This is a genomic window from Tardiphaga robiniae (assembly GCF_001618955.1).
Taxonomy (GTDB): Bacteria; Pseudomonadota; Alphaproteobacteria; order Rhizobiales; family Xanthobacteraceae; genus Tardiphaga; species Tardiphaga robiniae_A.
On the sequence record NZ_LVYV01000001.1, the window covers coordinates 889,541 to 1,004,883 of the forward strand.

The 115,343-nt window shown below is 59.8% G+C and carries 103 protein-coding genes, 1 tRNA gene and 1 pseudogene (2 of these 105 running past the window's edge); 57 read left to right on the forward strand and 48 right to left on the reverse strand.

All coding sequences use genetic code 11. The features are described 5' to 3' along the window. The 10 genes from rimI to trmB form a co-directional block, all read left to right on the forward strand. Positions 1–401, forward strand: partial view of a ribosomal protein S18-alanine N-acetyltransferase gene (gene rimI / locus A4A58_RS04200; protein WP_068730449.1) — the 3' portion only. The gene continues 85 nt to the left of window position 1, outside the view; 401 of the gene's 486 nt are visible here — the last part of the coding sequence; its start codon lies off the left edge, out of view; the stop codon is at positions 399–401. A 42-nt stretch (positions 402–443) separates the two neighbouring features. Beyond that, positions 444–896, forward strand: coding sequence for a Fur family transcriptional regulator (locus tag A4A58_RS04205; RefSeq protein ID WP_068730031.1), 453 nt, complete (start codon positions 444–446; stop codon positions 894–896). 13 nt (positions 897–909) lie between these two features. Beyond that, entirely contained in the window at positions 910–1,614 is a 705-nt protein-coding gene (locus tag A4A58_RS04210) for an HAD family hydrolase (protein WP_068730033.1), read from the forward strand. A gap of 104 nt (positions 1,615–1,718) precedes the next feature. Continuing rightward, positions 1,719–3,137, forward strand: a complete 1,419-nt coding sequence (gene miaB / locus A4A58_RS04215; protein ID WP_068730034.1) for a tRNA (N6-isopentenyl adenosine(37)-C2)-methylthiotransferase MiaB — start codon at positions 1,719–1,721, stop codon at positions 3,135–3,137. A 4-nt stretch (positions 3,138–3,141) separates the two neighbouring features. Next, positions 3,142–4,197, forward strand: a complete 1,056-nt coding sequence (locus A4A58_RS04220) for a PhoH family protein (RefSeq protein WP_068730036.1) — start codon at positions 3,142–3,144, stop codon at positions 4,195–4,197. Positions 4,198–4,262: 65 nt separating this feature from the next. Beyond that, positions 4,263–4,775, forward strand: coding sequence for an rRNA maturation RNase YbeY (gene ybeY, locus A4A58_RS04225; protein ID WP_068730038.1), 513 nt, complete (start codon positions 4,263–4,265; stop codon positions 4,773–4,775). Position 4,776: 1 nt separating this feature from the next. Continuing rightward, the gene (locus A4A58_RS04230; RefSeq protein WP_068730040.1) at positions 4,777–5,892 is read left to right on the forward strand and encodes a hemolysin family protein; all 1,116 of its coding nucleotides are present in this window, start codon (positions 4,777–4,779) and stop codon (positions 5,890–5,892) included. Then, a complete protein-coding gene (gene lnt, locus A4A58_RS04235) occupies positions 5,889–7,496 on the forward strand; it encodes an apolipoprotein N-acyltransferase (protein WP_068730042.1) in 1,608 nt (535 codons plus the stop codon). The genes A4A58_RS04230 and lnt overlap by 4 nt, the downstream gene beginning before the upstream one ends. Positions 7,497–7,769: 273 nt before the next feature. Continuing rightward, positions 7,770–8,186 carry a helix-turn-helix domain-containing protein gene (locus A4A58_RS04240; protein ID WP_068730045.1) on the forward strand — a complete coding sequence of 139 codons (417 nt, stop codon included), beginning with the start codon at positions 7,770–7,772 and terminating at the stop codon, positions 8,184–8,186. 78 nt (positions 8,187–8,264) lie between these two features. Continuing rightward, positions 8,265–9,020: a tRNA (guanosine(46)-N7)-methyltransferase TrmB gene (gene trmB / locus A4A58_RS04245; protein WP_068730450.1), complete on the forward strand. Its 756-nt coding sequence runs from the start codon at positions 8,265–8,267 to the stop codon at positions 9,018–9,020. 90 nt (positions 9,021–9,110) lie between these two features. Here trmB and A4A58_RS04250 read toward each other — a convergent pair whose 3' ends face one another. Continuing rightward, the gene (locus tag A4A58_RS04250) at positions 9,111–10,112 is read right to left on the reverse strand and encodes a 2-hydroxyacid dehydrogenase (RefSeq protein WP_068730047.1); all 1,002 of its coding nucleotides are present in this window, start codon (positions 10,110–10,112) and stop codon (positions 9,111–9,113) included. A 224-nt stretch (positions 10,113–10,336) separates the two neighbouring features. On the opposite strand from A4A58_RS04250, the gene A4A58_RS04255 reads away from it, so the two are divergent. Both A4A58_RS04255 and A4A58_RS04260 read left to right on the forward strand, forming a co-directional pair. After that, entirely contained in the window at positions 10,337–10,864 is a 528-nt protein-coding gene (locus tag A4A58_RS04255) for an SH3 domain-containing protein (RefSeq protein ID WP_068730049.1), read from the forward strand. A 110-nt stretch (positions 10,865–10,974) separates the two neighbouring features. Further along, the gene (locus A4A58_RS04260; RefSeq protein ID WP_244499656.1) at positions 10,975–11,658 is read left to right on the forward strand and encodes an SGNH/GDSL hydrolase family protein; all 684 of its coding nucleotides are present in this window, start codon (positions 10,975–10,977) and stop codon (positions 11,656–11,658) included. 22 nt (positions 11,659–11,680) lie between these two features. Here A4A58_RS04260 and irrA read toward each other — a convergent pair whose 3' ends face one another. After that, positions 11,681–12,169 (reverse strand): iron response transcriptional regulator IrrA, encoded by a 489-nt coding sequence (gene irrA, locus A4A58_RS04265; RefSeq protein ID WP_068730053.1) that lies wholly within the window; start codon positions 12,167–12,169, stop codon positions 11,681–11,683. A 307-nt stretch (positions 12,170–12,476) separates the two neighbouring features. Between irrA and fabA the strand changes: the two genes are divergently transcribed. The 3 genes from fabA (at position 12,477) to fabI (ending at position 15,136) form a co-directional block, all read left to right on the forward strand. Then, the gene (fabA, locus tag A4A58_RS04270; RefSeq protein WP_210269351.1) at positions 12,477–13,016 is read left to right on the forward strand and encodes a bifunctional 3-hydroxydecanoyl-ACP dehydratase/trans-2-decenoyl-ACP isomerase; all 540 of its coding nucleotides are present in this window, start codon (positions 12,477–12,479) and stop codon (positions 13,014–13,016) included. An 82-nt stretch (positions 13,017–13,098) separates the two neighbouring features. Then, the gene (gene fabB, locus A4A58_RS04275) at positions 13,099–14,325 is read left to right on the forward strand and encodes a beta-ketoacyl-ACP synthase I (protein ID WP_068730055.1); all 1,227 of its coding nucleotides are present in this window, start codon (positions 13,099–13,101) and stop codon (positions 14,323–14,325) included. 4 nt (positions 14,326–14,329) lie between these two features. Continuing rightward, the gene (gene fabI / locus A4A58_RS04280; RefSeq protein WP_068730452.1) at positions 14,330–15,136 is read left to right on the forward strand and encodes an enoyl-ACP reductase FabI; all 807 of its coding nucleotides are present in this window, start codon (positions 14,330–14,332) and stop codon (positions 15,134–15,136) included. Between the two features lie 6 nt (positions 15,137–15,142). Here fabI and A4A58_RS04285 read toward each other — a convergent pair whose 3' ends face one another. The 3 genes from A4A58_RS04285 to katG form a co-directional block, all read right to left on the reverse strand. Further along, positions 15,143–15,748 carry a glutathione S-transferase family protein gene (locus tag A4A58_RS04285; RefSeq protein ID WP_068730057.1) on the reverse strand — a complete coding sequence of 202 codons (606 nt, stop codon included), beginning with the start codon at positions 15,746–15,748 and terminating at the stop codon, positions 15,143–15,145. A 108-nt stretch (positions 15,749–15,856) separates the two neighbouring features. Further along, complete coding sequence (locus A4A58_RS04290; RefSeq protein WP_068730058.1) at positions 15,857–16,732, reverse strand: hypothetical protein; 876 nt, start codon at positions 16,730–16,732, stop codon at positions 15,857–15,859. Positions 16,733–16,904: 172 nt separating this feature from the next. Next, a complete protein-coding gene (katG, locus tag A4A58_RS04295) occupies positions 16,905–19,082 on the reverse strand; it encodes a catalase/peroxidase HPI (protein ID WP_068730060.1) in 2,178 nt (725 codons plus the stop codon). A gap of 237 nt (positions 19,083–19,319) precedes the next feature. Here katG and A4A58_RS04300 point away from each other — a divergent pair, with 237 nt between their 5' ends. After that, a complete protein-coding gene (locus tag A4A58_RS04300; RefSeq protein ID WP_068730062.1) occupies positions 19,320–20,225 on the forward strand; it encodes a LysR substrate-binding domain-containing protein in 906 nt (301 codons plus the stop codon). Between the two features lie 75 nt (positions 20,226–20,300). Here A4A58_RS04300 and A4A58_RS04305 read toward each other — a convergent pair whose 3' ends face one another. Both A4A58_RS04305 and A4A58_RS04310 read right to left on the reverse strand, forming a co-directional pair. Continuing rightward, positions 20,301–20,672 (reverse strand): ComEA family DNA-binding protein, encoded by a 372-nt coding sequence (locus A4A58_RS04305; RefSeq protein ID WP_068730064.1) that lies wholly within the window; start codon positions 20,670–20,672, stop codon positions 20,301–20,303. Positions 20,673–20,773: 101 nt separating this feature from the next. Continuing rightward, entirely contained in the window at positions 20,774–21,376 is a 603-nt protein-coding gene (locus A4A58_RS04310) for an Lrp/AsnC family transcriptional regulator (RefSeq protein WP_349509567.1), read from the reverse strand. A 35-nt stretch (positions 21,377–21,411) separates the two neighbouring features. On the opposite strand from A4A58_RS04310, the gene A4A58_RS04315 reads away from it, so the two are divergent. Then, a complete protein-coding gene (locus tag A4A58_RS04315; RefSeq protein WP_068730067.1) occupies positions 21,412–21,807 on the forward strand; it encodes a nuclear transport factor 2 family protein in 396 nt (131 codons plus the stop codon). Positions 21,808–21,810: 3 nt separating this feature from the next. On the opposite strand, the gene A4A58_RS04320 is transcribed toward A4A58_RS04315, so the two are convergent. The 5 genes from A4A58_RS04320 to ccmA form a co-directional block, all read right to left on the reverse strand. Continuing rightward, positions 21,811–22,389: a DsbE family thiol:disulfide interchange protein gene (locus A4A58_RS04320; RefSeq protein ID WP_068730069.1), complete on the reverse strand. Its 579-nt coding sequence runs from the start codon at positions 22,387–22,389 to the stop codon at positions 21,811–21,813. Further along, positions 22,386–22,565 (reverse strand): heme exporter protein CcmD, encoded by a 180-nt coding sequence (gene ccmD / locus A4A58_RS04325; protein ID WP_068730071.1) that lies wholly within the window; start codon positions 22,563–22,565, stop codon positions 22,386–22,388. Before ccmD ends, A4A58_RS04320 begins: the two co-directional genes overlap by 4 nt. Next, positions 22,565–23,302 (reverse strand): heme ABC transporter permease, encoded by a 738-nt coding sequence (locus tag A4A58_RS04330; protein WP_068730073.1) that lies wholly within the window; start codon positions 23,300–23,302, stop codon positions 22,565–22,567. The genes ccmD and A4A58_RS04330 overlap by 1 nt, the downstream gene beginning before the upstream one ends. A 137-nt stretch (positions 23,303–23,439) precedes the next feature. Continuing rightward, positions 23,440–24,114, reverse strand: a complete 675-nt coding sequence (gene ccmB, locus A4A58_RS04335; RefSeq protein WP_068730075.1) for a heme exporter protein CcmB — start codon at positions 24,112–24,114, stop codon at positions 23,440–23,442. Further along, positions 24,111–24,713 (reverse strand): heme ABC exporter ATP-binding protein CcmA, encoded by a 603-nt coding sequence (ccmA, locus tag A4A58_RS04340; RefSeq protein ID WP_068730077.1) that lies wholly within the window; start codon positions 24,711–24,713, stop codon positions 24,111–24,113. Before ccmA ends, ccmB begins: the two co-directional genes overlap by 4 nt. A 228-nt stretch (positions 24,714–24,941) precedes the next feature. Here ccmA and acnA point away from each other — a divergent pair, with 228 nt between their 5' ends. The 4 genes from acnA to A4A58_RS04360 all read left to right on the forward strand — a co-directional run bounded on the left by acnA (position 24,942) and on the right by A4A58_RS04360 (position 30,401). Then, complete coding sequence (acnA, locus tag A4A58_RS04345; RefSeq protein WP_068730079.1) at positions 24,942–27,662, forward strand: aconitate hydratase AcnA; 2,721 nt, start codon at positions 24,942–24,944, stop codon at positions 27,660–27,662. 168 nt (positions 27,663–27,830) lie between these two features. After that, positions 27,831–28,583, forward strand: a complete 753-nt coding sequence (locus A4A58_RS04350) for a DUF1223 domain-containing protein (protein WP_068730081.1) — start codon at positions 27,831–27,833, stop codon at positions 28,581–28,583. A gap of 436 nt (positions 28,584–29,019) precedes the next feature. Continuing rightward, the gene (locus tag A4A58_RS04355) at positions 29,020–29,382 is read left to right on the forward strand and encodes a DUF2794 domain-containing protein (RefSeq protein WP_068730083.1); all 363 of its coding nucleotides are present in this window, start codon (positions 29,020–29,022) and stop codon (positions 29,380–29,382) included. Between the two features lie 119 nt (positions 29,383–29,501). Further along, entirely contained in the window at positions 29,502–30,401 is a 900-nt protein-coding gene (locus A4A58_RS04360) for an intradiol ring-cleavage dioxygenase (protein WP_204378158.1), read from the forward strand. Here the strand turns inward: A4A58_RS04360 and A4A58_RS04365 are convergent. The 4 genes from A4A58_RS04365 to A4A58_RS04380 form a co-directional block, all read right to left on the reverse strand. Continuing rightward, positions 30,398–30,922: a GNAT family N-acetyltransferase gene (locus A4A58_RS04365; RefSeq protein WP_068730085.1), complete on the reverse strand. Its 525-nt coding sequence runs from the start codon at positions 30,920–30,922 to the stop codon at positions 30,398–30,400. The genes A4A58_RS04360 and A4A58_RS04365 overlap by 4 nt on opposite strands. An 83-nt stretch (positions 30,923–31,005) precedes the next feature. After that, complete coding sequence (locus A4A58_RS04370) at positions 31,006–31,794, reverse strand: Bax inhibitor-1/YccA family protein (RefSeq protein WP_068730087.1); 789 nt, start codon at positions 31,792–31,794, stop codon at positions 31,006–31,008. A gap of 312 nt (positions 31,795–32,106) precedes the next feature. Further along, positions 32,107–34,677 (reverse strand): ABC transporter permease, encoded by a 2,571-nt coding sequence (locus tag A4A58_RS04375; protein ID WP_068730089.1) that lies wholly within the window; start codon positions 34,675–34,677, stop codon positions 32,107–32,109. 4 nt (positions 34,678–34,681) lie between these two features. Beyond that, positions 34,682–35,422 carry an ABC transporter ATP-binding protein gene (locus A4A58_RS04380; protein ID WP_068730091.1) on the reverse strand — a complete coding sequence of 247 codons (741 nt, stop codon included), beginning with the start codon at positions 35,420–35,422 and terminating at the stop codon, positions 34,682–34,684. On the opposite strand from A4A58_RS04380, the gene A4A58_RS04385 reads away from it, so the two are divergent. The 6 genes from A4A58_RS04385 (at position 35,421) to sucD (ending at position 41,607) form a co-directional block, all read left to right on the forward strand. Continuing rightward, positions 35,421–36,128 carry an arylesterase gene (locus A4A58_RS04385; protein WP_081421692.1) on the forward strand — a complete coding sequence of 236 codons (708 nt, stop codon included), beginning with the start codon at positions 35,421–35,423 and terminating at the stop codon, positions 36,126–36,128. The genes A4A58_RS04380 and A4A58_RS04385 overlap by 2 nt on opposite strands. Before the next feature lie 227 nt (positions 36,129–36,355). Further along, positions 36,356–36,892, forward strand: coding sequence for an RNA 2',3'-cyclic phosphodiesterase (thpR, locus tag A4A58_RS04390; RefSeq protein WP_068730092.1), 537 nt, complete (start codon positions 36,356–36,358; stop codon positions 36,890–36,892). A gap of 65 nt (positions 36,893–36,957) precedes the next feature. Continuing rightward, on the forward strand, positions 36,958–38,142 hold the full coding sequence (zapE, locus tag A4A58_RS04395) for a cell division protein ZapE (protein WP_068730093.1): 1,185 nt from the start codon (positions 36,958–36,960) through the stop codon (positions 38,140–38,142). A gap of 207 nt (positions 38,143–38,349) precedes the next feature. Beyond that, complete coding sequence (gene mdh, locus A4A58_RS04400; protein ID WP_068730094.1) at positions 38,350–39,315, forward strand: malate dehydrogenase; 966 nt, start codon at positions 38,350–38,352, stop codon at positions 39,313–39,315. A 206-nt stretch (positions 39,316–39,521) separates the two neighbouring features. Next, positions 39,522–40,718 carry an ADP-forming succinate--CoA ligase subunit beta gene (gene sucC, locus A4A58_RS04405; RefSeq protein ID WP_068730096.1) on the forward strand — a complete coding sequence of 399 codons (1,197 nt, stop codon included), beginning with the start codon at positions 39,522–39,524 and terminating at the stop codon, positions 40,716–40,718. Between the two features lie 4 nt (positions 40,719–40,722). Continuing rightward, positions 40,723–41,607, forward strand: a complete 885-nt coding sequence (gene sucD / locus A4A58_RS04410; protein ID WP_068730098.1) for a succinate--CoA ligase subunit alpha — start codon at positions 40,723–40,725, stop codon at positions 41,605–41,607. A gap of 75 nt (positions 41,608–41,682) precedes the next feature. Here sucD and A4A58_RS04415 read toward each other — a convergent pair whose 3' ends face one another. Beyond that, entirely contained in the window at positions 41,683–42,381 is a 699-nt protein-coding gene (locus tag A4A58_RS04415; protein ID WP_068730100.1) for a hypothetical protein, read from the reverse strand. Positions 42,382–42,750: 369 nt separating this feature from the next. Between A4A58_RS04415 and A4A58_RS04420 the strand changes: the two genes are divergently transcribed. Next, entirely contained in the window at positions 42,751–46,152 is a 3,402-nt protein-coding gene (locus A4A58_RS04420) for a hypothetical protein (RefSeq protein ID WP_068730102.1), read from the forward strand. A gap of 470 nt (positions 46,153–46,622) precedes the next feature. Here A4A58_RS04420 and A4A58_RS04425 read toward each other — a convergent pair whose 3' ends face one another. The 3 genes from A4A58_RS04425 to A4A58_RS04435 form a co-directional block, all read right to left on the reverse strand. Next, positions 46,623–48,044 (reverse strand): hypothetical protein, encoded by a 1,422-nt coding sequence (locus A4A58_RS04425; RefSeq protein ID WP_068730104.1) that lies wholly within the window; start codon positions 48,042–48,044, stop codon positions 46,623–46,625. A gap of 199 nt (positions 48,045–48,243) precedes the next feature. Next, positions 48,244–51,648 carry an autotransporter outer membrane beta-barrel domain-containing protein gene (locus A4A58_RS04430; RefSeq protein WP_068730106.1) on the reverse strand — a complete coding sequence of 1,135 codons (3,405 nt, stop codon included), beginning with the start codon at positions 51,646–51,648 and terminating at the stop codon, positions 48,244–48,246. Positions 51,649–52,424: 776 nt separating this feature from the next. After that, complete coding sequence (locus A4A58_RS04435) at positions 52,425–53,222, reverse strand: helix-turn-helix transcriptional regulator (RefSeq protein WP_068730108.1); 798 nt, start codon at positions 53,220–53,222, stop codon at positions 52,425–52,427. Between the two features lie 496 nt (positions 53,223–53,718). Here A4A58_RS04435 and A4A58_RS04445 point away from each other — a divergent pair, with 496 nt between their 5' ends. Next, positions 53,719–57,684 (forward strand): BTAD domain-containing putative transcriptional regulator, encoded by a 3,966-nt coding sequence (locus A4A58_RS04445; RefSeq protein ID WP_068730112.1) that lies wholly within the window; start codon positions 53,719–53,721, stop codon positions 57,682–57,684. Here the strand turns inward: A4A58_RS04445 and A4A58_RS30730 are convergent. Continuing rightward, positions 57,681–57,833: a hypothetical protein gene (locus A4A58_RS30730; protein WP_158005647.1), complete on the reverse strand. Its 153-nt coding sequence runs from the start codon at positions 57,831–57,833 to the stop codon at positions 57,681–57,683. The genes A4A58_RS04445 and A4A58_RS30730 overlap by 4 nt on opposite strands. Before the next feature lie 72 nt (positions 57,834–57,905). Here A4A58_RS30730 and A4A58_RS31635 point away from each other — a divergent pair, with 72 nt between their 5' ends. Further along, entirely contained in the window at positions 57,906–58,040 is a 135-nt protein-coding gene (locus tag A4A58_RS31635) for a hypothetical protein (RefSeq protein ID WP_283804890.1), read from the forward strand. Between the two features lie 16 nt (positions 58,041–58,056). Next, positions 58,057–58,245, forward strand: a pseudogene (locus A4A58_RS29545) (DMT family transporter); the annotation flags it as partial. Positions 58,246–58,518: 273 nt separating this feature from the next. On the opposite strand, the gene A4A58_RS04450 reads toward A4A58_RS29545, so the two are convergent. From A4A58_RS04450 to A4A58_RS04460, 3 genes are all read right to left on the reverse strand, one after another. Then, a complete protein-coding gene (locus tag A4A58_RS04450) occupies positions 58,519–59,397 on the reverse strand; it encodes a sulfurtransferase (protein ID WP_068730115.1) in 879 nt (292 codons plus the stop codon). A gap of 128 nt (positions 59,398–59,525) precedes the next feature. Next, complete coding sequence (locus tag A4A58_RS04455) at positions 59,526–60,665, reverse strand: acyl-CoA dehydrogenase family protein (protein ID WP_068730455.1); 1,140 nt, start codon at positions 60,663–60,665, stop codon at positions 59,526–59,528. Between the two features lie 67 nt (positions 60,666–60,732). After that, on the reverse strand, positions 60,733–61,275 hold the full coding sequence (locus A4A58_RS04460) for an OsmC family protein (protein ID WP_068730117.1): 543 nt from the start codon (positions 61,273–61,275) through the stop codon (positions 60,733–60,735). Positions 61,276–61,511: 236 nt separating this feature from the next. Here A4A58_RS04460 and A4A58_RS04465 point away from each other — a divergent pair, with 236 nt between their 5' ends. The 8 genes from A4A58_RS04465 to A4A58_RS04500 all read left to right on the forward strand — a co-directional run bounded on the left by A4A58_RS04465 (position 61,512) and on the right by A4A58_RS04500 (position 70,814). Next, on the forward strand, positions 61,512–62,195 hold the full coding sequence (locus A4A58_RS04465) for a TetR/AcrR family transcriptional regulator (RefSeq protein ID WP_068730119.1): 684 nt from the start codon (positions 61,512–61,514) through the stop codon (positions 62,193–62,195). A gap of 174 nt (positions 62,196–62,369) precedes the next feature. After that, positions 62,370–65,327: a 2-oxoglutarate dehydrogenase E1 component gene (locus A4A58_RS04470; RefSeq protein WP_068730121.1), complete on the forward strand. Its 2,958-nt coding sequence runs from the start codon at positions 62,370–62,372 to the stop codon at positions 65,325–65,327. A 116-nt stretch (positions 65,328–65,443) separates the two neighbouring features. After that, positions 65,444–66,688, forward strand: a complete 1,245-nt coding sequence (odhB, locus tag A4A58_RS04475) for a 2-oxoglutarate dehydrogenase complex dihydrolipoyllysine-residue succinyltransferase (protein ID WP_068730123.1) — start codon at positions 65,444–65,446, stop codon at positions 66,686–66,688. Between the two features lie 12 nt (positions 66,689–66,700). Beyond that, positions 66,701–67,132: a VOC family protein gene (locus tag A4A58_RS04480; protein ID WP_068730125.1), complete on the forward strand. Its 432-nt coding sequence runs from the start codon at positions 66,701–66,703 to the stop codon at positions 67,130–67,132. Next, positions 67,129–67,875, forward strand: coding sequence for an SDR family oxidoreductase (locus A4A58_RS04485; RefSeq protein WP_068730127.1), 747 nt, complete (start codon positions 67,129–67,131; stop codon positions 67,873–67,875). Before A4A58_RS04480 ends, A4A58_RS04485 begins: the two co-directional genes overlap by 4 nt. 45 nt (positions 67,876–67,920) lie before the next feature. Further along, a complete protein-coding gene (gene lpdA, locus A4A58_RS04490) occupies positions 67,921–69,324 on the forward strand; it encodes a dihydrolipoyl dehydrogenase (RefSeq protein WP_068730129.1) in 1,404 nt (467 codons plus the stop codon). A gap of 38 nt (positions 69,325–69,362) precedes the next feature. Next, positions 69,363–69,893 (forward strand): hypothetical protein, encoded by a 531-nt coding sequence (locus A4A58_RS04495; protein WP_068730456.1) that lies wholly within the window; start codon positions 69,363–69,365, stop codon positions 69,891–69,893. Between the two features lie 27 nt (positions 69,894–69,920). After that, on the forward strand, positions 69,921–70,814 hold the full coding sequence (locus tag A4A58_RS04500) for an alpha/beta fold hydrolase (RefSeq protein ID WP_068730457.1): 894 nt from the start codon (positions 69,921–69,923) through the stop codon (positions 70,812–70,814). A gap of 4 nt (positions 70,815–70,818) precedes the next feature. On the opposite strand, the gene A4A58_RS04505 is transcribed toward A4A58_RS04500, so the two are convergent. The 3 genes from A4A58_RS04505 to A4A58_RS04515 all read right to left on the reverse strand — a co-directional run bounded on the left by A4A58_RS04505 (position 70,819) and on the right by A4A58_RS04515 (position 73,226). Further along, positions 70,819–71,409 carry a DUF4337 domain-containing protein gene (locus A4A58_RS04505; RefSeq protein WP_068730131.1) on the reverse strand — a complete coding sequence of 197 codons (591 nt, stop codon included), beginning with the start codon at positions 71,407–71,409 and terminating at the stop codon, positions 70,819–70,821. A 102-nt stretch (positions 71,410–71,511) separates the two neighbouring features. Further along, entirely contained in the window at positions 71,512–72,510 is a 999-nt protein-coding gene (locus tag A4A58_RS04510) for a tyrosine recombinase XerC (protein WP_068730133.1), read from the reverse strand. A gap of 83 nt (positions 72,511–72,593) precedes the next feature. Beyond that, positions 72,594–73,226: a carboxymuconolactone decarboxylase family protein gene (locus A4A58_RS04515; RefSeq protein WP_068730135.1), complete on the reverse strand. Its 633-nt coding sequence runs from the start codon at positions 73,224–73,226 to the stop codon at positions 72,594–72,596. 144 nt (positions 73,227–73,370) lie between these two features. Between A4A58_RS04515 and A4A58_RS04520 the strand changes: the two genes are divergently transcribed. Further along, positions 73,371–75,569 carry a primosomal protein N' gene (locus A4A58_RS04520; protein ID WP_068730137.1) on the forward strand — a complete coding sequence of 733 codons (2,199 nt, stop codon included), beginning with the start codon at positions 73,371–73,373 and terminating at the stop codon, positions 75,567–75,569. Positions 75,570–75,695: 126 nt separating this feature from the next. Here A4A58_RS04520 and A4A58_RS04525 read toward each other — a convergent pair whose 3' ends face one another. Next, positions 75,696–76,187 (reverse strand): septal ring lytic transglycosylase RlpA family protein, encoded by a 492-nt coding sequence (locus A4A58_RS04525; RefSeq protein WP_068730140.1) that lies wholly within the window; start codon positions 76,185–76,187, stop codon positions 75,696–75,698. A 696-nt stretch (positions 76,188–76,883) separates the two neighbouring features. Between A4A58_RS04525 and A4A58_RS04530 the strand changes: the two genes are divergently transcribed. The 5 genes from A4A58_RS04530 (at position 76,884) to A4A58_RS04550 (ending at position 82,033) form a co-directional block, all read left to right on the forward strand. Beyond that, complete coding sequence (locus A4A58_RS04530; protein WP_068730142.1) at positions 76,884–77,444, forward strand: F0F1 ATP synthase subunit delta; 561 nt, start codon at positions 76,884–76,886, stop codon at positions 77,442–77,444. Beyond that, on the forward strand, positions 77,444–78,979 hold the full coding sequence (atpA, locus tag A4A58_RS04535; RefSeq protein WP_068730144.1) for a F0F1 ATP synthase subunit alpha: 1,536 nt from the start codon (positions 77,444–77,446) through the stop codon (positions 78,977–78,979). Before A4A58_RS04530 ends, atpA begins: the two co-directional genes overlap by 1 nt. Positions 78,980–79,100: 121 nt before the next feature. After that, the gene (locus tag A4A58_RS04540) at positions 79,101–79,976 is read left to right on the forward strand and encodes a F0F1 ATP synthase subunit gamma (protein WP_068730146.1); all 876 of its coding nucleotides are present in this window, start codon (positions 79,101–79,103) and stop codon (positions 79,974–79,976) included. 73 nt (positions 79,977–80,049) lie between these two features. Next, entirely contained in the window at positions 80,050–81,489 is a 1,440-nt protein-coding gene (gene atpD / locus A4A58_RS04545; protein WP_068730150.1) for a F0F1 ATP synthase subunit beta, read from the forward strand. 136 nt (positions 81,490–81,625) lie between these two features. After that, positions 81,626–82,033 carry a F0F1 ATP synthase subunit epsilon gene (locus tag A4A58_RS04550; protein ID WP_068730152.1) on the forward strand — a complete coding sequence of 136 codons (408 nt, stop codon included), beginning with the start codon at positions 81,626–81,628 and terminating at the stop codon, positions 82,031–82,033. A 43-nt stretch (positions 82,034–82,076) separates the two neighbouring features. On the opposite strand, the gene A4A58_RS04555 is transcribed toward A4A58_RS04550, so the two are convergent. From A4A58_RS04555 to A4A58_RS04600, 10 genes are all read right to left on the reverse strand, one after another. Further along, positions 82,077–82,571, reverse strand: a complete 495-nt coding sequence (locus tag A4A58_RS04555) for an RNA pyrophosphohydrolase (RefSeq protein ID WP_068730154.1) — start codon at positions 82,569–82,571, stop codon at positions 82,077–82,079. 7 nt (positions 82,572–82,578) lie between these two features. After that, positions 82,579–83,082: an RNA pyrophosphohydrolase gene (locus tag A4A58_RS04560; protein WP_068730156.1), complete on the reverse strand. Its 504-nt coding sequence runs from the start codon at positions 83,080–83,082 to the stop codon at positions 82,579–82,581. A 105-nt stretch (positions 83,083–83,187) separates the two neighbouring features. Then, positions 83,188–84,396 carry a divergent polysaccharide deacetylase family protein gene (locus A4A58_RS04565; RefSeq protein WP_068730158.1) on the reverse strand — a complete coding sequence of 403 codons (1,209 nt, stop codon included), beginning with the start codon at positions 84,394–84,396 and terminating at the stop codon, positions 83,188–83,190. 144 nt (positions 84,397–84,540) lie between these two features. Next, the gene (locus tag A4A58_RS04570) at positions 84,541–85,917 is read right to left on the reverse strand and encodes a S41 family peptidase (protein ID WP_068730160.1); all 1,377 of its coding nucleotides are present in this window, start codon (positions 85,915–85,917) and stop codon (positions 84,541–84,543) included. Next, on the reverse strand, positions 85,914–87,218 hold the full coding sequence (locus A4A58_RS04575; protein WP_433993602.1) for a murein hydrolase activator EnvC family protein: 1,305 nt from the start codon (positions 87,216–87,218) through the stop codon (positions 85,914–85,916). The genes A4A58_RS04570 and A4A58_RS04575 overlap by 4 nt, the downstream gene beginning before the upstream one ends. Positions 87,219–87,344: 126 nt before the next feature. Further along, on the reverse strand, positions 87,345–87,827 hold the full coding sequence (gene rlmH, locus A4A58_RS04580; protein ID WP_068730162.1) for a 23S rRNA (pseudouridine(1915)-N(3))-methyltransferase RlmH: 483 nt from the start codon (positions 87,825–87,827) through the stop codon (positions 87,345–87,347). A 46-nt stretch (positions 87,828–87,873) separates the two neighbouring features. Then, positions 87,874–88,239, reverse strand: coding sequence for a ribosome silencing factor (gene rsfS / locus A4A58_RS31405; protein WP_244558251.1), 366 nt, complete (start codon positions 88,237–88,239; stop codon positions 87,874–87,876). A 360-nt stretch (positions 88,240–88,599) separates the two neighbouring features. Continuing rightward, positions 88,600–89,229 (reverse strand): nicotinate-nucleotide adenylyltransferase, encoded by a 630-nt coding sequence (locus A4A58_RS04590; protein ID WP_081421740.1) that lies wholly within the window; start codon positions 89,227–89,229, stop codon positions 88,600–88,602. A gap of 30 nt (positions 89,230–89,259) precedes the next feature. Then, entirely contained in the window at positions 89,260–90,552 is a 1,293-nt protein-coding gene (locus A4A58_RS04595; RefSeq protein ID WP_068730166.1) for a glutamate-5-semialdehyde dehydrogenase, read from the reverse strand. Between the two features lie 76 nt (positions 90,553–90,628). Then, entirely contained in the window at positions 90,629–91,543 is a 915-nt protein-coding gene (locus A4A58_RS04600) for a LysR family transcriptional regulator (protein ID WP_068730167.1), read from the reverse strand. Positions 91,544–91,685: 142 nt separating this feature from the next. Between A4A58_RS04600 and A4A58_RS04605 the strand changes: the two genes are divergently transcribed. The 9 genes from A4A58_RS04605 (at position 91,686) to A4A58_RS04640 (ending at position 98,473) form a co-directional block, all read left to right on the forward strand. Further along, a complete protein-coding gene (locus A4A58_RS04605) occupies positions 91,686–92,699 on the forward strand; it encodes an ABC transporter substrate-binding protein (protein WP_068730168.1) in 1,014 nt (337 codons plus the stop codon). Further along, entirely contained in the window at positions 92,699–93,427 is a 729-nt protein-coding gene (gene rutB / locus A4A58_RS04610; RefSeq protein ID WP_068730169.1) for a pyrimidine utilization protein B, read from the forward strand. The genes A4A58_RS04605 and rutB overlap by 1 nt, the downstream gene beginning before the upstream one ends. A gap of 7 nt (positions 93,428–93,434) precedes the next feature. Beyond that, positions 93,435–93,821 (forward strand): pyrimidine utilization protein C, encoded by a 387-nt coding sequence (gene rutC, locus A4A58_RS04615; protein WP_068730170.1) that lies wholly within the window; start codon positions 93,435–93,437, stop codon positions 93,819–93,821. A 1-nt stretch (position 93,822) separates the two neighbouring features. After that, positions 93,823–94,614, forward strand: coding sequence for an ABC transporter permease (locus A4A58_RS04620; RefSeq protein WP_086936958.1), 792 nt, complete (start codon positions 93,823–93,825; stop codon positions 94,612–94,614). Positions 94,615–94,645: 31 nt separating this feature from the next. Further along, entirely contained in the window at positions 94,646–95,446 is an 801-nt protein-coding gene (gene rutD, locus A4A58_RS04625) for a pyrimidine utilization protein D (RefSeq protein ID WP_068730171.1), read from the forward strand. Then, the gene (locus A4A58_RS04630; RefSeq protein ID WP_081421697.1) at positions 95,443–96,255 is read left to right on the forward strand and encodes an ABC transporter ATP-binding protein; all 813 of its coding nucleotides are present in this window, start codon (positions 95,443–95,445) and stop codon (positions 96,253–96,255) included. Before rutD ends, A4A58_RS04630 begins: the two co-directional genes overlap by 4 nt. Before the next feature lie 249 nt (positions 96,256–96,504). Next, on the forward strand, positions 96,505–97,767 hold the full coding sequence (locus A4A58_RS29550) for a site-specific integrase (RefSeq protein ID WP_081421698.1): 1,263 nt from the start codon (positions 96,505–96,507) through the stop codon (positions 97,765–97,767). Further along, the gene (locus A4A58_RS04635; RefSeq protein ID WP_068730172.1) at positions 97,764–98,165 is read left to right on the forward strand and encodes a hypothetical protein; all 402 of its coding nucleotides are present in this window, start codon (positions 97,764–97,766) and stop codon (positions 98,163–98,165) included. The genes A4A58_RS29550 and A4A58_RS04635 overlap by 4 nt, the downstream gene beginning before the upstream one ends. A gap of 95 nt (positions 98,166–98,260) precedes the next feature. Then, the gene (locus A4A58_RS04640; protein ID WP_068730173.1) at positions 98,261–98,473 is read left to right on the forward strand and encodes a helix-turn-helix transcriptional regulator; all 213 of its coding nucleotides are present in this window, start codon (positions 98,261–98,263) and stop codon (positions 98,471–98,473) included. Here the strand turns inward: A4A58_RS04640 and A4A58_RS31245 are convergent. Next, positions 98,455–98,808, reverse strand: coding sequence for a hypothetical protein (locus A4A58_RS31245; protein ID WP_204378159.1), 354 nt, complete (start codon positions 98,806–98,808; stop codon positions 98,455–98,457). The two genes, A4A58_RS04640 and A4A58_RS31245, sit on opposite strands and share 19 nt — an antisense overlap. Before the next feature lie 51 nt (positions 98,809–98,859). Here A4A58_RS31245 and A4A58_RS04645 point away from each other — a divergent pair, with 51 nt between their 5' ends. After that, positions 98,860–99,519, forward strand: coding sequence for a hypothetical protein (locus A4A58_RS04645; protein WP_204378160.1), 660 nt, complete (start codon positions 98,860–98,862; stop codon positions 99,517–99,519). A 304-nt stretch (positions 99,520–99,823) separates the two neighbouring features. Here A4A58_RS04645 and A4A58_RS04650 read toward each other — a convergent pair whose 3' ends face one another. Continuing rightward, the gene (locus A4A58_RS04650; protein ID WP_081421699.1) at positions 99,824–100,699 is read right to left on the reverse strand and encodes a DUF2971 domain-containing protein; all 876 of its coding nucleotides are present in this window, start codon (positions 100,697–100,699) and stop codon (positions 99,824–99,826) included. A 1,188-nt stretch (positions 100,700–101,887) separates the two neighbouring features. On the opposite strand from A4A58_RS04650, the gene A4A58_RS29555 reads away from it, so the two are divergent. Continuing rightward, positions 101,888–102,886, forward strand: coding sequence for a site-specific integrase (locus A4A58_RS29555; RefSeq protein WP_244499658.1), 999 nt, complete (start codon positions 101,888–101,890; stop codon positions 102,884–102,886). 355 nt (positions 102,887–103,241) lie between these two features. Here A4A58_RS29555 and A4A58_RS04665 read toward each other — a convergent pair whose 3' ends face one another. The 5 genes from A4A58_RS04665 to A4A58_RS29565 form a co-directional block, all read right to left on the reverse strand. Continuing rightward, entirely contained in the window at positions 103,242–105,530 is a 2,289-nt protein-coding gene (locus A4A58_RS04665; protein ID WP_068730178.1) for an AIPR family protein, read from the reverse strand. After that, positions 105,527–106,540, reverse strand: a complete 1,014-nt coding sequence (locus tag A4A58_RS04670) for a PD-(D/E)XK motif protein (RefSeq protein ID WP_068730179.1) — start codon at positions 106,538–106,540, stop codon at positions 105,527–105,529. Before A4A58_RS04670 ends, A4A58_RS04665 begins: the two co-directional genes overlap by 4 nt. Beyond that, entirely contained in the window at positions 106,537–109,302 is a 2,766-nt protein-coding gene (locus A4A58_RS04675) for a Z1 domain-containing protein (protein ID WP_081421701.1), read from the reverse strand. The genes A4A58_RS04670 and A4A58_RS04675 overlap by 4 nt, the downstream gene beginning before the upstream one ends. Next, on the reverse strand, positions 109,299–110,744 hold the full coding sequence (locus A4A58_RS29560) for an ATP-binding protein (RefSeq protein WP_158005648.1): 1,446 nt from the start codon (positions 110,742–110,744) through the stop codon (positions 109,299–109,301). The genes A4A58_RS04675 and A4A58_RS29560 overlap by 4 nt, the downstream gene beginning before the upstream one ends. Before the next feature lie 108 nt (positions 110,745–110,852). After that, the gene (locus A4A58_RS29565; RefSeq protein ID WP_081421703.1) at positions 110,853–112,388 is read right to left on the reverse strand and encodes a DNA cytosine methyltransferase; all 1,536 of its coding nucleotides are present in this window, start codon (positions 112,386–112,388) and stop codon (positions 110,853–110,855) included. A gap of 63 nt (positions 112,389–112,451) precedes the next feature. On the opposite strand from A4A58_RS29565, the gene A4A58_RS29570 reads away from it, so the two are divergent. Next, complete coding sequence (locus tag A4A58_RS29570) at positions 112,452–112,901, forward strand: very short patch repair endonuclease (protein ID WP_081421704.1); 450 nt, start codon at positions 112,452–112,454, stop codon at positions 112,899–112,901. 359 nt (positions 112,902–113,260) lie between these two features. Here the strand turns inward: A4A58_RS29570 and A4A58_RS04680 are convergent, their stop codons facing one another. The 3 genes from A4A58_RS04680 to A4A58_RS04695 all read right to left on the reverse strand — a co-directional run. Beyond that, positions 113,261–113,671 carry a helix-turn-helix domain-containing protein gene (locus A4A58_RS04680; RefSeq protein ID WP_068730181.1) on the reverse strand — a complete coding sequence of 137 codons (411 nt, stop codon included), beginning with the start codon at positions 113,669–113,671 and terminating at the stop codon, positions 113,261–113,263. A gap of 966 nt (positions 113,672–114,637) precedes the next feature. Further along, positions 114,638–114,713 (reverse strand) — tRNA-Thr (locus A4A58_RS04690). 154 nt (positions 114,714–114,867) lie between these two features. Next, positions 114,868–115,343: the end of a heme biosynthesis protein HemY gene (locus A4A58_RS04695; protein WP_068730183.1), read on the reverse strand. The gene runs 1,240 nt beyond the window's last position; the window shows 476 of its 1,716 coding nt (coding positions 1,241–1,716); its start codon lies off the right edge, out of view; the stop codon is at positions 114,868–114,870.

The window sequence follows — 115,343 nt, forward strand, 5'->3', positions numbered from 1 at the left end:
AATTGCATGCCGCGTCCTTCCATCGCGGTTGGGGTGCCGGGGAATTCGAACAGATGCTGCGCGAACAAAACACCCTCGTGCATCGGCTGAAACTGCGTGGCCGCCTCATCGGCTTCGCCGTTTCACGAATCGCCGCCGATGAAGCCGAGATTCTCTCCATTGCGGTGTCGCCCGGTCATCGCGGCCGCGGCCTGTCACGCGATCTGTTTCTCACCCATCTCGGCCATCTGGCCGGTCGCGGCGTGCGTACCGTGTTCCTCGAAGTCGAGGAAAACAATCTACCGGCGCGGCGGCTTTATGACAGAACCGGCTTCGCAGTCGCGGGACGCCGGGAACGCTACTACAAGGAAGCGGATGGAGCGGAATTGAATGCGCTGGTGATGCGGCGCGACTTGTCCTGACGGCTGCGGAGTGGCAAAAGAAGCTACGATAGGACTCGGATCATGACTGCACTGAAATCATCTGCGATGAAGTCTGCTGGTATCGAGGCGCGCTGCGCCGCGACCGGCATGCGCATGACGGAACAGCGCCGCGTGATCGCGCGCGTTCTGGCGGAAGCCGACGATCATCCCGATGTCGAGGAACTGTATCGCCGCTGCGTTGCGGTGGATGACAAGATCTCGATCTCGACGGTGTATCGCACGGTGAAGCTGTTCGAAGACGCCGGCATCATCGAGCGTCACGATTTTCGCGAAGGCCGCGCGCGCTATGAGACGATGCGCGACAGCCATCACGATCATCTGATCAACTTGCGTGACGGGACTGTCATCGAATTCACGTCTGAAGAGATCGAAAAATTGCAGGCTGAAGTCGCCGCAAAGCTCGGTTACAAGCTGGTCGATCACCGGCTGGAGCTGTACTGCGTGCCGCTCGACGAGGACAAAACCACCAAGTGAGCGAATCAACCAAGTGAGTTCTGTTTCTTCGCGCTTCGATCTCGTCATCTTCGATTGTGACGGCGTGCTCGTCGACAGTGAGTCCCTCGCTTGCGTCGTCCACGCGGATGTCCTGACACAGTTCGGTTATCCCATCACCGCCGATCAGGTGCATGAGCGTTTCCTCGGCCGGTCCGCGCGCGAGGCGCGCCTGGAAGTCGAGACTGAGCTCGGCCGCGTACTGCCCGATGACTACACCGCGACGCTGAAAGCCACGATCGATGAGGTGTTCGGCGCAAAGTTGCAGCCGATCCCGCATATCGCAGAGACGCTCGCGATATTGTCACGCCCGGTTTGCGTGGCGTCCTCGGGCACACCGACGCGCATTCGCAGCAGCCTCACCACGACCGGGCTGCTCGACCGTTTCGATCCGCATCTGTTTTCCGCTCTGCAGGTCGAGCGCGGCAAGCCGCAGCCCGATCTGTTTCTGTTTGCCGCCGCGCAGATGAATGCCGCACCCGAGCGCTGCGTGGTGATCGAGGACAGCATTCCCGGCGTTACGGCGGGCATTGCCGCCGGCATGACCGTGTTCGGCTATCATGGCGGCGGCCACTGCAGCCCGGCCACCGCAGCAGCCCTGACCGCCGCTGGCGCCCATCTCGTCTTCGACGATATGCGGCAGCTTCCTGCCCTGGTGGCCAGGGGTGCACTGGCTGGCGAACCCGTCGACCTCGCCTAAGCCATTGCAGGCACTTATATTTTGCAGAAATGCTGGATTTTCCGGGCGTTAGCCTATAATTGAGCCCTGCGCAGCAAGCGCGTTTCCAGCCCATTACAGGTTCCATGACCGCGCCGCGTAAGCTGCATATCAAATCCTACGGCTGCCAGATGAACGTCTACGATGCCCAGCGCATGGTGGACACGCTGGCGCCTGAAGGCTTCGTCGAGACGGCCAATGTCGACGACGCGGATCTGGTGATCCTCAACACCTGCCACATCCGCGAGAAGGCCTCCGAGAAGGTCTATTCGGAGCTCGGCAAGCTGCGCGTCGCCAAGGCGGAAGCCGCGCAGGCCGGACGCAAGATGAACGTGGTCGTCGCCGGCTGCGTCGCGCAGGCTGAGGGCAACGAGATCATCCGCCGCGCGCCCGTGGTCGATGTCGTGGTCGGGCCGCAGAGCTATCACAACCTGCCTGCGCTGCTGAAGCAGGCGAAAGCCGGTGGCCGCGCGCTGGACACCGAATTTCCGATCGAGGACAAGTTCGGCTTCCTACCGCCGCCGAAGCCGGCAGCGATTCGTGCCCGCGGTATTTCCTCTTTCGTTACCGTACAGGAAGGCTGCGACAAGTTCTGTACCTTCTGCGTGGTACCCTATACCCGCGGCTCCGAAGTCTCGCGCCCTGTGGCGAAAATCATCGACGACGTGCAGCGGCTCGCCGACAACGGCGTGCACGAGATCACGCTGATCGGCCAGAACGTCAACGGCTATCACGGCGAGGGCCCCGACGGCCGCCCGTGGGCACTCGGCACGCTACTGTATCGTCTTGCGGAGATTCCCGGCATCGCCCGGTTGCGCTATTCGACCAGCCATCCCCGCGACGTCGAGGACACGCTGATATCGGCACATCGCGATTTGCCGGAGCTGATGCCCTTCGTGCATCTGCCCGTGCAGTCGGGTTCCGACCGCATTCTGGCGGCCATGAACCGGAAACATACAGCCGAAGATTATCGCCGCGTCATCGACCGTTTTCGCGACGCGCGGCAAGACATTGCTTTTACTTCTGATTTCATCGTGGGCTTCCCCGGCGAGACCGAGGAAGATTTTGCAGCCACGCTCGCGCTCGTCACACAAATCGGATACGCTGGCGCTTATTCGTTCAAGTATTCGCCGCGTCCGGGAACGCCGGCCGCGGATTTGCAGGAGACGGTGTCACAGGCTGACATGGACGAGCGATTGGTGCGGCTTCAGAACCTGATCGACAGCCAGCAATCGGCCTTCAACGCGGCCACGATTGGACGCACTGTGGATGTGCTGTTCGAACGCAAGGCGCGCAATCCCGGCCAGATCGTCGGTCGCACCGCTTACCTGCAGCCGGCCCATGTGATGGCCTCCGACGACATCATCGGCCAGGTGCTTCCGGTCACCATTGAGAGCGTCGAGCGCTACAGCCTGCTCGGCAGCCTCGCATCACCTCCAGTTGCTAGTTCTCCAGTACCACCAGTGTTGCAGCCAGTCCGTTCTCACACCGTCACGGGAGCCTGAATTCTTGGCCAAAAGCGCATCGGATTCGTCTACGCTCGCTGTTCGCAAACTCGATACTCCACCGCAGGCCGAGACGCAGGTCGTCATCGACTTTGATGATAACCGGGCGGCCTCTTCGCTGGTCGGGCCTTATGGCCAGAACCTCGCGATCATCGAACGCCGGCTGAATGTCGTCGTCGATTCCCGCGGCAATCACATCACCCTCACCGGTACCCGCGACGCCTGCGATGCCGCCCGGCGCGTGCTCGAAACGCTCTATGCGCAAGCAGTACAGGGCCATGACCTTGCCCCCGGCGATGTCGAAGGCACGATCCGCGCTACACTGGCGCAAGGCACGCTGTTTCCGTTCGATCCCAAGGGGTCGAAAGCAGCCGCCTCGAATTTCGACACCATCAATCTGCGCAAGCGCCCGGTGCGTGCCCGCACCGCGACGCAGGACGCCTATATCCGCGCACTGAGAAGCAACGAGCTGGTTTTCGGCATCGGCCCCGCCGGTACCGGCAAGACCTGGCTTGCGGTTGCGCAGGCGGCGATGCTGTTCGAGCGGAAGGAAGTCGATCGTATCATCCTGTCGCGTCCGGCGGTGGAAGCAGGCGAACGGCTCGGCTTCCTGCCCGGCGACATGCGCGAGAAGGTCGACCCCTATCTGCGCCCGATCTATGACGCATTGTATGATCTGATGGACGGGCGCATTGTCGAACGCGCACTGCAGACCGGCGAAATCGAAATCGCACCGCTTGCCTTCATGCGCGGCCGCACCCTGACCAATGCCGCAATCATTCTCGACGAAGCCCAGAACACCACATCGATGCAGATGAAGATGTTTCTGACGCGTCTTGGCGAGAACAGCCGCATGATTATCACCGGCGATCCCTCGCAGGTCGACTTGCCCAACGGCCAGACCTCGGGTCTCGCCGAAGCCGCACGTCTGCTCGATGGCGTGCAGGGCATCTCGCAGGTGAAATTCACCGGCGAAGACGTGGTCCGTCACGAACTCGTGGCCCGCATTGTCGCCGCCTACGAAGGAACGCCGCAGAAGGCGGTCGCTACAAAGACCTGATGACACACTCATACGCTGGCGGCGGACCCGGGATCGGGTCCGTTCGCGAAAGAAGTTCGATACCGATGCCGACCTATTCATCTCCCGCGACAGAGGTTCTTGTTGTCGCCGATTGCTGGTCCGCGGAGGCCGATGCCGACGCTGTGATTCACCGCGCCATCGAAGCCGCCGCCGCCATGGTCGATACCGATACGGCCGACGCCGAACTCGCCATCATGCTCACCGACGACGCCGGTATCCGCACGCTGAACCAGAACTGGCGCGGCATCGACAAGCCGACCAACGTGCTGTCATTCCCGGCGCTGCAGCCACCCGAAGGCGCGGACGAGCCCGATGACATGCCGCGCATGCTGGGCGACATCGCCATTGCTTACGAGACCACGCGCCGCGAGGCTGACGAGGAAGATAAGACCTTCACCAACCATCTCAGCCATCTTGCCATTCACGGCTTTCTGCATCTGGTCGGTTACGACCATGAGAAGGACGACGAGGCCGAAGAGATGGAAGCGCTGGAACGCGAGATTCTGGCGACACTTGGAATTCCAGACCCCTATGCAGATCAGGATCGGGTGACCTGAGATGCCGGACGGCGACACTAGAAGCGATCATTCGAAGACCTCAAGCAATCTGCCTGCGGTGGTTCACGACGGCGAGGTCATGCGCCCGACGTCGGAGACCTGGCTGACCCGCGCGATCCGCTCCCTGTTCGGCTGGAAGCCGGGCTCGGTGCGTGCCGACCTGCAAGTCGTGCTCGACGCCTCCGCGCCAGACGAGACCGGCTTCTCCACCATCGAGCGCACGATGCTGCGCAACATTCTCGGCCTCAACGAGCGCCGCATCGCCGATGTCATGATACATCGCGCCGATATCATTGCGGTGAAGCAGGATATCTCGCTTGGCGAACTCATGGGCCTGTTCGAGAGCGCAGCCCATTCGCGCCTCGTCGTCTTCAACGAAACCCTCGACGATCCCGTCGGCATCGTCCATATCCGCGACCTGCTGGCTTACATGACGGCGCGCGCACGCATCGAGGTGCCATCCAAGGCCAAGCGCAAGAAGGTGCTGCCCGCGGGCCTCGATCTGCGCTCCGTCGACCTTGCCCAGACCGTCGTCGAGACCGGCATCATCCGCAAGCTGCTTTACGTACCTCCGTCGATGCGCGCCATCGATCTGCTCGCGCAGATGCAGGCGGCGCGTATCCATCTCGCACTCGTTGTCGACGAATATGGCGGCACCGACGGCCTCGTCTCCATCGAGGACATCGTCGAACAGATCGTCGGCGAGATCGATGACGAGCATGACAGCGACGAACCGCCATCCATCGTCAGGCAGGGCGATAGCTTCATCGCCGATGCACGCGCCAGCCTTGATGACGTGCGCGCCATGATCGGCGAGGAATTCGAGACCGGCGAAGATGGCGAGGAAGTCGAAACGCTCGGCGGCTATCTCGTCACCCATGTCGGACGGCTACCCGTGCGCGGCGAGGTGATTTCCGGCCCTGGCAATTTCGAGATCGAAGTGCTCGATGCCGATCCGCGCCGCGTCAAGCGACTGCGCGTCGGCCCTCGCAAGGAGCGGCCTGTGCCACGTCCTCGCGAACCGCGCCGCCGCGATGCGGCGTCGGACACCGGCGCAGCACCGTCTAATGACAATGTGAATACGCCTCCATCAGGCGACAGCGCGGGAACGCCGTGACATCACGTAGCCTGCGCTCGGTCGCACTCAGCATCATTCTCGCATGGGGTTGGAAGCGCGCAGGCATCGCCTTGCTGGCCGGTGCGGCGTCGTCGCTGGCGATGGCGCCGTTCAATGCGTGGCCGGTGCTGTTCATCACCTTTCCCGTCGTCGTCTGGCTGATCGATGGCGCCGCCGCCGGCAAGATGCGCGGCATTCCCGCCGCCGCCATGGCCGGCTGGTGGTTCGGTTTCGGCTATTTCGTACCGGGCCTGTACTGGATCGGCTACGCTTTCCTCGTCGACGCGCAGACCTTCGCATGGCTGTTGCCCGCCGCGATCTGCGGCCTGCCCGCCTATCTCGCGCTATTCACCGCGATCGGTTTCGCGCTGGCACGCCTGCTCTGGACCAAGGATGCCAGCCGCATCTTCGCGCTCGCGGCGAGTCTCACGATCGGCGAATGGCTGCGCGGCCACGTGCTGACGGGCTTTCCCTGGAATGCGTTCGGCTATGCACTCACCGAGCCACTCGCGCTCGCGCAGAGCGCATCGCTGGTCGGCCTATGGGGACTGACATTTATCACTGTGGCGATCTTTGCATCGCCAGCGGTGCTGATCGACGGACGCTCGCGCACGCAGCGGCCGTGGCTGGCGCCGGCGCTTGCACTGGTGCTGCTCGTCGTGATGGGCGCCTATGGTATGGCCCGGCTCTCGCGCACGCCGACGCAGCTCGTCGCCAATGTGAAGCTGCGCATCATGCAGCCGAACCTGTCGCAGGACACGCGCTTCAACTATTCCGCCAAGGCGGATGTCATGAGCAGATATCTTGCGCTATCGGACCGCGCGACCGGCCCGCAGAATTCAGGCGTCGGCGCAGCCAATATCCTGATCTGGCCGGAATCCGCATTCCCGTTCTTCCTGTCGCGCGAGCCCGATGCGATGGCACAGATCGCCAATCTGCTGCCGAAAGGCACCGTGCTGGTCACCGGCGCTGTGCGCCCGCCGGATGCTCCGCTCGGCGTGCGCATCACGCAGGCCTATAATTCCATTTATGTGATCGACCATGACGGCAGCATCCTGTCGACTTATGACAAACTGCATCTGGTGCCGTTCGGCGAGTATCTGCCATTCCAGAGCTTCATGGAGAAGATCGGCTTCCAGCAATTGACCAAAGTCCATGGCGGCTTCATTCCCGGCACGCGTCGGAAGCCAATGGATATTCCCGGCGCGCCGCGCATGCTGCCGCTGATCTGCTACGAGGCGGTTTTCCCGGACGATATCACCACGCGTAACGATCGGCCGGGCTGGATCGTCAATCTCACCAATGATGGCTGGTTCGGGATTTCCACGGGCCCCTATCAGCACCTGCAACAAAGCCGCGTCCGCGCCATCGAGGAGGGCCTGCCGCTGGTTCGCGCTGCGAACACCGGCATTTCCGTCGTGGTCGACCCTGTCGGTCGCGTGATCGCGCGGCTCGATCTCGGTGTCGAAGGCGTGCTGGATTCGGGATTGCCAGCGGCCATTTCGCCGACGGTCTACTCGAAAATCGGCGATATTCCCGCCGCGATGTTTGTCGCGCTCGCGATCATTTTCGCCGTTCGGCGGCGTACGCCGGTACGCCACTAGCGCGAGACTTGAAGCATTTGATATAGCTTGCGAACCAGCTTTCGCCGCCTACCGAACAACCCTCTCGATGTGATTGCTTTTTAAGCTAGCTTTGTAAGCTTTATTTCTCACCTATTGAGAAATAAAGGTGCAGTGGCTTAAATTTTCCGCTTAGGAAAATTTGCGCGGTTGTTATAATCCACTAGGATACCTTTGGTTACAACCGCAGCTGCCCTAAATGACGGATTGCCACGCATGATCCGTCTCCCTTGATGTGATCCAGGAGTAATTGAGATGTCGACGAAAGCGCCCAATCCTGTTGACAAATATGTCGGCAGCCGTGTGCGCATGCGGCGCATTATGCTCGGCATGAGTCAGGAAAAGCTGGGCGAAGCCCTCGGTCTGACGTTTCAACAAGTTCAGAAATACGAGAAGGGCACCAACCGCGTCGGCGCCAGCCGGCTGCAGCAGATTTCGGAAATTCTGCAGGTCCCCGTCTCGTTCCTGTTCGAAGGCGGCCCCGGCGCGATCCATAACGGCGAAGGCTTCGCTGAAGCGTCCTCGCCTGCCTATGTCTCCGACTTCCTCGCCACCTCCGAAGGCCTCGCTCTGACCCGCGCCTTCACGCGCATCACCGATGCCAAGCTCCGCCGCAGCATCGTCGACCTGGTCGAACAGATCGCTTCGCGCGAAGCTCCGGATCAGCGCTAAAATCACGGTACTTTCAACGGAAATTCGTCATCGCGCCTGATGGCGCCGATGGCGTTTCGGCTGTATCACTCGCGCGCGATGACCACAGCCAATTCCAATCATAACGATCACGATGCCCCCGCTGATGCGGGTGCGTCCACGCCTGCCGAGAGCGGCCATTACACCGGCTCGTTCTTCGGACGCCGCAAGGGCCACAAGCTGCGCGACCATCAGGCCGACCTGATGGCGACGCTGCTGCCGGCGCTCACCGTCGACATCGCACATCCAGCACCTGACAATATTCGCACGCTGTTCGGCACTGATGTCGAGACCGTGCGTCTCGAAATCGGCTTCGGCGGCGGCGAACATCTCGTCGCGGAAGCGCTGGCGCATCCACATATCGGCTTCATCGGCTGCGAGCCCTATATCAACGGCATGGCGAAGATTCTGACGCAGATCGAGGCGCAGGACATCGGCAATATCCGCCTCGTCGCCGGCGACGCCGCCGAACTTCTCACATGGGCACCGGCGCAATCGCTGTCACGCATCGACCTGATCCATCCGGATCCATGGCCGAAGAAGCGTCACTGGAAGCGCCGCTTCGTGCAGGACGCAACACTGGCTGCGATGGCGCGCGTGCTGAAGCCGTCAGGGGAATTTCGTTTCGTGCATGACATTCCGGATTACGTCGCGTGGACACTCTGGCATGTCTCGCGATCGCCGGATTTCATCTGGACCGCAAAGCGCGCCGATGATTGGCGCCTGCCATGGCCGAACTACACCATGACGCGCTACGGCCGCAAAGCCACGCGTGAGGGCCGCATCGCGGCCTATCTCATTTTCGAGAGAAGCTGATATCGCAGGCGGTAGCCCGGATGAGCGATGCGACATCCGGGGTCTGCGCCTGCCTCACCCGCGTGTCGCTGCGCTCATGCGGGCTACAGGTCACAGCATGTTCGGAAGCACACGATCCGGCGGCTTGTGATTGTCGAGGAAGGCACGGATGTTGATGATGACCTTCTCGCCCATCTCGACACGGCCCTCGATCGTCGCCGAGCCCATATGCGGCAACAATACCACCTTGCCGGCGCGCGCGAGCCGGACCAGTTTCGGACTCACCGCGGGCTCATGCTCAAACACGTCGAGCGCGGCACCGGCGATGTCGCCCGACTCGATCAGCTTGATCATCGTCTCTTCGTCGATTACCTCGCCCCGCGCGGTATTGACGATATAGGCATCCTTACGGATCAGCTTGAGACGACGTGCTGACAACAGGTGGAACGTTGCCGGCGTATGCGGACAGTTCACCGAGATGATGTCCATGCGCGCCAGCATCTGGTCGAGCGAGTCCCAATAGGTCGCACCGAGTTCTTCGGCAATCTTCGGTGCCACGGGTTTGCGGTTGTGATAGTGGATCTGTAGCCCGAAGGCGCGGGCGCGGCGCGCCACGGCCTGGCCGATACGGCCCATGCCGATGATGCCGAGCCGCTTGCCGCCGAGCCGCTTGCCCAGCATCCAGGTCGGCGACCAGCCTTGCCAGTCCTTGCCTTCGGTCAGAATCGAGGCACCCTCGATCAGCCGGCGCGGCACTGCGAGGATCATCGACATGGTCATGTCGGCGGTGTCTTCAGTGAGCACCTTCGGCGTATTGGTGACGGTGATGCCGCGGGCATGGGCCGCGACGACATCGATATTGTCGACGCCGTTGCCAAAATTGGCGATCAGCCTCAGCTTGCAGTCGGGATGCTCGAGCAGTTCCTTGGTGATTTCGTCGGTGACGGTTGGCACCAGCACATCGGCGGTGCGGGTCGCTTCAGCGAGTTGCTCGGGCGTCAGAGGCGTGTCGTCGAGATTGATGTGCGCATCGAACAGTTCGCGCATGCGGGTCTCGATCGAGTCCGGCAGCTTGCGCGTGACGATGACGAGAGGCTTTTTCTTGACCGACATGTCCTGCTCACTCGCGCTTTGGCTAATCCGTTCAGTCCGCATTAACCCGGTTGTTCGAAACTGCCGCAGCCGCGAATTCACCGTTTCCTCGGGTTCCCCGACACCCTTTTTGGTGCCTTGGCCTTCGGTCCTCTCTAGCAGAAGACCAAGCCAAAACAAGAACCCAACAGGCGCGTGCGGCGCGGCGGCACTTGCGTTCTTTGGATTGGGTTGAGGTGGGGTTGATGGCGTTCCGGCGATTTGCGTGTGCAATGTTGGCGATGGGTACTCTGATCGCAGCAGCAATCGATCCGGCACTCGCTGCCAAGGACACGCCGCTGGGCGCCAGCGGCCTGCCGGTGCCGCGCTACGTCAGCCTCAAGTCGGATCACGTTAATGTCCGCGCCGGCCCCACCAAGGACAATGATGTCGCCTGGGTCTATACTCGCTCCGGCCTGCCGGTGGAGATCACCGCCGAATACGAGAACTGGCGCCGCGTCCGTGATTCCGAGGGCGCCGAGGGCTGGGTCTATCACTCGCTGCTGTCCGGCCGCCGCACCGCGGTCGTGACCATGAAATCCAAGGACGAACTCGCCTCGATCTACGACAATCCGGATGCGACCAGCGCCGTCGCAGCGCGGTTACAGGCGGGTGTCGTGGCGCAGGTAAAGCGCTGCAACAATGGCTGGTGCCGGGTGATCGGCAACGGCTTTGATGGCTGGATCGAACAGCAACGGCTATGGGGCGTCTACGCCGACGAGAAGGTGAACTGAGGACATCCCGCATCGGGAGCTTGGCCTGCGCCGGCGCAGTGATCGCCGTTGCAGCGCTGTTATGGTCCGGCCCGGCTCGAGCGCAATCCGCCACTGAGACGTGTCTGGCTGTGGATCAGCGGCTGTCTGGTGATGCGACCCTTCCGCGCACCGTGGCTGCGCTCAAAACCGGTGGCCCGCTCAAGATCGTCGCCATGGGCTCGTCCTCGACGCTCGGCTTGTGGCAATCCAACCCCGCCAAGACCTATCCCGGCATGCTGCAGAGCGAGCTGCAACGCCTGAACCCCGGACTGCGGCTGGAGGTCATCAATAGTGGGCGGAACGCCGACACGATCCCCGGCAACATCGCGCGCTTCGACCGCGATGTGCTGGCACATCGCCCGGATCTGGTGATCTGGCAGATCGGCACCAATGACGTGACCTGGCTGCAAAGCGCAGACAGCCTGACCGGCAGGATCGTCGAGGGCATCCGCCTGCTGAAGGCTGACGGCGCCGACGTGATCCTGATGGATCAGCAATACGCGCCGGTCATTCTCGCATCGCAATATTCCAAGATGCAGGCGAGCATAGCTGACGCCGCCCGGCAGGGACGCGTCCCGCTGTTCTCGCGCTTCGAGCTGATGCGCCGTGCAGTGGACGCAGGGCTCTCCATGGGAGCACTGACGGCCTGGGACGGACTACACAATTCCGCAGCCGGCTACGAATGCACAGGACGTGCACTGGCGCGCGCGATCGTGGCGACGGCTGCAGCTGGCGAGCAAACGCCGCCGAAAACGGTTCGGCGGCGCAAATAACTTCAGAATTTGGATAAAGCCGTTAGCGCTTCTTGCGCAGACGAACGACCATGTCGATGCGGCTGATCTCGAAGCCCTCGGGGACTTCCGGCATCTTGGTCAGCACGAGGTTCTGGTCCGGAATATCGACCAGCTCGTGGTTGTTCTCGAGATAGTAGTGGTGATGCGAGGTCACGTTGGTATCGAAATAGGTCTTCGTACCATCCACGCTGACCTGACGAAGCAGGCCGGAATCCGTGAGCTGATTGAGCGTGTTGTAAACGGTCGCCAGCGACACCGGCACCTTGGCGAGAGTCGCTTCCTCGTACAGCATTTCCGCGGTGAGATGACGCGCGCCCTTGCCGAACAGCAGCCAGCCCAGCGCCATACGCTGACGGGTGGGACGCAGGCCGACCGACTGCAGCATCTCGTTGACGTCATGCCACGGGCAACCAGTCAGAGCCGGCTGACGGCCATGATTGATTTCCGCAACCGCAGCTGCGTCATCCAAAACTGAAATGCTGTCGCTCATATCCACGTCAGTAATCCTGCCGTTCACACTCAAAAAGAACACTGAATTCGGTTCTAATATAGAAAGATAGGGCCTCAGATGCAAGGTTTTCGCAACTAGGAGCCATGCATCAGAAGGGATGCTTCCGCAGTGCATCGCAACATGGTCAATAACCCGCCAAAAGCAGGCGATCCGCCGCTTTGCCGCCTCATAAGCCTATGATAGAGAGCGCCCAACCGGGGCAAGTTCCCGCGTCATTTGGAACAATTCTATATGTGGCTACTCGACCCCGGGTAGCCACCACCATCGATGGACCCAGAAAGCCGGCATGATCCAGGAACAACGCAACAGCTACGCATATGAAGACCTGCTGGCCTGTGGCCGCGGCGAGCTGTTCGGGCCAGGCAATGCCCAATTGCCCCTGCCGCCCATGCTGATGTTCGATCGTATCACCGAGATTACGGCTGACGGCGGCGAATTCGGCAAGGGTCTCGTGCGCGCTGAACTCGACGTCAATTCGGACCTCTGGTTCTTCGCATGCCATTTCAAGGGCGATCCGGTGATGCCGGGCTGCCTCGGCCTCGATGCCATGTGGCAGATGGTCGGGTTCTTTCTCGGCTGGTCGGGCGGCATCGGCCCCGGTCGCGCGCTCGGACTCAGCGAGCTGAAGTTTTCCGGCCAGGTTCTCCCGAACGTCAAAAAGGTCGTGTACACCATCGATATCAAGCGCGTGATGCGTTCAAAATTGTGGTTGGGGATCGCCGACGGCTCGCTTTCGGCCGATGGCGAGATTATCTATCGCGCCAAGGACCTGAAGGTCGGCCTGTTCAAGCAGGAAGCACCTGCCGCATTGCAGCCGGGAACGTGATCTACCGGGTGCCATTCAACGGCGGTCTCCGAGGGGGCGACCGCCAGTTCCACAACAACGTAATTCAAAGGGCGAGGCGATCATGAGGCGGGTTGTCGTCACGGGGATGGGCATTGTCTCATCTATCGGAAACAACACTCAGGAAGTGCTTGCGAGCCTCCATGAGGCAAAGTCGGGCATCACGCGCGCCGACAAATACGCAGAGCTCGGTTTCCGTTCGCAGGTGCAGGGCGCACCGACCATCAATCCGGCCGATGTGATCGACCGCCGTGCGATGCGCTTCCTCGGCGAAGGCGCCGCATGGAATCACATCGCCATGGAGCAGGCGATCCAGGACTCCGGCCTCGAAGAGTCTGATATCTCCAACGAACGCACCGGCATCATCATGGGCTCGGGCGGGCCTTCCGCACGCACCATCGTCGAAGCCGCGGACATCACGCGAACGAAGGGTCCTAAGCGCGTTGGCCCATTCGCAGTGCCGAAGGCGATGTCCTCGACGGCCTCCGCGACGCTCGCGACCTGGTTCAAGATCAAGGGCGTGAACTATTCAATCTCGTCGGCTTGCGCGACCTCGAACCATTGCATCGGCAATGCCTATGAGATGATCCAGTGGGGCAAGCAGGATGTCGTCTTCGCCGGCGGCTGCGAGGAACTCGACTGGTCACTCTCGGTGTTGTTCGACGCCATGGGTGCGATGTCATCGAAGTATAACGACACACCCTCCACCGCTTCGCGTCCCTATGACGTCAGCCGCGACGGCTTCGTCATCGCCGGCGGCGCCGGCGTTGTCGTCGTCGAAGAACTCGAGCACGCGAAAGCACGCGGCGCCAAGATCTACGGCGAAATCATCGGCTACGGCGCCACTTCGGACGGCTACGACATGGTCGCTCCGTCGGGTGAAGGCGCAGAGCGCTGCATGAAGATGGCGCTGGCCACCACCGGCGGCATCAAGATCGACTACATCAACCCGCATGCGACCTCGACGCCCGCCGGCGATCCACCCGAAATGCAGGCGATCCGCAATGTGTTCGGCACCGGCGAGAAGTGCCCGCCGATTTCGGCGACCAAGGCCCTCACCGGCCACTCGCTCGGCGCCACCGGCGTACAGGAAGCAATCTACTCGCTGCTGATGATGCAGAACGGGTTTATCTGCGAGAGCGGCAACATCACCGAACTGGATCCGGTGTTCGCGGACATGCCGATCGTGCGCAAGCGCATCGACAATGTGAAGGTCGGCACCGTGCTGTCGAATTCCTTCGGCTTCGGCGGCACCAACGCCACGCTGGTCTTCAAGCGGATGGATGCATAACGCGATGCCATCACTGATGCAGGGCAAGCGCGGACTGATCATGGGCGTCGCCAATGATCATTCAATCGCGTGGGGAATCGCCAAGGCACTGCATGCGCAGGGCGCCGAACTGGCTTTCACCTATCAGGGCGACGCGCTCGGCAAGCGCGTCAAACCGCTGGCAGAATCGCTCAATGCGGATCTGATCCTGCCCTGCGACGTCGAGGACATCGCCAGCGTCGATGCGACCTTTGCGGCGATCAAGGAAAAATGGGGCGGGCTGGATTTCCTGGTCCACGCCATCGGCTTCTCCGACAAGAACGAACTCAAGGGCCGCTACGCCGACACCACGCGCGCCAATTTCTCGCGCACCATGGTAATCTCCTGCTTCTCCTTCACCGAAGTCGCCAAACGCGCCTCGGAAATTATGAAGCCTGGCAGCGCAATGATCACGCTGACTTTCGGCGGATCGACCCGCGTGATGCCGAACTACAATGTGATGGGTGTCGCCAAGGCTGCGCTCGAAGCCTCGGTGCGCTATCTCGCATCTGACTTCGGCCGCCAGGGCATCCGCGTCAATGCGGTGTCTGCCGGGCCTGTACGTACACTGGCCGGCTCGGGCATCGGCGATTCCCGTGCGATGTTCGCATTCCAGCAGAAACATTCGCCTCTCGGCCGCGGCGTGACACTGGAAGAACTCGGCGGCACTGCACTGTATCTGTTGTCGGATCTTTCCGGCGGCGTGACCGGTGAAACGCATTTTGTCGACTCCGGCTACAACATCATCTCGATGCCGCATCCGGATGCGCTGAAAGCAGACGCAGGCGAGTAATTCGCCTTACGTCTTTTCCCCCGACGCAAATTCCATCGCACGCTGGAAGGCCGGACGCGCGGAACAACGATCAAGGTAGCGCTCGAAAGCCGGGCGCGACGGCACCATTTTGAAATTACGCACGGCAAAGTTCAGTCCTGAACCGATGGCGATATCGGCAGCGGAGAATTGCGCGCCGAGAATCCATGGACCTTCATCAAGCGCGGCTTCGAGCACATCGAACACACGCTGCGCATCGCCCCAACCCGCGGCCACCGGATTCAACTCCATCTTGGTCGCGATCTGTGCGATCGCCGGTTCGATACAGCCCGGCGCAAAGAACAGCCAATAGAGATACTTCGCGCGATGCGAGTCGCCGAGCTCAGGCGCCAGCTTCGCATCGGGATAACGCTCGGCCACGTAAGCGCAGATCGCCGCGGCCTCGGCCATCGTAGCATCGCCATCCTGCAGGGCCGGAACCTTGCCCATCGGATTGACGGCGAGGAATTCCAGCGTGCGCTGCGCGCCGATGGTGATGTCGGTGAGCACGCGCTCATAGGCAACGCCGGTCTCTTCCATCAGCCACAATGCAGTAAAGGAGCGCGAACGTGGCGACCAGTAGAGTTTCATCATCGCAAATTCTCCCTCGGTAGAATTATTTGCCTTTTGTGCGCAGATTCGAGGAAGGGTGCAAGATGGAGAGTGCGAAATCGTGAGCGGCTGCCTGCCGCAAAGTCCGCCTCATTCCTTGAACAATGCTAGCAAGGAATAGTCGAGAGTTTCCGCCAGCAAGTTGCGCGCTTCGTCGCGCAACTTCGCATTGGTGGCCACGTCCGACAGCGCCATTGGAAACGATGCATTGTCGATTTCGCGGAGCCCGCGCTGTCCTGAAAAAGAACTGGTCACTATCGATTCCAACGAAAACGACGGCTTGCGTATGGCGAAGCTTTGTCCGTCAAATATTCTTACTTGGGCGTTGGTGACGAGATATGTACGCCTAACGAGGTCCCCGATTCCCTGACTGACAATGCTCACGCCCCTGACCGCCTGATTGGTCCCGCGAAAAGTGCCATCATACTTGGTGACGACAACGTAGTGCTCGCAGTTGGAGCTCCCCACAATCCGTCGCACAATCGCGGTCAAATCGTCCTCGGGCCGGCGAAAAAGTCCGGCCGGTGGATTCTCGAACGGTGCGAAGCTATCTTTAGCGTAGGCAATGCGCCTCACGCCAACTCCTAAGCCGGCCGCCGCGCGAACTTTGGCGACGACGAGATCATCGAGGCCCCAACTGTCGATCGGTGTTTCGGCGTATTCATTGCCGAAGATGGTGAGTCCGATTTTCTTCACGCCGAGTTTGTCGCCAACCACGGGAATGACGCCGAAGTGGCAAGGCCCGCTGTTCCCCTGCTCCGATGGCTTCGCTGCGGCCTTGGCTTTCGATGCCGGCTTTTTAGCGACGGACTTAGTCGCGGATATTGTTGCAGGCGTCGCTGCGGTCACCGGAGTTGACTGGACTTGCGCTGGCTGTGCCCACGCCGGCGCTGCGAGGCAGGACAAAACAAGCGATACGGCAAAGACCCGAACCATGAAAACTCCGAGGACGATGAGCTGTTGCATCGAGACGGTCCGCGAACGCGAGCCCGACGCGATGGGACCGCCGTCAGCGTAGAAGGGGCACGGGATTGAGGCAATGCCTCGATACCACAGTCAGCAAAGCGGTGAAACTTGCCCATAGAAAAAGCCCCCGCGACGATGTCGCGAGGGCTTCGGCTTTACGGTCAGGTAGTTATCACACCAGATCGAAGCGATCAGCATTCATGACCTTGGTCCAGGCCGCCACGAAATCCCTGGCGAACTTCTGCTTGGCGTCGGCGCTTGCATAGACTTCCGCGAAGGCACGCAGCTGCGAGTGCGAACCGAAGACCAGATCGGCGCGTGTACCGGTCCACTTGACCTCGCCGTTCTTGCGATCACGTCCCTCGTACACGTTGTTCGAGCCATCGACCGCCTTCCACTCCGTGCTCATGTCGAGCAGGTTGACGAAGAAGTCGTTGGTCAGAGTCTCGGGCGTCTTGGTGAAGACACCACGCACGGACTGCCCGGAATTCGCACCGAGTACCCGCAGGCCGCCAACGAGAACCGTCATTTCCGGAGCAGTCAGCGTCAGCAATTGCGCGCGATCCACCAAGGATACTTCAGCCGGTACGGCAGACGTGCCCTTGAGGTAGTTACGGAAGCCGTCCGCGACCGGTTCCATCACCTCGAAGGATTCCGCATCGGTTTGTGTCTGTGAGGCGTCGGCGCGTCCCGGAGAGAACGGAACGGTCACATCCAGGCCAGCATCCTTCGCGGCTTTCTCGACCGCCGCGCTGCCGCCGAGGACAATCAGGTCGGCAAGCGAAACCTGCTTGTCACCGGATTGCGCCGCGTTGAACTCCTTCCGGACTCCATCGAGCGTCTGCAGCACCTTGGCTAACTGAGCCGGCTGGTTGACCTCCCAGTCCTTCTGGGGGGCCAGACGGATGCGCGCGCCGTTGGCACCGCCACGCTTGTCGCCGCCACGGAAGGTGCAGGCCGAAGCCCAGGCCGTGCTGACCAATTCGGACACGGTCAGCCCCGAGGCCAGCAGCTTGGCCTTGAGCACAGAGACGTCGGTGTCGTCGATCAACGGATAGTCAACCGCAGGGATCGGATCCTGCCAGATCAACTCTTCCTTGGGCACTTCCGGACCGAGATAACGCACGCGCGGCCCCATATCGCGGTGGGTCAGCTTGAACCAGGCGCGGGCGAAAGCTTCGGCGAAGGCCTGCGGATTCTGCAGGAAGCGGCGTGAGATTTTCTCATAGGCCGGGTCCAGACGCAGGGATAGATCCGTCGTCAGCATGGTCGGCTTGTGCTTCTTCGATGGATCGTGCGCATCGGGGATGACGGGCTCGGCGTCCTTGGCTTCCCACTGGATGGCCCCACCGGGGCTGCGGGTCTGTCCCCATTCATACTTGAACAGGTTCTCGAAGAAGAAGTTGCTCCACTGCGCCGGCGTCTGCGTCCAGGTGACCTCAATGCCGCTACCAACGGCGTCCGCACCGGATCCAGTACCGTAGTTGCTCGCCCAACCCAGACCCTGCGCTTCCAGGCCGGCAGCTTCAGGCTCGGGACCCTTGTGGGACTCAGGCGCAGCGCCATGGGTCTTGCCGAAGGTGTGACCGCCGGCGATCAGCGCCACGGTTTCCTCGTCGTTCATAGCCATGCGCTTGAAGGTCTCGCGGATGAAGCTGGCGGCCGCAACCGGATCACCACTGGCACCCGGACCTTCCGGATTCACATAGATCAGGCCCATTTCCGTGGCACTGAGCGGAGCTTCGAATTTGTCGAGCGACCGGTGGGACAGCCACGTGGATTCGGGACCCCAATTCACGTCCTGATCAGGCTCCCAGACGTCCGCACGACCGGCAGCGAAACCGAAAGTGCGAAAACCCATGGTTTCCAGCGCCACGTTGCCGGTCAGGATCAGCAGGTCGGCCCACGAGATCTTGTTGCCGTATTTCTGCTTGATCGACCACAGGAGGCGGCGTGACTTGTCGATGTTGACGTTGTCCGGCCAGGAATTGAGCGGAGCGAAACGCTGCTGACCGCGACCGCCACCGCCGCGGCCATCGCTTAGCCGGTAGGTGCCGGCGGCGTGCCACGACATGCGGATGAACTGCGGACCGTAATGTCCGAAATCAGCCGGCCACCAGTCTTGCGAATCCGTCATCAGCTTGCGCAGGTCGTTTTTCAACGCCTCGTAATCGAGCTTCTTGAATTCCTCGGCGTAGTTGAACGCATCGCCCATCGGATCGGACAGCGACGAGTGCTGATGGAGAATCGACAGGTCTAGCTTGTTCGGCCACCAGTCACGATTGGCCCGGGCAGCGGGGGCATGCGCAACGGGGCACTTGCCGGCGCCATTCTCATTCGTCGTGTCCATCAGTCTCTCCTTCTGGCTGTTTGGAATATGAGCCGTCCCAGGCAACACTGACACGCCGGATCGCCACCAAAAACCCGCTCAAATCTTCCAAAAGCTGTCTAATTTCAATTATCTGCCGAATTCCTCGGCAAGCCTGGCGCTCACCCTAGTCGGATTTCGTGACGAGAGATTGGAAGAATTCTTAGATCAGGTCCAGTCGAATTGTCTTCGCCCCTCGATCAGTTTATCTGATGATCCATGATCACGCTCCGCCAGCTCCGCTATCTCGCCGCGCTCGCCAAACACGGCCATTTCGGCCGCGCGGCCGAAGCCTGCAACGTCACCCAGCCTGCGCTGTCGATGCAGATACGCGATCTCGAACGGACGCTGGGCGTCAAGGTGGTGGAGCGCCGGCCTGGCGAGGTGATGCTGACCGATGTCGGGCGCGAAGTGGCGCGGCGCGGCGAGGACGTGCTGGCGGCCTCGCGCGACCTGGTGGACTTTGCGCGGCATCGCGGCGGACTCCTGACCGGGCGGCTGACGCTCGGCGTGATCCCGTCGCTGGCGCCGTATCTGCTGCCGCGGATCCTGCCGGTGCTGCAAAAGCAATTTCCGGAATTGCGGCTGGAGCTGCGCGAGACGCAGACCAAGCAACTGGTCGACGATATCAAGTCAGGCGCACTCGATGCCGCGATGCTGGCGCTGCCGCTTGGCGAGCCCGAGATCGACACGGCCAAGCTGTTCGACGACCTGTTCCTGCTCGCGGTGCCGGCAGACGATCCCCGCCCCGCCGACAAACGCATCAAGGCGCTGGAGATTGACCAGAGTCGATTGATCTTGCTGGAAGACGGCCACTGCCTGCGCGATCAGGCGCTGGCGTTCTGCGCCACTGCAGCGCGCGGCCATCAGTCCGGCGGCAACGGCATGGCCTTCGCCGCATCCAGCCTCTCTACGGTGATGCAGATGGTCGCCAGCGGCTATGGCGTGACATTGATCCCGCAGATCGCCGCCGACGTCGAACAACGCGACCAGCGCGTCAAATTCCTGCGGTTGGAAAATCCGCAGCCCGGGCGCACCATCGGCCTCGCCTTTCGCCGGACCTCGCCGCGCAAGGCGGACTTCGCCGCATTGGGCGATGTGGTGAAGGATAGCGTTATCGGCTGATCGATATGGGCCGCAAAAGAAAACGCACCGGCGCGGCTGCGCCGGTGCGTTTCCAGACGAGTGAAGCGATCGCGCCTAGCTCTTCTGCTTGGCGATGACCTTGTCCTTGATGCCGTCATAGGTCTTCTCGGGCACGATCTTCTTCTGCACAAGTTCGTCCTTGCCCTTATACGGACGGCCTTTGACGATGGCCGCCGAATAGGCCTTGCCGATGCCGGGCAGAGCCTCGAGCGCCTCGACACTCGCCGAGTTGAGATCAAGCAGTTCAACCTTCGGTGCCGGGGCCATCTTCGATTCGCTGGCAGGCGCCATCTTGGATGTGGCGGCCGGAGCCATCTTGCCGGCGGGAGCAGCAGGCTGCGGCGACTGCGCCATCGACGGCGCGGATGCGAGCAGACCCAGAGTGAGAGCGGCAGCGGTCAAAGTAGCAAATTTGAAATGGCGCATCGTGGTGTCCCTCCAAGGACGGTTAAGTAACGCCATCAAGCTAGCTGCGGATTCATGGCGCCGCCATGGCGCGAAAATGAACCGCAGATAAAAGCTGAAGTTTATTTCGCGCGTATTTCGGGAGCGACCGGTTTCAAGTGTTCGAGCGGGAGCGGAGCGCCCGCCTTCAGCGTTTGAATCGCGATATTGCTCCGCACCTCACGCACGATCGGCAGGTTGAGAAGCTTGCCGACAAGGAAACGTTGATAGTCAGCCAGTTCAGGCACGACCACTTCAAGAAAGTAGTCGGACTCGCCGGACACGAGATGGCATGCGACCACCTCGGGCATCTCCACGACGGCTTTCTCGAACGCGATCGCACGCTTGTTGGCATGCCCATCGATCTTCACACCGACGAAGGCCGTAAATCCCAGTCCAACGCGCTCACGCCGCAACGCCGCACGGTATCCATCGATGTATCCCGTTCGCTCCAGGTTCTTGACCCGCCGCAAGCAGGGCGACGGCGACAAGCCGACCCGATCGGCCAGCTCGATGTTGCTCAACCGACCGTCGGCCTGAAGCGCCGTGATAATTCGGCGATCAATATCGTCCAAATCGATTTTTGCCATGATCCACCAATCTGAGGTAAATAAAGGATCATTCGTTGCGCAGGAGCGCTCGATATTAGCCAAGTTCGCAAGGACATGCGCAGGGTCAAGTGTCATCGTCGGACTCACTCTCCCAACGAAAGAGCATCCCGATGCCCGACCGACTGATAACACAATCACTGCTCGATGCCGTCGAATGCTACTTCGACCTGATGTTCGACAACGACGTCTCGCATTTCGATCAGGTATTTGCCGGAAGTGCACAACTACATGGACTGCGCGACGGCAGCCTGCGTCTGCTGCCGGCCGCGGACTACAAGGCGATGCTGGCCTCCACACCATCGCCAAAGTGCAAGAGCGCGCCACGCGAACAGGAGGTGTTGCTGATAGATTTCGCCGCGCCTACCCAGGCGCTGGTCAAGGTTGTCGTCCGGATCGATACGCTCTGGTATTGCGACTACCTGTCCTATCATCGCATCGGCGATGCCTGGCTGGTGACCGCGAAGTCGTTTCATGTTGCCCGGCGACTCGAGGCGGCGGATCAATAGACGTCAGGACCCTGCCTGCAGCGCCTTGTCGATCTCGACTTTCAGCACGCGCTCGTAATTTTCCTGCGTGATGCCGCCGACCATCTTGTAGGCGATGCGGCCGTCGCGGCCGACGATGAAGGTTTCGGGCACGCCATAGACGCCCCATTCGATCGCCGCACGGCCGTTGCCGTCGACGCCAACGATGCCGAACGGATTGCCGTAACGGCCGAGAAAGCGGCGCGCGTTGTCCGGTGCATCCTTGTAGTTGATGCCGACCAGTTGCAGCCGCTTGTCCTTGCCGAGCTCGGTCAACAGCGGTGCCTCCTCGTGGCATGGCACACACCATGATGCCCAGACATTGACGAGACTGACCTTGCCCTTGAAGGCTGCGGGATCGAGGCCCGGCACCGGCGCACCGCTATCGGTGAGGCCTTCCAGCGCCGACAATGTCGTCTGTGGCGCGGCGCGGCCGATCAATGCAGAGGGCAATTTCGCAGGGTCGGCGCCGAGCCGAAACCAGAACAGCGCCGCCAGCGCGGCAAAGATCAGCAGAGGCAGTGCCAGCATCCAGCGGCGCTTCGGAGTGGCTTGCGCGGTCATGTGAGATCCGTCGCGCCACGCCCCGAACGTCGCGCCACGCCGGAGGATTCCAACTCATGCAGCCGTGCGCGGACGCGGCGATGATCGATCGCGATCCACACGATGAGGATCAGCACCACCGCTGCGACCAGCGCATAGGATGTGACGATGAAGGATGCGTAGGGACCAAGCGCCATCACGGGAGTGCCACCGGCTTTGAGGCCTGCAACATCTGCAGCGTGCGCAAACGGCGCCGCAGGATCTCGTTACGCATCGCGGCGAGATGCAGCGTGATGAACAGCAGCGAGAACGCCACGGCCATCACCAGCAGCGGGATCAGAAACGACTTGTCGAGCGACGAGCCGCCCATCTTCATCACCGACGCCGGCTGATGCAGCGTATTCCACCAATCGACCGAGAACTTGATGATCGGAATATTGATGGCACCGACCAGCGTCAGCACCGCCGCGGCGCGCGCCGCCCGCGACGGGTCTTCAACCGCACGCCACAGCGCGATCAGGCCGAGATACATCAGAAACAGAATGAGGACCGAAGTGAGCCGCGCATCCCATTCCCAATAGGTGCCCCACATCGGCCGGCCCCACAGCGATCCCGTGACCAGCGCGAGAAAGGTGAAGGCCGCGCCGATCGGTGCCGCCGCCTTGGCTGCGACATCGGCGAGCGGATGCCGCCACACCAGCGTGCCCAGCGATGCCACGCTCATGACGCCCCAGACGAACATCGATAGCCAAGCATTCGGCACATGGATGAACATGATCTTGACGGTGGCACCCTGCTGGTAGTCATCCGGGGCCATGGCCGACTGATACAGGCCGATTGCGAGCAGAACGCCCGTCACTATCGCCAGCCACGGCAGGATGCGTGTGGCAAGCGACAGGAACCGGGTCGGATTGGCGAGTTCGGTCAGCGTCATGGCATTTCCAATAGTCGCGGCTCTGTCCGCGATCAATGCAACTTATTCTCGTTCAACACAGCTCGCGACGAGTTGACCCAAGTCAATCCACCCGGGTCAATCCAGTGTCTCAGCCTGTCGTGATTATTCCAACCGTCTCAATCCAGTCCATGCCGCAGGCTCGCCGCCGCCGCAAAAGGCCCAATCACGAGGCTCGCCAGCGATAGCGCGCAGAGAATGGAGAACGGGGTCGAGAATGTCAGCGCCCCCTGCTCGAGGATGGCGGCATTCGACGCCGCAACGCCGAAAATCAGCACCGGAATCGACAACGGCAACACCAGCACCGCCAGCAAGAGCCCACCGCGCTGCAGCGTCACCGCCAGCGCGGCTCCAATCATGCCGGTGAAGGTCAGCGCCGGCGTGCCCGCCAACAGCGTCAGGGCGACCGCCAACGTCGCCGGACCGTCGAGATTGAGCAGCAGCCCCAGCACTGGCGTCGCGACGATCAGCGGCACGCCCGCGGCCAGCCAGTGTGCGAGAGCCTTGGCGGCGCAGGCGAGTTCCAGTGGCGTCCGGCTCATCAGAATGAGATCCAGCGAGCCATCGTCGTGATCGGCGGTAAACAACCTGTCCAGCGTCAGCAGGCTCGCGAGCAGCGCCCCGAGCCATAGAATCGCCGGCCCCAGCCGTGCCAGCAGCGCCAGATCCGGCCCCAGCGCGAAAGGCATCAGCACGACAACCGTCAGAAAGAACAGCACACCGATCAGCGCCCCGCCGCCGACCCGGACGGCAATGCGGATGTCGCGTCGAATCAACGCGCCAAGGGCACTCACGCCTCGCCCCCGATGCGCAACTCCCGTGCAGGAATGCCAAGCGGGCCATGGGTCGCAGCGATAATCAGACCACCGGTGGCGAGATGATCCGTCATCAGTCCCGCGAATACCCGCTGGCTGACCAGATCGAGCGCCGCTGTCGGCTCATCGAGCAGCCAGATCGGCCGGCGGACGGTCAGCAATCGCGCGATCGACAGCCGGCGGCGCTGGCCGGCCGACAGGAAGCCCGCGGGCAGCGCCGCGGCATGGGAGAGGCCCACTGCTGCAATGCACGCGGCTGGATCGGCCGGCGGGCCACCGAGGAAGTCGGCCCAGAAGGTCAGGTTTTCCGTCACTGTCAAAGCCGGCTTCATGGCGTCGCGGTGGCCCAGATAATGGGCCTGTTCGGCGACCGTCATTTCGCCGTCACCACCCTCAAGGGTAATGGTGCCCTCAGCCGGCATCAGCAGGTCGGCGATCAGCCGCAGCAATGAGGTTTTGCCTGCTCCGTTAGGGCCAACGATCGCCACGGCCTCGCCGGCCACCGCATCGAAATCCAGCCCGGCGAAGACTTCGCGGCCACCCCGCAGGCATCTCAAATTGCGCCCCGAGAGCCGCATCTCAACCCTTCCATGACCATCTGATTTGGCTCAGAAGTCGCAGCGGCGTTGTTGCACTATTTCGCAGGGCTGCAAACGATTGTCGGTGTGGCGGCGTCTCTAGAAAGATTCTATAAGCCGGAACTTGATGCAGCACACAATCGACGTCTGCAAGCCATTCGGACTTCTCGTCGGCGGTGCTTCGGTACCTTAGCCGGGTATCGGTCAACTGAATTGGGACACCTTCACATGACCTCGCTCGATAGCTTCAAATGCCAGAAGACCCTCAAGGTTGGCGCCAAGACTTACGTTTACTACAGCCTGCCGCTAGCCGAAAAAAACGGTCTGAAGGGCATTTCGAAGCTGCCTTACTCGATGAAAGTGCTACTGGAAAACCTGCTGCGCAATGAAGACGGCCGCAGCGTCAAGAAGGAAGACATCATCGCCTTCTCGAAGTGGCTGAAGAAGCGCAAGCTTGAGCATGAAATCTCGTTCCGTCCCGCACGCGTCCTGATGCAGGACTTCACCGGCGTTCCCGCGGTGGTCGATCTCGCCGCGATGCGTAACGCGATGCAAGCGCTGAAGGGCGACCCGAAGAAGATCAACCCGCTGGTCCCGGTCGATCTCGTCATCGACCACTCGGTGATCGTCAACTTCTTCGGTGACAACAAGGCGTTCGGCAAGAACGTCGCTGAAGAGTACAAGCAGAACAAGGAACGCTACGAGTTCCTGAAGTGGGGCCAGAGCGCCTTCTCGAACTTCTCCGTGGTGCCGCCCGGCACCGGCATCTGCCACCAGGTCAATCTCGAATATCTGGCCCAGACCGTCTGGACCAAGAAGCAGAAGATGACCGTCGGCAAGAAGACCGGCACCTTCGAAGTCGCATATCCTGACACGCTGGTCGGCACCGACTCGCACACCACCATGGTCAATGGCGTCGCCGTGCTCGGCTGGGGCGTCGGCGGCATCGAGGCGGAAGCCGCGATGCTCGGACAGCCGCAGTCGATGCTGCTGCCCGATGTGGTCGGCTTCAAGCTCTCGGGCGCGCTGAAGGAAGGCGTCACTGCCACCGACCTCGTGCTCACCGTCACCCAGATGCTGCGCAAGCAGGGTGTGGTCGGCAAGTTCGTGGAATTCTACGGCCCCGGCCTCGATTATCTGTCGGTCGCCGACAAGGCCACCATCGGCAACATGGCGCCGGAATACGGCGCCACTTGCGGCTTCTTCCCGGTCGACTCCGAGACTATCGACTTCCTCAAGACCACTGGCCGCAAGGCACCGCGCGTGGCACTCGTCGCCGCCTATGCCAAGGCGCAGGGCCTGTATCGCACCGCCAAGTCGCCCGATCCGGTGTTCACCGAAACCCTGAAGCTTGATCTCGGCGATGTCGTGCCATCGATGGCCGGTCCGAAGCGCCCGGAAGGACGCGTCGCACTGCCGGCGATCGCGGAAGGCTTCTCTGCCGCGATGACCACCGAATACAAGAAGCCCGACAATCACGACCAGCGCTTCCCGGTCGAAGGCAAGAACTTCGATCTCGGCCATGGCGACGTGGTGATCGCCGCCATCACCTCCTGCACCAACACCTCGAACCCCTCGGTGCTGATCGCCGCCGGCCTGCTGGCGCGCAACGCGGTCGCCAAAGGCCTCAAGGCCAAGCCGTGGGTGAAGACCTCGTTGGCCCCCGGCTCCCAGGTCGTCGCCGAGTATCTCGCCAATTCCGGCTTGCAGCTAGACCTCGACAAGGTCGGCTTCAACCTGGTCGGATTCGGCTGCACCACCTGTATCGGCAATTCCGGCCCGCTGCCGCCCGAGATATCGAAGTCGATCAACGACAATGGCATCATCGGCGCCGCCGTGCTGTCGGGTAACCGCAACTTCGAAGGCCGCGTCTCCCCGGACGTGCAGGCGAACTATCTCGCATCACCGCCGCTGGTCGTCGTCCATGCGCTCGCCGGCACCGTCACCAGGAACCTCGCGGTCGAGCCAATTGGTGAAGGCAAGGATGGCAAGCCGGTGTTCCTGAAGGACATCTGGCCGACCAGCAAGGAAGTGAACGCCTTCATCAAGAAGTACGTCACCTCGACGATCTTCAAGAAGAAGTATGCCGACGTGTTCAAGGGTGACACCAACTGGCGCAAGATCAAGACGGTCGAGAGCGAGACCTACAAGTGGAACATGGGCTCGACCTATGTGCAGAACCCGCCCTACTTCGAAGGCATGCAGCAGCAGCCGGAGCCAATCGTCGACGTCGTCGATGCACGGATTCTCGCGCTGTTCGGCGACAAGATCACTACTGACCACATCTCGCCGGCCGGTTCGATCAAGCTGACCTCACCTGCTGGCAAGTATCTGTCGGAGCATCAGGTGCGTCCGGCCGACTTCAACCAGTACGGCACGCGCCGTGGCAACCACGAAGTCATGATGCGCGGCACCTTCGCCAACATCCGCATCAAGAACTTCATGATGCAGGGTGCTGACGGCAACGTGCCGGAAGGCGGCATGACCAAGCACTGGCCCGATGGCGAAGCGATGTCGATCTACGACGCCGCGATGAAGTACCAGGCCGAGCAGGTGCCCCTGGTCGTGTTCGGCGGCGCCGAATACGGCAACGGCTCGTCGCGCGACTGGGCGGCAAAGGGCACGCGTCTGCTCGGCGTTCGCGCGGTCATCACCGAAAGCTTCGAGCGTATTCACCGCTCCAACCTCGTCGGCATGGGCATCCTGCCGCTGACCTTCGAGAACGGTTCGTCGTGGAAGAAGCTTGGCCTCAGGGGCGATGAGAAGGTCACCATCCGCGGCCTCCAGGGCGACCTGAAACCGCGCCAGCAGCTCACCGCGGAAATCGTGTCGGCCGATGGCTCACTCCACAAGGAGACGCTGCTCTGCCGCATCGATACGCTGGACGAGCTCGAATATTACCGCAATGGCGGCATCCTGCATTACGTGCTGCGTCAGCTTGCAGCCTGACGCCCATACGTGGTGTGACGTAGTGCCTCACTGCGAAGTGAGTGGCTAGTGAACAGAAGGCGGCCTATGAAAAGGTCGCCTTCTGGCGTTTGAGGGCATGAACGTGTTAGCGACACCAATGTGCGACACCGTCTGTTATGTGTCCCACCTCGAGCGTAGCAAAACCTCATGAAATCCTTTGGCGGCATATCGCAATGGACTGGCGCTCTTGGCGTGTGCGCCGCCATTGCAGCGAGCGGTAGCGCGCTGGCCCAGCCCCGGGCCGTGGTGGAGCTCTTCACCTCGCAGGGTTGCTCGTCCTGCCCGCCTGCAGACAAGATCATCGGCGACCTCGCCAAAGACCCGTCCGTGATCGCGTTGAGTATGCCGATCGACTACTGGGATTACCTCGGCTGGAAGGATACGCTGGCCGACTCGCGTTTCAGCGCGCGGCAGAAGGCCTATTCACAGATGCGCGGCGATCGCGACGTCTACACGCCGCAAGTCGTCGTCAACGGCGCCACCCAAGTGATCGGTAGCGATGTCGATCGTATCCAGGGTGCGATCAGCGAAACCAAGAAAGGCACCGTGATGACGGTGCCGGTGTCGATGTCGATCTCCGGCAAACACGTGAACGTGTCCGTTGCTGCATCGACCAATGCGCCGGATACGGCGCATGGCGAAGTCTGGATCTGTTCCGTGTCGAAGGCCGTGCCGATCACGGTCGGGCGCGGCGAGAATCGCGGCAAGCAACTGACCTACTACAATGTCGTCCGGAACTGGCTGAAGGTCGGCGACTGGACCGGCAACGCCGCCAACTGGACGCTGCCGCTGGAGAACATCTCCAGGGATGGCGTCGATGCCGCCGTCGTTTATGTGCAAGACGGCACGCGCGACAAGCCCGGCGCGATGCGCGGCGCGGCCTATACGTCGCTGCAGTAAGTCTTCAGATTGATAACTTCGGTAGCTGCTGCGCTTATGCGTGGCATGCCTGCATCATTGTGAGTCCTCGGCGAAGACTGGATTGCTTCGTCGCTTCGCCTATCGCAATGACGCTTGATGGTCTCGCAAAAGCATCCACCAAAAAGAAAAGGACCAACTTGCGTTGGCCCAGTGGGGATTAACTTCCTGCGCAGGGTCCGATCCCAACGACCGCGGGGGGCTGGGGGCTGAGGAATCCGAGACCGGAAGAACCGGACCCGACGCAGTATCTTCTTGTCGCAATCCAGAAGGGCGTCCGATGGGCCAAAATTTGGCGGCAATAAGATTCACCTGACGTTCCCGTGACGGGAAATTTCTACCATCGGGCCTGCGGATCGACCCTTGCAGATGACCGCGGTCGGCGCGATCATGTCGGCGGTATGACAGGAGGCGCTGCATGAATGTGATTCCGGGAGATACTGAGCCCACCGAGAATCGCGCGGCGACGGGCTCTGCCGCCGCCGCGCCCGTCGTCAGTTTCAATCGCCTTGAACTCAGTCGCATCCTCAACCTGTACGGCCGTATGGTCTCCGATGGCGAGTGGCGCGATTACGCCATCGACTTCCTGCGCGAGCGCGCGGTGTTCTCGGTGTTCCGCCGCTCATCGGAAGTGCCGCTGTATCGCATCGAGAAAGACCCGCGACTGGCGCGCAAACAGGGCATGTATAGCGTGATTTCGGCGAGCGGCATGATTCTGCGCCGCGGCCACGAACTCGACCGCGTGCTCCTGGTGATCGATCGCAAGCTGGCAGTGGTCTGAGCACCAGGCCGCGCTGAGCAGATCGGGTTCCGCCAGAAACATCATCGAACAAATCCGCCGGCGATTTTGCCCAGATTCAGGTGCATCTTGCCTTCATCACTTCCGATGAAAGCATTGCCTTGACTGACTCGTCAGACCGTTTCGCATTGTCACACCGCGCAGCCGTCGCCGGCCTGTTCGCCGCTCCAGCACTGTCTCTGCGCGACGCCGCTGCGCGCACGGGTGAAAATCCCACGCCCCGCACCGCGTTCTCCTGCATCGCAACGCCGCAGGCCGTCGACGGACCGTATTACTTCGACGCCAAAATGCTGCGCGCCGATATCACCGAAAATCATCCCGGCGCGCCGCTGCAGATTCGCTTCGTGGTGATGGATGTCGCGACCTGCCAGCCGCTTGCCGGTGCCCGTGTCGATATCTGGCATGCCCGTGCCGATGGGCTGTATTCCGGTTACAACGGGCAAGGCGACGATCATGCGATCGATACGTCGGGCGGCACTTTCATGCGCGGCACGCAGACTTCTGATTCGCAAGGCGAGGTCCGGTTCCGGACAGTGTATCCCGGCTGGTACGAAGGCCGCACCACGCATATCCACTTCAAGGTCTTCACGAACGAAAAAAATGTGCTGACCGGGCAGATGTATTTCCCGGATGCGCTGAGCCAGTATCTTTATGCCAACGTCAACGCCTATGCCCGCAAGGGTCGCCGCGACACGTTCAATGCCGATGACGGCCTGGCGCTGATGGACAAGACCCATGGCGGCTTCTGCGACATCGGGGAAAAAGCCGATCACTATCTGGCGACGCTGATTCTCGGCGTCGACCGCGCAGCTCCCGTGCTGGCCAATCGCTTCGGTCTGCCCGATATGCCGCCGGGTGCACCTCCGTCCGGACGCCCGCCCGGACCGCCGCCATTCGGCATGGGACCGCCACCAGGATTGATGCCGGGCATGCGACCGCACCACCAGACCGTGACAGCCATTGTGCCCGGCGTCGCACCCAAGGATCAGAAAAACGGCTAGGGCAGCGTGCGGGCGCCGTCGCCAAGTGCGAGCTGCATCGAGACGGTGTCGAGCCAGCGGTCGAACTTGAAACCGACGTCGGGATGCACGCCGATCATCTGGAAGCCAGCTTTGCGGTGAACCGCGATGGAGCCGGCATTGGCGCTGTCGCCGATCACGGCGACCATCTGGCGGTAGCCGCGGCTCTCGCATTCGGCGATCAGCCCCGCCAGAAGTTTGCCGCCAACGCCTCGCCGTTGGGCTTTCGGATCGAGATAAATCGAATTCTCGACGGTAAAGCGATAGGCCGGTCGCGGGCGATGTGCGCTGGCATAGGCATAGCCGACAACCCGGCCTTCCAGCACAGCCACGAGATACGGATAGCCCCCGCTCACCAGCGCCTCGAAACGCCGCGTCATCTCGGCCAAATCTGGCGGGATCAGTTCGAACGTGGCCGTGCCGAACTGTACCGCCTCGTCATAGATCGCGGTGATCGCGGGCAGATCCGTCGCGACTGCGGGCCTGATTTCAATATCGGACATGGCGCTGAGACTATTTTTGCTCCACCCAAAAGAAAAGCCCCGGCCTTTCGGCCAGGGCTAAGATCTTCCTGATGTCCCGTAGCTTACTCTTTCTGTCCGAGCAGCTGCAGCAGCAGCGTGAACAGGTTGATAAAGTTCAGGTAGAGCGACAGGGCACCGGTGATCGCCGCGCGCTCGGCGATATCGCCACCCTGCGAGGCGTAACCGTAGATGTAGTCGTTCTTCAGGCGCTGGGTGTCGTAGGCGGTGAGGCCCGCGAAGATCAGCACGCCGACAACCGACACGATGAACTGCAGCATCGACGACGCGACGAAGATGTTCACGACGCTCGCGATGATGATGCCGAACAGGCCCATCAGCAGGAACGAGCCCATGCCCGTCATGTCACGCTTGGTGGTGTAGCCGTAGAGGCTCAGCGCACCGAACGAGGCCGCGGTGATGAAGAACACCCGCGTGATCGACGTGTGCGTGTACACCAGGAAGATCGACGACAGCGAGATGCCCATCAGAGCCGCGAAGGCCCAGAACATCAACTGCGCGGTAGCCGGCTTCAGCCGGTTGATACCGAACGAGATGGCGAACACCATGACCAGCGGCGCCAGGATGAACACCCACTTCAGCGGGCTCACGAACATCGCGTAGCCGAACGGCGTCAGGTAGGAGCTGCCGATCCGGGCAGCAGCGCCCGACGGGTCGGTGGTGACAGCCGCCATGTACACGCCGAGAGCAGCCAGGCCGGTGATGGCCAGACCGATCGTCATGTAGTTGTAGATGCGCAGCATGTAGGAGCGCAGTCCGGCGTCTACGGCAGCGGCATCGCGCGCGCCGGCCCGGCCGAAGGGGGAAGCATAGTTGCGGTCTAGATCCGACATGGTCGAAACCTCGATGTTGTCCGGCTGATCGCAAAGGGTTCGCGTCGCCGGTTCGAATTGTATCCCAGATATCTGCGCTTCCTGACACTAAACTCGATTTCATAAAAAATCGATGTCATCTGCGCTCGATGTCTGACCCATAGGGTATGTGGTAAACTAACACATTCGCTGCAAGCTTCCACGCGTGGCGGAATGTCGCTCCAATTTGTATTCAGGCATCCTGGTAAACTTTCAGCCTGACGCAAGCTTGGCGGTTTCGCAGCCTTTTTGCACGAATCAGCCAGCGCTTGGGCCGCTTCGTGTCAAAACAGGTCACAAATTCCGCAATACGGTGGCAGGTTTCTGATTCAGGGCTACCAGCGTACCCGCCAGACCCAGGCCCACTGTGACAATTAGCGCCGCCAGCACAACGCCTGCAGCGCTGCCAGCCTGCCAGACAAAGCTCAGCGTCATCAAACGCGTGACGATCAGCCACGCCGCCACTGAGCCGGCGATGACACCGAAGACCGCCGTCGCCAGGCCAATCATCAGATATTCGAGGGCATAGGCGCCGAGCAGCCGCGCGCGCGTGGCACCGAGAGTCTTGAGGATCACAGCGTCATACACGCGATGCCGGTGGCCAGCGGCCAGCGCGCCACCCAGCACGAGAATGGCCGACAGCAACGTCACAGCGCTGGTGCCGCGGATCGCCAGCACGAGGTTTGTGACAACCGATCCCACGGTGTCGAGCGCTTCCCGGACCCGCACAGTGGTGATCATCGGGAACGCGTCGGCCACCGCCTTGACCAGACCGGCATCCTGGGACGGATCGGACTTCGGTTCGGTCAGCGTGGCGATATGGGTATGCGGCGCGCCGCGGAAGGTATTGGGCGAGAACACCAGCACGAAATTGATACCGAGGCTCTGCCAGTCGACGGACCGCATATTGCCGATCCTGGCGGTGATATCGCGGCCCAGCACGTTGACGGTGACCTCGTCGCCGAGCTTGAGCCCGAGCCCGTCGGCCAGCTTCTTCTCGAACGACACCAGTGGCGGCCCGCTATAGTCGGGCGCCCACCATTTGCCCTCGACCAGCTTGGAGCCGCGCGGAACCTCGTTGGTGTAACTGAGGCCGCGGTCGCTCTGCAGCACCCATTCGGCATCGGATGACGGTTTGAGGTCTTCTGCCTTGACGCCGCGTGCGGCGACGATCCGACCGCGCAGCATCGGCACATCCTCGACGGTCGACTGCGGCTGCTTCTCCTTGAGAAACGCGCTGAAGCGGTCGGCATCGGTTGAGGGAATGTCGATGAAATAGAACGACGGCGCCTTTTCCGGCAGTGCCGCCATGAATTGCCGGCGTAGATTGCCGTCGATTTGGGTGACGGTCACCAGCACCGTCAGGCCAAGCCCGAGCGACATCACCACCGACGGTGTCAGCGCGCCTGGCCGGTAGATATTGGCAATGGCCAGCCGCAGCATGGTCATGCTCGGCCGCGGTAATTTGCGCGCAAAAGCCATCAATGCACCGGCGATACCGCGCAGCAGGGCGAATACCACCATCGAGGACACCACGAACACGGCAGCAACCCGCTTGTCGTAAGCGAGACCGACCACGACTGCGATCAGCAGCCCAACCACGAGTGCCATCCAGAGCATGTAGCGCAGCTTCGGCCGGTGCGATTCCGTCAGTGCCGCATCACGAAACAGCGCCGCGACCGGCACGTCGTGTACGCGCGCCAAGGGCCACAGCCCAAAAGCCAGCGCCGTCAGCAGCCCGTACAGCAACGACAGCGCCAGTTCGCCGAGATGAAGCGCCGGTACCACCGGCAGCGGCAGCAGCTTGCCGAACAGGCCCACAATAGCGAACGGCAGGGACGCACCGACCACCATGCCGATCAGCGAGCCGATCACCGCCAGCACCAGCACCTGGGTGAGGTAGATAGCGAATACGTCACGGCCGGTGGCGCCAAGCGCTTTCAACGACGCGATGACATCGCGGCGGCGATCGATATGGCTCTTCACGGCATTGGCGACGCCGACGCCGCCGACCAGCAGGGACGCGAGGCCGACCAACGTCAGGAACTGGGTGAAGCGCGTGATGGTGCGCTCGAGCTGCGGCGACGCGTTGTCGCGCGAACGGATTTCCCAGCCGGCTTGCGGCAATTGGGCCCGCGCATCGTCGGCGAGCGCCTTGGCAGCGCGATCGCCGGAAACGGCGTCCGGCAGGCGAACACGATAGATCCAGCGCACTAGGCTGCCCGGCTGCAGAAGCCGCGTGGCGCGCAGGGCATCCTCGTTGGCGAGGAAACGCGGCGCGAAACCGACACCGCCGGCGAGCTTGTCAGGCTCCGCTGAAATTTCGCTGCGAATTTGGAACGTCGCATTACCGACCGTGAGGCGGTCACCGACCTTGAGGCCTAGCCGGGCCATCAACGTCGTATCCGTCGCGGCGCCATAGGCGCCGTCACGTTCGGCAAGCAGATCGCTCATCGGCATGTCCGGCGCCAGGGTCGCCTTGCCGAGCAAGGGATAGCTACCATCGACGGCCTTGATCTCAACAAGCGCAAGATTGCCGTCCGGCGCACGCGCCATGCCGCGCAGCGTTGCGGCAACCGATACTGCACCGCGTGCGCGCAAGAAGGCGAGTTCTTCCGGCTTGGCCTCACGCTGCATCAGCGAGAATGCCACGTCGCCGCCGAGCAGCGTACGGCCTTCGCGCGCCACGCCCTCGCCGAGACTTGCCGCGACCGAGCCGACGCCGGCGATGGCCATGACGCCCAGCGCGATGCAGGCGATGAAAACGTAAAAGCCGCGCAAGCCGCTGCGCATCTCGCGGAAAGCGTAACGCAACGCCAGCGACGGGCCTCGGCTGTTAGGAATGGTCTCGGTGATGGTGGTCATCGGATCAGGCCGTCTCGACCCAGTTGCGCTCGGTGGCGGGACCATCGATCCGGCCGGAACGCAATCGCACCACGCGGTCGCATCGCTGCGCCAGCGTATTGTCGTGGGTCACCAGCACCAGCGTCATGCCGCGCTGGGCGTGCTGCGCGAACAGGAGATCGACGATCTGGCCGCCGGTGGATTCGTCGAGATTGCCGGTCGGCTCGTCGGCGACCAGGATCGCGGGATCCGGCGCCAATGCGCGCGCCAGCGCGACGCGCTGCTGTTCGCCACCAGAAAGCTGGGTCGGATAGTGATGCAGACGGGCGCCGAGACCGACCGCTTCCAGCTCGCGCGCCGCACGGCCGGCCGGATCGGGATGACCCGCCAGCTCCAGCGGTACCGCGACATTCTCCAGCGCCGTCATGGTCGGGATCAGGTGAAAGGACTGGAAGACGATACCGACATGACGGCCACGAAACCGCGCCAATCCGTCCTCATCGAGATCATTGAAAGAGGTGCCGTTGACCACCACCTGACCAGAGTCAGGACGCTCCAGCCCCGCCATCACCATCAGCAGCGTGGACTTGCCGGAGCCCGACGGGCCGATCAGCCCGATCGCTTCCCCCGATCCGACGCGCAGGCTGATATCCTTGAGGATGTGCACGCGCGCGGCACCGGTGCCGAGCGAGAGGTTGATGTTCGAGATTGAAATGGTGTCCGGCGAAACGCCGGCCGATGATGAGGCTTCAATGAAAGTATCCATGCGAGCTTCATATGGCACTTCGTTTGCGGCGGTCGAGGGGCTGCTGCGCACGTTTATGTGGCTTCTCGCGACAGGTCTGATGGTCACACTCCCGATCCCCACCGCCACGGCACAGACGGCTGCCGCCGGCGCGGCCAAACCAGTCAAACTGGTGGTGCTGGGCGATTCCCTGAGCGCCGGTTACGGGCTGCCCGCCGCGGCCGCGTTTCCGGTCCGGCTACAAAAGGCCCTGAAGGACAAGGGGATAGAGGTCGAGATGATCAATGCCGGCGTGTCCGGGGATACCACCTCGGGTGGCCTCGGCCGGCTCGACTGGTCGATCCCAGAGGGAACGCAGGGCGTGATCGTCGAACTCGGCGCCAACGACGCGCTGCGCGGCACTGATCCGAAGGTCCCGCGTGCGGCACTCACCGAGATATTGACGCGGCTGAAGGCCCGCAACATCGCCGTGCTTCTCTGCGGCATGGTGGCACCGCCGAACTACGGCGCCGACTATGCGGAAAAGTTCAATTCGATCTATCCGGATCTCGCCAAGCAATTTGGCGTGCCGCTCTATTCGTTCTTTCTCGAAGGCGTCGCCGGTGACAGTAAGCTCAACCAGGCCGACGCGATGCATCCGACAGCAGAGGGCGTGGACATCGTCGTGAAAAACATCCTGCCCAGCGTCGAGGCATTTGTCGGCACGATCGCTGGGCAACGCAGTTGAGAAACAGGCAGCCTCAACCTTAATGACGGTTTTTCACGGAACCTTCATGCACCGGGCGCGGCATCTGCTTCGCAGAGTCACAGAAGTCGGGTAAAAAAAGACATCGGTGATTCGTCACCGGCTCGTTTGTTCGGGCATGATTTTCGCCGAGGGGTGCGGGCGTGCGTAAGCACACCGTAGTCAGCACCTTTCGGCGAAAATCGCGCCCCGGCAAAGAGGAGCTGACTATGCCGCGTTTGTTCGCCGGACTGGAGATACCAGCCGAGATCGGCCAGACATTGGCCAATTTGCGTGGCGGCCTGCCAGGCGCACGCTGGATCGATCCCGAAAATTATCATGTCACGCTTCGCTTCATCGGCGACATCGATGGCGTTTCCGCCAACGAAATCGCCGATCTGATGTCACGCGTGGAGCGCAGGCCTTTCGAGGTCGCGGTCCGCGGCCTGTCGAGCTTCGGTGGCAAGAAGCCCCGCGCTGTCGTCGCGGCGGTAGAGCCGAGCCGTCCATTGATCGAGCTGCAATCCGAACTCGAGCGTCTGGTGCGCCGCTGCGGGCTTGAGCCCGAGGGCCGCAAATTCACGCCGCATGTCACGCTGGCCCGACTGCGCGATTCCTGCGACCGCGACGTCGCCGACTATCTTTCGGTGCGCGGCTACTTCCCGACAAAGATCTTCACCGCCTCGCGCTTCGTGCTGTTCTCGTCGCGGGCATCCACGGGCGGCGGCCCTTATCTGGTTGAGGATTCCTACGCGCTCAGCGCATGAGCGCATATCCGCTTCGACCAATTCGCATCTTGCATTTTCCGGGCGCATGGGGCCGTTAGGGCCCCATGTCGTCCAGCCCTCCGCAATCCTTCCGCGAACAATATCAAGCCCTCGTAGCCTCCGGCGCTATCGAGGCTGACGCGGCGCAGGCCGGCGCCGTCGAGGCCATTGCGGCCCTCGATGCGACGCTGTCCACCTACAGGCCACCACGCAAGCAGGGCTTCTTCGGACGCCTGTTTGGCGACAAGGATGGGCAACCCCCACGCGGTCTTTACGTCCATGGCGAGGTCGGCCGCGGCAAGACCATGCTGATGGACCTGTTCTTCGAAGCCAGCGCGGTCACGCACAAGCGTCGCGCTCATTTCCATGAGTTCATGGCCGACACCCATGAGCGCATCTATAATTTTCGCCAGAAAATCGCGAGCGGCGAGCTCCCCGACGGCGATGTCATCGCGCTGACGGCGAATTCGATCTTCGACGAAGCCTGGCTCCTCTGCTTCGACGAATTTCACGTCACCGACATCGCCGATGCGATGATCCTCGGCCGGCTGTTCGCGCGGCTGTTCGAACTCGGCACCGTCGTCTTCGCGACGTCCAATGTCGAACCCGTCAATCTCTACAAAGGCGGCCTCAACCGTGCGCTGTTTTTGCCGTTCATCAAGCAGATCGAAGATCACATGGAGGTGCGCAAACTGGATTCGCGCACCGACTACCGATTAGAGAAACTGGCCGGCGTAAAGAGCTGGCTGGTGCCGGACGATGATGCAGCAAAGGCCGCGCTCGACAAGGCTTGGGCAAGGCTCACGGGCGGCGCACCGGCAAAGTCGCGTGATATCTCGATCAAGGGCCGCACGCTGCGTGTTCCCCTGGAAGCGCAGGGCGTGGCCCGGTTTTCATTTGGCGACCTCTGCGAGAAGCCGCTTGGCGCATCAGACTATCTGAAACTGGCGCACGATTATCACACGCTCTTCATCGAACATATTCCGATGATGGACTACGGCGACCGCAACGCCGCCAAGCGCTTCATCGCTCTCATCGACACGCTCTATGACAATGCCGTGAAGCTGATGGCCTCAGCCGCCGGCGAACCGCACGCGCTGTATCAGGCCAGCGAAGGTTTCGAGGCAATGGAATTCGCGCGGACCGCGTCGCGGCTGTTCGAGATGAGTTCAGAAACATATCTGGCCCTGCCCCATGGCCGCAGCGATTCCACGGCGTCGGGCGCCACCACGGGCTTGGTCGAAACCTGACGCGCGCGATCAGATCGATATCAAAGCGGAATCGGTACTTTCGCGAGCGATTCCAATTTCCGGTTTGCTCATAATAATTTGCATTGCAGGCCGGCGCTCGACAATTGGGCAGGCCCCGACTTGAACGGTGTCCGCGAAAGGGATAACCAGCCTGTCAGCATTTCCTGCTCCCTCCCTCCCCCTTCGGGCTTAAAGGATAAATTTCCCATGGCGCGTAACAAAATCGCATTGATTGGTTCTGGTCAGATCGGCGGAACGCTCGCTCACCTCGTTGGCCTGAAAGAACTCGGCGACGTCGTGATGTTCGACATTGCGGAAGGCGTGCCGCAGGGCAAATCGCTCGATCTCGCGCAGTCCTCGCCGGTTGACGGCTTCGACTCCAAGCTGACCGGCGCCAACTCCTATGAGGCGATCGAAGGTTCGGACGTCATCATCGTCACCGCCGGCGTGCCGCGTAAACCGGGTATGAGCCGCGACGATTTGCTCTCGATCAACCTTAAGGTGATGGAGCAGGTTGGCGCAGGCATCAAGAAGTACGCCCCGAATGCCTTCGTGATCTGCATTACCAACCCGCTCGATGCGATGGTCTGGGCGCTGCAGAAGGCCTGCGGCCTGCCCGCAAACAAGGTCGTCGGCATGGCGGGCGTGCTGGACTCCGCGCGCTTTAGGTACTTTCTGGCCGATGAATTCAACGTCTCGGTCGAGGACGTCACCGCTTTCGTGCTCGGCGGCCACGGCGACACCATGGTTCCGCTGGTCAAGTATTCGACCGTTGCCGGCATCCCGCTGCCGGATCTGGTGAAAATGGGCTGGACCTCGCAGGCCCGCATCGATGAGATCGTCGACCGCACCCGCAATGGCGGCGCCGAGATCGTCAACCTGCTCAAGACCGGTTCGGCCTTCTACGCCCCGGCCGCCTCGGCCATCGCGATGGCCGAGAGCTACCTCAAGGACAAGAAGCGCGTTCTGCCCTGCGCCGTGCACCTGAACGGCGAATACGGCGTCAAGGACATGTATGTCGGCGTTCCCGTCGTGATCGGTGCCAAGGGCGTCGAGCGCATCGTCGAGATCGAACTCCTCGGCAAGGACAAGGAAGGCTTCGACAAGTCGGTGGCTTCGGTGGTCGGCCTGATGGACGCCTGCAAGAAGATCGCACCCGACCTGCTCGGCTAAGATCAAGACCACTTCACCGGCACCCTCTGGGTGCCGGTTTTGCATTTGACGACGTTGGCAAACACTGCAACGAACCCCTCAGCCAATTCGTCCGTCACGCGGAATTTCCGTCGGCTTTGACATGCAGCATGCTTGGTATACGGTATGCCAGTTCAAAGAAAACGACGTGAATTCCAAGTTCACCATCCGGGGTTCGGGAGCAACTTATGAATATCCATGAATATCAGGCGAAGGCCGTGCTGAAGGAATTCGGCGTGCCCGTTTCCAAGGGCGTGCCAATTCTCAAGGCCGAGGAAGCTGAAGCTGCCGCCAAGCAGCTCGGCGGTCCGTTGTGGGTGGTGAAGAGCCAGATCCACGCCGGCGGCCGCGGCAAGGGCAAGTTCAAGGAAGCATCGGCCGGCGAGAAGGGCGGCGTCCGCCTGTCCAAGTCGATCGACGAGACCAAGCAGTTCGTCAAGGAAATGCTCGGCGCGACGCTCGTGACCGAACAGACCGGCCCGGCCGGCAAGCAGGTCAACCGGATCTATCTGGAAGACGGCTCGGACATCGAGAAGGAGTTCTACCTCTCCCTCCTCGTCGACCGTGAAACCTCGCGCGTTGCTTTCGTGGTCTCCACCGAAGGCGGCATGAACATCGAGGAAGTCGCGCACAACACCCCTGAGAAGATCGTCACCTTCTCGGTCGATCCGGCCACCGGCGTGATGGGACACCACGGCCGCACCGTCGCGCAGGCACTGGGTCTCAAGGGCGATCTCGCCAAGCAGGCCGAGAAGCTGATCACCCAGCTCTATACCGCGTTCATCGCCAAGGACATGGACATGCTGGAGATCAATCCGCTGATCATCTCCAAGCAGGGCGAGCTGAAGTGCCTCGACGCCAAGATGTCGTTCGACTCGAACGCGCTCTACCGTCATCCCGAGATCGTCGCGCTGCGTGACACCACGGAAGAAGACGCCAAGGAAATCGAAGCGTCGAAATATGACCTCGCTTACATTGCCCTCGATGGCACCATCGGCTGCATGGTCAACGGCGCCGGCCTCGCAATGGCCACGCTGGACATCATCAAGCTGTACGGCGAGAGCCCGGCGAATTTCCTGGACGTCGGTGGCGGTGCCACCGAAGAGAAGGTGACCGCAGCGTTCAAGATCATCACTTCCGATCCGAACGTGAAGGGCATCCTCGTCAACATCTTCGGCGGCATCATGAAGTGCGACATCATCGCCGCCGGCGTCGTCGCCGCGGTGAAGGCTGTCGGCCTCAAGGTGCCACTGGTTGTCCGCCTCGAAGGTACCAATGTCGAGGAAGGCAAGAAGATCATTCGTGAATCCGGCCTGAACGTGCTGCCCGCCGACGACCTCGACGACGCCGCGCAGAAGATCGTCAACGCCGTGAAGGGAAAGTAAGCCGATGTCAGTTCTCATCGACAAGAATACCAAGGTGATGTGCCAGGGCTTCACCGGCAAGAACGGCACCTTCCACTCCGAACAGGCGATCATCTACGGGACCAAGATGGTCGGCGGCACCTCGCCCGGCAAAGGCGGCTCCAAGCACCTCGACCTGCCGGTGTTCGACACCGTGGCCGAGTGCCGCGACAAAACGGGCGCCGATGCGTCGGTGATCTACGTGCCGCCGCCGGGCGCCGCCGACGCGATCTGCGAAGCGATCGATGCGGAAATTCCGCTGATCGTTTGCATCACCGAAGGCATCCCGGTGCTCGACATGGTGCGCGTCAAGCGTTCGCTGTCCGGCTCCAAGTCGCGCCTCATCGGGCCGAACTGCCCGGGCGTCGTCACCGCCGGTGAATCGAAGATCGGCATCATGCCGGCCAACATCTTCAAGCCCGGCAGCGTCGGCATCCTGTCGCGCTCCGGCACCCTGACCTATGAAGCCGTGTTCCAGACCACCCAGGCTGGCCTCGGCCAGAGCTCGGCGGTCGGCATCGGCGGCGATCCGGTCAAGGGCACCGAGTTCATCGACATCCTCGAGATGTTCCTGGCCGACCCCAAGACCACCTCGATCATCATGATCGGCGAAATCGGCGGTTCGGCGGAAGAAGACGCGGCGCAGTTCATCAAGGACGAAGCCAAGCGCGGCCGCAAGAAGCCGATGGTCGGCTTCATCGGCGGCGTTACCGCACCTCCCGGCCGCCGCATGGGCCATGCCGGCGCCATCGTCTCGGGCGGCAAGGGCGACGCACAGTCGAAGATCGCAGCCATGGAAGCGGCCGGCATCCGTGTCTCGCCATCTCCGGCGCGCCTCGGCACCACGCTGGTGGATGTGCTGAAGGGTTAAGCCAAGCTCGGCAGAGTTGAGAATAAGAAAGGCCCGCTCGTGAGAGCGGGCCTTTTGTTTTACGCGCCAACGTCTTCAAAAATCTTCCTCGCTCGTATACGGCCACTTCACCAAGATAGGACGCCCATCCTCCCAGAGCTTGTAGACTGTGCCTTCCCACATCACGAGCACCACCCGGAACTTGTCCTTCGCGGGTGCGGTGCCGTTCTGAAGGACCGGGAGGCCCTCATCCACATATGCACCATAGCAACCTAGGTTGACGTAGATCGCTAGGCCAACTTCCGGCGGATAATTTTTTGCGATCTTTTTTGTAACCACTCGGTCAAGTGCGGCCGGAATGGCCTCAAATCGCGCCCTCCACTGTTCGACTGGATCAGGTTCCAGACCAAAGCTGTCTTGCTCATCCCCGCGTCGCCGGCCGTCCCTGTCAGCCTCGGTCGCCTCAAATTGCTGTATCACCTCGTCGGTTTGTATCTCGAAGTCCGGTCGCTCAGTAGGCGCCAACCGAACGAGGTCCGACGAAAGGGCCGTTGCAAAGCGACCTGCAATCCAAGCGTCCCTCAAGAAGGCGAGCCCCGCTTGACCAAAGAAGACTGATCGCGAGAGGGGACGCAGGATTTCGTCTACCCGTCCACGAAATGCGTCGACTCCGTTCCAATTCGAAAGTTCGGCTCTCCAACTATCGAGCGTTGCTTTGGGAATACGGCTCTTCAGCGACACGAGATCATCGATAGGATGCCGCTGATATTCGAACTGGCACGTCTTTCCAACCATACCGCTCCAGCGCAGCTGTGATGTATCGAAGTAGTCTTTCCATCTGTAAGGGATGGAAGCTTTCCTGCCGACACCGTTCGTCCAGGAGACTACGCAACCACCTTCCCTCCAATCGGTCATTTGAGAGCGTGAAGTCGGACAACCAAACAGCTTTGGTTTGTATGATCGAAATAAAAGTGCTGTTGCTACAGTGGTGGTAAAGCATCCAAGCTAGCTTTCCAGTCGATCTGCACCGTGGGAGCGCCACCTCTTAGAATAGCCCACTGCGAATCGATTCGCATGCCAGCGTGACACACCGATTTTCCGATAGCAGCCGGAAGAACCGCCGATAGCCCACAATCCACAGCCTCAGAATGGTCGGAAACCCTCATGGACGAACCCATCAAGACTTTCGATCTTTCGCCTGAGCAGCAAAATACGACGATATTAATCCAACGCCTGCTCGGTAAACGTATAGCCGATCGCTATGTTGATTTCTGCCGCTTGGCGGCTGGCTCTTTTGCGCTCCGCGTATCGAGCCCAATGGCCGCCCATGCATTGCGCGAATTGGAATCGATCCTCCGGCAGACGCTCGAAGTTCCTATGGACCTGGTGGTCACACCGTCACCCGAACAGACGAGACGAATTGAGGAAGTGAAGAAGCAACTCAAGGCGGCTGGATTCAGCGACGACGCGGTTCATCGCGCCGCCAATCAGCTGCGTCCGCGACTCAGTCATAAGGAGGAAATTGAAAAAATCGTAACTCGCCTTGGCCTAGCACCGGATGGCGACATTGCGCGGGCCTGGAAATCCATCTCGCAAATTCACGGCCAAGCTCATGGCGCCCGCGCCCTTCATCAGTCGTTTGCCGTTGACGATGACTTCCGAGTTAACTGGCAAGCCCCTTTCGATACCGCCATCCGCGGCCTCATGATCGCGCTTCAGGGAAATTACGCGGCGTTTATGCGACGGATCGATCAATTAGTCGCGGTGCAAGATCGCGGCGCAGCCGTAACAAGCTTCTCAAAGGAAATTCCGGGAGCGCTGCCATTGCTCTGGCATTTCTTCAACAAGCTGGAAACTCCCGATTGGTTACCGCATCTCGCAAAGCGCAGACTACTTGTTGCCCCCTTATCGCAGGCCGATGAGGCAGGCGACGACGGGATATATCTGCGCCAATGGCCCGCGGGCCGCTATCTTCTGCGTATGGCCAAATCGCACGATGCGAGCACGCTGACGCTGGTCGTCGCGGCGCTTCGTGATATTGCGGCGTCCACCCACCCTGACGTTCAGCAGATGGGAATGGAAATCTTGGCGTCCTTGCCGCCGGCCGATGCCGCGCCGCTTGTCGATCTTGCCGATCAATGGCTTACCCCCGACGCACGCTTCATCATGGCGCAGGCCCCACACGATCTGATCAAGAGCCTCGCCCAGGGAAATGAAGGCGATGCCGCTCTCCAAGTGACACGTTCCGTGTTCAAGGTCTTCGAGGAGAACGAAAAGCTGACTACGTTGTTCAGCCGACACATGTACGAACATCACTTGCCCGATGCCGTGAAGGCGATTGCTCCAGTTTGCAAGATCGGCGCGGTCTGTTTGATCAGCGATCTACTCAATCAGGCGGTATATCTAAGTGGCAAAGTGAAAGACGATCCGCCACATGACTACACTTACTATCTTTCGGGCAACATTTCCGAGCACGGCATAAAGCACGACGTAATTGAATCGCTTGTTGGCGAGCTTGTCAGGTCGTCTAAACTCCTCATCGAGGCTGATCCTACTTGCACACGAAGTGTCGTATTGGCGATACGAAAGTATTCGCCAAAGATTTTCATTCGGATCGGACTACACGTACTGTCCCTGAATCCAAGTGGCGCCCCAGACCTGGCACAAGCTTGGCTAACTGATCGCGACCTCCTTGAAGGAACATGGTGCCTAACTGAATATGGTGCACTTGCGCGAGCTTGGTTCCCGTCCTTACCTAAGTCAATTCAGCTAGAAATCTTGGCTTGCGTGGACAGAGCCCCGGATCAATATCGCGGCCGCTTCAAGGAACTCTTCGAACAACGCGAGAAGAGGCCTCCCACGCCTCAAGAGGAGCAGAGCCGCGACGAAACCTTAGTGCGCGATTTACTGTGGCATTGGCGGGAAGCTCTGCCCACAGAACGGCGCGAGAGCATTGAAAGGCTCGGCGACCCTGAGGCATGGCGCCAACGCTTATACGAGGCTCCGAAGAGTCCTCAGGAAACACCAGAACTATCGACCGCACCGATCGACGAGATCGTTGCCTTCTTGGAGACGTGGCGACCCTCCTCTAGCGAGCAACGAGAGACGATAACCGCCCTTGCGCAGGACCTTCGCAATGCGGCGATGGTCAGAGCAGATTTATACTCCGCAAACGCTATTCGCTTTGCTCCGCTTCCGCCCATCTATGTACGCGCAATCCTCGAAGGGCTCTCAAATGCTTCAAACAACAATAATGATTTGGATTGGGCCGGCGCGCTTGAGCTCGTTGAAGCCGTAGCCCGGCCGGTTTATAAGCACGCGCCTAGCAGTATAGAGGGAGATGATCCTGACTGGTCATGGTCGCAGAAGGCTGCGATCGGATTGCTCGCTTCCGGCCTCCGTAGAGGAGCCCACGCAATACCGTTTGTGCAGGCTGACCTTGTGCAACAACTCGTTCTCGAACTGTATCGCTCCGCCCCGCGCCAACCAGACACGGATAACTTCGAAGAGAGCTATAGCAGTTTTCCCCACTTTGGGGCGCAGGCAACACGGAGGGGCGCCGCGGTTGAGCTTGCCATACTTCTCATTTTCTGGCGCAGCAAAGATGAAGACAACGAACTCGGAAAGAGGCCCCGCGAGGCCCTTCAAAAGCTGTCCAACGTCCGTCAACTCTTCGAAGCGGAACTAGCTGATCGCACTTCGTCCGGTCGCATCCCTCGCGCTATCATGGGGCGATACCTCAACTGGCTCGCATTTTTTGGGGAGTCCTGGCTACGCCAGCATATGCCGGTTCTTTTTCCCGACAATGACATACCTTTACGCGACGCCACCTGGCTTGCGCACCTCAGCGCGGACAGCGGCCCAATGAGTGGGTTCGCTTCGGCTATGCGGGCTTGTTATGTGGATGAGATCAAGAGGCTTGGGCAGGATAATGTTGCTCGGGACAAGCAGCATGTCGATGATCGTCTCGCCGAATATCTGGTTATTCTCTATATTAAGTCGGCGTTTCCAGATGATGTATTTGAGCAATTTTGGGATAGCGCGCCGGCAGGACCGCGTCAGCATGCAATTTGGTTTCTAGGCGTTCAACTTGAGCTACGACCTGATCAGCTTCCCGACGACCTGCGTGCTCGCGCCCGGTCCTACTGGGAACGCCGGCTAGCGGCAGCGAAAGCCTCACAAGCGCCTGATAGGTTTCGTGATGAAATCGGCGCAATTGGGCAGCTATTCTTTCGAAAAGGCATTTCTGACGAATGGCTGATGGATCAGGTGCTCTCGATGTCGCACGCAGGCTTTGCGCCTAGCGAGCCGTATAGCGTATTGGACCGATTAGCGCTGGCATCTTCCAAGTTTCCAGATCGCGCCGCCGAAACTCTTACGGCCTTGGTAAAGAATCAACGCTTCGACCGCCGGGTCTATATGAGCCAATCCGCTGGGATGCGCTCTATATTTACGAATGGTTTTGCGACCGGATCGCCAGCAACTGCAGCGGCCGTCACTGAGGCTATTAACTATCTTGCGACCTTAGGCGACACCGGTTATCTCGACCTTCTGCCCGGGCCATGAAGGCGCTCGGGTCATTTACGTCCTTTGCTGCGCGGCCAAAAGACACCTGCGCGAGCCGCCTGCCGTAGACACCAACTAGCTATTTTTAAGAGTCCATTGGACTTGACGTTTCAACGTCGCATGGCTTCCACATTCACAGCTCACGTCCGATCCATCACGCGCCTTGCTCTGCACAATCTCCCGCTTCGTACCGCAGCCTCGCAATCTCGGCTGCTGGAATGCTGCACAAAGAAATAGCTGTCAGCGAAGCTGAGAGCGGGGCCCTCTCCTAAGGATAGCTGACAGGCATCGTCACGACTCCGGCATATGAGCAACGAGCATCCAGCTAGAATTATAGGTGTCCTCATTCGAGGTGAGCTGGCAAACAACGTCTCACCCCGTGGCCCACTTGCCAGGGCAGTGGCGCTCGTATCTCGTTAAACCCGCCGCCGACTCATCTAAACTGAGACCATACCTTAAGATGCATGGCCTCAGCCTCCTCTCAATTGCGGACTTTTGTAGAAACAGGCCTTCATCAGGACGTTGTCCCTTCCGCGAAAGAACACCCACCCGTCGGAAGCGACAAATGGGGTCCCGCCGATTTGGGTGGTGACCTTAAGGTCCGCCTCGCTCGACCCGTCGGTCATCATGCACATGAGGTTGCCGTTCAGCCCTTCATAGTACACCAAATTGTCGAATACGACGGGGGGCGCGGCACTATACGCTCCGCCAGGGTTTTCTCCCACCGTTCCAGCCTGGTTGGTCTTCATGACAGCGCCATTTTTACCCCAGTACCAAACCCAACCGTTGCCATCAACAAGCGGGGTTGCGTCGCCCCCGGTCCCCAGCGGTCCCATACGGTCGCCTATTTCATTACTAGCCGACCCGTCAGTTTTCATCCGCATCAAGGCGCCGTTCAGTCCTAGAAAGTAGACCCAATCGCCAAAGACGACCGGATGCGAGGAAATAAAGGTTCCGCCCGGGTTTCCCCCGTCTGTTCCAGCTTGGTTGCTCCACATCAAGGCACCGCTTTTTCCCCAGTACCACACCCGCCCGTTGCTATCGACGGATGGGGCCCAACCCTGGCCGGTGTCGATTTGGAGACTGATATGTCCTCCGATGTCGCTTGAGACGGACCCGTCGGTCTTCATCCGCATCAAGACGCCGTTCAGTCCCAGGAAGTAGACCCAATCACCAAAGACGACCGGGTTTGAGCTGACGTAGTGCCCCCCGATGTGTTCCGCCGCCTTGGTCCCTTCGCGGCTGATCCTCATCAGGGCATTGTTCGGATCCTGAAACCAAATCCAACCGTCGGTGGTAACGAATGGAGTCGAGATCGTGCGGGCGTCGTGACCGACTTCATACGCGAGGTCCATTGGACTCACGCCCTTTGCCTGAAGCTCTTTGAATTCCTTATCGCTCACTTCACGGAGCTTGAGTTCCTTCCCCTTTGTTTCACCGGATATTACAGCGCCCTTGTTGATTTTTATTTCGCCTTCAACGACGTATTTGTGCTGACGTCGGAGTTCGATGCCCGTAACTGCGTATGGCGAGTTCACAAAATCCTTGACAGCGAAGCCTAGTACACCGACCGGGATCGAACCGAATGCAACAGCAAGCGACGTATACGTCAACATGAGCGTGAGCGAAGCTCCGGCAGTTGGGAGTGCGAGTACTAATCCAGCTACCGCGAGTACCGTGCCAACCGTGAAAAAGCCAATACCCATTGAGTCGGATGTAATGTAAGAGCTTGCGCCTAACCCCCACTTCACACTGAGAGTGACGACACCCTTTGCGTCCAGGACCACGTATTGTCCGGGCGGAATCACGTTGCGCCAATTGTAGTTGAAGACGGCACTGATCCCCGCATTGATCGGCGCATTAGATAAATTGATGACCGTGACGTCGCCCATTTTCCGCGCCCTTCCGAATGACAATATTTCAATAATATTTTTTTGGCGAAGCCTATCTGAATGTCTCGCTACCGCACTCTATCTCTTCCTCCTGATGACGCAGCACGTTGGGCATTGGATCATTCGGGCGCATCGCCACCCTAGCCGTGGCCTGCTGCGAAAGCGCTCGGCCTCCACGAGTTCTACGGCGCTCAGCACCTCACCACGCATACCGCACCACGCCCTTGCCGGCGTAGCTGCGCGTGACATCCGAGAACTCGCCTTCGAAGGTGCCGGCGACGGCCCAACCGTTCGTCCACTTCATCTCCGCGGATGCGGTCGTCAACGCAGCATCGCGCGCCTGCGCCGCGCCGTTCACGACGAAGCTCGCACCGGGCAGCGTCTGGAACGTCGCCGAAGCGAAACGGTCGCTATTGAAATCGTGCGCCCATGCGACGCGGCCGCGCAGCGTCAAGATCGCGTCCGTCACGGCAAACGACTTGTCGGTGCGGAAGCCGAGTTCGGTGCGGGTGCTGGTCACCGTCTTGCCAGCATAGGCCAGTGCGAAGGTGTTGGCGCCGCCGCCGGCCGTCTCTGCATAGGACGGCAAATCGAGCGCTGTGACCTGCGCCGCCGCATAAGGCGTGAGGCCGACGCCGCCTAGCGAGGACAACAGGTAGCGATTGCCGCCTTCGATGCGACCCGAATAGCTGTTGGCATTGAACTGCGCGCGCAGCCGATCACCGCCGACGACACGATCGGTGGTGATATCCTGCCAGCCATAGGCCGCCGCTGCTGTGATGTAAGCTGATCCGACCATGTGGCGGACGAACGCACCCGCCTGAAACAGGTCGCTGCGGCCCGAGCCGCCGTTGGCCACCGAGAAGTTGGTGCCGCCGCCAGCCAGCGAGAAGCCCGCCAGCGTATTGGGCGAGAACCAGTAATCGGCGCCGACCGCAACGCCGCCGATGCTCGACCGGGTATCATTCGAGCCGACGACCGTATTGCCGTCGGTGTTGCGCGAGCCGCCGAAGGCCGCCGCCCACACGTTCCAGCGTTCCTGAAACGCAGGTGCTATTGGCGGAGCTTTGCGATAGATCGCGGCCAGCGCATCGCTCGAAGAGCGCTTCGCAGCGTAGGTTAGCGTTTCGTCGGCATAGCCCACGGCGCCAGCTTGCGGCGTGCCGCGACCTGCGGTGAACGGATCGGTCATGACGCCCATAAACTGGGTCATGGCATCGAAGGTGGTCTGTTGGGCGCCGGTGGCTGTCTCACCGGATGCCTGCGTCAGTCTAGTTAGCAGCTCGTTGCCGGACAGGTTGAACAGCCCGTTGAAGCCTGCAGGCAGCACCGCGCCACCGATCAAGGCATTGTCGATCGCTGCGGCGATGTTCTTCTGGTTGATGCTGGCATTGCCGGGCAAGATCGGGCTGAGCAGGCCGGGATCGAGCGTCAGAAACACGTCGTTGCCGACATAGCTCAGCCGCGCATTGCGGGCGAAATTGTTGGCCACAGCCGCGGTGTCGAAGGTGCCACTGAGCGTACCCGCATTGAGGATCGTATAGGTCGTGGTCTGGCCGAGGCGTGTCAGCGGATCGACCGTCACCTTGCCGGCCAGGGTCGCGGTGCCGGTGACGTTGGTCCTGTCCGACGTGGTGCCGGAGACCTGCACCAGATAGGTCGATGCCGCCGTCATCGTCAAGCTGCCGCTGACGGTGAGCGTGCCGATCGAATTGCCGGGCGCCAGCGTGCCGCCATTGATCGCCGTGGTGCCGACGACGCCGGTGCCGCCCAGCGTGCCGCCGGCATTCACCGTCAGGCTGGCTGCCGAGGTGATGTCGCCATTGACGCTGAGCGTGCCACCACTGACGTTCACCGGTCCCGCGAACGTGCTGGTGCCGGTCAGCGTCCAGTTCGACGCGTCGACCTTGTTGAAGGTGCCAAAGCCGGAATATTGCGCGGTGTCGCCGACTAGCGAGACATCGAATGTGCCGGCGCCGGTGCCGCCGAGCTGCAAGATGTCGGCGACACCCGGCACGTAACCCAGAGCGATCTGAAACGGGCTGGCGCCGCCAATCACCTGGCCCACGATGACCGACGTCGGCCCCAGCGTCAGCGTCATGGGATCGCTGATCGGTGTAAAGTGTGCGAAGTGTATCGCAGCCGTTTGACCGCTGATGATGCCAGCATTGAACAGCGTGAAGCCGGCTTTGCTCTGCACGGAGACGCCAACTCCGCCCGCTCCCGTTCCTGTGACGCTCGCGCCGTTGCCGATCGTCAGCGAGCCGCTGCCTGTGTCGATGCCGATGCCTCCTTCGCCGCTGATAATGGCTCCGGCGCCGATCGTGGCCGTGGTGATGCCACCCGGCGCCTGGAGGACGAGTCCTCCTCCTATTGCGGCGCTGACAACGGTTCCGGCGCCGATTATGGCCGTGGTGTTGCCGGTGATCGTATGGGCAAAAATAGCGTCAACGATTGCGCTGATGGAAGCTCCATCGCCGACCACGAGATTTACATTGCCGAATGGCGAACCGACATCGATGGCGTTCTGGAAGCTGCCGCTGAGCGTCAAGCCGTTGGCAACAGTCACGGTGGCAGTCCCAGTTCCGCTGGAAGCCCGCACAGCCGCGTTGTTGGTCGATGTGACGTTCCCCAGGACGTTCACCGTGGCCGTTCCCAAATCGGCGATCGCATAGAGGCCCGCCCCGCCGGCGGTGTTGTTGACGGCGCCGTTCCAGGCAATCAGCGCATTGCCGGGGCCGTTGCCGGCCACCCACGCCTTGATGGTGCCGGCACCGTCGGCACTCGTCACGCTGCCGGACCCCGTCACCGTGGCGTTTCCGTCGAAGGTCGACGCAAACAGGGCGGCGTCTGCCGATGTAATGGGTCCGTTGTAGGTGATGATCGCGTTGCCCACGCCGACGGTCGTGGCGCTGATGCCGGCGGTTGTGGACGTGACGCTGCCGGATCCAGTGATGAAGACGTCGCCGCCGCTGGACTGTCCGAAGATGGTACCGTTCACGGTGGCGTTGGAATTGATCTGGATCTTGCCGTTGCCTGTCGTCAGCGCCGCGAGGCCTCCGGTGCCGATCGCCGCAGTATTGAGAATGTCGATCGTGCCAGTGGTGCCTTGCGCATTGACCGCGTTCGTCGCGGCATTGCCGACATAGCTGATGTCCCCGAAATCGTTGCTGAGGGTCACGATCTGGGGGATGCCGAAGATCGTGTCGCTGTGGGTGAAGGTCAGGCTGCCGGGAGCGGTCACTGTCACGCTGGCGGGGCCGGTGTCGATCTGCGCGCCCGGATTGACGGTGACGACCGTTGTGCCGGCAAAACTCGTGATCAGCATGCCGCCGGTCGCCGGGTTGGCCGCATCGCAGGTCACGCTGCCGGTGTTCTCGCCGACACAGGCCGCGAGCGCCTCCGATGGCACGACCGTCACGGCCAGCGACGCCAGCAGCGCGGTTGAACCAAGCCAGGTGACGGGGCGAATAGTTTTTGATGCGGCGGACGCGGCCCGGGGGCTCGACCTTTCGCCGTAAGACTCGGGGCAATTGGCTGCGTGCTTCCCGGTAAGCAATAGCGCCGTCCGCAGCAACGTCTTCGAACCGAGCTTGACCTTCATAACTTAACTCCAAAGCGCCAAGCGCATTTGCTTTCGACAAGAAGTCCCGTCAGTCGCCTCGAAAGACCGGCGGCGAGACGGCTAACCCAGCTTTACGAATAGCCAGAGAACGCAGCGCCACAGAGCTGAACCCGCAGACGAACGCGCATAAGGGCATTCCGGTACGTCAATGACGTTAGTGGACCGTCATTTCAGCGTTAGTATTTCTCGTGTGGGAGTGGATTCGTGCAAGTTGCCTAACGACGGGGCCAGGAGACGTTGACGTTGGGCATTGGATCATTCCGGCGCATCGCCACCCTGGCCGCGGCCTGCTGCGAAAATTGCGCGTGCAGTCAGAACAGACATAACAAGACGACGAAAGCGCCGGCAGGCCTTCCCTTCTCGTTGCGGTCTCCTCCGGGCCTTTCAAGCTGGCGCGCGCCCGTTCCTGTGCGCATCGCATATCTCCCATATCGTTACGGTGAGAGGACCTCTCAGCCCCCGTGCAATATCGCGCCACTTGATGCGCCTGAAAACCACCTAAATAGGTGGTTCGCTGCCGCCTATGAATACTCGCTCAAGTCCTCGACCTGCAAACGTCCTTAGATGACATGCAACGTGCAGCAGCAGTTCGATGGTCCGACGGATCAGAGAAGGGACGACAGCTCAACTTTGACTTTGAACCCTTCATCCGCTTGTAGGTGTTCGACGACCCAATCGAAGAACGTCCCGACGCGAAGACTGACTTCTTCGGGCGGGTGGTAGTACACGTCAACGGCCTGCGGCTTTGGCACCGGTCATCGAAGCTTGCCGAGCCACAGCGCCGCGAGCGCCGCGCGGTTGCGCACGCCGAATTTGGCGTAGATGGACTTCACGTGAAAGTGGGTGGTGTTAGGACTCTGATCAAGCTTCTGCGCGATCTGCCTTTCCATCTGCCCGTCGAGGAGCGCGAGCAATACCCTGCGTTCCGCCGGGGTTAGCGGTGCGTCGGCGATGAGCAGACCGTGGCCGAGCAGTTGTTGTCGGTGGAACCATCTCAAGCCACGCATCACAAAGCCCAGATGCTCGCCGTCCTGGGCCGAGAAGCGGCGCGACTGCGCATCGCGGAAGACGAACAGGCGAATTCTCACATCATCATTGAGTGCAATGCGCACTGAGATGCTGTCGGCGTGGCCGACGTCCAGATAGTGTCGCTGATAGTGCTCGCCCTCGAACCACTCCGGCGGCAGCGCGTCGAACAGCAGGCGGACCCGGAACGGCTCGTCTCCCGATGCGGAGAGTATCTGGGAAAGGTCGAGCTTGGTCGACCACAGCGCATCGAACTGCTGCTGTACAGATGCTGCCACTGCGGGTTTCGGGTCCAGCAGTCGGACGAGGCGAGGACGCCAGCCCAGCAGGGGATCGTCACGTTTGGGCGTAGGCAGGCGCACGACCACGGACCATAGGACATTGCTCGCCGATAGCATCGTAGCCAATGCACCTAGCAGGTGTGTCAATGCGGCATCGCTGTCGCCGGCAGAGTATTCGGCCAGATGATCCCAGAGAGCGTAGACGTTCTGAAGCTGCAGATCGGTGGAGTTGGTGGTTGGCTTCATGTCCGATTACCCAAAAGCGTGCAGCTCATAAACCATCGCGCGTACATAAAGGACATTGGACCACCTTTCTAGGTAGTACCCAAGTCCATGGATGAGCGTTATTGCGGCGGCGGGCTGCGCCGGACACATCGGACGAGGAGCGGCGCGAGCCGCCGTCCCGCCATTGGGACAAGGAGGCCTTCATGCGAGCTCGCTCGACCGACATCGTCGCAAGCGCTTTCCTTAGAGCGTTTCCGAAGGCATCACTGCGCACATTATTTCTTCGGCAGATCGGGCTGCTCCTTGGCGCCGTCCTGCTGGTATGGCTGCTGTCGCTAGCGGATGGATTGGACCTCAGTGTCGGGCTTTTCTAGTGTGAGGATCGCAAATGACAATGTGTTGCAGTCGTCCAAAACGGTCGGTGACCTCGCCGATCATCTCGTGCAGCCACGAGAGCGAGGCAAGATCGATTTCATCCAAAACTGCTACAGCTTGGAGAAAAGCTGGAAGCCGAGCAGTGGAAGCAGTTAGCCCAAGGATCAATCTTTCACTTCTGGGCCGCTTCGTCCTGACCGGGCCCGATGGCGTAATAAGCCTGCCGAACAAAAAGCTCGCTGCACTGCTGAGTTATCTGGGCTGTATGGGGCCTGCGCCCCAGCCGCGCGAGCGGCTTTCGACGCTCCTATGGGGCTCCCACTTCGACGCCCAGGCCCGGCAGAACCTGCGGCAGGCCCTTTTCAAGCTTCGTCAGGTTATTGGCTCGGACGCCATCAACAGCGATGGCGAGTTCGTATGCCTGAATCCAACCGTGGTGTCGTGCGATGTCGGCCGGTTCGAGGCACTCATCCGGGATGGTAGCCACGATGCGATGCATACGGCGGCAAATCTCTACCGGGGTCCATTTGTGGATGACATTATCGGTGTCAGCGAAGAGAGCTGGAGCGAGTGGCTAGCCGGCGAACGCGAGCGGCTCCAGGAACTAGCTTTGAACGCACTGGTCAGCATCGGCGGCCAAGAGTTGACCGCCGGCCGTATCGACCAAGCCTTGCAGGCTGGCCAACGAGCCCACGCTCTCAACAACATGCGGGAAGACGTCCACCGTTTAATCATGCAGGCGCTCGTCGCCAAGGGCCGTAGGACCGAAGCGCTGACGTATTATCTAGATATCGTTTCGATGTTGAAGCGCGAGCTCAGCACCGAGCCAGATGCTGCAACGCGGGCGCTCGCCTCAGAAATCCGAAGCGGTGGAGCGGCCGACACGCCAGAGGCGAACCTCTTCGAGCCGCAGCATGCCGGGCCTGCCGTCGCTGAAGCATTTCCCACGTCTACGTACGCGGTAACTGCGGCGAACGTCGATGATCTCGAACAACGCCAGTTGACGATACTTGTCTGCAAATTGGTCGGCTCGCTTTCCGATCGGCTCGATGCGGAAGATGTCCATGATCTGATCACGGCATTCCACAGGATGATTGCAGAAATAGTCGCGCAGTTCGACGGATTCGCCGCGCATTATGAAAGCAGCGGCGCACTCATCTATTTCGGGTATCCCACTGCGCGTGAGCATGACGCCGAGCAAGCGGTTCGCGCTGGTCGTGCCCTTCTAGATGCTGTCCGCACCTTAAAAACCTCCTTCGGCGCCGCGCTTCAGGCCAGTGCCGGAATTGCTTCCGGGCTCGTAGTTGTGGGCAAATGGCGGGGGGCCGGCAATATGCAGCAGCGGGTTGCGATCGGAGATACATCGGACATGGCGACGCGGCTGCAAGCCGCGGCAGTGCCCGGTGAAGCGTTGATTGCCGCCAGCACGCGGCGGCTGGTGGGGCAGATGTTCGACTGCCGCGCACGCGATCCCATCGAGGTGAAGGGACTGCCGCAACCGGTGGAAGCGTGGCAGGTGCGCGGCGAGACGGCCGGCGTCAGCCGGTTCGAGGCCCGACGCGCGGGTAAGCTGACCCCGCTCGTTGGACGGCAGGAAGAGATCGAGCGCCTGTTGCGCCGCTGGGATCAGGCCAAGCTCGGCGAGGGTCGGGTCGTCCTGCTCTCCGGCGAGCCTGGTATCGGCAAATCGCGCATTGCCGAAAGCCTGCTGCGCAGGCTCGACGGCGAGCCGCATACCCGCATTCGCTATTTTTGCTCGCCCCACCACGCGCAGAGCGCGCTCCATCCGTTCATCGCGCAGCTCGAGCAGGCCGCGGGATTCGAACCGAGCAGCGACTTCAGCGCGAAGCTCGAGAAATTGGAGGCCCTGCTAAAGCCGACGGCGAAAAATCTGCCGCGCGACATGGCGCTGATCGCCGAGTTGCTGACGCTGCCGACGGATGGACGCTATCCGGCATTGGCGGTCAGTCCGCAGCAGAAGCGAGAGATGACACTCGCGGCACTGCTCGACCAGCTCGACGGCCTGACAGCGAAGAGCCCCATCCTGGTCGTGTTCGAGGATGTCCACTGGATCGATCCAACTTCACTCGACCTGCTCGATCGACTGGTCGCGCGCGCCGCTAACCTGCCGGTGTTGCTGGCCGTCACGTTCCGGCCAGAACTCGAACCAACCTGGGTCGGCCAGCCGCATGTTACGATGCTGCTCTTGAGCCGACTTGGACGTCATGACAGCGCCGCCATCATTGGTGGCGTCACCAAGGACAAACCGCTGCCGGACGTCGTCACCAATCAGATCCTTGCGCATACGGATGGCGTACCACTGTTCATCGAGGAATTGACGCGCACGCTGCTCGATAGCAGATTGTTGCGCGAGACGACGGACCGCTACGTGCTCGATGGACCGCTGCCACCACTCGCGATCCCGACCACGCTGCAAGCTTCGTTGGTCGCGCGCCTCGACCGGCTTGGCACGGTCAAGCATGTGGCGCAGATCGGCGCCGCGATCGGACGGGAGTTCTCCCACGAGCTGATTGCCGCGGTGTCCGCCATGCCCCCGATGGACCTCGACGCGGCACTGGAACGGCTGACGGCGTCCGGCCTCATCTCCCGACGCGGAACGTCGGCGGACGCGACTTACGCGTTCAAACATGCGCTGGTCCAGGACGCCGCCTATATCACGATGCTCAGGAGCCGGCGGCGACAGTTGCATGCAGACATCGCCAATGTTCTGGTCGAGCGGCTTGCGGCGACGGTAGAACGCGTGCCCGAGGTGGTCGCCCACCATTTCACCGAGGCCGGGCTTGCTCGTGAGGCGATCGACTTTTGGCTCAAGGCGGGTCGGCTTGCCCATGTACGATGGGCGCTCCGCGAGGCTGTCGAATTCTTCGAACGGACGCTGGAGGTTCTCGCGACACTGCCGGAGAGTCGGTCGACGCTGGAGCAAGGCTTCGATATCCGACTCGACTTGCGTCAGTTGCTAGTCCGGCTCGGCGAAGTCGGGCGGGCGCTGGAACGCCTGCGTGAAGCGGGGACGCTCGCCGAGCGGATGAACGACGAGGGCCGGCGCGGCCGAGTCTGCGCCGTCATGACAAGTATGCACGGCGGGCTCGGCGAGCTGGACGACGGGCTTGCGTCCGGCGCTCGCGCGCTGGAGATCGCGGGGCGCCTCGGGGACCTCAGGCTTCGCATCCTTGCCACAAGTTTTCTCTCGCAGGTACGCTTCTTCCGCGGCGATCATGCCCGGGTGGTGGATCTGACCACCGACAATCTTTCCGCTCTGCCTACCGGTTGGGCCTTGGAGAATTTTGGAATCGCTGCTCCGCCATCGGTTCACGACCGTGGCTACCTGATCATGAGCCTGGCGGAACTAGGCCGCTTCGCCGAAGCGGCCGGGCCTGCAGCCGAAGCGATCCGGCTCGTCGCACCGCTGCTGGATGCCTACGCCGTCGGATGGGCTCACCTTACCGATGGGACGGTCCACCTGCTGCGGGGCGAGTGGGCACAGGCGCGCCCAGGTTTCGAGCGTGCAATGGCGGTGATCAGGGCGGGAAATCTCCCTCTCCTGCTTTCCCTGTCGGTCGCCTTCTCCGCCTGGAACATGGCGCAGCTTGGCGACGCCAGCGAGGCACTGAGCCGGCTTCAGGAAGGTGAGCAACTCGTCGAGCGTCAGGTCGCGACCGGATATGTCGGGAATCTCGGATGGCTCTATCCGTGGCTAGGTCGGACAGCGCTGTTGCTGGGGCGTCTCGACGACGCGCAGCGGCTCGGCACCCGCGCACTGGAAGCCTCGCCGCACCAGGCCGGGTTCGCGGCTCATGCGCTGCATCTTCTCGGCGAGGTTGCGACCCACCCCGACCGGTTCGATGCCGAGCGCGGCGAGACTCATTTTCGCCGGGCGCTGGTACTCGCCGAAACGCGCGGCATGCGTCCGTTGGTCGCCCACTGCAAGTTCGGCCTCGGCAAGCTTTACCGGCGTAGCGGCCCCCACGCGCACGCGCAGAAGTATTTCACCAGCGCGGCCGCACTGTACCGCACGATGGACATGCCGTTCTGGCTTCAGGAGACCGAGGCCGAGATGCAAAGCGACATTCGTCGCAGCGCCTCTTAAAGCCTCAGCTCTTCGTCGATGACGGCGATTTCATAGCAATAAGTCAAATGGCCGAGTGGTGTGATCGACAGCGCCGTCAGTGAGCTGTTGAAATGAGCATCCTTCGGCACAGATGAAACCGCCTCATGTGCACCGAGGTCGAATGCCATCAGTCGACGTTACGGCACGGTCCAATTTGCAGCAGAGACCGGACATTCGCTGTTCGAATGTTATGGAATACGGTGTCGACTAATAAAGAGCGCAGCCGGTCGTTTTCCGTGGCTTTGATGCAGGCTGGAGGCGTTCGCGCGCCCATCCGCGTCTCGCCATCGCCGGCACGACTTGGTACGACGCTGGTGGACGTGCTGAAGGGCTGAGCCGAGCTCGCTTGAGCTGGGCATCTACCTTGTGCCCCGCCTCGGCGCGGCAACGTTCTTTGCGCTCCTGATCACCGGGCAGATGCTGGGATCGATGATCTTCGACCATTTCGGGTTGCTTGGTGTGCCCGTTCAACCCGCCGGATTGATCCGCTTTGCAGGAGCGGCTTGCCTGATCCTGGGCGTGATCCTGATCAGGCATTGACGCGCAGGCAGAACGTCCGTCGGCCTGTGTCAGTTCGATCCGGTCGCACGACGCGCGCTTGTGCGAGGATGCGCTTGCCGACAGCACAAAGCCCGTTCGTGAGAGCGGACCTTTTGTTTTCGCGCTACACACTGTCATTCCGGGACGGGACTGGCGCCAGAGGCGACAGGACCGGGCCCGGAATCTCGACATGGAACGATGAACATTTTGGGATTTCGGGATGCATCAGCCGGCTCCGCCGTCTGATGCATCCCGGAATGACGAGCGTGGTGGTTACGCCGCCACCGCCTGTTTCTCGCCCACCACCGGCAGGCCTTCCTCGATGGGATACTTCACATCGCGGCTCCATTCATTCCACGACCCGAAATACATTCGCACATCGGCGACGCGGGCGTTCTTCAGCGCGAGGAACGTGTTCGACGCCCGCGCGCCCTTGAAGCAATAGAGATAGACCGTGGTTGCCGGCGTGATCCCGACAGTGGCGCATTCGGCGAGGATCTCGTTCTTCGACTTGAAGCGCGGACCTTCCGATGTCGGTTTCATCATGCGGTACCATTCGATCCAGACCGCGCCGGGGATGCGACCCATGCGCGGGCAGAAATCCTTGCCATAAGGCGAGGAGCTTTCGCCGATCCATTCATCAACGTCGCGAACGTCGAGGATCGCGATTGACGGATTGTCGAGTGCGGCCTGCATGGTGCCCGCATCGATCAGGATCGAGCCGGCTTCCGGTTTGATCGCAAACGAAGCCGCTGTCGGCGTCGGGACATCAGTCGTCGTCGGCAGACCCTTCATGGTCCAGGCTTCAAAGCCGCCGTGCAGCACCTTGATCTTGGGATAGCCGAGGAATTCAAGCAGGAAGTAGCCACGGCAGGACTGGCCGAAGCCGGAATTCATCGACTGTTCGTAGATTACTGCAGTTTCGCTGCCGGACAGGCCGGCACCGCCGAAGGCCGCGGCGAACTTCTTCTTCAACTCGTCCATACCTTCGGGCGTCGAGGTCGCGAGGAACGTGAAGATCTCGTGGAGATTGACGGCGCCGGGGATATGCCCGGCCGCATAGGCATCGGGATTACGCGTGTCGATGATGACACAAGGTTCTGACTTCATGAACGTGACGAGGTCGTCTGCGGAAATGAGAACTTCAGCCATTGAAAGCCTCCATTGTGTTGAACCATCGTTGTTGAGTCGTTTGTGCTGGATCGCCTGTCGTTTCGCCGTGAGGTGAAGAAATTCGTCTTCTGGTCTTGGCATGATCGGGGTCATTGGCATGACCGGAATCACGCCCCGCCCTGGTCTCCCTGATATTCGCGCGCATTGTCTGCGAGCATTTTTCTGAGTTGCTTGGTGGCGGGGGTGACGATCGCCACGAAATAAGACTCGCGCAGCCGGCGCTGCGCACGATGAGATTTGAGATAGCCGCGCGCGCCACAATGCAGCATCGTTGCATGCGCAGCGGCGACCGCGGCATCGCCCGCGCGCAGACGCAACTCGACGACGCTGCGCCAATAGGCATTGCTCGTGTCAAAGGGTGTGGCCGCGAGCATCATCGTCTCGGCCTCCATTTTCGCGAGAAGCCCGGCGAAATCCTCGGGCTGCTGTGGCAGGAAGCAATTGACGTGGGCGAGCGATGGCTTAACGCTATCCATGATAGCCACGCAATCGCGCAGCAGTCCGAGGCCCATGCCCATCTGCATGAGGATGAAGCCCGCGCGAATTTTCTTCACGAACGGCATCGCGGGCGCCGCGAGCACCTGATCGTCTGGAATGAAGACATCGCGGAATTGCACGGCGTAGGTGCCGGTGCCGTCCATCGCGAGGAACGGCTTGCACGGCGTCAGCGACAGATTTTCATCGGCGCAATCGGCGAGGAACATCACCTTCTCGCCGGAGCCATCATCGAGTTCGAAGATGGTGCCGAACATATGGTCGGGGCCGAGATTGGACACCCATGGCAGCGCACCGCGCACGATATAGCCGCCGTCGGTACGCCGGCCCTTCAGCTTGAGTTTCTCGATGCCGAAGAAGCTCTTCATCGGATTGGAGAGGCCGGTGCCGCCGAGCAACTTGCCGCTTGCGGTGTCGCTCAGATACTTCGCCTTCAGCGCGGCATTGTCGGAATTAAGGATGTACCAGACCAGCGTGTTCTGACACCACGCCATGAAGGCCGTCGCACCACAGGTCTCACCGATGGTGGTGATGCCCGCGATCGTCTCGCCGAGATCCGCGTGTGCCGACCAAGCGCCGACATCGCCGAGATGACGTAGCGCCCGGTCTGGATAGATCGTGCCTTCATCGATCTCCAAAGCGATCGGGGAAAGATCGGTGCGCGCGACGGCAGCTATTCGCTCGACGAGCGACGGTGTGTCGCCGGTCACTTCAATATCGTCAGATTTCCGCAGCACTGCCGTCGTGGTCATGTCGATCTCCGTCACGCGCAAGGAAGAGAGACTGCGGCCGCATCGCTGCGGCCGCGCAAACTCACATTCAGGCAAAGACTTCGAGATTGACCGGACGCGTGAAGGTGTTGGCCACAGGCGACCACTTCTTGACATGATCGATCAGCGCATCGATCTCGACCTGGGCAACGCCTTCGCATTCCATGTCGACCTTGATGCGCACATCGGTAAAGCCGACCGGCTTCTCGCTGATGTCGCCGGTGCCCCAGACAGCGGTGATGTTGAGATCGCCTTCGAGCTGCAATTCGAGCTTGTTGACCGTCCAGCCGCGATGCACGGCATTGGCGTGCAGGCCGACGGCGATGCAGGAGCCAAGCGCCGCCAATGACGCCTCTGACGGATTCGGCGCAGTGTCGTCGCCGAGCAGCGCCGGCGGCTCATCGACGATGTAAGGCGGCAGGTTGCGGATGTAGTTGGCGTGGCGGAACTTGCCCTCGGCCACCGTTTTGCACTTCAGCGTCTTAATGACATTGGGATTGGCTTTGCCGTTGGCGATCAGTTGTTCGAGGCCGCCTTTGTCGATCGGCGCGAGGCAGCCGGTCAGGGCGGTTTTGGCGGCAACAGCAGTCATTGGTTTTCTCCCTTGCAGATTGGAAAGATACAGAACGTTCTGTAGCTTTGCAGAAACCGTGCCAGCGTCTGCCGATGCGAGAACCATTGCGGGATCAGCGAGTTGCGGAACTGATGCGAAATGGGGCAGAGGCCGAACTGCCGCTTAGCGCGGCAAATGCGTATTTACCCGCTCGAATATTGGTCAGGAACCGATGATCGCTTGCGCCGCGCGCGCGCCATGACATATGACAGGGCATGACTGATGCGATGCCGCAGGCTGTCGAAAGCAATGCTCCGCAGGTAACGCCGCGGGAGCGGCTGATGGACGCGGCAACAAGGCTGTTCTGCAAGAATGGCATCAATGCCACCGGCATCGACGCCATCGTCAGTGAGGCTGGCACGGCCAAAACCACGCTCTACAAGAACTTCAAATCGAAGGACGATCTCGTCGACGCCGTGCTCAAGGCGGAAAGCGAGGCCTGGCGCGGCTGGTTCATTGCAGCCGTGGAACGCGCCAAAACCCCGCGTGAAAAGCTGGATTCGATCTTCCCCGCGCTGAAGAGCTGGTTTGCCGAAGAGACCTATTATGGCTGTGTTTTCATCAATGCAGTCGGCGAGCACTCCAAGGACGAAACCCGGCTGCGCGACATCACGATCCGGCATAAATCGTTCGTTCTCAAGCACATCTCCGGACTGGCCGAGGCTGCCGGCGCCAAGAAGCCGGACTTTCTCGCGCACCAGATCGGCCTCTTGATGGACGGCGCCATCGTCGCCGCCATGGTGACCCGCGATCCGACCGTCGCGGACGCCGCCGGCATGGCCGCCAATGCCCTGCTCGACGAGGCCTGCGGACCGCCCAAAATCCGCCGCACCCGGCGCGCCGGCCTGCAAGGCGGCGCTGCCGCTTTGGCCAAGGAAGACCTCAGTGTCGTCGACTGAAATCAGCGGACAAAATCTCGCGCACAAAGAATTGACGAAATATTCAGTTCTTCGTGCTTTTCAGGGCGCACATTCGGATTAAATAGGGTAGAAGCTCGCTCGACTTTAGGATGATCCGGCAACCGGATCAGCCCTCGCTAAAATTTCCGCGCGATACCAAATCAGGACGCCATCATGTCTCGCCAGGACGCGAACGCCGCCTTTGCACTCTCCTCATTTCTGCAAGGCGCAAACGCCACTTACATCGACGAACTCTATGCCCGTTACGAAAAGGACCCCTCCTCGGTCGACGCCGAATGGCAGGAGTTCTTCAAGAGCCTGAAGGACTCGCCCGCCGACGTTCAAAAGAACGCCGAAGGCCCGTCCTGGGAGAAGGCCAACTGGCCGCTGACGCCCAAGGACGACCTGACCTCCGCCATGGACGGCAACTGGGCCCAGGTCGAGAAGGTGATGGGCGCCAAGCTCGCCGCCAAGGCCGCGCAGCCAAGTGCTGCGGCACCGACCGGTGACATCAATCAGGCGACCCGCGATTCGGTGCGCGCCTTGATGCTGATCCGCGCCTTCCGCATGCGCGGCCATTTCCACGCCAATCTCGATCCGCTGGGCATCGAAGGTCAGAAGGATCACGAGGAACTCGATCCGCGCTCCTACGGCTTCACCGATGCCGACTACGACCGCAAGATCTTCCTCGATAACGTCATCGGCCTCGAATACGGCACGCTGCGTGAGATCGTTGCTATCCTGCAGCGCACCTACTGCCAGACCCTCGGCGTCGAGTTCATGCACATTTCCAACCGCGCACAAAAGGCGTGGATCCAGGAACGTATCGAAGGTCCGGACAAGGAAATCAGCTTCACGCCCGAAGGTCGCCGTGCCATCCTTCAGAAGCTGATCGAAGCCGACGGCTTCGAGAAGTTTTGCGACGTCAAGTTCACCGGTACCAAGCGCTTCGGCCTCGACGGCGGCGAATCGCTGATCCCGGCGCTGGAACAGATCATCAAGCGCGGCGGCAGCTTGGGTGTCCGTGACATCGTCGTCGGCATGCCCCATCGCGGTCGCCTCAATGTGTTGACCCAGGTGATGGGCAAGCCGCACCGCGCGCTGTTCCATGAATTCAAGGGCGGTTCGGCCAATCCGGACGAGGTCGAAGGCTCGGGTGACGTCAAGTATCACCTCGGTGCCTCGTCGGATCGCGAGTTCGACAACAACAACATCCATCTGTCGCTGACGGCGAACCCGTCGCATCTTGAAATCGTCGATCCCGTGGTGCTCGGAAAGGTCCGCGCCAAGCAGGACCAGAATGGTGATCCGCCGGACCAGCGTATTTCCGTGCTGCCGCTCCTGATGCATGGCGATGCGGCCTTCGCAGGTCAGGGTGTGGTTGCGGAATGCTTCGCACTGTCGGACCTGAAAGGCTATCGCACCGGCGGTTCGATCCACTTCATCGTCAACAACCAGATCGGCTTCACCACCTATCCGCGTTACTCCCGCTCGTCGCCCTATCCGTCCGATGTCGCGAAGATGATCGATGCTCCGATCTTCCATGTGAACGGGGACGATCCGGAAGCGGTGGTGTTCGCCGCCAAGATCGCGATCGAGTTCCGGCAGAAGTTCCACAAGCCCGTCGTCATCGACATGTTCTGCTATCGCCGCCACGGCCATAACGAAGGCGACGAGCCGGCGTTCACCCAGCCGGTGATGTACAAGAAGATCGGCGCGCATCAGTCGACGCTGGATATCTATGCCAAGCGCATCATCGCCGATGGCGTGATGACCGAAGGCGAAATCGACAAGGCGAAGGCCGACTGGCGCGCCCGTCTCGATGCCGAGCTCGAAGCCGGCGCCGGCTACAAGCCGAACAAGGCCGACTGGCTCGACGGCAAGTGGGCCGGCTTCAAATATGCTGACCAGGAGGAAGATCCCCGCCGCGGCGTGACGGGCGTCGACGTCAAGACGCTGAAGGAGATCGGCGCCAAGATCACCAAGGTGCCCGATGGCTTCCGCGTTCACCGCACGGTGCAGCGTTTCCTCGACACCCGCGCCAAGGCGATCGACAGTGGCGAAGGCATCGACTGGGCGACCGGCGAGGCGCTGGCATTCTGTACCCTGATGGAAGAAGGCCACCATGTCCGGCTGTCCGGCCAGGACTCGGAGCGCGGCACCTTCTCACAGCGCCATTCGGTGCTGTTCGACCAGGAAGACGAAAGCCGCTACACGCCGTTCAACCACCTCAAGCCCGACCAGGGTCACTACGAGGTCATCAACTCGCTGCTGTCCGAAGAAGCCGTGCTCGGATTCGAATACGGCTACTCGCTGGCCGAACCGAAGGCGCTGACGATCTGGGAAGCTCAGTTCGGCGACTTCGCCAACGGCGCGCAGGTGCTGTTCGACCAGTTTATCTCGTCGGGCGAGCGCAAGTGGCTGCGTATGTCGGGCCTGGTGTGCCTGCTGCCGCATGGCTATGAAGGCCAGGGACCGGAGCATTCCTCCGCTCGCCTCGAGCGCTTCCTGCAGATGTGCGCGGAAGACAACATGCAGGTGGTTTATCCGACCACCCCCGCGAACTACTTCCACATGCTGCGTCGTCAGTTGAAGCGTGAGATTCGCAAGCCGCTGATCGTGATGACGCCGAAGTCGCTGCTGCGCCACAAGCGTGCGGTGTCGAAGCTGAGCGAGCTCGGCGACAATACCACCTTCCACCGCGTGTTGTTCGACGATGCGGAGAAGCTGCCGGACGAGAAGATCAAGCTCGTGCCCGACAACAAGATCCGTCGCGTCGTGCTGTGCTCCGGCAAGGTGTATTACGACCTCTATGAGGAGCGCGAGAAGCGCGGCATCGATGATGTCTACCTGATGCGCATCGAGCAGCTCTATCCGGTGCCGCTGAAGACGCTGGTGCAGGAGTTGACCCGCTTCAAGGGTGCGGAATTCGTCTGGTGTCAGGAAGAGCCGCGCAATATGGGCGGCTGGCATTTCATCGAGCCGTATCTTGAATGGGTGCTCAACCAGATCAACGCCACTCACAAGCGTCCGCGTTATGCCGGCCGCGCTGCTTCGGCAGCGACCGCCACCGGCCTGATGTCCAAGCATCTCGCCCAGCTCAAGGCCTTCCTCGACGAAGCGCTCGGCTAAGCCTCCATCCTGTTGGCGAATGCCCCGCACCCGCGGGGCGTTCGCATATCCGCATTGATTTCAAGTTCAGGCAGGGATGACCGAGCGGGTCGCCACGCCACAAGAGGAAATAGACAATGACTGAAATTCGCGTTCCCACGCTCGGCGAATCCGTGACGGAAGCCACAATCGGCCGCTGGTTCAAGAAGGCCGGCGATGCCGTCGCCGTTGACGAACCGTTGGTCGAACTCGAGACCGACAAGGTCACGATCGAAGTGCCGGCGCCGTCCGCTGGCGTGCTCGGCGAAATCGTTGCCAAGGATGGCGAGACCGTTGCTGTCGGCGCGCTGCTCGGTCAGATCACCGATGGCGCCGGTGGCGCCAAGCCGGCTGCAGCTCCCGCGAAGCCCGCTGCCCCGGCTCCGGCCGCTGCACCCGCCGCTGCTACGCCTGCTCCCGCTCAAAAGTCTGCCCCCGTCGATGCGCCGCTGGCGCCGTCGGTCCGCAAGATCTCGGCCGAGAGCGGCATCGATGCCGCCACCGTCCCCGGCTCAGGCAAGGATGGCCGCGTGACCAAGGGCGACATGCTCGCTGCGATCGAAAAGGCTGCGTCGGCACCGACACCAATCAATCAGTCTGCCGCCGCCGTGCAGGTACGTGCGCCGTCACCCGCTGACGATGCTGCCCGCGAAGAGCGCGTGAAAATGACGCGCCTGCGTCAGACCATCGCGCGTCGCCTCAAGGACGTGCAGAACACCGCCGCGATGCTGACGACCTTCAACGAGGTCGACATGACCAACGTGATGGCGCTGCGCTCGCAGTACAAGGATGTGTTCGAGAAGAAGCACGGCACCAAGCTCGGCTTCATGGGCTTCTTCACCAAGGCCTGCGTGCAGGCGCTGAAGGATATTCCGGCCGTGAATGCCGAGATCGACGGCACCGACCTGATCTACAAGAACTACTATCACGTCGGCGTCGCCGTCGGCACCGACAAGGGCCTCGTGGTCCCCGTGGTGCGCGATTGCGATACCAAGTCGATCTCCGACATCGAAAAGACCATTGCAGATTTCGGCAAGCGCGCCCGTGACGGCCAGCTCAAGATCGACGAAATGCAGGGTGGCACCTTCACCATCACCAATGGCGGCATCTACGGCTCGCTGATGTCGACGCCGATCCTGAACGCACCGCAGTCGGCCATCCTCGGCATGCACAAGATCCAGGAACGTCCGGTCGTGGTCGGCGGCAAGATCGAGATCCGCCCGATGATGTATCTGGCGGTGTCCTACGATCACCGCGTGATCGACGGCAAGGAAGCCGTGACCTTCCTCGTCCGCGTCAAGGAAAGCCTGGAAGATCCGGCCCGTCTCGTTCTGGATCTCTAACCCGAGGTCGCCATGGCGTTCGGACCGAACCCTCCGCCAATTCAGGCCCACCTTTGCGTCAAGGGTGGGCTTGAGGCCATTGCCTTCTATGAGAAGGCGCTTGGCGCGAAGTGTTCGTTCCACACAATGGCCGACGACGGCAAGCGGGTCATGCACGCCAATCTCGAAATGTTCGGCAGCGAAGTTATGCTGCATGACGAATTTCCCGAGTTTGGTGGCCACATCCTATCGCCGCAGACCCGCGGCGGCGCCGGCATGACGATCAATATCAATCTGCCCAAGCCTGAAGATGTCGACGCCGCGATTGCCCGTGCGGAAACATCAGGAGCAGAAGTCGTGATGGCGCCTCAAGATGTTTTCTGGGGTGCCCGCTACGGCACCATTCGCGATCCATTCGGACACATCTGGTCCTTCAACGCCGCACTCACCGGGAGCGCCGCATGAGCGACGACGTCGTCATCATTACTGGCGGCAGCCGCGGCATCGGCCGTGCCACTGCACTTCTGGCGGCGGCGCACGGCTTCAAGGTCGTTGTCGGCTATGCCAGCAACGAAGCAGCAGCGAATGAGGTCGTTTCGAAGATCGAAGCGACCAACGGCAAGGCTATCGCCGTGAAATGCGATGTCGGCTCGGAGGCTGACATTCTCGCGCTGTTCAAGGCGGCCGACGCCTTCGGACCGCTTGGTGCTCTGGTCAACAATGCCGGCATCGTGGGCCCCTCCATCCGCGTCGATCAGATGACTGCCGAACGCATCGCCAACATGATGACGGTGAATGTCACCGGAAGCATTCTCTGCGCCCGCGAAGCCGTAAAGCGGATGTCGACCAAGCACGGCGGCAAGGGCGGAGTTATCGTCAATCTGTCATCGGTAGCCGCCAAACTGGGCGCGCCGAACACCTATGTCGACTATGCCGCGTCGAAGGGCGCGATCGATTCCTTCACCATCGGCCTCGGACATGAAGTCGCAGCCGAAGGCATTCGCGTCGCCGGCATTCGACCCGGTTTGATCGATACTGATATTCACGCGTCGGGCGGCGAGCCGGATCGCGCGCATCGTCTTTCCGTCAACGTACCGATGAAGCGCGTCGGCACTGCGGATGAAGTTGCCAATGCCATCGTCTGGTTGCTGTCGGACGAGGCTTCTTACGTCACATCCACCATTCTCGACGTGTCCGGTGGCCGCTGAGGCTCTGACACCCCATATCATCTGAAGACAATACAGGACTGCATCATGGCTTCTTACGACCTCGTTGTTATCGGCACCGGACCCGGTGGTTATGTCTGCGCGATTCGCGCGGCCCAGCTCGGCATGAAGGTCGCCGTCGTCGAGAAGAACAGCACGCTGGGCGGCACCTGCCTGAACATCGGCTGCATGCCTTCGAAGGCTTTGCTCTATTCGTCAGAGCTTTTTGAGGAAGCCGGCCACTCCTTCGCCAAGATGGGCATCAAGGTGTCCGCCCCGACACTCGATCTTCCAGCGCTGATGAACTTCAAGCAGCAGGGCATCGACGGCAACGTCAAGGGTGTCGAGTTCCTGATGAAGAAGAACAAGATCGACGTCGTGATGGGCACCGGCCGTGTGCTCGGCACCGGCAAGGTCGAAGTCACCGGCGCTGACGGCAAGGCCCAGACGCTGGAGACAAAGAACATCGTCATCGCTACCGGCTCTGACGTCGCGAAGCTGAAGGGCATCGAGGTCGACGAGAAGCGCATCGTGTCGTCGACCGGCGCGCTGTCTCTCGACAAGGTACCGGAGAAAATGATCGTGGTCGGCGCCGGCGTGATCGGCCTCGAGCTCGGTTCGGTGTGGCGCCGCCTCGGCGCTGAAGTCACCGTGGTGGAATTCCTCGACCGTATCCTGCCCGGCATGGATGGCGAAGTCGCCAAGCAGTTCCAGCGTATGCTCGAGAAGCAGGGCATGACCTTCAAGCTCGGTGCCAAGGTCACCGGCGTCGATACGTCGGGTAAGAAACTGAAGGCGCAGATTGAGCCGGCCGCGGGCGGCGCTGCCGAGTCCATCGAAGCCGATGTGATTCTCGTGGCGATCGGCCGCGTCGCTTACACCGAAGCGCTTGGCCTCAAGGAAGCAGGTGTCGAGCTCGATGAGCGCGGCCGCGTCAAGATCGACCATCACTTCTCGAGCAACGTGAAGGGCGTCTACGCGATCGGCGACGTCGTCGCGGGCCCGATGCTGGCGCACAAGGCGGAAGACGAAGGCGTCGCCTGCGCCGAGCTTCTCGCCGGCCAGGCCGGTCATGTGAACTATGACGTGATCCCGGGCGTCGTCTACACCACGCCGGAAGTCGCTGCCGTCGGCAAGACCGAGGAAGAGCTCAAGGCTGCCGGTATCGCTTACAATGTCGGCAAGTTCCCGTTCACTGCCAATGGCCGCTCCAAGGTCAACCAGACCACCGATGGTTTCGTGAAGATTCTCGCAGATGCGAAGACCGATCGCGTGCTCGGCGTGCATATGATCGGCCGCGAAGTCGGCGAAATGATCCACGAGGCCTGCGTGCTGATGGAATTCGGCGGTTCCGCCGAAGATCTGGCCCGCACCTGCCATGCCCATCCGACCCGCTCCGAGGCGGTGAAGGAAGCGGCATTTGCGGTAGCCAAGCGCGCTATCCATATGTGAGTCACGGCCGGCGCAACGCCGGCTGGGAGACGAACACCATGATGCGACGCGTGCTGCAGCCGCTATGGTTCTTCCTCGCCTTGATCTTCCTGATCGAGGCGTGGCTGTGGGATCATCTCGAACCGGTCGTCGCACGCATCGTTGCAGCGATTCCGCTGCGCGCATTCAAGGAATGGCTAGCCGCGCGAATCGCGCGGCTATCGCCAATGTTGACGCTGGTCGTGTTTGTTATTCCGGCGATCCTGCTGTTTCCGTTGAAACTGGCCGGCGCCTGGCTGCTCATGCATCAGTATTGGATCAGCGCTTTCGCGCTCATCGTGTTCAGCAAGTTTCTCGGCGTCGGCGTCGCCGCGTTCATCTTCGATGTGACACGGCCGAAGCTGTTGCAGATGAACTGGTTTCGGAAGCTCTACGAGTTCGTTCTCGACATCCGCCGCCGGGCCGGCGAATTGGTCGCGCCTGTTACTGCAAGAATCAAGGCGACGATGGCGATGTTCCGCTCCAATTCATCATCGCGTTGGATGCGACTGGTACAACGGCTGCGTCATCGGGCGCATTCGGCGCGGTAGACCGAACGGGAGAGCGACTTGGCTGAACTGGCACGCATCCAAACTCCCCTTCTCGATATTGCTTATGAACATAGCGGACCGGAGGGCGGGATGCCCGTGATCCTTCTGCACGGCTTTCCCTACGACATCCGCGGCTATGACGACGCGGTTGGCATCATTAACGCTGCCGGCTTTCGTACCATCGTGCCCTATCTGCGTGGCTATGGGCCCACGCGCTTTCTCTCCAACGCGACCATCCGCTCGGGGCAACAGGCTGCGCTCGGACAGGATCTGCTGGAGCTGATGGACGCGCTGCGGATCGGCAAGGCTGTCGTCGCCGGCTATGACTGGGGCGGACGCGCAGCCTGCGTCGTCTCTGCGCTATGGCCCGAACGCGTACATGGCCTTGTCAGCTGCACCGGCTACAACATACAGGACCTGACGAATGCGGCGCGGCCATTCGCGCCCGAGCAGGAAGCGCGACAGTGGTATCAGTATTATTTCCATACCGAACGCGGCCGCAACGGCCTGATCCAGAACCGCGACGCACTGGCCAAACTGCTCTGGAAGATGTGGTCGCCCAGCTGGGCGTTCGACAACGCGACATTCGAGCGTTCGGCGTCGGCCTTCGACAACGGTGACTTCGTCGATGTGGTCGTGCATTCCTACATGCACCGTACCGGCAGCGTCGCCGGCGATCCGAATTATGCTTTTCTGGAAACGCAACTCGCAACGCAGCCGAAGATCGATGTTCCGACCATTGTGCTACACGGCGCTGATGACGGCGTGGGGCCGGTGAAAGGTTCGGAGAATCACGGCCAGTATTTTACGGCACACTATGAGCGCCGTGTGATCCCGGGCGTCGGGCATAATGTGCCGCAGGAAGCGCCCAAGGTGTTTGCCGAAGCGGTCCTGCAGCTATGCCGGACCGCTTCGGCTTAAGTCATTACATGAGGTGAACCGCATGCGGCGCGAACAGGCCGATCGCGGTGAAGGCGACGCCGGCAATCGCCAGTGCACCTGATACCCAGGCCAGCGCGATCATACCGGTGATGATCGTGGCCGATGCCAGCACGATGCCGATCTGGAATGCGGCGGAGGCCACTTCATAGTGATGATAACGCGCCATTGCGAGGTCGCGCGCATGCTCGGCCTCCTTGGCACGGGCGGCGAGTTGTTCGGAGCCTTCGCCAGTCTCCGGCTCGGAGCGATAACGATCCGCGGTCTTCTTCCAGTCATCGATCTGCTTGGACAGTGCGGCCTTGGCGGCATCGTCACCCATCAGGCCGAGGCTGAGCCTGGCCTGGTCCGAGGTCGCCTGAACGACGGTGCGGCGGATGCTTTTGGCCTGGAAGAACGCCCAGAGGTTGGATGCTTCGACGTTCTTGCTGATGGATTCGGTTTGCGCGCCCTTGCCGAGTGTTTCCGAGAACGCCAGAAACAGCGCGATCACGGCAATCAGCAGTGCAATATTCTTGTTCGAGCCGGACGCATGCTCGGCATGCTCCGCGTGCTCCATACTTTCGTGCGCGCCCATCGTAATCCCCTCCGGTTGGTCGATGTGTCGATTTGACCGAACCGCGGCGACTTCGCAAGGGGCAGCTCATGACACTTCTACTACAGCTGGGGCTTGCCTGGCCTACGCTCGCGGGTGTGCGGTCTTGTAGACCTCGAACAGCCGCTCGGTGTCGATGCCGGTATAGATCTGCGTGGTCGACAGCGAGGCGTGGCCGAGCAATTCCTGGATCGCGCGGAGGTCACCACCGCGGGTCAGCAGATGGGTGGCAAAGGAATGGCGCAGCGCGTGCGGCGTGGCGCTGTCGGGCAGGCCGAGCGCGCCACGCATCCGCTCCATGGTCAACTGGATGATCCGCGGGCTGAGCGGACCGCCCCGCGCGCCGACAAACATCGGTCCTTCAGCAGGCAGCGGGTGCGGACACTGCGCCGCATAGTCGGCGATGAGCTCCAGCACATTCTGCAACACGGGTACCATGCGGGTCTTGTTGCCCTTGCCATTGACGATCAGCACGTCACCGGCACCGGGTGCCGGCACGTCGCGCCGCTTGAGGCCAAGCGCCTCGGAGATGCGGAGGCCCGAGCCATAGAGTAGCGCCATCACCGCGGCATCGCGCGCCCAGATCCACGGATCGCGATTTTCGCCCGCGCGTTCATTCGCATCGGCAAGACGCTTGGCAGAGGCCATCTGCAGCGGTTTCGGCAGGCTCTTGCCGATTTTCGGCGCGCGTATCGCTGACAGCGCACCGACGTTACCTTTGCCTTCACGTTCCAGAAATCGCCCGAACGACCGCAAGCCAGCCAGCGCGCGCATCAGGGAGCGACCGCCAATGTCATCGCTGCGACGCGCCGCCATGAAGGCACGGACATCGCTGGCCTCCAGTTTGGCGAAACGCGGCAGCGAAACGAGCGCGCCCCAGTGCTCGGCGAGGAACGTCAGAAACTGCCGAACGTCACGCGCATAGGCCTCAAGCGTCTTGGGCGACAGCCGCCGCTCGGCACGCAGATGCGACAGCCAGCGCGTCATCTGCAGCGAGATGTCGGCATTGGCGCAAATCAGCTCGATCGGCGCCGGTGCGCCAGATCTCGCTTCGGTCGATTTCTTGTCGGAAAGCTTGGCCATCGGGATGCCTTAGGCTCGCGCCGCGCGAACGGGCGGAGATTATCACACCCCGCTCGTTTCACTTTGGTGAATCGCCGCCATCGTCAATCCGGGAACCGCTTCAACGGCTCCGCCACCCCGGCGGGCAAGCCCGTTCGAGCCGCGTTCATGGTCATGGCCAGGAAGGTGTAATAGCCGTTGATCCCGAGCAGATCGATGACGCCCTGCTCGCCGAATTTGGCAACGGCCCTGTTCCAGGTCGGATCGCTGACGCGCTTGGTGCGCTGGATCTCGATCGACATGTCGTAAGCGGCCTCTTCGTCCTCGGCCATGCCAACAGGACGCCGCCCGTCGGCAATCGCATCGGCGATCTCCTTGCGCAGACCGGCCTTGATCGCAATATCATGATGGGCAACCCACTCATATTGCTGGGTCCACTCGCGCGCAGTGATCAGGATGATCATTTCGCTGAGCCGCGGCGCCAGCGCGCTCTTGAACCTGAGATGATCGCCCATCACCTTGGCGCGGAGCATCACTTCCGGACTGCGAATCAGCGGCACAAAGGGGCCCCGGACCTCGTAGCCGCGCCCGCCGGCGAATTCCTCGGCCGCTTTCTTCTGCGCGTCGGTGTATTTGTCGGCCGGGATCGGTGGCATCCGGTCCTGCGCCAGTGCGGGAATGGCGGTAACGGACAGCACGAGAAGTGAGGCTAGAGTCCCGGCGAGCTTGTGGCGCATGATGTTTCTCCCTGCGGGTTCTTGTTCTTGTTTCATTGTCGTGGCGGCCGATCGGTCATAAGACCGGCCATCCGGCGGACACTGGTCCGGACCGCACCGCGAGCTTAGGTTAGCGGATACCCCAATTCGAGTCTGATTCCGCCGATGGACGAAGCTGCGCGCACCAAAACACCGTCTGGCGTCGTTGACGTGCTGGTGCCGGTCGCGCTGAACCAGGCTTATTCCTATCGCGTGCCTCGTGGCCTCGATCTGCAGCCCGGCGATGTCGTCAGCGTGCCGCTCGGCGCCCGCGAGGTGATCGGCGTGGTCTGGGCAGAAAATGAGAACCCAGATCCGCGGCTGCACAACCGGCTCAAGGAAGTCGGCGAAAAATTCGATGTCCCCCCGCTGAAACAGGAATTGCGCAGCCTGGTCGACTGGGTTGCGAATTACACTTTGTCCGCGCGCGGCATGGTCATGAAGATGACTCTGCGGATGGGCGAGCACCTCGGCCCGGAGCGGGTGCGCATGGGCGTCCGCCTGGTCGGCGAAGTGCCCAAGCGCATGACCTCGGCACGCGCACGGCTGATCGAGATCCTGTCGGACGGGTTGCTGCATGCGAAATCCGAAGCCGCCAAGGAAGCCGGAGTCAGCGGCGGCGTGATCGACGGCCTCGTCGATGAAGGCACGCTAGCGATTGAAGCCATGCCCCGCGCGCTGCCGCCGCCGGCGCCTGATCCCACCTTCGCCGAACCGGACTTTTCAGACGATCAGGCCGTCGCGGCCGAAGCAATGCGGACCTTCGCCGCCAAGGGGGATTTTCACGCCGCTTTGCTCGACGGTGTCACCGGCTCCGGCAAGACGGAGGTCTATTTCGAGGCGGTTGCCGAGGTGATCAAGCGCGGCGAACAGGTGCTGATCCTGATGCCGGAGATCGCGCTCACCGGACAATTCCTGGAGCGCTTCTCAAAACGCTTCGGCGTGCGGCCGCTGGAGTGGCATTCCGAACTGACACCGCGCACCCGCGCGCGCAACTGGGCGTCGATCGCCAATGGCGAGGCCCATGTCATCGTCGGTGCGCGTTCGGCGCTGTTTCTGCCTTACGCGAAACTCGGCCTGATCATCGTCGATGAGGAACATGACCAGGCCTACAAGCAGGACGAAGGCGCGCATTACCACGCCCGCGATATGGCGGTGGTGCGCGCATCCATCGCCAGGATTCCCATCGTGTTGGCCTCGGCGACACCATCGGTCGAGTCCGAGGTCAACGCGCGCAAGGGCCGCTATCAACGCATCGCGCTGCCATCGCGCTTCGGCGGTCAGCACATGCCGCATATCGAGGTCATCGACCTGCGCCGCGAAGGCCCGATGCGCGGCCGCTTCATCGCACCGCGCCTCGCCGAGAAAATCCAGATCGCGATCGAGCGCAAGGAACAGGCGCTGCTCTTCCTCAATCGCCGCGGCTATGCGCCGCTGACGCTATGCCGCGGCTGCGGACACCGATTTGCCTGCACGATCTGCGATGCGTGGCTGGTCGATCATCGCTTTCGCCAGCGGCTGGTCTGTCACCACTGCGGTTTCTCGATGCATCGCCCGCAGCAATGCCCGCATTGCCAGGCCGAGGAATCGCTGGTCGCCGTGGGTCCGGGCGTCGAGCGGCTGCAAGAGGAAGCGGCGAGCCTGTTTCCGGATGCGCGCACCATGGTGCTGTCGAGCGACCTCATCACCTCGATCGATGCGATGCGGACCGAGCTGGCCGAAATCGCCGAAGGCCGTGTCGATGTCATCATCGGCACGCAACTCGTGGCCAAGGGCCATAACTTCCCGCGGCTTAATCTGGTCGGCGTCATCGACGCCGATCTGGGCCTCGGCAATGGCGATCCGCGCGCCGCGGAGCGCACCTATCAGATGCTCAATCAAGTCATCGGCCGCGCTGGACGTGAACAGGGACGCGGCGTCGGCTATCTGCAGACCCATCAGCCGGAGCATCCGGTGATGAAGGCGCTGATCGCAAACGACCGCGAAGCGTTTTACGCCAGCGAGATCGAGGCCCGCGAGCGCGCGGGCTATCCACCCTTCGGCCGACTGGCGAGCCTGATCATCTCAGGCGGCGACCGGCCAACCACGGAGGGCTATGCGCGCAAGCTCGCCGCCGTAGCACCGATCGACGAGCGCATCATGGTGCTCGGCCCCGCCGAAGCACCGCTCGCCGTGATCAAGGGCCGCTATCGCTTCCGGCTATTGGTGAAGTCCGCCCGCAACGTCGATCTGTCGCACTACCTGCGCGACTGGCTCGCGCATGGACCGAAGGCGACGGGCAATCTCAAGCTCGAAGTAGATGTCGATCCGCAAAGCTTTCTGTAAGCAACGCCCGTGTGACAGATCAAAGAAAAGCCTGCTGTCATTACTGACAACAGGCTTTTACTGAACGCGGACACAACGCAACGCTTACTAAACTTGAGAGATCAGTATCGTAGCGCGTCTCTGCGCTTACATGACTTCAGCAACGACACGGCCGACGCCACGGCCGGTCAAACCGATCGCGCTCGCTGCGCCCTTGGACAGGTCGAGTACGCGGCCACGGATGAACGGGCCGCGATCGTTGACGGTGACGACAACGCTGCGACCGCCATGGGTAACGCGCAGCTTGGTGCCGAACGGCAGCGAACGATGCGCGGCAGTCATCGCATTCTGATTGAAGCGCTGACCCGACGCGGTGCGGCTGCCGGACTCATTGCCATAATAGGACGCAACACCCGAGAAGCTACGACCGCCCGTCGACGGAGCGATCGACGCGTTGGCATCGAATAGCGACGGCTGGCTGGCCTGATGAGTGTGATGCTTGTGGTGATGACGATGGTGCCGGGATTTGGCCGAAGCCTCCGAAACAGTTCCCCCGAGAACAAGAGCGGCAGTCATGACAGCGATTGCCGTACGCGGCCGGGCGATAGCGCCCAGCGTCGATTTTCCGTAACGCAGCATAAGTTGTTGTCCCTCAGACAGTATTGCCACAAATGTGGCAAGTGGACCCCCGTCCCAATTTCACTGACTGAGCGTTTGACGACGTAATGAGGCGTAAAATAGGCAACACAATCGTTCCATGACCAGATGAAATATCTTGTGATGGAATGGAACATGGCTAATGGTCCGCTTTAATAAATTTTTAACTATCAAGTATACTACATACTACACAACTATACTGAATAGCGAAGTGATCGTCGTGCATGGATAGCATTCGGTAAGTAAATGTTAAGCAGCCCAAAACGGTGACGTGAGGCGCACACGCCGCGCCGTCCGCCGTGATTTCAATTGCGGGCTCACTCGCGATCGACGTTGCATGATTCAAAAGAAATCGGCACCATGTACCGCCATGCGGAATTAGAAATTCCGCCTCGGAGACGAACGCCGAAACACACCGTCAGCGACCCGATTGGCGAGTCTCATCTCCCTGAAATGATTCTTTGCGAGGGCCTGCGACAAGGCAGCATCAAACGCTTTCGTCGCGTTGCACCAGCGCGCGGGCTATGTTAGCAAAGCCGCGATTTGAACGGGTCACGACATTTTGTTGTGACCTAAAAATCGAAGTCCCGCTTGAATTCCAAGGACTTGGATCGCTAGGCGCCGCATTCGGGCGATAGTTATTCCCTTGCGAGTTTGACAGCCTGAAGAGCGCAATTCGTGGCAGCAGAAGATCCGTCGGTTTCGGGAATGTCCGGTCGTTATGCGACGGCTCTGTTTGAGCTGGCGCGTGACGAAAAGTCCGTCGATGCGGTGAAGGCCGATCTCGACAAGTTCACAGCGATGCTGGCCGACAGTGCCGATCTGGCGCGACTGGTTCGCAGTCCGGTATTTGCCGCAGAGGTTCAGGGCAAGGCCTTGGCTTCGGTGCTGGAGAAGGCCGGAATTACCGGCATCACCGCCAATTTCCTCCGTGTCCTGACCGCGAACCGTCGTTTGTTCGCGGTGAATGACGTGATCCGCGGCTTCCGCGCGCTGGTCGCCAAGTTCAAGGGCGAAGCTACGGCTGACGTCACCGTCGCCGAGCCGCTCAGTGACAAGAATCTCGACGCTCTCAAGACCGCGCTGAAGTCAGTGACGGGCAAGGACGTCGCGCTCAACGTGAAAGTCGATCCGTCCATCATCGGCGGGCTTGTCGTCAAGCTCGGCAGCCGCATGGTGGACAGCTCGCTTCGCACTAAACTCAACTCGATCAAGCACTCGATGAAAGAGGCAGGCTGATGGACATCCGCGCCGCAGAAATTTCCGCGATCCTCAAAGACCAGATCAAGAATTTCGGCCAGGAAGCTGAAGTTTCCGAAGTCGGACAGGTGTTGTCCGTCGGCGACGGCATTGCCCGCGTCTACGGCCTCGACAACGTCCAGGCCGGCGAAATGGTCGAATTCGAGAACGGCACCCGCGGCATGGCGCTGAACCTCGAAACCGACAACGTCGGTGTCGTTATTTTCGGCGCTGACCGCGAAATTAAAGAAGGCCAGACTGTTAAGCGCACCCGTTCGATCGTGGACGCGCCGGTTGGCAAGGGTCTGCTCGGCCGCGTGGTCGACGCACTCGGCAATCCGATCGATGGCAAGGGTCCGATCCAGGCCGACAAGCGTATGCGCGTCGACGTCAAGGCGCCGGGCATCATTCCGCGCAAGTCGGTCAACGAGCCGATGGCAACCGGCCTGAAGTCGGTCGACGCTTTGATCCCGGTCGGCCGCGGCCAGCGCGAGCTGATCATCGGTGACCGTCAGACCGGCAAGACCGCAATCGCGCTCGACACCATTCTGAACCAGAAGTCGCTGAACGTTGCTGGCGCTCCCGAGAGCCAGAAACTGTACTGCGTTTACGTCGCCGTCGGTCAGAAGCGTTCGACCGTCGCCCAGTTCGTGAAGGTGCTCGAAGAGCAGGGCGCGATGGAATACTCCGTCGTCGTCGCCGCGACCGCTTCCGATCCGGCTCCGATGCAGTACATCGCGCCGTTCACCGGTTGCACGATCGGCGAATTCTTCCGCGACAACGGCATGCACGCCGTCATCATCTATGACGATCTCTCGAAGCAGGCCGTTGCTTACCGTCAGATGTCGCTGCTGCTGCGCCGTCCGCCGGGCCGCGAAGCCTATCCGGGCGACGTGTTCTATCTTCACTCGCGTCTGCTCGAACGCGCTGCGAAGCTCAATGATTCCCAGGGCAATGGTTCGCTCACGGCGCTGCCGGTCATCGAAACCCAGGCCAACGACGTGTCCGCCTACATTCCGACCAACGTGATTTCGATCACTGACGGTCAGATCTTCCTTGAAACCGATCTGTTCTTCCAAGGCATCCGTCCTGCCGTGAACGTCGGTCTGTCGGTGTCGCGCGTCGGCTCGGCCGCGCAGACCAAGGCGATGAAAAAGGTCGCCGGCAAGATCAAGGGTGAGCTCGCGCAGTACCGCGAAATGGCGGCCTTTGCGCAGTTCGGCTCGGACCTCGACGCTTCGACCCAGCGCCTGCTGAACCGCGGCGCACGTCTGACCGAACTCCTGAAGCAGCCGCAGTTCTCGCCGCTGAAGATGGAAGAGCAGGTTTGCGTGATCTGGGCCGGCACCAACGGCTATCTCGACACTCTGCCGATCGCCAAGGTTCGGGGCTTCGAAGACGGTCTTCTGTCGCTGCTGCGCGGCAAGAACGTCGAGATCCTCAACGCGATCCGCGACAGCCGCGATCTCAAGGATGACGTCGCCGCCCAGCTCAAGGCCGTCGTCGAAGGCTTCGCGAAGACCTACGCTGCTTAATACTGTCAATGAATGGCCGGCTCCCGCCGGCCATTCGCGTTGATGTCCGGCACGAGGTCGGGCGTTTCGAACGAGAGGTTCGCGATCGGCCAAACGGCCAGATCGCCGGGGTGGACTGAGAATGGCCTCACTTAAAGACATGCGCGTCCGCATCGCCTCGACCAAGGCGACGCAGAAGATCACCAAGGCGATGCAGATGGTCGCAGCGTCGAAGCTGCGTCGTGCGCAGACCGCTGCCGAAGCTGCACGTCCTTACGCCGAGAAGATGGATACCGTGATCGCCAGCATTGCCGGCGCTACAACGGCAGGCTCCGGCCCGGCGCTGCTCGTCGGCACCGGCAAGGATCAGGTTCATCTGCTGCTGGTCTGCACCGGCGAGCGTGGCCTGTGCGGCGCTTTCAATTCCTCGATCGTCCGTCTGGCGCGCGAACGCGCACTGGCGCTGATGAACCAGGGCAAGACGGTCAAATTCTTCTGCGTCGGCCGCAAGGGCTACGAGCAACTGCGCCGTAATTTCGACAAGCAGATCGTCGGTCATCTCGAATTGCGTTCGGTGCGTCAGCTCGGCTTCGTCAATGCCAACGACATCGCCAAGAAGGTTCTCGAACTCTTCAACACTGGCGAATTCGACGTCTGCACGCTGTTCTATTCGCGCTTCAAATCGGTGATCGCGCAAATCCCGACCGCCCAGCAGATCATTCCGCTGGTGGTCGAAGCACCTAAAGCCGATGCCGGCCCGACGCCGAGCTACGACTACGAGCCCGCCGAGGATGAGATCCTCGACGGCCTGCTGCCGCGCAATCTCGCGGTGCAGATCTTTCGCGCTCTGCTCGAGAACAACGCTTCGTTCTACGGCGCGCAGATGAGCTCAATGGACAACGCCACGCGCAACGCCGGCGACATGATCCGCAAGCAGACATTGATCTACAACCGCACCCGCCAGGCGATGATTACGAAGGAGCTGATCGAAATCATCTCCGGCGCCGAGGCGATCTAACAACCTTCCGGTCCTCAGGACCGCCGTTCAAGTTTCGGACTTCCGAGTCCTTGAAGTTTATGGAGAAGTTTTCATGGCTACAGCCAACCAGACCGGCCGCATCACCCAGGTCATCGGCGCCGTCGTCGACGTGCAGTTCGAAGGCCACCTGCCCGCGATTCTCAGCGCCATCGAGACCATGAACGGTGCCAACCGTCTGGTGCTCGAAGTCGCCCAGCATCTCGGTGAATCGACGGTACGCACCATCGCGATGGACACCACCGAAGGTTTGGTCCGCGGCCAGCCGGTCACCGACACCGGCAATCCGATCCAGGTTCCGGTCGGCGTCGGCACCCTCGGCCGCATCATGAACGTGATCGGCGAGCCGATCGATGAAGGCGGTCCGATCGCTTCGGAAGGCCTGCGCGCGATCCATCAGGAAGCGCCGACGTACACCGAGCAGTCCACCGAGGCTGAAATTCTCGTCACCGGCATCAAGGTCGTCGATCTGCTCGCGCCTTACGCCAAGGGCGGCAAGATCGGCCTGTTCGGCGGCGCCGGCGTCGGCAAGACGGTTCTCATTCAGGAACTGATCAACAACGTCGCGAAGGCGCACGGCGGCAACTCGGTATTCGCCGGCGTTGGCGAGCGTACCCGCGAAGGTAACGATCTCTATCACGAGTTCATCGAATCCAAGGTGAACGCCGATCCGCACAATCCGGATCCGGCCGTGAAGTCGAAGTGCGCTCTCGTGTTCGGCCAGATGAACGAGCCTCCGGGCGCCCGCATGCGCGTTGCTCTGTCCGGTCTGACCGTCGCCGAGCACTTCCGCGATCAGGGCCAGGACGTGCTGTTCTTTATCGACAACATCTTCCGCTTCACCCAGGCAGGTTCGGAAGTGTCGGCGCTGCTCGGCCGTATTCCTTCGGCGGTGGGTTATCAGCCGACGCTCGCGACCGACATGGGCGCGCTGCAGGAGCGTATCACCACCACGCATAAGGGTTCGATCACCTCGGTGCAGGCCATCTACGTTCCGGCCGACGACTTGACCGATCCGGCGCCTGCTACCTCGTTCGCCCATTTGGACGCTACGACCGTGCTCAACCGTGCGATTTCGGAAAAGGGCATCTACCCCGCAGTGGACCCGCTCGACTCCACCTCGCGCATGCTGTCCCCGCTGATCGTCGGCCAGGAGCACTACGAGACCGCGCGTATGGTTCAGCAGGTGCTGCAGAAGTACAAGTCGCTGCAGGACATCATCGCCATTCTCGGCATGGACGAACTGTCGGAAGAGGACAAGCTGGCCGTGGCCCGCGCCCGCAAGATCGAGCGCTTCCTGTCGCAGCCGTTCTTCGTCGCTGAAATCTTCACGGGTTCGCCGGGCAAGTTCGTCGAACTCGCCGACACCATCAAGGGTTTCCGCGCGATCTGCGAAGGCAAGTACGATCACCTGCCGGAAGCTGCCTTCTACATGGTCGGCGCAATCGAAGAAGCCGTCGAGAAGGGCAAGAAGCTGGCTGCTGAAGCTGCCTAACTTTCTTACCCTCCCCCTTGCGGGGAGGGTCGGCGCATTTGCGCCGGGGTGGGGGTGCCACAAGCGCCTTCGCCCGTGGTTACCCCCCCCCAACCCTCCCCCGCAAGGGGGGAGGGAGCAGTCAGCGGATAACGACATGGCCACGTTCCACTTCGATCTCGTCTCACCGGAAAAGCTCGCTTTCACGGGCGAAGTTGAGCAGGTCGATATTCCCGGCGCCGAGGGCGATGTCGGCGTGATGGCCGGCCACGCACCTGTGGTGATCGCGCTGCGTCCGGGCATCATGACTGTCACCACCGGGGGCAAGCATGAGAAGATCATTGTGCTCGGCGGCCTTGCCGAAGTCTCGGACAAGGGCTTGACGGTTCTTGCTGACGTCGCGACCTCGATCGCCGAGCTTGACCGCGAAGCTTTCGCCAAAGACATCGCCGAGATGGAAGAGAAGCTGGCCGAGAAGGAAGGCTCCGCTCTGGACCGCGCCATCGAGCGCCTCGACCACTTCAAGGTCATCCAGCAGCACATCACCTCGACGGCGATGCACTAAGCGCTATAGCCCGGGTAGCGCTTCGTTTCGTCAGGGCTTCGCTTCAGACAAATTTAGCGAACTGCTCCGCCACTGCGCGATAGACATCGCGCCGGAATGGCACCACGAGATCCGCGACACGGTCCAGCCGCTCCCAGCGCCAGGCATCGAATTCCGCCGGCTGACCGTTGCGCGGCGTCAGCGGATCGACTTCGGCATCATCCCCGGTGAACTTCAGCGCAAACCACTTCTGCCGCTGCCCGCGGAACTGCGCAAAGCGATGGCTGGGATTCTCGAACGGGATGAAGTCGTAGGTCATCCAGCCAGTCTCGCCGAGATAGTCGGCATGGATGACGCCGGTCTCTTCCCACAATTCGCGCATCACAGCGACGCGAGGATCTTCATCGGGATCGATGCCACCCTGCGGCATCTGCCACTCCAGGCCCGGAAGGACGATTTCTGGCCCGTCATCCTTGAAGCGGCGGCCAATTAGAACCTTGCCGTCGGCATTGAACAGTGCGACGCCCACATTGGGGCGATAGGGCCGGTTATCCGTCATTCCGGTGCTAGCCGTCCGCCAGACCAGCGAATTCCTTCACCACCCGCTCATAGACCGGGCGCTTGAACGGCACGATCAGCTCCGGAAGGTTCTTCATAGGCTCCCAGCGCCAATTGATGAACTCGGCCTTGTGGCCGCCAGGTGGATGCGTGACGTTGATTTCCTTGTCATCGCCGGTGAAGCGCACAGCGAACCATTTCTGCCGCTGGCCACGATAACGACCCTTCCAGGCGCGCCCGGCCACCGTGCGGGGAATATCATAGATCAACCAGTCCGGCACTTCGCCAAGCTTTTCGACCGATTGGACGCTGGTTTCTTCATAGAGCTCGCGCTTGGCGGCTTCCCAGGTGTCCTCACCGGGATCGACGCCGCCCTGCGGCATCTGCCAGACATGCATGTCATCGACGTGCTCGATACCGCCGGCGCGACGACCGATAAAGACGAGCCCTTGCGGGTTGATCAGCATCATTCCGACGCAAGTTCGATAGGGCAGGTCTTCGTAGCGCGCCATTCCGTCAATGCCTCTCGCGTCCGTTCGAGCACTCTTTACGCAGCGATTCGACTTTGCTGAATCACAGCGATTCGGCCGTGCCGAATTCACCCTAGCCCAAAGACGCTAGCTTGATTTTGATTTCAGCATCGCGGTTGTCAATGGCACCAGCATGACCCCGCGGCTTTCAAGGGTTTTCGCCCAGGCGCTGATACGTTCGATCGAGATCGGCAGCGCCGAAGCGACGCCGACGGCCACACCACGCTCCTTGGCCAGCCCCTCGAGCCGCGCCAGCGCCTTGTCGATGTCTGCGGAGGTCGGCACCGCGTCTATGGCAACATCGGAGCGTGCGAAAGGCATACCCTGCCCTTCGGCCGCCGCGGCGGCAACGCTGCGCGGCGTCGAGCCATCGTCGAACAATGCAAGCCCCCGCTTGCTGGCCTCACGTGCAATGGGTTGCATCGCCGTGTCAGTGGCGATGAAGCGTGCGCCCATGAAATTGGCGACGCCGACATAGCCCTGGAAGCGGCTCATATGCCACATCATGCGATCGAGGTTCTGCTCGGCCGTAGCCGAGGACAACAGCGTCTGCGGGCCGGGATCGTTATCGGGATAGTCGAACGGTTCCATCGGCAGCTGCAGCAGCACCTCGTGGCGCTGCGCACGGGCGCGTTCGACCAGTTTGCCGGGATCCGAGCCATACGGCGTGAAGCCCAGCGTCACGGCCGGCGGCAGCTTCATGATGGCATCGGTGGTCTTGGCTGCACCAACGCCGAGGCCGCCAATGACGATGGAAATGCTCGGTGTCTTCATCGCCCTAGCGCGCTCGGCCTCGGAGCTCGCGGCATAGGCCGTGACCGGCTTCAGCGCGCCGATGGCGATCGGCACCATGCCGTGGCGGGATTTCTCCAGCAGCTTCTGATCGATCCCCGTCATGACCGGCGGCGGCGCATCGGCCGCAGCGCTGTCCGACCCCTCGCTCGACACCACGACATCCTTACGGGCACCGCTGGAGCCATCAATGATGGTGATGGTCTTCTGGCCGGGAGCCTCGGGTGCCTTGGCCAACTCGGGCGTACCGTGCTTGACCTCGACCGGCGGCTTGGCGGCGACCTTCTGATCATCGGTCGCAGCAGGCGCCTTGATCGCTACGCGCGCTACCGGCTCGCCGCCCATCGGGTTGTTATTGAAGAGGGCAACACCGAGAAAGGCGAGCAGCAGCAAGGCAAGGATCGTGGCAAGCGCCTGCGTTCCGGAAAAAGGCAGCCGGAACCGCCGCTTACGCGTCGATTTTTGTCCAAGCGGGGCGCTCAGATCGTCCGCCGACACTGCCATGGATCTCCCGAATCAGCCGACCGGACAATAACACGCCCGGCCGCGGCCACGGCACCCGGAAGGGCGCGGGATCGCCCGAAGGATTGCAACAAAAAGGGCGACCCGAAGGTCGCCCTTTCCGCAGAATTGATGCGCACTTACCGATCAGTTCGGCTTGGCGGCCGCCTTATCGTCTGCCGGCTTATCCGCAGCAGCAGCGGCTCCGGGCGGCGGTGTAACGGCCGCATTCGACGTCACCTTGATGCCATGCAGCAGGTCGGCAGCAGCCTTGAGCGCCTTGTCGTTCTTGGCATCCGGCGGCACGTAGGACTGCGAACCGGTCTTCTCATCGCCATCGTTCTTCAGATGGCCACGCAGCGAAGCCTCGCCCTTGATATCGCGGGACTTCAACTCGTCCGGCACGTCCTGCACGATCTCGATGTCCGGGACGATACCCTTGGCCTGGATCGACTTGCCCGACGGCGTAAAGTAGCGCGCCGTGGTCAGACGCAGCGCACCGTTGCCGGAGCCCAGCGGGATGATGGTCTGCACCGAGCCCTTGCCGAACGAGCGCGTACCGATCGTGGTGGCACGCTTGTGGTCCTGCAGTGCGCCGGCGACGATTTCCGACGCCGAGGCCGAACCGCCATTGATCAGCACGACCACCGGCTTGCCCTTGGTCAGATCGCCCGCATGCGCCGTACGGCGCTGGGTTTCTTCAGCGTTACGACCGCGGGTCGAGACGATCTCGCCACGCTCAAGGAACGCGTCAGAGACGGTGACGGCTTCTTCGAGCAAGCCGCCCGGATTGTTGCGGAGGTCGATGATGAAGCCCTTGAGCTTGTCGGCGCCGATCGCCGCGGTCTGGGCCGCGATCTCGCGCTTCAGACCTTCGGTGGTCTGCTCGTTGAAGGTCGTCACGCGGATGTAAGCGATATCGTCGCTTTCAATGCGGGCGCGCACGGAACGGACGCGGATGTTGTCGCGCACGAGGGTGACGTCGAGGGGATTGTCCTGGCCCTTGCGGATGATCTTCAGCTTGATCTTGGTGTTGACCGGACCGCGCATCTTCTCGACGGCCTGGTTCAGGGTGAGACCCTGCACGGCTTCTTCGTCGAGGCTGGTGATGATGTCGTTGGCCATGATGCCGGCCTTCGATGCCGGGGTATCGTCGATCGGCGACACCACCTTGATCAGGCCGTCTTCCATGGTGACTTCGATACCGAGACCGCCGAACTCACCGCGGGTCTGCACCTGCATGTCACGGAAGCTCTTGGCGTCCATGTAGCTGGAATGCGGATCGAGACCGGTGAGCATGCCGGAGATCGCCGACTCGACCAGCTTGCTGTCGTCGGGTTTCTCGACATAGTCGCTGCGGACGCGCTCAAACACGTCGCCGAACAGGTTGAGTTGACGATAGGTATCCGAGGTCGCTGCGCGGGCACTGGTGCCCATGAACACGGCGCGTGGCTGGGTCACGAAGAGCGTCAAGGCGGCGCCAGTGGCAGCACTCAGCAGAATTATGGAAGTCTTGCGCATCATCCGCGAACCTTTTCGCCTTCGTTAGCGGCCCACCATGGGCCTGGATCAATGGGAGTCCCGTCTTTCCGGAACTCGATATAAAGCACAGGCTGGCTGGCATTGGCCGCAAGGACGGATGCTACCCGGGATGTTGATCCCATGACAGCGATCGGTTCCCCGGTAAGAACGAACTGACCAATGTTCACCGAAATACGCTCCATCCCGGCGATCAAGACATGATACCCGCCCCCGGCGTTGAGGATCAAGAGTTGTCCATAGCTACGGAACGGACCGGAATAAACAACCCAGCCGTCACACGGTGTTGTGACCTGCGCACCCGCCCGTGCGGCCAGTGACATGCCCTTTTCGACGCCACCGACACCGTCGGAACCGCCGAAATTGCGAATTTTAACCCCGTTGACCGGAAGTGCGAGCATGCCCTTTGCCGAAGCAAAGGCGATCGCCGGACTGAGCCTGCCGGGGTCCTTGAAGGCGCCGATATTCGGCTTGCCATTGCTGAGCGCCGCCGGCGTGCCCTGCAGACTGGCTGTGGCCGCTGCCTTCGCCGCCGCCTTGGAATCCTGCTCCATCTTCGCGATCAGGCCCTGCAGACTGTCGACCTGACGGGACAACGTCAGCGCCCGCGCCGCTTCCGCTTCCATGTCCTTTTCAGCAGCCGACTGCTGCTTCTGGCGCTCGTCGGTGAAGGACGCGAGGCGCGTCTGTTCTTCCTTCAGCTTGTCGCGATCGCCGGCAAGCTGATCCCGTTCGGTCGAGATCGCCTTGCGCAAATTCACGAGTTCGCTGAGGTCAGCTACGAGTTTTTCGGCGCGTGCGCGCATGTCGGGCACGACGGAGCCGAGCAGCATCGCGGTACGCAGCGACTTCAACGCGTCTTCGGGACGTACCAGCAAGGCCGGTGGCGCACGGCGTCCCGCGCGCTGCAAAGCGGACAATACTTCGACGATTTCACCACGGCGCGATTCCAGCGTACCGCGGATCTTCTGCTCGCGCGCATCGAGCGGACGCAGACGCGCTTCGGCATCGTCGATGCGGGTTTCGACGCCGCGGACGCGGGCAGCAATATCGATGAGCTGCTGACTGAGCTTGCCGCGGTCCTGTCCGATCGCCGCGATATCGGCTTTCAGTTTTGCCTGCAGCTCCGCAGCGCTCTTCTGCTGCGCACGGATCGCTTCAAGCTCCTGCTCGCGCTGACGAATTATATCAGGTGATGGCGCATTGGCCTGCTGGATCGGCGTAGCCGTTTGCGCCCGGACCGAGGTCGTCATCAAACCCGCAAGAGTTGCTGATACCAGCATCATAGAAAACGACGATGCGTTCGACATCCCGCGGCGAACGGCGTCGTGTTCAGATGGAATGGACCGCGGTGACAGCATCGTGGTTTCGACAGCGCCTTCTTTCAAACGCGACACGCTCAATATAGCGAGCTAAACGCGGTGATACGGGTGGCCAGCCAGAATTGTAGCAGCCCGGTAAATCTGTTCCAGAAGCATGACGCGAACTATTTGATGCGGCCAGGTCGCCGAGCCGAATGCAATGCTCAGTTTGGCTTTGCGCCGCAATTCGGGCGAAAGTCCGTCCGCCCCGCCGATGACAAAAACATTATGCGGCACCGATTCGTCCCGCCACTTCCCGATATGGCGAGCGAAACTGGCGCTGTCGACGCTGCTGCCACGCTCGTCGAGCGCTACCAATACAGCCTTTTCCGGAATCAGCGCCGAAATCGCCGCTGCTTCCTCATTGATCCGGGTCGCCGCATCGCGTGCGCGGCTTTCCGAAATTTCATGAATCGCAAGGCCCCGAAAGCCGAGCTTGCGGCCGATATCGTCGAAGCGATCACGGTACCGTTCCGCGAGCTCGCGTTCCGGACCCTGCTTGAGCTTGCCGATGGAGATCACAAGAAGGTGCATCGGCACAGACTAGCACGCGTCGCGCCGTTGCCGAATGCCCGCTGGCTCAAACAGCCTTCAGATCGATCCGCGGTTCATCCGACGGACTCTGCGTCCACAAACGTTCCAGATTGTAGAACTCGCGAACTTCAGGCCGGAAGACATGCAGGATGACTTCGCCGGTATCGATCAGCACCCAATCGCAATTGGACAGGCCTTCGACATGCAGCTTCTTCTGACCGGCTTCCTTGAGACCCTTGGCGACATTTTCGGCCACCGCGCCGACATGGCGGTTGGACCGACCGGTGGTCACGACCATGTAATCGGAGAAAGCCGACTTGCCGCGCAGATCGATGGTCACCGTTTCCTCGGCCTTCATGTCGTCAAGGCGGGCGAGAACGAGATTGAGCGTTTCGGTCGCGCTGTCACGCACCGCCGCAGCTGATTTCTTCGCCTTGGGCGAAGCAACCTTCTTCGGAATGACAGCCTTCGGTGCAGCTTTTGCAGCAGCAGGTGTCTTGGCTGCAGCCTTCGGCTTTGCGGTTTTGGTCGCGGCAGCCTTTTTAGGCGCGGCAGCCTTCTTTACCGAAGCGGACTTCTTGGGTGGGGCAACCTTGGACGAGGCTTTCTTGGCGCCCGTCTTGGACAATACAGAAGTGGCCAGAGGACCATTCCTTTCACTGTATTGGGACGCCGAATCCGACGCCCGATGAGATCAAGTATGCATGTGGGAATGCCGGATTCAATATTCCAGCGCCTGCCCTATAGCACTTATCGGGCGAGTGTTGTGGAATTACGTCTTCCAGCTGCCATCCGGGTTCCGCAGCCGGGTGGAGGACAGATTCAGCTTCAAACCGGTCAAAAATACCCATGCAGGTGGCTTCAGGTCGGCCAATGACCCAGCGTCCTGCTCCGGTATCCGGTAACGACCGAGGGCCTGGGCGGCGGTCGACGCCAGTCCCTGGAAGCTCTGCGGCGGCCGGTCGATGACCGCAAAGGGCACCTCTCCGGCAATCACCTGCCAGCTCTCCCAGCGGTGAAACTGGGCGAGATTGTCGGCACCCATGATCCAGACAAATCGTGCTTGCGAACATCGACGTCGGAGGTAGCTGATGGTGTCGACGGTATAGCGCGTACCGATGACACTCTCGAGACAGGTAATATCGATGCGCGGATGATCGGCCATTGCTTCCGCAGCGGCGGCGCGCTCGGCGAGATCGTGCAGATTGCGTTGATCCTTGAGCGGATTGCCCGGCGACACCAGCCACCAGACGCGATCGAGCTTCAGCCGTTTCATCGCGAACAGGCTGATGGCCCGATGCGCGGCATGCGGCGGATTGAACGATCCGCCGAGCAGACCGATCCGCATGCCGGGACTATGTGGCGGGATGCCCTGCGCCGGCGGGACTGAATGCAAATTCAATTCAGTCTCCACGCGCCGAAACGCACATCATCACGGCCGGGTCTGTCCGGTGCCGTGAATACGGTATTTGAAACTGGTGAGCTGCTCGGCGCCGACCGGGCCCCGCGCATGGAATTTGCCGGTGGCGATTCCGATTTCCGCGCCGAAACCGAATTCACCGCCGTCGGCAAACTGCGTCGAGGCGTTATGCAGCACGATCGCCGAATCCACTTCGTTGAGAAACTTCGCGGCAACCGCGACGTCCTCGGTGACGATCGCATCGGTGTGATGCGAGCCGTGATCACGAATATGCGCGAGCGCATCATCGACACCATCGACGACCCTGGCCGAGATGATCGCGTCTTCGTATTCGGTGTCCCAATCCTCGTCCGTTGCAGGCTTGACGCGCGCATCCGCCTGCTGCACGGCGGCATCACCGCGCACCTCACAGCCGGCGTCGATCAGCATTTCCACCAACGGCTTGAGATGCGTGCCCGCCACCGCGCGGTCGATCAACAGCGTTTCGGTCGCGCCGCAGACGCCGGGACGGCGCATCTTGGCATTCAACACGATCGATTTCGCCATATCGAGCTTCGCGGCATGATCGATATAGGTGTGATTGACGCCTTCGAGATGCGCAAATACCGGCACACGCGCTTCGGCCTCGACACGCGCAACTAGGCTCTTGCCGCCCCGCGGCACGATCACATCTACACCGCCATTGAGGCCGGTGAGCAGCAATCCGACCGCCGCACGATCGCGCGTCGGCACCAGCGTGATCGCGGCTTCCGGCAGTCCGGCTTCGCGCAGGCCCTGCACCAGACATTCGTGAATCGCACGGCAAGAGCGGAAACTGTCCGAGCCGCCGCGCAGGATCACCGCATTGCCGGACTTCAGGCACAACACGCCGGCATCCGCGGCGACATTCGGACGGCTCTCGAAGATCACTGCGACGACACCCAGCGGTACGCGCACGCGTTCGATGGTCATGCCATTCGGCCGCTGCCAGCTCTCGGTAACGGCGCCGACCGGATCGGCGATGTCATGGATGACCCGGATGCCATCCGCCATCGCGTGCACGCGCGCCTCGGTCAGGGTCAGCCGATCGATAAAGGCCGATGTGGCGCCATTGGAGCGCACCTCGGCGACATCCTCGGCATTGGCCGCCAGAATCGCAGGCGTACCGGCGCGGATCGCGCGTTCCATGGCCGCAAGCGCCCGGTTCTTCTGCGCCGTTGGAGCCACCGCCAACGCACGCGCAGCCGCACGGGCGCTCCGGGCGAGGTCGTTCATCAGGACAGGCAAATCAGCCGATCCGTCGATGGCTTTCAGCGAGGCGGTCATAAGGGGCTCAAATTAGCGGAATAGGATTGTTCATCCCAAAATAGGGACTCATGGGAGCAAGGTCAAAGCGTGTTCGCTACCACCCGGCAGCAGTGCGCTCGCGGATCGATTGCGCCACGAGCTGGATGCCGCGGTAAAGCGCGCGACCGGCCGGCGACAGGTCACGCCCCACGCGCCGGATCAGATACAAATCGCGCTCGATCACCGGATCGAGCAGCCTGCGGAAGGTCAGTACGGGATGGTCAGTCGCCGGCAACGCCAGACCGGGCAACGGCGCCACGCCGACGCCTGCCTCGACCATGGCGAGCAGGGTCGCCGGGTGTTCGGCCTCATGCAGCGGGCTGCTACGCCCCAGTTCTTGCAGTCCGCGCTCCATTTCAAGCCGGATGCCGGTGCCGGTCGCCATGGCGATCATGCCTGCAGCGACGCCGTCCATCCAGTTCACCGCACTTTGCGACGCCAGTCTGTGATCTCGCCGCATCACTAGCGCAAAACGGTCCGTCAGCAGCTTCGTCGCGTCAAGATCCGCATCCTCACCCGGCACATTGGCGATGCCGAGCTCGGCGTCGCCGCTGCGCAGCCCGGCAATGATCTGATGCCGTGACACTTCCTTGAGCGTCACGCTCACCATGGGATATTCGCGCTGGAAATTCGCCAGTACCACCGGCATCAGACGCAACGCCACCGACGGCACGCAGGCCACCGTAACATGGCCGCGGCGATGCTCGCGCAGATCGCGTAGATCCTGAATTTGGTGATCGAGATCCGCGAGCAGACGCTGAATCCCCGGCAGGAATTCGACGCCAACCTTGCTGAGCTGGACGCTGCGCGTCGTCCGGTCCAGCAGCCGGACCTGCAGCTCGTCCTCGAGCTGGCGAACGGCCTGGCTGAGGGCGGACTGGGAGACGCCAAGTTTCCGCGCGGCTCGGCTGAAACTGCCAGCCTGAACCACCTCGACGAAGGCACGGAGCTGCCGAAGGTCGATATTCATAAGCATTACAGATAAATATATCTGTTTTTCCCGACTTGTTAATGAAATTAACGGGTGCAAGAATTTTATGCGGCAAACCGCTGCGGCTAAAAACTATGCAGCGCACCATCTGACATCGGCAATGGCGGCGAGGGACAGAGGCATGATCGACAGGCGCAACCTACTCAAATATTCGCTCATCGGCGCCGCAGCGGCACCGTTTGCAGGCCTGGGAGGCCCGGCCTTTGCCGCCGGCCGCAAGGTTCTGGTGTCCGAAGCCATCCGGCTCGGCATGTATGCCTCGCTCTATGTCGCCGCCGATAAGGGCCTGTTCGCCAAACATGGCCTCGATACCGACCTGTCGACCGCGGGCGGCATCGCCCTGCCGGTGCCGATCCTGCTGTCCGGCCGCGGCCAGATCGGCGTCACCAGCCCTGGCATGTCCGTCAACGCCACGCGTGAAGGCGGCAAGATCAAGAATATCGCCAAGATCGTCGGCGGCGTGTCGATGTGGGGAATGACCCGCCCGGACACCAAGATCACCACCATCGATGATCTCCGCGGCAAGACCATCGCGACGCTGAAATTTCCGTCCTCGACGATCCAGGTCCCGACCTACGCGATGAAGACGGTCGGCAAATTCGACCCCAAAGAAGCGGGCGTCACCTTCCTGGAATTGCCACCGGGCGCCCAGGCCGCAGCCGTCAAGGATGGCCGTGCCGACATTGCCACCGCATTCGAATGGGACATCAGCATCGGCGCCGAACAGTTTGGCCTCGTACCGTCGCTATCATTTGCCGATCTGCTTGGTCCGCTGTGTTTCACGACGGCCATGGCCACCGAAGACGTGATCGCCTCCAACCCGGAGGCGGTGCAAGGCTTCTGTAACGCCATCGCCGAAGCGCAGAAGATGATGCACGAGAATAACGCCGTCTTCACCGAGGTCGCAGCGAAGTACTTTCCAAAAGTCTCGCCCTCGGTGGTCGGAAATGCGACGAAGAATTTCTTTGGCAGCAAGACGGCTATCCCGAAAAACCCGACCATCTCCGCCGAGGAGTGGGATCGCGCGATGTTGCTCGAACAGGGCGGCGGCGCCGTCTCAACGACGCTTCCCTATACACAAATGGTCGACAATCGCTTCGCCGAGAAAGCGACCAAAGAATTCGGATTGGCGTGATGTCGGTTTCAACCAGCTTTCCGCCTGAACGGCGCTACGTCACCTTACCCGCACGCCCTGAGCCGTTGCGACTCGCGGTCGAGGAGACCGCAGTCATCGTGGTCGACATGCAGAACGCCTACGCGTCGCCGAACGGCTATCTGGATCTTGCGGGCTTCGACGTGACCGGCGCCAAGGCAGCGATCGTGGCCGTCAAGGAGACGCTGGAGGTTGCGCGCGAGGCCGGCGTCACCGTGATCTACTTCCAGAACGGCTGGGACGCCGACTATGTCGAGGCCGGCGGTCCGGGATCCCCGAACTGGCACAAATCGAATGCACTCAAGACCATGCGCGCGCGCCCGGAATTACAAGGCAGCCTGCTCGCCAAGGGTGGCTGGGACTATGCGCTCGTCGATGAACTCCAGCCGCGGCCCGGCGACATCGTGGTACCGAAACCGCGCTACAGCGGCTTCTTCAACAGCCAGTTTGACAGCATCCTGCGCGCGCGCGGCATCCGCAATCTCGTATTCTGCGGAGTTGCCACCAATGTTTGCGTGGAATCGACCCTGCGCGACGGCTTCCATCTAGAATATTTCGGCGTGATGCTCGAAGACGCGACGCATCAGGCCGGCCCCGACTACGTCCAGAAGGCGGCCGTCTTCAATATCGAAACCTTCTTCGGCTGGGTTTCCAGCACCGCTGATTTCCGCCGCGCATTTGCGCAGACTGAAACCTCCACAAAAGCTTGAGGATCCCATGACAGATCGCGCGATCATCCCGCCCGGCACTCATCCGCCACTCGCACCTTACTCGCCCGGCATGATGGCCGACGGCGTGATCTATGTGTCCGGCACGCTGGCCTTCGACAAGAATAACGACGTTGTTCACGTTGGCGATGCGGCAGCGCAGACCCGGCACATCCTCGAGACCATCAAGAGCGTGCTGACCACCGCCGGTGCCACGATGGCCGACGTCACCTTCAACTCCATCTTCGTGACCGACTGGGCCAATTACGGCGCCGTCAATAAAGTCTATGCCGAATATTTCCCCGGCGAGAAGCCGGCCCGCTATTGCATCCAGTGCGGATTGGTGAAACCGGACTGTCTCGTCGAGATCGCATCAATCGCACACAAGCGAGCCTGATGTGACGACCATCGAAGCCACCCGGGCCAATGTCGAGCGGCGGCTGATGCCGCCGGTCCTGCGGATCGCGCTGCTGCAAGTGGCACTGCTAGCTCTGTTACTTGCTGCCTGGGAAATTGCGATCAGCTTCAAATGGATCGCGGTCTATCTCTACGGACGGCCAAGCGGCATCTTCGCCAAGGCCTCTATTCTGATCGCCAACGGAGAACTCCTGCGCGATGCCGCGCTGACTGCCTGGGAAGCCATCGCCGGATTCCTGATCGGCACCATCGCCGGTAGCGCCGTTGGGCTGCTGCTCTGGCTGTTTCCCACCAGCGCGGCGGTGCTGCGCCCCTATCTCATCGCGCTCAACGGCTTGCCGAAGATCGCGCTCGCACCCTTGATTATCGTGTGGTTCGGAATCGGCATCTCGTCGAAGATCGCCATCGCCGCCATCATCACCTTCATCGTCGCGGTGATCACCGCGCAACAGGGCGCCAAGGAAGTTGATAGCGACCTGATCAAATTGATGCGCTCGCTCGGTGCCAGCCGCTGGAAGACCTGGCGAACGGTGGTCATTCCGGGCGCCATGCCGTGGATCGTGTCCGCCTTCCGTCTCAATGTCGGCTTCGCGCTGATCGGCGCAGTTGTCGGCGAATACATCGCCTCGAAAGAGGGTCTCGGCTACATGATCTACTACGCCGGCGTGCTCTACGATTTGAACGCCGTCTGGGTCGGCATCGCTGCGCTCATGGCTGTGGCGCTGCTGATGTACGGCGCAATCGACCTTCTCGAACGCCGCCTGCGCTTCTGACTTTTCATCGCTCCAACCCGCAAGACAAGCCATGCCCTATGCAAGCGGCGGTGACGCCGACATCTATTACGAAACTCATGGACACGGAACGGCAATCCTCATGTCGGCCGGCATGGGCGGCAGTGGATCGTTCTGGACGCCGCAGATCGCAGCACTCGCGCAGCGCCACCAAGTCATCCTTTACGATCACGTCGGCACCGGTCGTAGCGTTGATAACACTGCGCCGCCACGATCGATCGCCGGTATGGCCGATGATATCGCGCATGTGCTCGACCACGCCAGCGTCAGCAATGCGCATGTGGTGGGGCATGCCATCGGCGGCATCGTCGGAATTGAACTTGCCCTGCGTCATCCAGCGCGCTTACGCAGCCTGGTGGTGGTGAATGGCTGGGGCCGCGCCGATCCATTCCTGCGGCGCTGTTTCGAAGTGCGCAAACAGATCCTAAACCAGTCCGGCCCGAAAGCATATGTGCGCGCACAGCCGCTGTTCCTCTATCCGCCACGCTGGATTTCCGACAATGCCGCGCAGCTCGACGCGGAAGAAGAGCGCATCCTCGCGCACTTCCCGACAGCGGCCACGATGAATGCGCGCATCGACATGTTTCTCGCCTTCGACCCCGGCGACACTCTCGCTAACATTGCAACGCCGACACTGCTGGCCTCATCGCGGGACGACAGCCTGGTGCCGGCTTATCTCTCGCAACAACTGGCTGCCGCCATTCCGGGCGCGCGCGTTCGGGAAGTGGAATGGGGCGCCCATGCCTTCACCGCCGTGATACCCGATGTTTTCAATAACATGCTGCTCGGCTTCTGCAGCGAGGTGGATGCATGAACGTCATGACGCAAATCGGAACGTCGTCGTCCACATCCGCTGTGCTCAAGGCCGAACAGGTCGGCGCATCCTTCGGAAGCGGCAAGCAGTTTGTCGAAGCCATCCGCGACGTCAGCTTCGAATTGCGACAAGGCGAAACCTTGGCCATTGTCGGCCCGTCCGGCTGCGGCAAGTCCACATTGTTCAATGTCATCGCCGGTTTGCTGAAACCGACGCGCGGCCATGTGGAGGTCGCAGGCATCCGCGTCGACGATGCCGCAGGACATGTCGGCTACATGCTTCAGAAGGATCTGCTGCTACCGTGGCGTTCGGTCATCGACAATGTGATGCTCGGTTTGGAGGTGCGCGGTGCGGCGCGGCAGACCTCGCGCGACATCGCCATGAAATTGATCCGCGCCTACGGCCTAAACGGTTTCGAGAACGCCAAGCCCGCAACCTTGTCAGGCGGCATGCGCCAGCGCGTGGCCATCATGCGCACGCTGGCATTCGATCCGCAGGTGATCCTGCTGGATGAGCCGTTTTCGGCGCTGGATTTCCAGACCCGGCTGCTGCTGCAGGCCGACGTGTCACGCATCATCGCCGAAAACGGCAAGAGCGCCATTCTGGTCACCCATGACATTGGCGAAGCCATCGCCATGGCCGATCGCGTTCTGGTGCTGAGCGCACGCCCGGCGACCGTGCGGGCGCTCCATGTCATCAACCTGCCCAAGGCAGGCCGCGATCCCGTGGCGCTGCGCACCGACGCTGCCTTCCAGGCCTATTTCGCCAAGATCTGGGCCGACCTCGAAATGCCGGCAGCCGCCACGTAAGGCACCAGAGCTGCGGCTGACTGTTGCGACTAAAATGGATGGCGCCGGAGCGCGATTGGTGCCGCAAACAGGACTCGAACCTGTGACCCCGTCATTACGAATTTCAAGCGACGTGTTACACAGCGTTGCCTGAAGCTTCAATTTGACAAAAACACCTTGCTATCAATGACATGCGTCTCATACTGCTTTTCAGGGCATCACACCTAATTAACTTCCTGGTGCTTCCCCGGTGCTTCCCGGAGCTTAGAATTGCAGAAATTTCGCATATCAAAAAAATCGATCGACGCACTCCAGCCAACCCTGGCCGAATATACAGTGTGGGACAGCGAACTGCCGGGATTTGGAGTTCGAGTCCGGCCTTCTGGCGCTATGTCGTATATCTTGTGCTACCGCGCAGGGCGGGGAAGGAGATCTCCAACCCGAAGACTTACCTTAGGTTCAGTTGGCGCAATATTGCCTGATGAAGCCCGTCAGCTAGCGCGAAAACGGCTTGGTTCTGTTGCACACGGATCCGATCCGGCCGCTGAGGAGAGAGCGGCTAGGACAGCAATAACCGTATCAGAACTAGGCCAGGTGTTTTTAGCGCGCCACGTTTCAATCCGACGCAAAAGGCAGACGCTTGAGAGCTATCGACACATCATCGATGCTTACATAGTTCCAGCTTTTGGAAACATCGCGGCGAAGGATCTCACTCGATCTGAGGCCCAGTCGTTGCATGAACGCCTTGGACGGCGCCCGTCCGCAGCCAACCGCGTTATAGCCGTGCTTAGCAGCATTTATACATTCGCGTATCGACAACAGCTTATCTCATCCGATCACAACCCCGCAAAAGGGGTCGAAAAATATAGAGAGATAAAGCGAGAGCGATATCTTTCCTCCACTGAGCTAGCGAGGCTGGGCGCGGCGCTGCGAGAGGGCGAAACAACGGGTATCATTTGGCACCCTAAAAAACCCGATGCGAAGCTCAAGCACCTTCCAGCCCTAGAGAACCGCAAGATATTGATTGATCAGTATTCGGCAGCCGCAATTCGACTGCTGCTCTTCACTGGGGCCCGCAAAAGTGAAATATTAAATTTACGTTGGCGAGAGCTTGATCTCGAACGAGGCCTATTCTTGCTTCCGGATTCAAAGACTGGGCAGAAAACTCTGTATTTGAATCCGGCAACGCTCCAAGTTCTGGCTTCGCTGCCACGCATAGGTGAATATGTAATCGCCGGTTCAAAGATTGGCGCGGCGCGCTGTGATTTAAAGCGTCCATGGAAAGCCATTGTTACCCGCGCAGGCCTGGATAACATCCGACTACACGATCTTCGACATACGCATGCTAGCTTTGGTGTAACGGCCGGCCTTGGGCTTCCCATTATAGGTAAGCTTCTTGGTCATTCGCAGCCTATGACAACGGCGCGCTATGCTCATTTGGGTGACGATCCCACAAAATTGGCATCACTTCAAATATCCGGTGCAATAGCGACCGCCCTGAATGCGGATGATACGGAAGGATTTGGAGCATGAAGTCAGAGGCCGAAATTCATGCGGTCGCATCAGACACTCTGATTAAAGCCTTTGAAGACGGCTCTCACGATGAGATTCGTCACGTCCTCAAACAACTTAGTTATCTCGATGGCGAGGCATGGAGAATTTTGGTCGGCCTAATATGCGAAGATGCTGACTTGAAAACACGCTTCGAAAATCGACTCGTATTGGCGCGTTGGCGCAAAGGAGCTCCGCAGAACGTCGGAAGCTCTCTGTTAGGAAAGCAGTATATCGTTCATACAATCAGAACGGGATTGAAGCACGGTAAGAACCTAAAATTCTTGGTGGCGATGATTTCAGAGGAGCTTTCAACGTCACGCGCTGTCATTATGCAAGCTTGGTCCGAGCATCGAAAGAGTCTGGATAAAGACTGGTAAGATAGACTCCTTTTCCATAGCGGACTGTTATCGACGATATTACTGAAATTCCCACAGTGAGTCGGAATGTTCCGGCACGTACCGTGGGCAATAAAATGGAAGCAGTACATATTTCGCGAAAGTTATCAGTCAAAGAGGCCGCGACATTCCTCGGGATAAGCAAGGGTTATTTGGACAAGCTGCGGGTCTACGGGGGAAGTCCGCACTACTTCAAGATAGGTGCTAGGATTTTGTACGATGTTTCCGATCTCGAACAGTGGCTCATCGACCGTCGCATAACGAATACATCTCAGAATCCCAAGGCGTGATCGCTTTCGAGATATTTCAACTGATTGATCGGGTTGCTGCAAACGATACGGCGTAAGTCTTGCCCATAAAAATTTTTAAAAAGAGTGCAGTCTCTAACAAGACCAAAACCCTCCCAAATACCACTTTCGACGTCCTTCCCACTCCAGCGTCTAGCAAAAATTCTGGCCTCATACCGTTCATCGATAAGCTCAGTGTAGTCGTAACGGTTCAAGACAATGACGCTGCAAGCATATTCACGAACATATGGACCCAGATTTGCGACAAAACAGTATTCAATGAAGCGGGCTACAAAGCCAAGGGAAAGTACTCGTTCGCTAAATTTGTCGGTTTGCAAGCGTGCACTGCGCGACCCCTTCTTCAGTTTTTACACGAAGGGAAGAAAGCGTTGCGTTTCCGTATCGAATTCAACCCATCTGCGATCGGCTCTATTGGATTCTCCGAACTGCACGGGGTTCTAACGTCAATCATGCCGGGTGGATGGGACTACGTAATCGAATACGGACGTATAAGTCGCATTGATATCGCAGTGGACATACCTGAAGCACGGCCTGGTATGTTTGCTGTGCTGCCAAAGCAAGGGCTTTCCACGAAAGAATGGACGGTTGCCGGAAAGCTGCAGACTTTAGTGTTGGGGAAAAAAGGCGGCAATCAAACACTCATCTATAATAAAAAGGCACAGCAGCTGGGGCAAGGAAAACCCTGGGAGGGAAAAGCAACAGTTCGGGTCGAACGGCGAATGCTCAATCCCGCAATTAAGAAGCTGTCTAGCCTGCCAGATTTACCCAACCCGTTCGCTGCACTTTCGCTCACCGAACTTCTAAACGCGCCGCCGACTGAGAAAGAATGGCTGTGGTCTCTTTTTAAGGATAGCGTTTCGGTTAGAGGTTTACCTGCGGCGTTGGCTCGCCTGCCAAAAGCAAAACGAACTTTGTATCGGAAGCACTTAGAGAGCCAGCCGCACCAACTCTGGGGGCCCTCGGTTATATGGACCAATTGGCTTGCAGCTCTTGGTGAGCATGATCTGCATAAGTTTCATCATCAATGATGGAAGTTTGCAATTAATTGCACGCCTACGCAATCCGGCCCCTAGGCCCTACATATGCTCTGTACCGAGGACATGTTGGAGGACACGCAGCAATAGTTAAAGTGCTTGAGTTGAACCCGGTTCTAATTCGAATATTGCTGGCAGCTCAACGGGTTCGCACGAGGCGTGAAGGAAATCTGACTTTGTCTCTCAGCTGGATAGCACTGCGGCCAGACAGTTCAGCATGCTGCAGTTCTCGATGAACAATTGACCAGAAATTATGGACACATGCGCGCGGTTTTCTCGCGCATCCACCTAAGAAAGGTCACTCAAACTCGACGGCAAATTTATGAACGGCCTTTTTGCCACTACAAACCCGCGCGTGAGGATACTTGGCCGCCAACACTTCTCTTAATTTCTTTCGGTTTGCTTCGTCCATACGGCAACCCAAATACAGACCAGTGACTTCTTTGGCATGAAATGAGACTAACTCGACACTTTTGCCTTGCTCCCATCCTCCGACCAGACGCCATTCTTTCTCGTAGGCCCAATCGAGTGCTTTTACGTAAAGGACGTCATCCCACAATTCTGGCCGGCCGATGGAGCCCTCTCCCGACAGGACCCGGATCATTCTCTGCTCATCAGCGAGAAATGGCATCTCACTGGAATAACGCACGGGCTTAGCTGCTCCCCAGACACTATCAATCTCATCAACAACGGCTAACTCGATAACAGCGCCTGTATGATTATCCGCATAGTGCGCCCACATGAGATTGTTGTCGGGCACTTCAGTCAGACATAGCAGCTTTAATGGAGCCAGTACTGCTCGCAATTCTTCAAAATGAGCCGGAAGACCATTTTTCATCGCGGCCAACGACTCGATAAGCCCTGGGCGAAGCTGGTCCCGCAACTCTCTCTCGCTTAGACCCGGCACATTCCTTTGCAAAAACATAACTGCATTAGCCAGCTTGTTCGCTTCCGCCGCTCTTCGACGGCCCATGTACATATCGATCAGATTATTGAGCGACTGTTCGACAACGCGATCGTGGTCAAACTCCACCCGTAAATCGAATTGAACGTCGAAGGGATCATTGAAGAGCGTCGGAAGAGACCAACGAAAGGAATTATTTTCAAGGACTATTAGAGCGGTTTCGGCCGTCATGTATTTGTAGAAGGTTCTTCGTGGCCCAGTTTTCTGCATCGTGTTCCTTCACTCTTTTTCCGTTGTTTCTGCAAAACACTTTACTTGAGCGACAACAGGATCATCGTCCAAGGTGGGCTAGACGTTTTTGCTCCTCACAAAAAAGGAGCGACAACATGAACGGATCAATCATTGTCTCACAGTCACGCGAACAGCTCGCGGACGAATTGTACTCCTACAGAGATTCACCGCCAATTCCTCTAAGCGTTTCGCCTTGGATTGCCATGAGTTTGCTGCAGAAGGCCATACGGCGCGGCGAGGTAGAGATTGCGTTGAGTGCGGCAGCCAGCTTATTACTGTCCTCGCCCGACAGACTCTGGAGGAGGATTGGGGCGGCGGCCTTTGAGGAGATCGGGGTAGCTGATCTTGATACTGTGTCCTTGGTTACCTCGGCCCTCGCCGGTAAGCGCTTTAGATCGTCTATCGGCGGAGACTGGAAGGTCGCTAGCTTTGCCGTCGAGCGAATGGCTAAATCCCTCAAATGTCGATCCGCAGACGATCTACTGTTGACTGCCGAACTTCATCCCCGATTTGCGCGAGCTCGCACTGCGCTAGCAACAAAATCAATTGGTGAGCTAGTGAAGATCAGCACTGGATCTGCGGCGCTTCCAGTCAGAGCTCTGGCGGCGTGGTTCGCCTGCGGTACGCATCCTAGGCAGACTAAGCTACTGAGCCTCCGTCGCGGCGAACCAACCGTTGCCTTTGATCAAATGTGCGAAGCAGGCCTTCCACATACTGTAGTCGAGATTGCTCGGGAGGGTTACCGAACACTCGGGCTGCCTCTTTGTCCATTTTTGGCTTTGCTATCGCCACACGCCTTGTTGGAAGACAGTAGCTCTTGCGACGACGTATTTCCGGAATCATCGACAATAGGTCCTGTTCCGAGCTGGTGTCTCGACATGTATACGCGCGAAGGGAGAGCGGCCCTGTCGAGATTTCTTGGTCTGAACTGCGAGACTGCACGCTGGGTTCGTGACCATCTCCGACCGCCACACAGAGTTAACTTCGTCGGGACCGTCCTATTTCGGGTTGAAGGAGGACTAGTGCGTCACCGGGCACAATGGTCATTGGCGGAAGAGCTACGGCGTCGCGTGGATATAGAGTGTCATGCTCCTCCTTGTAACGATGGGACAGAGTTACTTGGATGGATGCGTAACGACATTCGCGCCCTGAATGAGGAGCGATCCAATGTCGGATAGCCCCCTAACTCGTGATAACCTTCTATTATCGAGAACCATATTGGACAGCGAGGGGCTTAAAGTGGCGGCCAGATTTGCAATTAATTGCACAAGCGACATTCAATTCACCGTCGCCGACTGCATCCGAGATAGCCTCTCGGAGAATACGCGCGCTGCTTACCTGAGTGATCTCCTTCATTTCGAGAAATGGGGCGGCACGATCCCCGCGACTTCCGACACAATAGCAGCCTATCTCGCCGCACACGTTAGCTTGAATACTCCAGCAACACTTACCCGGCGTCTTGCCGCTTTAGCCAAGGTCCATCGATCTTTAGGCTTTAGCAATCCAACCTCAGCCGAGGTTGTTAAGGCCACAATGCGAGGGATAAGACGGATGAGAGGCCTCGCTCAACGTCAAGCAACTCCACTCGTGAAGGAGGATCTGTTTGTTGTGCTCGAATCGATGGGTGTCCGGCTGAAGGATTACCGAGATAGGGCATTACTATTGTTGGGCTTCGCTGGCGGCCTTCGAAGGTCTGAATTAGTCGGGCTCGATTGGGAAGATCTTGTGTCGGTTCGGCAAGGTTTGGAGATAACTTTACGCCGATCCAAAACGGACCAAAATGGAATGGGCCGCAAAATTGGGATTCCGTACGGGAAAGGGCGTTGGTGTCCAGTAGTAACGGTCGAACAGTGGCGAGTATCGACTACCCAGAAAGAAGGAGCTGTTTTTCGCTCGATTGACCGCCATCAAAGGATTAGTGAGCTGCGCTTATCGGGAGAAGCGGTATGCCTTGTTGTCCGTGAGCGAGTCAAAGCAGCCGGTATAGATGCAAAGAGCTATTCAGGTCACAGCTTAAGAGCTGGGTTGGCAACGAGTGCAGCACAAGCGAGAGTGCCATCTTGGATTATTAGGCAGCAAACTGGACATAACTCTGATGCGATGTTGAACCGGTACATTCGCCAGGGAAGCCTTTTTCTTGACAATGCATCAGGGGCACTACTTTAACTACAGTGCATATGACTTTGATAGAAGAGCAGCCCTTCAGGAGGATAGTTTGGTACGTAAAACGGTTACATTTACGCCCCACAATAGCACAGAGGAACGACAGTTTCATCTTGAGGAAAGTAAAGCCGAACGCTTTGCCTCGAGGGTGCGCGACGAGGGGGGGAGCGCTACGGTCGGCCCCTTACGTCTCGGGGATGATTTGACGACTTTGTTCACGAAGATTGGCATTGATCCGCTAAAGATTAAGTAGCAGTCATTCCAGTTTCACTCACTCGCTAAACAGACGGTTTGTGGGTCATGCGACGACGCACTTCTTAGATAAGGAAACTTCTCCGGATCAAAACCGCAAATCAGCCTAACTTCGTCTAATGCGTGAGCCGTCGCTCTCTATACGAGTTTCCCTTATCAGCCCAGCGATAATGGATCGCATCGTCTCAGTAATAATTGATCCTGTTCTTCTATAGCCCAACCACCTTGCAAAAGCTCTTATGCTGTCAGTGCGTTCGATCCATGCGCGAGAAGGCATGGATGCCACAAACTGATCTTTTAGAAAATCGCGCTCATAGTCCGAAATCTTGCTTGCTGCGAGCGACAGCCCTTTTCCGTTGGAGCCCAGAATTCCCCGGCGCACCGCGGTCCTAATCAGTTTATCGATATCTTCGCGGACCTTAGAACCGGTACGCCTAAACCCAAACTGCCTAGCAAGCTCTACTATTGCTCCGTCGCGATCTCGTACAAGGCCGTCCGAGAATACTTCTCTGAGTTGCAGCATCCAGTCATCGGGATCAACGCTCTGGCTTCTCTCCCTCGCCAGACTGTCGTCCAACTCCATTCCAACTTTGTTTTCAATATCATCAGCTACGTCGAAAATTAGCTCCGGCGGTGATTTCGTCGGGACTGGCAAATCAAGCTCTTGGAATGCGCTCCAGCATTCGGGCTTCTTAGCCCATTCACTTGGCATCTTGGGCTCCGCGGAAGTGCGCAGCTTCATATCTATGAGAACAACCCAATCACCCAGCATTTGACGCAGCTCTGTCGAAACACTTTGGGCAAGCCAAATTGCATCAAAGTCAACATTTCCACTGGTTTTGAAGCTTAAGCAAGCGACGGTGTATGCGACAATATTCGCTTGATAGGCCGGAAACTTTTTTGCTTTAACTATTGCCTGCACAGTGCGAAATATGAGGCCTTTCGCGATCAAGGCTTTAAACCACGCTTGATCGAGCTCAAGGGACTGAGATTTACTGTCTTTCATCGCTTGCATAAAGAATTGGAAGTTTTTTTGGTTTCCGTAACTTACCAAGTTTGGGAAACCGTCCCAAGCATTTAAGTACTTGGCCAAATCGGTCTTAGAGATGCGCCTATCGCGCGGCGTTTCCATTGCGAACCGCTTGCGCTTCTCTGCTCGCGAGGATGACGCGAGTTCCTGAGCTCCATAGCTTCCACGGGCTCGCTCATAAAACCAACGTCCACTAGCATCGGGCAGCCAAACGTTATTTGCCAAGTTCTCCACGGATACATGAAACGGCTCGTTGGATGAAAAGTCCGCCGGCTGAACCGTGTTCTGACTGTTTGCTGATCGCGATACTGCGGCCACCATTTCGTCAAGGTTCGCACCTGTGACCGATATGATCTTTGCGGGAACGTGGATTTTTTCTAATGATGCTCTATCAATGCGAAGAGCCCGATGAAGGCTTGCTGTTGTTTGCCCCCCGTTCACGATCTGCAATCCGCGTAAAGCTCGAATCTCAACACGGCCGGTTCCATCATCGGCAACCTCGATGCTATCGACCGTTGCTACAATGCCATTGTTATACGCTAGGAACCTGTCTGGTTGTTCTCTAATTGTCTTTCGAAGGTTTGCGTTTACAGACTTTCTTCCGCTTAAGCCGAGAAACGCGCGTACGTTAAGCTCTAAAAGCCGCGTACCATACTTCTCGTATACGTCGGCAAGGAAGGCGCCTGGCAGCGCTGCCATGTATGCGTCGTAGCCTTCACCAATTGTGGAGACTTTTAACGCTGGGATTGTTCGGCCGCAGCTTTCCACGACATCTATAGCGATGTCATCGCGCGTGTAGCCTTTGCCCAGAATACGATGAAGGCGATCAATCCCGAAGAGATCCACGACGACTCGGGTGCCATCGAACGCCTTTTTCAAGTCAATTGATTTCAATCCCGCTAGGCCATCCGAAAGTACTATGACTCTCAACGTGACGATGTGGTCGCGTCCCTCGTATATGCGTCGCGCTAAGTCGCTGGCATCTGTGTTTGCTGGTTCAATTTGCTTATAGAGTTCTTGACAGCTGCATTCGTAGAATTTGATCGCCTGCTGACAGGCCGTAAGTATCTCGTCCGTTGTCAGCTGGCGAAGGGTCGCATCTCCCAGATATACGGTCGTGATGAGAGTCAGGCGCTCAAGATCGTCAGGAATCGAATATCCACTAATCTTAAATCGCGTTCGACTGAACGTTCCTTCTTCCCAAAGAGGGGTTGGATTTTCCAGGGCTCCGTCATCTGAGAGCTCTTCGATCACAATTCGAGTAAATTCGCGTTCGTGGTAGGGGGTCTCATTCCCATCTTCAACGGCACTATCTACTTCAGATGCAAGTTCCTTAGCGTATTCTTCTAAACTCAAATCGTTCATCGCAGCTTCCCAAGCATTTTTTCAGCAGCTAGTTCGAAAGCATCAATTTCACGCCTGAACGGAAGGAGTGCTTGCTCATCTATCACGTAGGCCCCGTCGATAACTCCCGCAGGAATGTCGGAATTAACAAGCCTGGGAAATCCCTGCATAACTTCGTAGAATCGAAAACCTTCATTTACCCAGCGATTATTCTCGTAAAGAGAACTATCAGATAACAAATAGCCAAGTCGCAATAATCGCTCGCCGAAGTCGGGGTCGGTGGCGCTCGGCTCATCTATCTTGACGCGGATCTTACCTATATATTCGTTCAGGGTAATTCCGTTGGAATCCTCTCGAAGGCGGAGCCTCACGACGAGGAGCTGGTTGAGCCCTTCCGTCTCAAGTTGGTTCAGAGTTGAGATTTGAATTCGGTTGCCGACACCGGTCGAACTCTTCACTTCGAATGCAATGCCGCGCGCGCTGAAGTCATGGATACTATCTAGAGGGCCGCCCCACGCGGCTACGGCCTCCTTGTACCCTGCAGCGTCACCCAGCATTTCAAGAACAGCCACTTCACCAAACAGGCCGATCTGCTCCTCCAATGTGAGGCCTCTTCGGCCTGACCGAAGGCACGCCTGCCACGCTTCAAGCCTCCTGGTAGTTGCTCGTATTGCAGTCTTTGTGTTCGAGGCGGAAGCAACTACAGTCACAATGTCGGCGGCTAGTACCTCGAAAACATCGCGTACCTCCGAGCGCTCCAGTACGATTGCCACTCTATAAATATTTTCGCCAAACCTGCGTTGGTCCGCAACGGTCAATCCGTTTGCAGTGAAATGAATGAATTCTTTCGGGGCCTCTGCGAGCGGAGCTTCAAGTATGAGCGCAATCTTGTTGTCAGGTTCTCTGACGCCCACCAGAATGCGTAACGGCGCTATCGCGTTCAACGCAACAGCCCGCCATTCATGGCCACTTGGCTCAGAAGCGCTAACGCGAGCCCATTTCTCGATCAGTTCGGCTGAAGGATCAATCATGCGAGTTCGAAACGCTGCTCCGTCGTGCTAAAAATGTACCGCACGGTCTGACCACTTTGCGACTCGGGAAAGCTCGCGACGACCGCGAATATTGGGACGTCGAGCTTTAGGTGTGCCGCAGAAGGAGAAAGTGGATAGAGTATGAGGAGAGCCCGCTTCGGATCGATTCCTCTAGTCCGCCTAATCTCTTGACCATCAGGAATTTTCGCTTTCGTTCCCCCGTTCGCCGCTCTTTTCCTATTAGTCGAAGCTAGCGCGCTTTCGAATTCCTCATCTGAGAGATCGACTGTTTCATCGGAAGGGGAAAGTGAGGTCTTGACAACGTATCTCCCAGTGTCCGTCCCACGAGGAATAGGCGCCCTGTTTACGGTCGTGAACTCCATTCCGCGAACGGTTAGTGGCTCACCGGCACCGGCCGGCAAGCATATCGTCCAATCTGTCAGCTCACCGACCTTTATCTGTTCTCGAATATATTTAGCGAGCCGGAGTCCATTCACTTGTCTTGATTCTTCCGGGAAAACCATCTCTGATAAGAGGTCGGCTACATCGCTACCCCTAACGCCGCTCCAAATACGCCTAGAGCTCGTACTGGTAAGGGCTGCATCGACTCTCTCGGCCACGTTGAGAGGAGCCGGTTCGCCTAGATTGCCGAGAAATAAGGTTATTGCGGTGGCGTTCCGCAAATTGTTTGGACCGTCGTCGAAGAGAACAGTTTGGATCTTGGTTTCGCCCTGGAAGGAGATCTGGAATGTCTCTCCATGCCTCATTTTATTTTGTGCCGTAACAAGCATGATGTCATGAGCTTGAATCCTCAGACCATAGTTCTCTGGAGTCGCCCCGATCATCGCCATGCTGTTTAATGACTCTCGAAGCTCGTCTGCAGCCGTTGCTACGTGGCGAAACCACAACGCCAAATCAGGCGTCAGATAGACGCGGCAAAGGTCAGCGTAGCCAGGACGATACCCGAACCATCGTCCCATCTGCATAAGGCTGTCATACATTTTGGAGGCACGAAGGAAATAGCTAACGCTTAGTCCCTCCAATGTCAGACCGCGAGATAGTTTATCGCCACCTATCGCGATGATGTTTAAGCCCTGACCACTGTTTCCTTCGTAGTCAATTGCCGCAGGCATCTCGCTATTTACGACTTGGATTCTGATCCGATCAACGGCTGCAGTTAGCTCATCCTTAAGGTCCTCCCAACTAATTGGGGGCGTATCCTTAAAGATGCCAAGCGAATTTAACTTTTGCGTCGTCGGTTCAAAATCGCTGATCCAAAGCTTCTGGCATGCTTCAACGAGAGGACGGCTTCCAGTCTTGTAGCGCAGGCTGCGCTTGAGATCGGTAAACCACTGATCAACTTGAGAGTATACTTTGCTCTGAACATCCTTAAAACGAGAGACGTGGATAAGCATGGAATTGTGGACGCCGGACTGGCCTCGAACCGATCGAGCAGCGCAAACCAGTACAAAAGAAAGAATAGCGTCCTTTAAGGACGGCGGAATGTCGTCAGCATTTTGGTACTTTGGATTAAATGTCCTTTTGTGACTTGCTGTGATCCATCCTTCCTTGTCCTGATCAACGTGACGAATGATGTCCAAAGGTTCCGCGCCAGCATCTTCGCTGTCTAATCCGAAAACGAGTGATGGCCCGACATAGTTTGAGGGCGTAGGCAGGTTTACGATAAAGTTACGTGGAAATAGATCGGCTCCAAACCCGTCACTTGCTGCCTTGTCGTGAATAAGGATATTGGCGAAAGGCGTTGCGGTGTACGCCACGTATGCTCGCCGAGAGAAAGAAAATAGGAGGCGGCGAATTTGTCCATTTATTCGGGTGGGCTCGTAGTCGGACTCAGGAACTTCCTCGTCATCAAACCCCTGTTGCCCAGTATCAACGGACGCCTGATCGGCTTCGTCGTCTATTACTAGCAACGGTCTTGTTTCTGTATCGCCTTTTGGTGTCAGTTTTTCGGATACCCAGTTGTTTAGATTTGCGAGAATCTTCGCATTTTTTTTCACAACCATGAGAACGGGACGTTGTTGAACACCCATCCCGAGATTGTCAGCAAATGCTTGGTTGAAGTCACCATTTGCAGCTTGAGTGGTCAGATGCTCAGCATAGACGCCTCGGTCGAACTCATTAACTCCTATTGGCCTGTAGCCCTCCCCCCGGCCAGGCGGAGTCGTATCATATCCCAAAAAATCTCGATCTAGCCTTCGCTGCGTCTGCTGTCGCAGGGCATTGTGCATGCCAGCGAGAACTACGATTAACTTGTAACCCGCATCGGCTGCTTTGTTGGCTAAAGCGGCGTAGTTGGCAGTCTTTCCCGATTGCACATGACCTACTACCAATCCGCGTCGATCCCACGTTCCCTCGCGACTCGGATTTTCAAGCTGCTCCATTATTGTGTCAGTGGACGCATCGATTGCAGTGACAGCGGCGTTAGCCCAACCTTGATTATGTAATAAAAAGTCTTCGTACCGCTTATAGAATCGCCGATCAGTTTTCTTTTCGCCGAAATACCAGTCGACATGTCCGATGGCGTCAACAAGACTCGTCGCGTTGCCGACTTTTACGATCAGCTTTGATTCCAACTCGGCCTGAATTGTAGAAACCTGATCCGGAGTCAGAGGAACCGGGAATGCCTTCTGACAATCGGTTAATGCCGCCGCAATATCACTTCTTTCGACTGCGGTCGTACCGTGCCGCTGACGGAGCAAGATCGTTGCCATAGAACCAATCGTTTCTTCCAAAGAAGTCATTTTTTGAACCGATCTAGTTGTAGAAGCTTTTCGCGAAGTCCCTGTATTCCTTCATAAGGATCCATTTTTTGAACAGCTGTAATAGCGTCAGAAAATGCAAATCCGTTCTTCTCCAGCACATGGACAAGTTCGAGCGCCGACCGCACAGATGCGGCCTCGTCTAACAGAACTGGCTTTACTCCCTTTTCCGTAACGTCAAGCCAGACGCGTTCGACAGGAACCGTACGTTCGATTACATCGAGTATGCTATCCAAAAGAGATTGACGATCGCCCGACAGTCTTTTCCTCAATGTGGCGACTAACTCGTGGGTGCGATCAATGGAGTATCGTCGATCGCTGTTCTCTGCATTTATTTTCCAGATCTTAGAAACTTCTGAAGTAGCGGATCGTCGACCGTAATCGCCCCTATGAACAAGAATTTCTCGAGCGCGCCTTCGAACATCTTCCGCCAGTTGCTGTAGCCGCGGACGAATTGCATCCGGTGGTCGGGCTTCAGACTTTTTGATGTCTATCCGCCAATCCCGATCAGCGCTGTTTGGGATGTCGATACGTATACGAGCAAGCTTGCTGGCCTCATCGCGAGTCCAAGAACGGGAAGGCCCTAAGCCCAGCCATCCGCCGAAATAGATTAAACGCTTCTGTCGATAGACGTAAAAGCCTTGTTGGCTCAGCCACCCGTTCGGTCCGCCCGCTCGATCAAATTCTTCTTTTGTTGCGAAACGATCTTGGTAAGGGAGGATAAAGCCGCGAAATAGTATCCTACCTCCGGGGCTGGGGATCGGTTGTATTGGCGTCGGGATGGAGTATGCCTCCAGAAAGGGATCCCAAGCCTTGACGGGTGATCCGTTGAGTAAAATGCTCAGCCTCGGAGCATCACCATCTAAGAACCTGTGAAAGACCATTCCTAGGTGATGATCTAAACGCTCCAAATCGCGCTTAAAGCTAGCGTGGCTAGGGAAGTCGTCTTTTCGACCGAAGTCTATTTTACGCCAAACGACTAGCGTGCCGGCAGAACTTCCATTGAGAATGGCGCGCAAATCTAATGGGAGACCCTCGTCGCCTTCAATAAGTTGCCAATTCGAGCCCATGTCGGCGAGGTAGTCGATGTCCCAAGTGAACGCTGTTTGATCGCTATGGGTCTTTGAAACAACAGTCAGTTGTCGGCATTGTGAAAACGATGCTGTTTTTAGGCCTAACCCAAAACGTCCAAGGTCATTTACGGTCCGTTCCGTATCAGGACCGCCTCCCCCGAACCTCATCGCCTCGACCAACTTAGCTTCGGTCATGCCGACGCCGTCGTCGAATATCGCAGCAACAGGATTTCCTTCGTTCCACGCCAAATTCAAGGAGACCTGGCTGGCGCATGCGGTAATGCTGTTGTCGATAAGGTCTGCTACCGCGGTTTCTAGAGAATAACCGACGCCGCGCAGTGATTTGATCAATGCGGCCGCTGCAGGTGGTAGTGCTCTTGTTTTCACTTGATTCTTGCCCCGGAGCGAACTTGGCGCTTCGCGAGGTAAAGATCAACCGGGGGTGGTGCCGCAATAGTTTTAGTCTAGGATTGAATGCAGCGCCTCAGCAAGTTTCAAAGCAAGAAATGGCGGGACCGCATTTCCGACTTGGACGTACTGCTCCGTACGCCCGCCCTTGAAGAGGTAGTTATCTGGAAATGTCTGGAGCCTAGCAGCTTCTCTAACAGTTAGGCTTCGACATTGAGCGGGGTCAGGATGGATAAAATAATGTCCATCCTTTGCTATGTGGCTCGTCACAGTCGTAGCCGGTTGGTTCAATAGCTGCACGCGGAATCGATCGGCAAACTTACCGGAGTTCCAATTAAAATGGTTAGGGGCTAGGGACTTCGGAAAATCCAATGCCTTCGGGGAGCGTCCGACAACTTTCGCATATATTGCTGCAAAGAGGTATCGGCAGAGGTCACTAGCCATATGACCGCGCGTGTCGCTGTTTGGTAGTCTTGTTAATTTCGCATCATACAGCCATTGGCCGAGGATCTTGGGACAATCTGGTTCTAGGACATCCATATTGGCGGAGACCCTGCGAAGTTTCGAAGGTCGTCTTTCCCAGTCCGATCTGCATCGATCCAAGACCCTCTGGAAACTCGCTGCCGTGCCGGGATCAAGACCTAAATCTGCCGTCTGAATTTTATGGGATGCATCAATAAGAGTGGAAATCCACGCCTCTGAGCTATCGTCTCGACTCAGTCCGCTTCGAAGCTTTGGCATGCCTCCAAGCACTTCTCCCACCGTTACTGGCTGCGATTTTTCTTGAAGTAACCCACGGTCTCGTAGTCGAGCTGGAACAGCCTTAGCTATATCACGTCGAACGCCGATAATGATCACTCGATGCCGTGCCTGAGGGATCCCACATTCTTCAGTACGTAAAACGAAATCAGATGAGCGCGTCGGCCTGTGCCCGCCTCCTGAAAAAATAGGGAAGAGCTCATACTCATTCTTAAAATTTGGACTCGTCAAATCGCTTAAGACTAATTCGAAGATTGAATCTCCGTCTACTTTTGCCGAGAGCAGACCTTTGACGTTCTCCATAACAAACGCGATCGGCCTAAGAGTCCGTAGTATTTCGATATATTCCTTGTAAAGGAAGTGGCGCTTGTCCTCGCGGGCTTTATAGCCCTTTATACCTTTGTTGCGCGCTCTTCCGACAAGCGAGTAAGCTTGGCATGGTGGCCCACCAATCAGGATGAAGTTATCTCGGTTACCCCGTTTTAAATCGGCGAGTCGGTTCCGGATGATTTTTTTGGCATGATCGGTACCGAGCTCAAGTTGCAGGGTTTCCATCTCAGCAGCCGCCCATTGCTCTGGATACAACGAAATCCAGTCGGGCTCGTCTCCCCCATTGTTCAGGTATCGATAATATTCAACCGGAAACCTGCCGGCGAACTTTCTCAAAAAATTTCTGAGCATTAATGTCTGGTGGGCGGACTTTTCTTTTTCAACCGACATCGCAATATGAAATGGCTGTCGCGTTTTTTTGTCACGAAACGCTGTAAAGCCTTCGGCGAGTCCACCCGGACCCGCAAATAGATCGATGACCTGAAATCTGGGGGGCATGCTTTCGCCAAATCTGATTTACCCTCCAATACCAGGTTGCCACAAAGATGCTAGAGCAAAGTGATGGCAGACATCGTTGACGTTAGCACCAGATCGCGGATGATGTCTGCGATAAAAGGGCGCGACACTAAACCTGAGTTAGTCCTAAGACGTGCTCTACATGCCTTAGGTTTTCGTTTCCGGCTTCATCGACGCATTGCCGCGAGTCGTCCGGACCTGATATTTCCAAAGTATCGTGCCGCAGTCTTTGTCCATGGATGCTTCTGGCATCGCCATACTGGTTGCAAGTACTGCACAACCCCGTCTTCAAACTTACCGTTTTGGAGTGATAAGTTTTCACAGAACGTCCAGCGCGATGCTCGCAATGTATCGGACTTGCGGATGGCGGGGTGGCGGGTCGGGGTCATTTGGGAATGTCAGCTAACGGCTCAGACTGGGGACAAGACACTAGACGCTGCAGCTCGGTGGCTTAAGTCTGATGAGAGTTTTTTCGAATCCTCCGAGCGCGGCTAAAGCATCCGTTTCTCTATGTGAAATCTTGGGCCGGAGGCTCGGTGTGCAATTAATTTCACAAAAGCGAAAGCAGCTCTTCTCGACCTTTTGGCATCATTGTCAGTCGAAGTGGGCGTTCTAGTATCGCCCCTTCGAATTAGTACCCAACCCATCAGACCACTTGTTTTTAAGGAAGCCACGGCGATTTCGCCTACGCACAGGCGCTATTTTGTCCCCCATTCCTATGAGCCGACAGGTCATCTGCCAGTGGCGCAGCATTTAAGCAAAAAGGTGATGAATCTCGGCCGAAGTTCGGAAAGTCGGAGCTAACGGAGATGTTCGGCGAAAAAAAATGGTGGAATTTTGGAGGAAAATTCTGCTTACCGGCTTTTTCTCTGCTTGCGGTCCTCAACCGACTTCGATGACGAGCGGTCGCCCTTCTTTAGGGGAGGGAGCATTTTTGTCCTGACCAATATTAGATCCAACAAGTCATTTACCCAAACAAGATCGTTTTCGGATAGGCGTGAAAGCTTGCCCGCAATCTCGCCAAAAGCGCCGGTAGCCATTTTGCCAGCGGGGATAGAGCTCGTAAAAAATTCTGCCGGGTCAACTCCCACAGCATCCGCGAGCCGTTCAATCGACGGGAATCTAGCACCTGTCGCGCCAACTTCGATCTTGGCAATCATATCCAAGCTAAGCCCTGCCCGCTCGGCCAATGCTTCCTGCGTAAGGCCGCTGCGCTTTCTGTGCGCGGCTAGCAATTGCCCAAATCGTTTTCGCAAATCAGCCATCGCCCCTCCCGCCTAATGTGTAGGAGGGGAGTCATTTGCTGAGCAGGGATTGCACTTACTAATGCCAATAAATCATGTAATCTACTTGCAAGAAACGGTAAATAAATTACGGTCTGTCCCGAAACTAGGAAAAGGATACAGGTCGGGTGGCACCGGGTGAGATTGTATGCGCTGACTGCAATCGGCAGATCACTGCGCCTTGTCATTGTTGCCCTAGTTGCGGACTGCTCTTCGCAGAAGGCCAGCTTGGGGCAGACAGGCCCCACCGATTGCCAATGTGGGTTGGCACGATTTTATCGGCTGCGACTTTTCTCACACTGATTTGGGTCGTCTTCGCGCCGCAGCGCGCGGGTGACAATCTTAGCTCGCCGGAGCAGACCGCAAACGCTTCAGAAACTTCGATTGCCTCTGCGATTGACCCATCTGCGATACGAGCAATTGGATTCAGGCATCCTGGGACGGGCGACCCAATTTATTTTTTGTCGATCCAGGAAACGACGCTTTTCTTTCCGGGCCTTCGGGTCCGCGTCCTATGTCCGCGATACGGAACGGGAGAGACAATTGTTGAGACGAATGGGACAATCACGGCAGTGAACGCCGCAGCTCGTACATGGGTGAAATTCGGATTTTGGGCCGTGAAAGGCAGGCAACTTTTACGCATCAATGATTCTGGTCTTCCGAACGACGTACCTGCAGGTCTGAGAAACCTCGTTCCGCATTTGAACGAAATCCTTCAGGCGGGATCCGAAATGTGTCCGATGCCAAGCCCCGTGGTCGAAACAGCTCTTAAGTTCTTGTCGATCGCAGCCCGCGACTATGCTCGGAACGCGAAAGAGCTTGGCGTCAAACTCCCGTGACTGCTCGCCGAAAAATTCAGCTCGTGCTTCCCTAGTGCTTCCCAGAGACAGTTAGTGCGAAGGCTGAGTATCAACCACAAGCATTTACCTAACAAAATCAAATGATTATTGGTGCCGCAAACAGGACTCGAACCTGTGACCCCGTCATTACGAATGACGTGCTCTACCAACTGAGCTATTGCGGCGAACCAAGCAGCGATTCGGCTTTTCGGCCGAAAACGCTGGGGCATCTGATATCGCCCGGGGCGTTGCTTTGCAAGAAGCGGCGGCGAATCTGGCGACCGAAAAGCGCGACCAACCACCCACCGAAACCAGCCATTTGGGCCTGAATCAGGGCTGTTATCCGCCCCAGCGCCGTAGAAACCCGCGCCAACCGCCCTGATGTTGGCCTGCATTCAGCTCGGCGAATTCATCGCGATAATCGTCAGCCTCGTCCACGCCGGGATCGTCCGGAGGCCTGACGATGGGAATGACGGTCGGAATGGCCACGGCGGGCTTGGCGGCGCTGGCGATATCGCTGCGGTCGCGGAACAGCGGTGGCGGCGCGGGGGCCGGTTTCGGGAGCGGCGCCGGCGCCTCGGCGGGCTCGGACGTGGCATCGGCCACCGGTTCGGACTGTGCTGGTACTTCAGGTTCCGCCGCGAGATCCTGAGCCGGCGCGGAGGGTGTGACCTCGGTCGGCACGGGCACCACGGGTTTGGGCACCACCGGCGGCGGAGCCAGCACGGTCTCGCGCAAAATCTCGGTCTCGATCGTCGAGGCCCTGTCCGACGGCAGCGCGGCCAGCGGCGTCTGCCACTGGAACGCATCGATCC

What these genes read in the sequence shown, in the direction of transcription:
- A4A58_RS04630 (WP_081421697.1), top strand. Translation starts at nt 95,443, where the DNA reads ATGAACGTCATGACGCAAATCGGAACGTCGTCGTCCACATCCGCTGTG.
- A4A58_RS04515 (WP_068730135.1), bottom strand. Translation starts at nt 73,226, where the DNA reads ATGCGCCACAAGCTCGCCGGGACTCTAGCCTCACTTCTCGTGCTGTCC.
- A4A58_RS04250 (WP_068730047.1), bottom strand. Translation starts at nt 10,112, where the DNA reads ATGTCGGTCAAGAAAAAGCCTCTCGTCATCGTCACGCGCAAGCTGCCG.
- fabA (WP_210269351.1), top strand. Translation starts at nt 12,477, where the DNA reads ATGATCCAGGAACAACGCAACAGCTACGCATATGAAGACCTGCTGGCC.
- A4A58_RS04315 (WP_068730067.1), top strand. Translation starts at nt 21,412, where the DNA reads ATGCCCGACCGACTGATAACACAATCACTGCTCGATGCCGTCGAATGC.
- A4A58_RS04435 (WP_068730108.1), bottom strand. Translation starts at nt 53,222, where the DNA reads ATGAAGCCAACCACCAACTCCACCGATCTGCAGCTTCAGAACGTCTAC.
- A4A58_RS04650 (WP_081421699.1), bottom strand. Translation starts at nt 100,699, where the DNA reads ATGCAGAAAACTGGGCCACGAAGAACCTTCTACAAATACATGACGGCC.
- A4A58_RS04240 (WP_068730045.1), top strand. Translation starts at nt 7,770, where the DNA reads ATGTCGACGAAAGCGCCCAATCCTGTTGACAAATATGTCGGCAGCCGT.
- A4A58_RS04525 (WP_068730140.1), bottom strand. Translation starts at nt 76,187, where the DNA reads ATGCTGCGTTACGGAAAATCGACGCTGGGCGCTATCGCCCGGCCGCGT.
- ccmD (WP_068730071.1), bottom strand. Translation starts at nt 22,565, where the DNA reads ATGGCGCTTGGTCCCTACGCATCCTTCATCGTCACATCCTATGCGCTG.
- A4A58_RS04455 (WP_068730455.1), bottom strand. Translation starts at nt 60,665, where the DNA reads ATGACCACGACGGCAGTGCTGCGGAAATCTGACGATATTGAAGTGACC.
- A4A58_RS04230 (WP_068730040.1), top strand. Translation starts at nt 4,777, where the DNA reads ATGCCGGACGGCGACACTAGAAGCGATCATTCGAAGACCTCAAGCAAT.
- fabB (WP_068730055.1), top strand. Translation starts at nt 13,099, where the DNA reads ATGAGGCGGGTTGTCGTCACGGGGATGGGCATTGTCTCATCTATCGGA.
- A4A58_RS04540 (WP_068730146.1), top strand. Translation starts at nt 79,101, where the DNA reads ATGGCCTCACTTAAAGACATGCGCGTCCGCATCGCCTCGACCAAGGCG.
- sucD (WP_068730098.1), top strand. Translation starts at nt 40,723, where the DNA reads ATGTCAGTTCTCATCGACAAGAATACCAAGGTGATGTGCCAGGGCTTC.
- A4A58_RS04635 (WP_068730172.1), top strand. Translation starts at nt 97,764, where the DNA reads ATGAAGTCAGAGGCCGAAATTCATGCGGTCGCATCAGACACTCTGATT.
- A4A58_RS04305 (WP_068730064.1), bottom strand. Translation starts at nt 20,672, where the DNA reads ATGCGCCATTTCAAATTTGCTACTTTGACCGCTGCCGCTCTCACTCTG.
- A4A58_RS04520 (WP_068730137.1), top strand. Translation starts at nt 73,371, where the DNA reads ATGGACGAAGCTGCGCGCACCAAAACACCGTCTGGCGTCGTTGACGTG.
- A4A58_RS04640 (WP_068730173.1), top strand. Translation starts at nt 98,261, where the DNA reads ATGGAAGCAGTACATATTTCGCGAAAGTTATCAGTCAAAGAGGCCGCG.
- A4A58_RS04485 (WP_068730127.1), top strand. Translation starts at nt 67,129, where the DNA reads ATGAGCGACGACGTCGTCATCATTACTGGCGGCAGCCGCGGCATCGGC.
- A4A58_RS04450 (WP_068730115.1), bottom strand. Translation starts at nt 59,397, where the DNA reads ATGGCTGAAGTTCTCATTTCCGCAGACGACCTCGTCACGTTCATGAAG.
- lpdA (WP_068730129.1), top strand. Translation starts at nt 67,921, where the DNA reads ATGGCTTCTTACGACCTCGTTGTTATCGGCACCGGACCCGGTGGTTAT.
- A4A58_RS04560 (WP_068730156.1), bottom strand. Translation starts at nt 83,082, where the DNA reads ATGGCGCGCTACGAAGACCTGCCCTATCGAACTTGCGTCGGAATGATG.
- A4A58_RS29570 (WP_081421704.1), top strand. Translation starts at nt 112,452, where the DNA reads ATGGCAGACATCGTTGACGTTAGCACCAGATCGCGGATGATGTCTGCG.
- A4A58_RS04300 (WP_068730062.1), top strand. Translation starts at nt 19,320, where the DNA reads ATGATCACGCTCCGCCAGCTCCGCTATCTCGCCGCGCTCGCCAAACAC.
- sucC (WP_068730096.1), top strand. Translation starts at nt 39,522, where the DNA reads ATGAATATCCATGAATATCAGGCGAAGGCCGTGCTGAAGGAATTCGGC.
- A4A58_RS04320 (WP_068730069.1), bottom strand. Translation starts at nt 22,389, where the DNA reads ATGACCGCGCAAGCCACTCCGAAGCGCCGCTGGATGCTGGCACTGCCT.
- A4A58_RS04675 (WP_081421701.1), bottom strand. Translation starts at nt 109,302, where the DNA reads ATGACTTCTTTGGAAGAAACGATTGGTTCTATGGCAACGATCTTGCTC.
- atpD (WP_068730150.1), top strand. Translation starts at nt 80,050, where the DNA reads ATGGCTACAGCCAACCAGACCGGCCGCATCACCCAGGTCATCGGCGCC.
- A4A58_RS04680 (WP_068730181.1), bottom strand. Translation starts at nt 113,671, where the DNA reads ATGGCTGATTTGCGAAAACGATTTGGGCAATTGCTAGCCGCGCACAGA.
- A4A58_RS30730 (WP_158005647.1), bottom strand. Translation starts at nt 57,833, where the DNA reads ATGGCATTCGACCTCGGTGCACATGAGGCGGTTTCATCTGTGCCGAAG.
- A4A58_RS04600 (WP_068730167.1), bottom strand. Translation starts at nt 91,543, where the DNA reads ATGAATATCGACCTTCGGCAGCTCCGTGCCTTCGTCGAGGTGGTTCAG.
- mdh (WP_068730094.1), top strand. Translation starts at nt 38,350, where the DNA reads ATGGCGCGTAACAAAATCGCATTGATTGGTTCTGGTCAGATCGGCGGA.
- odhB (WP_068730123.1), top strand. Translation starts at nt 65,444, where the DNA reads ATGACTGAAATTCGCGTTCCCACGCTCGGCGAATCCGTGACGGAAGCC.
- rutB (WP_068730169.1), top strand. Translation starts at nt 92,699, where the DNA reads ATGTCGGTTTCAACCAGCTTTCCGCCTGAACGGCGCTACGTCACCTTA.
- fabI (WP_068730452.1), top strand. Translation starts at nt 14,330, where the DNA reads ATGCCATCACTGATGCAGGGCAAGCGCGGACTGATCATGGGCGTCGCC.
- A4A58_RS04510 (WP_068730133.1), bottom strand. Translation starts at nt 72,510, where the DNA reads ATGGCCAAGCTTTCCGACAAGAAATCGACCGAAGCGAGATCTGGCGCA.
- rutC (WP_068730170.1), top strand. Translation starts at nt 93,435, where the DNA reads ATGACAGATCGCGCGATCATCCCGCCCGGCACTCATCCGCCACTCGCA.
- A4A58_RS04385 (WP_081421692.1), top strand. Translation starts at nt 35,421, where the DNA reads ATGCGAGCTTCATATGGCACTTCGTTTGCGGCGGTCGAGGGGCTGCTG.
- A4A58_RS04355 (WP_068730083.1), top strand. Translation starts at nt 29,020, where the DNA reads ATGAATGTGATTCCGGGAGATACTGAGCCCACCGAGAATCGCGCGGCG.
- A4A58_RS04365 (WP_068730085.1), bottom strand. Translation starts at nt 30,922, where the DNA reads ATGTCCGATATTGAAATCAGGCCCGCAGTCGCGACGGATCTGCCCGCG.
- acnA (WP_068730079.1), top strand. Translation starts at nt 24,942, where the DNA reads ATGACCTCGCTCGATAGCTTCAAATGCCAGAAGACCCTCAAGGTTGGC.
- A4A58_RS04460 (WP_068730117.1), bottom strand. Translation starts at nt 61,275, where the DNA reads ATGACTGCTGTTGCCGCCAAAACCGCCCTGACCGGCTGCCTCGCGCCG.
- miaB (WP_068730034.1), top strand. Translation starts at nt 1,719, where the DNA reads ATGACCGCGCCGCGTAAGCTGCATATCAAATCCTACGGCTGCCAGATG.
- A4A58_RS04565 (WP_068730158.1), bottom strand. Translation starts at nt 84,396, where the DNA reads ATGGCAGTGTCGGCGGACGATCTGAGCGCCCCGCTTGGACAAAAATCG.
- ybeY (WP_068730038.1), top strand. Translation starts at nt 4,263, where the DNA reads ATGCCGACCTATTCATCTCCCGCGACAGAGGTTCTTGTTGTCGCCGAT.
- A4A58_RS04480 (WP_068730125.1), top strand. Translation starts at nt 66,701, where the DNA reads ATGGCGTTCGGACCGAACCCTCCGCCAATTCAGGCCCACCTTTGCGTC.
- katG (WP_068730060.1), bottom strand. Translation starts at nt 19,082, where the DNA reads ATGGACACGACGAATGAGAATGGCGCCGGCAAGTGCCCCGTTGCGCAT.
- zapE (WP_068730093.1), top strand. Translation starts at nt 36,958, where the DNA reads ATGTCGTCCAGCCCTCCGCAATCCTTCCGCGAACAATATCAAGCCCTC.
- A4A58_RS04420 (WP_068730102.1), top strand. Translation starts at nt 42,751, where the DNA reads ATGGACGAACCCATCAAGACTTTCGATCTTTCGCCTGAGCAGCAAAAT.
- A4A58_RS04670 (WP_068730179.1), bottom strand. Translation starts at nt 106,540, where the DNA reads ATGATTGATCCTTCAGCCGAACTGATCGAGAAATGGGCTCGCGTTAGC.
- A4A58_RS04310 (WP_349509567.1), bottom strand. Translation starts at nt 21,376, where the DNA reads ATGACACTTGACCCTGCGCATGTCCTTGCGAACTTGGCTAATATCGAG.
- atpA (WP_068730144.1), top strand. Translation starts at nt 77,444, where the DNA reads ATGGACATCCGCGCCGCAGAAATTTCCGCGATCCTCAAAGACCAGATC.
- A4A58_RS04290 (WP_068730058.1), bottom strand. Translation starts at nt 16,732, where the DNA reads ATGCAACAGCTCATCGTCCTCGGAGTTTTCATGGTTCGGGTCTTTGCC.
- A4A58_RS04375 (WP_068730089.1), bottom strand. Translation starts at nt 34,677, where the DNA reads ATGACCACCATCACCGAGACCATTCCTAACAGCCGAGGCCCGTCGCTG.
- A4A58_RS04255 (WP_068730049.1), top strand. Translation starts at nt 10,337, where the DNA reads ATGGCGTTCCGGCGATTTGCGTGTGCAATGTTGGCGATGGGTACTCTG.
- A4A58_RS04575 (WP_433993602.1), bottom strand. Translation starts at nt 87,218, where the DNA reads ATGATGCTGGTATCAGCAACTCTTGCGGGTTTGATGACGACCTCGGTC.
- A4A58_RS04595 (WP_068730166.1), bottom strand. Translation starts at nt 90,552, where the DNA reads ATGACCGCCTCGCTGAAAGCCATCGACGGATCGGCTGATTTGCCTGTC.
- A4A58_RS04550 (WP_068730152.1), top strand. Translation starts at nt 81,626, where the DNA reads ATGGCCACGTTCCACTTCGATCTCGTCTCACCGGAAAAGCTCGCTTTC.
- A4A58_RS04350 (WP_068730081.1), top strand. Translation starts at nt 27,831, where the DNA reads ATGAAATCCTTTGGCGGCATATCGCAATGGACTGGCGCTCTTGGCGTG.
- A4A58_RS04495 (WP_068730456.1), top strand. Translation starts at nt 69,363, where the DNA reads ATGATGCGACGCGTGCTGCAGCCGCTATGGTTCTTCCTCGCCTTGATC.
- A4A58_RS04285 (WP_068730057.1), bottom strand. Translation starts at nt 15,748, where the DNA reads ATGATGAAACTCTACTGGTCGCCACGTTCGCGCTCCTTTACTGCATTG.
- A4A58_RS04465 (WP_068730119.1), top strand. Translation starts at nt 61,512, where the DNA reads ATGACTGATGCGATGCCGCAGGCTGTCGAAAGCAATGCTCCGCAGGTA.
- rlmH (WP_068730162.1), bottom strand. Translation starts at nt 87,827, where the DNA reads ATGCACCTTCTTGTGATCTCCATCGGCAAGCTCAAGCAGGGTCCGGAA.
- A4A58_RS04555 (WP_068730154.1), bottom strand. Translation starts at nt 82,571, where the DNA reads ATGACGGATAACCGGCCCTATCGCCCCAATGTGGGCGTCGCACTGTTC.
- A4A58_RS04665 (WP_068730178.1), bottom strand. Translation starts at nt 105,530, where the DNA reads ATGAACGATTTGAGTTTAGAAGAATACGCTAAGGAACTTGCATCTGAA.
- A4A58_RS04380 (WP_068730091.1), bottom strand. Translation starts at nt 35,422, where the DNA reads ATGGATACTTTCATTGAAGCCTCATCATCGGCCGGCGTTTCGCCGGAC.
- A4A58_RS04330 (WP_068730073.1), bottom strand. Translation starts at nt 23,302, where the DNA reads ATGACGCTGACCGAACTCGCCAATCCGACCCGGTTCCTGTCGCTTGCC.
- A4A58_RS04205 (WP_068730031.1), top strand. Translation starts at nt 444, where the DNA reads ATGACTGCACTGAAATCATCTGCGATGAAGTCTGCTGGTATCGAGGCG.
- trmB (WP_068730450.1), top strand. Translation starts at nt 8,265, where the DNA reads ATGACCACAGCCAATTCCAATCATAACGATCACGATGCCCCCGCTGAT.
- A4A58_RS04425 (WP_068730104.1), bottom strand. Translation starts at nt 48,044, where the DNA reads ATGGGCGACGTCACGGTCATCAATTTATCTAATGCGCCGATCAATGCG.
- A4A58_RS04370 (WP_068730087.1), bottom strand. Translation starts at nt 31,794, where the DNA reads ATGTCGGATCTAGACCGCAACTATGCTTCCCCCTTCGGCCGGGCCGGC.
- A4A58_RS04505 (WP_068730131.1), bottom strand. Translation starts at nt 71,409, where the DNA reads ATGGGCGCGCACGAAAGTATGGAGCACGCGGAGCATGCCGAGCATGCG.
- A4A58_RS04470 (WP_068730121.1), top strand. Translation starts at nt 62,370, where the DNA reads ATGTCTCGCCAGGACGCGAACGCCGCCTTTGCACTCTCCTCATTTCTG.
- A4A58_RS04430 (WP_068730106.1), bottom strand. Translation starts at nt 51,648, where the DNA reads ATGAAGGTCAAGCTCGGTTCGAAGACGTTGCTGCGGACGGCGCTATTG.
- A4A58_RS04415 (WP_068730100.1), bottom strand. Translation starts at nt 42,381, where the DNA reads ATGGTTGGAAAGACGTGCCAGTTCGAATATCAGCGGCATCCTATCGAT.
- A4A58_RS29555 (WP_244499658.1), top strand. Translation starts at nt 101,888, where the DNA reads ATGTCGGATAGCCCCCTAACTCGTGATAACCTTCTATTATCGAGAACC.
- rutD (WP_068730171.1), top strand. Translation starts at nt 94,646, where the DNA reads ATGCCCTATGCAAGCGGCGGTGACGCCGACATCTATTACGAAACTCAT.
- A4A58_RS04570 (WP_068730160.1), bottom strand. Translation starts at nt 85,917, where the DNA reads ATGATGCGCAAGACTTCCATAATTCTGCTGAGTGCTGCCACTGGCGCC.
- ccmA (WP_068730077.1), bottom strand. Translation starts at nt 24,713, where the DNA reads ATGCGGCTCTCGGGGCGCAATTTGAGATGCCTGCGGGGTGGCCGCGAA.
- thpR (WP_068730092.1), top strand. Translation starts at nt 36,356, where the DNA reads ATGCCGCGTTTGTTCGCCGGACTGGAGATACCAGCCGAGATCGGCCAG.
- irrA (WP_068730053.1), bottom strand. Translation starts at nt 12,169, where the DNA reads ATGAGCGACAGCATTTCAGTTTTGGATGACGCAGCTGCGGTTGCGGAA.
- A4A58_RS29565 (WP_081421703.1), bottom strand. Translation starts at nt 112,388, where the DNA reads ATGCCCCCCAGATTTCAGGTCATCGATCTATTTGCGGGTCCGGGTGGA.
- A4A58_RS04605 (WP_068730168.1), top strand. Translation starts at nt 91,686, where the DNA reads ATGATCGACAGGCGCAACCTACTCAAATATTCGCTCATCGGCGCCGCA.